The 98726-nt window shown below is 68.4% G+C and carries 86 protein-coding genes, 1 tRNA gene and 3 pseudogenes (1 of these 90 running past the window's edge); 58 read left to right on the top strand and 32 right to left on the bottom strand.

Annotation, left to right across the window (positions count from 1 at the left end; all coding sequences use genetic code 11):
- Positions 1-63 precede the first annotated feature (63 nt).
- The 3 pseudogenes from V8246_RS10510 to V8246_RS10500 form a co-directional block, all read left to right on the top strand.
- Positions 64-165, top strand: a pseudogene (locus tag V8246_RS10510) (endonuclease III); the annotation flags it as partial.
- A 68-nt stretch (positions 166-233) separates the two neighbouring features.
- Positions 234-335: pseudogene (locus V8246_RS10505) on the top strand (endonuclease III); the annotation flags it as partial.
- A gap of 68 nt (positions 336-403) precedes the next feature.
- Positions 404-508: pseudogene (locus V8246_RS10500) on the top strand (endonuclease III); the annotation flags it as partial.
- Positions 509-684: 176 nt separating this feature from the next.
- Here V8246_RS10500 and V8246_RS10495 read toward each other — a convergent pair.
- Positions 685-1983: a porin gene (locus V8246_RS10495; protein WP_336189044.1), complete on the bottom strand. Its 1299-nt coding sequence runs from the start codon at positions 1981-1983 to the stop codon at positions 685-687.
- Between the two features lie 397 nt (positions 1984-2380).
- Here V8246_RS10495 and pstS (V8246_RS10490) point away from each other — a divergent pair, with 397 nt between their 5' ends.
- The 10 genes from pstS (V8246_RS10490) (at position 2381) to rnt (ending at position 11324) form a co-directional block, all read left to right on the top strand.
- Positions 2381-3394 carry a phosphate ABC transporter substrate-binding protein PstS gene (pstS, locus tag V8246_RS10490; protein ID WP_336189043.1) on the top strand — a complete coding sequence of 338 codons (1014 nt, stop codon included), beginning with the start codon at positions 2381-2383 and terminating at the stop codon, positions 3392-3394.
- Positions 3395-3604: 210 nt separating this feature from the next.
- Complete coding sequence (gene pstS, locus V8246_RS10485; RefSeq protein WP_336189042.1) at positions 3605-4699, top strand: phosphate ABC transporter substrate-binding protein PstS; 1095 nt, start codon at positions 3605-3607, stop codon at positions 4697-4699.
- Positions 4700-4811: 112 nt separating this feature from the next.
- Positions 4812-5783 (top strand): phosphate ABC transporter permease subunit PstC, encoded by a 972-nt coding sequence (pstC, locus tag V8246_RS10480; RefSeq protein WP_336189041.1) that lies wholly within the window; start codon positions 4812-4814, stop codon positions 5781-5783.
- Positions 5783-6634 carry a phosphate ABC transporter permease PstA gene (gene pstA / locus V8246_RS10475; protein ID WP_336189040.1) on the top strand — a complete coding sequence of 284 codons (852 nt, stop codon included), beginning with the start codon at positions 5783-5785 and terminating at the stop codon, positions 6632-6634. Before pstC ends, pstA begins: the two co-directional genes overlap by 1 nt.
- A gap of 61 nt (positions 6635-6695) precedes the next feature.
- Positions 6696-7445 carry a phosphate ABC transporter ATP-binding protein PstB gene (gene pstB, locus V8246_RS10470; RefSeq protein ID WP_336189094.1) on the top strand — a complete coding sequence of 250 codons (750 nt, stop codon included), beginning with the start codon at positions 6696-6698 and terminating at the stop codon, positions 7443-7445.
- A 124-nt stretch (positions 7446-7569) separates the two neighbouring features.
- A complete protein-coding gene (gene phoU, locus V8246_RS10465; RefSeq protein WP_336189038.1) occupies positions 7570-8280 on the top strand; it encodes a phosphate signaling complex protein PhoU in 711 nt (236 codons plus the stop codon).
- A gap of 145 nt (positions 8281-8425) precedes the next feature.
- The gene (locus V8246_RS10460; RefSeq protein ID WP_336189037.1) at positions 8426-8839 is read left to right on the top strand and encodes a hypothetical protein; all 414 of its coding nucleotides are present in this window, start codon (positions 8426-8428) and stop codon (positions 8837-8839) included.
- A 51-nt stretch (positions 8840-8890) separates the two neighbouring features.
- The gene (locus V8246_RS10455; protein ID WP_336189036.1) at positions 8891-9742 is read left to right on the top strand and encodes a DUF692 domain-containing protein; all 852 of its coding nucleotides are present in this window, start codon (positions 8891-8893) and stop codon (positions 9740-9742) included.
- Positions 9735-10484, top strand: a complete 750-nt coding sequence (locus V8246_RS10450) for a putative DNA-binding domain-containing protein (RefSeq protein ID WP_336189035.1) — start codon at positions 9735-9737, stop codon at positions 10482-10484. Before V8246_RS10455 ends, V8246_RS10450 begins: the two co-directional genes overlap by 8 nt.
- Before the next feature lie 210 nt (positions 10485-10694).
- Entirely contained in the window at positions 10695-11324 is a 630-nt protein-coding gene (gene rnt, locus V8246_RS10445; protein ID WP_336189034.1) for a ribonuclease T, read from the top strand.
- Between the two features lie 161 nt (positions 11325-11485).
- Here the strand turns inward: rnt and rhtA are convergent, their stop codons facing one another.
- Entirely contained in the window at positions 11486-12376 is an 891-nt protein-coding gene (rhtA, locus tag V8246_RS10440) for a threonine/homoserine exporter RhtA (protein ID WP_336189033.1), read from the bottom strand.
- Between the two features lie 119 nt (positions 12377-12495).
- Between rhtA and V8246_RS10435 the strand changes: the two genes are divergently transcribed.
- The gene (locus tag V8246_RS10435; RefSeq protein WP_245124598.1) at positions 12496-13032 is read left to right on the top strand and encodes an XRE family transcriptional regulator; all 537 of its coding nucleotides are present in this window, start codon (positions 12496-12498) and stop codon (positions 13030-13032) included.
- A gap of 12 nt (positions 13033-13044) precedes the next feature.
- Here V8246_RS10435 and V8246_RS10430 read toward each other — a convergent pair whose 3' ends face one another.
- The 4 genes from V8246_RS10430 to rnr all read right to left on the bottom strand — a co-directional run bounded on the left by V8246_RS10430 (position 13045) and on the right by rnr (position 18169).
- Entirely contained in the window at positions 13045-14235 is a 1191-nt protein-coding gene (locus tag V8246_RS10430; protein WP_336189032.1) for a P1 family peptidase, read from the bottom strand.
- A gap of 10 nt (positions 14236-14245) precedes the next feature.
- Entirely contained in the window at positions 14246-14989 is a 744-nt protein-coding gene (rlmB, locus tag V8246_RS10425; protein ID WP_185896673.1) for a 23S rRNA (guanosine(2251)-2'-O)-methyltransferase RlmB, read from the bottom strand.
- 51 nt (positions 14990-15040) lie between these two features.
- The gene (locus V8246_RS10420) at positions 15041-15514 is read right to left on the bottom strand and encodes a GFA family protein (RefSeq protein ID WP_336189031.1); all 474 of its coding nucleotides are present in this window, start codon (positions 15512-15514) and stop codon (positions 15041-15043) included.
- A 189-nt stretch (positions 15515-15703) separates the two neighbouring features.
- Positions 15704-18169: a ribonuclease R gene (gene rnr / locus V8246_RS10415; RefSeq protein ID WP_336189030.1), complete on the bottom strand. Its 2466-nt coding sequence runs from the start codon at positions 18167-18169 to the stop codon at positions 15704-15706.
- Positions 18170-18262: 93 nt separating this feature from the next.
- Here rnr and V8246_RS10410 point away from each other — a divergent pair.
- The 4 genes from V8246_RS10410 to V8246_RS10395 all read left to right on the top strand — a co-directional run bounded on the left by V8246_RS10410 (position 18263) and on the right by V8246_RS10395 (position 23351).
- Positions 18263-18347: transfer RNA gene (locus tag V8246_RS10410), tRNA-Leu, on the top strand.
- Positions 18348-18477: 130 nt separating this feature from the next.
- Positions 18478-20298 carry an SLC13 family permease gene (locus V8246_RS10405; RefSeq protein WP_336189029.1) on the top strand — a complete coding sequence of 607 codons (1821 nt, stop codon included), beginning with the start codon at positions 18478-18480 and terminating at the stop codon, positions 20296-20298.
- A gap of 56 nt (positions 20299-20354) precedes the next feature.
- Positions 20355-22598, top strand: a complete 2244-nt coding sequence (gene parC, locus V8246_RS10400; RefSeq protein WP_336189028.1) for a DNA topoisomerase IV subunit A — start codon at positions 20355-20357, stop codon at positions 22596-22598.
- Positions 22599-22688: 90 nt separating this feature from the next.
- Entirely contained in the window at positions 22689-23351 is a 663-nt protein-coding gene (locus tag V8246_RS10395; protein WP_336189026.1) for a thiopurine S-methyltransferase, read from the top strand.
- Positions 23352-23486: 135 nt separating this feature from the next.
- On the opposite strand, the gene bfr is transcribed toward V8246_RS10395, so the two are convergent.
- On the bottom strand, positions 23487-23972 hold the full coding sequence (gene bfr / locus V8246_RS10390) for a bacterioferritin (protein WP_336189025.1): 486 nt from the start codon (positions 23970-23972) through the stop codon (positions 23487-23489).
- A 156-nt stretch (positions 23973-24128) separates the two neighbouring features.
- On the opposite strand from bfr, the gene V8246_RS10385 reads away from it, so the two are divergent.
- A complete protein-coding gene (locus V8246_RS10385; RefSeq protein WP_336189024.1) occupies positions 24129-26528 on the top strand; it encodes a penicillin acylase family protein in 2400 nt (799 codons plus the stop codon).
- 125 nt (positions 26529-26653) lie between these two features.
- Here the strand turns inward: V8246_RS10385 and V8246_RS10380 are convergent, their stop codons facing one another.
- The 7 genes from V8246_RS10380 to map all read right to left on the bottom strand — a co-directional run bounded on the left by V8246_RS10380 (position 26654) and on the right by map (position 34829).
- Positions 26654-26875: a nuclear transport factor 2 family protein gene (locus V8246_RS10380; RefSeq protein ID WP_336189023.1), complete on the bottom strand. Its 222-nt coding sequence runs from the start codon at positions 26873-26875 to the stop codon at positions 26654-26656.
- A gap of 10 nt (positions 26876-26885) precedes the next feature.
- The gene (gene asnB, locus V8246_RS10375) at positions 26886-28583 is read right to left on the bottom strand and encodes an asparagine synthase B (protein ID WP_336189022.1); all 1698 of its coding nucleotides are present in this window, start codon (positions 28581-28583) and stop codon (positions 26886-26888) included.
- 325 nt (positions 28584-28908) lie between these two features.
- Positions 28909-30054 (bottom strand): succinyl-diaminopimelate desuccinylase, encoded by a 1146-nt coding sequence (dapE, locus tag V8246_RS10370; protein WP_336189021.1) that lies wholly within the window; start codon positions 30052-30054, stop codon positions 28909-28911.
- A complete protein-coding gene (locus tag V8246_RS10365) occupies positions 30051-30413 on the bottom strand; it encodes an arsenate reductase (protein WP_336189020.1) in 363 nt (120 codons plus the stop codon). The genes dapE and V8246_RS10365 overlap by 4 nt, the downstream gene beginning before the upstream one ends.
- 126 nt (positions 30414-30539) lie before the next feature.
- On the bottom strand, positions 30540-31448 hold the full coding sequence (gene dapD / locus V8246_RS10360) for a 2,3,4,5-tetrahydropyridine-2,6-dicarboxylate N-succinyltransferase (RefSeq protein WP_336189019.1): 909 nt from the start codon (positions 31446-31448) through the stop codon (positions 30540-30542).
- Positions 31414-34056 carry a [protein-PII] uridylyltransferase gene (gene glnD, locus V8246_RS10355; protein ID WP_336189018.1) on the bottom strand — a complete coding sequence of 881 codons (2643 nt, stop codon included), beginning with the start codon at positions 34054-34056 and terminating at the stop codon, positions 31414-31416. The genes dapD and glnD overlap by 35 nt, the downstream gene beginning before the upstream one ends.
- Positions 34053-34829 carry a type I methionyl aminopeptidase gene (map, locus tag V8246_RS10350; protein WP_142123819.1) on the bottom strand — a complete coding sequence of 259 codons (777 nt, stop codon included), beginning with the start codon at positions 34827-34829 and terminating at the stop codon, positions 34053-34055. Before map ends, glnD begins: the two co-directional genes overlap by 4 nt.
- Before the next feature lie 322 nt (positions 34830-35151).
- On the opposite strand from map, the gene rpsB reads away from it, so the two are divergent.
- The 3 genes from rpsB to V8246_RS10335 all read left to right on the top strand — a co-directional run bounded on the left by rpsB (position 35152) and on the right by V8246_RS10335 (position 38733).
- On the top strand, positions 35152-35955 hold the full coding sequence (rpsB, locus tag V8246_RS10345; protein WP_336189015.1) for a 30S ribosomal protein S2: 804 nt from the start codon (positions 35152-35154) through the stop codon (positions 35953-35955).
- Between the two features lie 196 nt (positions 35956-36151).
- A complete protein-coding gene (gene tsf / locus V8246_RS10340; protein ID WP_185896686.1) occupies positions 36152-37030 on the top strand; it encodes a translation elongation factor Ts in 879 nt (292 codons plus the stop codon).
- A 209-nt stretch (positions 37031-37239) separates the two neighbouring features.
- The gene (locus tag V8246_RS10335) at positions 37240-38733 is read left to right on the top strand and encodes a GGDEF domain-containing protein (RefSeq protein WP_336189014.1); all 1494 of its coding nucleotides are present in this window, start codon (positions 37240-37242) and stop codon (positions 38731-38733) included.
- Positions 38734-38743: 10 nt separating this feature from the next.
- Here the strand turns inward: V8246_RS10335 and V8246_RS10330 are convergent, their stop codons facing one another.
- Positions 38744-39439 carry an AIM24 family protein gene (locus tag V8246_RS10330; protein WP_185896688.1) on the bottom strand — a complete coding sequence of 232 codons (696 nt, stop codon included), beginning with the start codon at positions 39437-39439 and terminating at the stop codon, positions 38744-38746.
- 64 nt (positions 39440-39503) lie between these two features.
- Between V8246_RS10330 and V8246_RS10325 the strand changes: the two genes are divergently transcribed.
- The 23 genes from V8246_RS10325 (at position 39504) to V8246_RS10215 (ending at position 63231) form a co-directional block, all read left to right on the top strand.
- Positions 39504-39881 carry a cupin domain-containing protein gene (locus V8246_RS10325; RefSeq protein WP_336189013.1) on the top strand — a complete coding sequence of 126 codons (378 nt, stop codon included), beginning with the start codon at positions 39504-39506 and terminating at the stop codon, positions 39879-39881.
- 35 nt (positions 39882-39916) lie between these two features.
- Positions 39917-40642 carry a UMP kinase gene (gene pyrH / locus V8246_RS10320; RefSeq protein ID WP_185896690.1) on the top strand — a complete coding sequence of 242 codons (726 nt, stop codon included), beginning with the start codon at positions 39917-39919 and terminating at the stop codon, positions 40640-40642.
- 20 nt (positions 40643-40662) lie between these two features.
- Positions 40663-41649, top strand: a complete 987-nt coding sequence (locus V8246_RS10315) for a cation diffusion facilitator family transporter (protein ID WP_336189012.1) — start codon at positions 40663-40665, stop codon at positions 41647-41649.
- 77 nt (positions 41650-41726) lie between these two features.
- The gene (gene frr / locus V8246_RS10310) at positions 41727-42284 is read left to right on the top strand and encodes a ribosome recycling factor (protein WP_185896692.1); all 558 of its coding nucleotides are present in this window, start codon (positions 41727-41729) and stop codon (positions 42282-42284) included.
- A gap of 8 nt (positions 42285-42292) precedes the next feature.
- A complete protein-coding gene (gene uppS, locus V8246_RS10305; protein WP_185896693.1) occupies positions 42293-43051 on the top strand; it encodes a polyprenyl diphosphate synthase in 759 nt (252 codons plus the stop codon).
- Positions 43048-43899: a phosphatidate cytidylyltransferase gene (locus V8246_RS10300; RefSeq protein WP_284449365.1), complete on the top strand. Its 852-nt coding sequence runs from the start codon at positions 43048-43050 to the stop codon at positions 43897-43899. Before uppS ends, V8246_RS10300 begins: the two co-directional genes overlap by 4 nt.
- A 2-nt stretch (positions 43900-43901) precedes the next feature.
- Positions 43902-45089 carry a 1-deoxy-D-xylulose-5-phosphate reductoisomerase gene (locus V8246_RS10295; protein ID WP_336189010.1) on the top strand — a complete coding sequence of 396 codons (1188 nt, stop codon included), beginning with the start codon at positions 43902-43904 and terminating at the stop codon, positions 45087-45089.
- A 13-nt stretch (positions 45090-45102) separates the two neighbouring features.
- Positions 45103-46479: an RIP metalloprotease RseP gene (rseP, locus tag V8246_RS10290; protein WP_336189009.1), complete on the top strand. Its 1377-nt coding sequence runs from the start codon at positions 45103-45105 to the stop codon at positions 46477-46479.
- A gap of 122 nt (positions 46480-46601) precedes the next feature.
- Positions 46602-49082, top strand: coding sequence for an outer membrane protein assembly factor BamA (gene bamA / locus V8246_RS10285; protein WP_336189008.1), 2481 nt, complete (start codon positions 46602-46604; stop codon positions 49080-49082).
- 117 nt (positions 49083-49199) lie between these two features.
- Positions 49200-50222 carry a UDP-3-O-(3-hydroxymyristoyl)glucosamine N-acyltransferase gene (lpxD, locus tag V8246_RS10280; protein WP_336189007.1) on the top strand — a complete coding sequence of 341 codons (1023 nt, stop codon included), beginning with the start codon at positions 49200-49202 and terminating at the stop codon, positions 50220-50222.
- Positions 50219-50674, top strand: a complete 456-nt coding sequence (fabZ, locus tag V8246_RS10275) for a 3-hydroxyacyl-ACP dehydratase FabZ (protein ID WP_336189006.1) — start codon at positions 50219-50221, stop codon at positions 50672-50674. The genes lpxD and fabZ overlap by 4 nt, the downstream gene beginning before the upstream one ends.
- Before the next feature lies 1 nt (position 50675).
- Positions 50676-51464 (top strand): acyl-ACP--UDP-N-acetylglucosamine O-acyltransferase, encoded by a 789-nt coding sequence (lpxA, locus tag V8246_RS10270; protein WP_336189005.1) that lies wholly within the window; start codon positions 50676-50678, stop codon positions 51462-51464.
- Positions 51461-52732: a lipid-A-disaccharide synthase gene (lpxB, locus tag V8246_RS10265; RefSeq protein ID WP_336189004.1), complete on the top strand. Its 1272-nt coding sequence runs from the start codon at positions 51461-51463 to the stop codon at positions 52730-52732. Before lpxA ends, lpxB begins: the two co-directional genes overlap by 4 nt.
- A gap of 144 nt (positions 52733-52876) precedes the next feature.
- Positions 52877-53482, top strand: coding sequence for a ribonuclease HII (rnhB, locus tag V8246_RS10260; protein WP_336189003.1), 606 nt, complete (start codon positions 52877-52879; stop codon positions 53480-53482).
- A 150-nt stretch (positions 53483-53632) separates the two neighbouring features.
- Positions 53633-54043 (top strand): hypothetical protein, encoded by a 411-nt coding sequence (locus V8246_RS10255; RefSeq protein WP_336189002.1) that lies wholly within the window; start codon positions 53633-53635, stop codon positions 54041-54043.
- A gap of 180 nt (positions 54044-54223) precedes the next feature.
- Complete coding sequence (gene dnaE / locus V8246_RS10250; RefSeq protein WP_336189001.1) at positions 54224-57781, top strand: DNA polymerase III subunit alpha; 3558 nt, start codon at positions 54224-54226, stop codon at positions 57779-57781.
- Positions 57782-57878: 97 nt separating this feature from the next.
- On the top strand, positions 57879-58838 hold the full coding sequence (locus tag V8246_RS10245) for an acetyl-CoA carboxylase carboxyltransferase subunit alpha (protein ID WP_336189000.1): 960 nt from the start codon (positions 57879-57881) through the stop codon (positions 58836-58838).
- A gap of 38 nt (positions 58839-58876) precedes the next feature.
- Positions 58877-59557 carry a transglycosylase domain-containing protein gene (locus tag V8246_RS10240; protein WP_336188999.1) on the top strand — a complete coding sequence of 227 codons (681 nt, stop codon included), beginning with the start codon at positions 58877-58879 and terminating at the stop codon, positions 59555-59557.
- A complete protein-coding gene (locus V8246_RS10235) occupies positions 59554-60300 on the top strand; it encodes a tetratricopeptide repeat protein (protein WP_336188998.1) in 747 nt (248 codons plus the stop codon). The genes V8246_RS10240 and V8246_RS10235 overlap by 4 nt, the downstream gene beginning before the upstream one ends.
- A gap of 109 nt (positions 60301-60409) precedes the next feature.
- Positions 60410-60598 carry a hypothetical protein gene (locus V8246_RS10230; protein ID WP_336188997.1) on the top strand — a complete coding sequence of 63 codons (189 nt, stop codon included), beginning with the start codon at positions 60410-60412 and terminating at the stop codon, positions 60596-60598.
- Positions 60599-60749: 151 nt separating this feature from the next.
- Complete coding sequence (tilS, locus tag V8246_RS10225; protein ID WP_336188996.1) at positions 60750-62054, top strand: tRNA lysidine(34) synthetase TilS; 1305 nt, start codon at positions 60750-60752, stop codon at positions 62052-62054.
- A gap of 48 nt (positions 62055-62102) precedes the next feature.
- Entirely contained in the window at positions 62103-62363 is a 261-nt protein-coding gene (locus V8246_RS10220; RefSeq protein WP_336188995.1) for an exodeoxyribonuclease VII small subunit, read from the top strand.
- Positions 62353-63231 carry a farnesyl diphosphate synthase gene (locus V8246_RS10215; protein WP_336188994.1) on the top strand — a complete coding sequence of 293 codons (879 nt, stop codon included), beginning with the start codon at positions 62353-62355 and terminating at the stop codon, positions 63229-63231. Before V8246_RS10220 ends, V8246_RS10215 begins: the two co-directional genes overlap by 11 nt.
- Positions 63232-63289: 58 nt before the next feature.
- Here V8246_RS10215 and V8246_RS10210 read toward each other — a convergent pair whose 3' ends face one another.
- Positions 63290-63667 carry a DUF4870 domain-containing protein gene (locus tag V8246_RS10210; RefSeq protein ID WP_336188993.1) on the bottom strand — a complete coding sequence of 126 codons (378 nt, stop codon included), beginning with the start codon at positions 63665-63667 and terminating at the stop codon, positions 63290-63292.
- Between the two features lie 117 nt (positions 63668-63784).
- The gene (gene pmbA, locus V8246_RS10205) at positions 63785-65143 is read right to left on the bottom strand and encodes a metalloprotease PmbA (RefSeq protein ID WP_336188992.1); all 1359 of its coding nucleotides are present in this window, start codon (positions 65141-65143) and stop codon (positions 63785-63787) included.
- Positions 65144-65241: 98 nt separating this feature from the next.
- Here pmbA and yjgA point away from each other — a divergent pair, with 98 nt between their 5' ends.
- Positions 65242-65793: a ribosome biogenesis factor YjgA gene (gene yjgA, locus V8246_RS10200; protein WP_336188991.1), complete on the top strand. Its 552-nt coding sequence runs from the start codon at positions 65242-65244 to the stop codon at positions 65791-65793.
- Between the two features lie 162 nt (positions 65794-65955).
- Here the strand turns inward: yjgA and tldD are convergent, their stop codons facing one another.
- From tldD to V8246_RS10180, 4 genes are all read right to left on the bottom strand, one after another.
- A complete protein-coding gene (tldD, locus tag V8246_RS10195) occupies positions 65956-67398 on the bottom strand; it encodes a metalloprotease TldD (RefSeq protein ID WP_336188990.1) in 1443 nt (480 codons plus the stop codon).
- A 59-nt stretch (positions 67399-67457) separates the two neighbouring features.
- Positions 67458-71288, bottom strand: coding sequence for a YhdP family protein (locus V8246_RS10190; protein ID WP_336188989.1), 3831 nt, complete (start codon positions 71286-71288; stop codon positions 67458-67460).
- A gap of 111 nt (positions 71289-71399) precedes the next feature.
- Positions 71400-72887 (bottom strand): ribonuclease G, encoded by a 1488-nt coding sequence (gene rng / locus V8246_RS10185; RefSeq protein ID WP_336188988.1) that lies wholly within the window; start codon positions 72885-72887, stop codon positions 71400-71402.
- Positions 72888-72898: 11 nt separating this feature from the next.
- Complete coding sequence (locus V8246_RS10180; protein WP_336188987.1) at positions 72899-73495, bottom strand: Maf family nucleotide pyrophosphatase; 597 nt, start codon at positions 73493-73495, stop codon at positions 72899-72901.
- 161 nt (positions 73496-73656) lie between these two features.
- Here V8246_RS10180 and V8246_RS10175 point away from each other — a divergent pair, with 161 nt between their 5' ends.
- Both V8246_RS10175 and V8246_RS10170 read left to right on the top strand, forming a co-directional pair.
- Positions 73657-74400, top strand: a complete 744-nt coding sequence (locus V8246_RS10175) for an SIMPL domain-containing protein (protein ID WP_162110256.1) — start codon at positions 73657-73659, stop codon at positions 74398-74400.
- A gap of 208 nt (positions 74401-74608) precedes the next feature.
- Positions 74609-75274, top strand: a complete 666-nt coding sequence (locus tag V8246_RS10170; protein WP_336188986.1) for a TonB family protein — start codon at positions 74609-74611, stop codon at positions 75272-75274.
- 147 nt (positions 75275-75421) lie between these two features.
- On the opposite strand, the gene rlmH is transcribed toward V8246_RS10170, so the two are convergent.
- The 6 genes from rlmH to leuS all read right to left on the bottom strand — a co-directional run bounded on the left by rlmH (position 75422) and on the right by leuS (position 81397).
- A complete protein-coding gene (gene rlmH, locus V8246_RS10165; RefSeq protein ID WP_245124689.1) occupies positions 75422-75892 on the bottom strand; it encodes a 23S rRNA (pseudouridine(1915)-N(3))-methyltransferase RlmH in 471 nt (156 codons plus the stop codon).
- 70 nt (positions 75893-75962) lie between these two features.
- Positions 75963-76379, bottom strand: coding sequence for a ribosome silencing factor (gene rsfS, locus V8246_RS10160; RefSeq protein WP_162110253.1), 417 nt, complete (start codon positions 76377-76379; stop codon positions 75963-75965).
- A 31-nt stretch (positions 76380-76410) separates the two neighbouring features.
- A complete protein-coding gene (gene nadD, locus V8246_RS10155; RefSeq protein ID WP_336188985.1) occupies positions 76411-77088 on the bottom strand; it encodes a nicotinate-nucleotide adenylyltransferase in 678 nt (225 codons plus the stop codon).
- 11 nt (positions 77089-77099) lie between these two features.
- Positions 77100-78134: a DNA polymerase III subunit delta gene (gene holA / locus V8246_RS10150; protein WP_336188984.1), complete on the bottom strand. Its 1035-nt coding sequence runs from the start codon at positions 78132-78134 to the stop codon at positions 77100-77102.
- A complete protein-coding gene (gene lptE, locus V8246_RS10145; RefSeq protein ID WP_336188983.1) occupies positions 78134-78679 on the bottom strand; it encodes an LPS assembly lipoprotein LptE in 546 nt (181 codons plus the stop codon). Before lptE ends, holA begins: the two co-directional genes overlap by 1 nt.
- An 84-nt stretch (positions 78680-78763) precedes the next feature.
- The gene (gene leuS / locus V8246_RS10140; protein WP_336188982.1) at positions 78764-81397 is read right to left on the bottom strand and encodes a leucine--tRNA ligase; all 2634 of its coding nucleotides are present in this window, start codon (positions 81395-81397) and stop codon (positions 78764-78766) included.
- A gap of 106 nt (positions 81398-81503) precedes the next feature.
- Here leuS and V8246_RS10135 point away from each other — a divergent pair, with 106 nt between their 5' ends.
- Positions 81504-82814 carry an amidohydrolase family protein gene (locus tag V8246_RS10135; RefSeq protein ID WP_336188981.1) on the top strand — a complete coding sequence of 437 codons (1311 nt, stop codon included), beginning with the start codon at positions 81504-81506 and terminating at the stop codon, positions 82812-82814.
- 24 nt (positions 82815-82838) lie between these two features.
- On the opposite strand, the gene V8246_RS10130 is transcribed toward V8246_RS10135, so the two are convergent.
- Positions 82839-83435 carry a DUF998 domain-containing protein gene (locus tag V8246_RS10130; protein ID WP_336188980.1) on the bottom strand — a complete coding sequence of 199 codons (597 nt, stop codon included), beginning with the start codon at positions 83433-83435 and terminating at the stop codon, positions 82839-82841.
- Positions 83436-83514: 79 nt separating this feature from the next.
- The gene (locus V8246_RS10125) at positions 83515-84105 is read right to left on the bottom strand and encodes a hypothetical protein (RefSeq protein ID WP_336188979.1); all 591 of its coding nucleotides are present in this window, start codon (positions 84103-84105) and stop codon (positions 83515-83517) included.
- A gap of 206 nt (positions 84106-84311) precedes the next feature.
- Here V8246_RS10125 and trxA point away from each other — a divergent pair, with 206 nt between their 5' ends.
- From trxA to V8246_RS10090, 7 genes are all read left to right on the top strand, one after another.
- Positions 84312-85166: a thioredoxin gene (gene trxA, locus V8246_RS10120; protein WP_336188978.1), complete on the top strand. Its 855-nt coding sequence runs from the start codon at positions 84312-84314 to the stop codon at positions 85164-85166.
- 44 nt (positions 85167-85210) lie between these two features.
- On the top strand, positions 85211-85675 hold the full coding sequence (locus tag V8246_RS10115) for a DUF4442 domain-containing protein (RefSeq protein WP_336188977.1): 465 nt from the start codon (positions 85211-85213) through the stop codon (positions 85673-85675).
- A gap of 72 nt (positions 85676-85747) precedes the next feature.
- Positions 85748-86419 carry a DUF502 domain-containing protein gene (locus V8246_RS10110; RefSeq protein WP_336188976.1) on the top strand — a complete coding sequence of 224 codons (672 nt, stop codon included), beginning with the start codon at positions 85748-85750 and terminating at the stop codon, positions 86417-86419.
- Between the two features lie 3 nt (positions 86420-86422).
- Positions 86423-87199, top strand: coding sequence for a queuosine precursor transporter (locus V8246_RS10105; RefSeq protein ID WP_187573145.1), 777 nt, complete (start codon positions 86423-86425; stop codon positions 87197-87199).
- 63 nt (positions 87200-87262) lie between these two features.
- Positions 87263-88285, top strand: coding sequence for a serine hydrolase domain-containing protein (locus V8246_RS10100; RefSeq protein ID WP_336189093.1), 1023 nt, complete (start codon positions 87263-87265; stop codon positions 88283-88285).
- 133 nt (positions 88286-88418) lie between these two features.
- The gene (locus V8246_RS10095) at positions 88419-90062 is read left to right on the top strand and encodes a FecR domain-containing protein (protein ID WP_336188975.1); all 1644 of its coding nucleotides are present in this window, start codon (positions 88419-88421) and stop codon (positions 90060-90062) included.
- A complete protein-coding gene (locus tag V8246_RS10090; protein ID WP_336188974.1) occupies positions 90059-91768 on the top strand; it encodes a CHASE2 domain-containing protein in 1710 nt (569 codons plus the stop codon). Before V8246_RS10095 ends, V8246_RS10090 begins: the two co-directional genes overlap by 4 nt.
- 18 nt (positions 91769-91786) lie before the next feature.
- On the opposite strand, the gene V8246_RS10085 is transcribed toward V8246_RS10090, so the two are convergent.
- Positions 91787-93160 (bottom strand): MBL fold metallo-hydrolase, encoded by a 1374-nt coding sequence (locus tag V8246_RS10085; RefSeq protein ID WP_336188973.1) that lies wholly within the window; start codon positions 93158-93160, stop codon positions 91787-91789.
- A 252-nt stretch (positions 93161-93412) separates the two neighbouring features.
- Between V8246_RS10085 and V8246_RS10080 the strand changes: the two genes are divergently transcribed.
- A complete protein-coding gene (locus tag V8246_RS10080; protein WP_336189092.1) occupies positions 93413-95491 on the top strand; it encodes a M13-type metalloendopeptidase in 2079 nt (692 codons plus the stop codon).
- A gap of 205 nt (positions 95492-95696) precedes the next feature.
- Positions 95697-97718: a M13 family metallopeptidase gene (locus V8246_RS10075; protein WP_336188972.1), complete on the top strand. Its 2022-nt coding sequence runs from the start codon at positions 95697-95699 to the stop codon at positions 97716-97718.
- Between the two features lie 62 nt (positions 97719-97780).
- On the opposite strand, the gene V8246_RS10070 is transcribed toward V8246_RS10075, so the two are convergent.
- Positions 97781-98425: a rhomboid family intramembrane serine protease gene (locus tag V8246_RS10070; protein ID WP_336188971.1), complete on the bottom strand. Its 645-nt coding sequence runs from the start codon at positions 98423-98425 to the stop codon at positions 97781-97783.
- Positions 98426-98468: 43 nt separating this feature from the next.
- Positions 98469-98726, bottom strand: the 3' portion of a protein-coding gene (locus V8246_RS10065; protein WP_336188970.1) for an MGMT family protein. Its footprint extends 81 nt past the window's final position; the window shows 258 of its 339 coding nt (coding positions 82-339); the start codon falls outside the window, past its right edge; it ends in the stop codon at positions 98469-98471.

The following is a 98726-nucleotide window of genomic DNA, read 5'->3' as shown; positions in this document are numbered from 1 at the left end:
CAGCATCGCCTGCCGCCGGCGCGGCCTCGTTGCGAAGGGCGCCCCCAGGTTGTTGCGGGCCGGCTGATCCTTCACGGCCGCTACGTATGCAAGGCGCGCAAGCCCGATTGCCCGCAATGCGTGATCCGCGACCTCTGCCGGTTCAAGGACAAGACCGTCGCCTGACGCGGCAGCATCGCCTGCCGCCGGCGCGGCCTCGTTGCGAAGGGCGCCCCCAGGTTGTTGCGGGCCGGCTGATCCTTCACGGCCGCTACGTATGCAAGGCGCGCAAGCCCGATTGCGCGCAATGCGTGATCCGCGACCTCTGCCGGTTCAAGGACAAAACCGTCGCCTGACGCGGCAGCATCGCCTGCCGCCGGCGCGGCCTCGTTGCGAAGGGCGCCCCCAGGTTGTTGCGAGCCGGCTGATCCTTCACGGCCGCTACGTATGCAAGGCACGCAAGCCGGACTGCCCGCAGTGCGTGATCCGCGACCTCTGCCATTTCAGGGACAAGACGCCATCTGGGTGAGCGACGGCAGGCACGTCTGGCGCAGGCCACGAGGTCAGCGTTGCGTGGGAGCGACGTGAGTCGCGATCGACTCTCCGGTAAAGCCCCATCGCGACTTGCGTCGCTCCCACAGTGACCTTTCAGAAAAAAAGCCCCGGGACATGCCCGGGGCTTTTTCGTTGCTGGTCCCGCGACGCTTACCAGCTGAACTGCGTGCGCAGCGCGTACTGGGCGGTCTCGTCGCCGGTGACCTCGTTGTCGCCCTGCGTGTAGTTCAGCATGAAGCGCAGGTTGGGGTTGACGTAGTAGTTGACGCCGAAGATCCAGCTGGTGACTTCGCGGTTCAGCGTCTCGTTCTCGGCGTAGTCGTAGCGGCCGGTCAGTTCCCACAGGCCCTTGTCGGCGACCTTGGGCGAACCGAACACGCCGGTGGCGCCCTTGTACGGCTTGTGGCCGCCGTTGAGCATGAAGCTGCCCTGCACGTAGTAGCTGGTCACGTCCTGGTCGCGGCCGAGCGGCTGGCCGAAGGTGGCGTCGGCGTATTCGGCCTGGAAGAAGGCCGGACCGAACGAACCGGCGGCCTCGACCGCGTACACGGTGACTTCGTTGCGGCTGGCCCCCGTCGTGGTGGCGATGCTCTGCGACGGACCGCGGCGACCGGCGTAGTTGAAGGAGGCCGACAGGTTGTCCGAGCCCTGGTTCGCGTTCTCGTAGCTGTACCACGCGCCCAGGTGCAGGGTGTTGTTGTCGTTGTTGATCGGCGCGAAGGTCACGCGACCGGAGGCGCCCATACCCTCATTGCGCGAGCTGGCCGCGCCGCGAAGGTTGAACACGGCCGCACCGGCGGTGTAGTTCTCGCCCGCACGCAGATAGCCCACGCCCTGCTGGAACTGGCGGCCACTGAACAGGCCGGTAGCGGAGGCGAACGGGCGCTCCATCATCAACAGTTCGTTGGAGCTGGTCAGCTCTTCCATCGCGCGGTAGGGCTTGAAGTGACCGATGGTGAACTTGCCGCCCAGCGCGCTCTTGGCGATGTAGGCGTCGCGCAGACCGTCCAGGTTGGTACCCGCGCCGAAATCCTGCTCCAGCTTGTACTCCCAGCCGTAGGCCTTGCCGCCCAGGGTCAGGCGCGCGCGGCGGAATTCGGTGGTGCCGGTGGTGCTGGCGATGTCGCGATCGAAGGCGTAGGTGTCGAAGTGGATGCGACCGCCGATGCTGGCTTCGAACTTGCCGTCGGCCGAGGTGACCTTGACGCCGCCCTTGGTGTCGATCTTCGGCGAGCCCGTGGTGATCTTGTCCAGCTGCGCGGCGGTATCGATGTTGACGTCGGACTGCGCATCGCTGCGCTCTTCCAGCTCGGCCACCTTGGCCGTCAGCGCCTCCAGCTGCGCCTTCAGTTCGGCGATGGTCTGGTCGCGGTTGTCGGCGGCGGATGCCGAAAAACTGGTGCTGCCCATGGCGACGGCAAGTGCGGCAGCCAGAAGGGAATAACGCATGGTGACTCTCCGGAGGGAAGGTGGAGTAAGAGCGCGGGCTTCGCGGAAGCTTCGTTTCCCTTCGGAAATCATTAAGCGCCCGTCAAAGATGCGCTAAAGCATGGGAGTGAAATCTTGCAGTCACATGTGAGTTTCATGACCGCCATATGACAGTCGACCGCTCCGCGTGCCGTACGCCTATATATAGGTCTGACCGCGTGGCCGGAGCGTGCGCGACGGCCATCGCCCACCCTGCCCGTCCTCCCGCTTGCATGCGCCATGGCCCCTCGCCGGGCGGACCACCCGCCGTCACGGGACTGTCGTGATTACGACACCGGGCTGTCACACAAACGTCGTGGAATGGCCACCCAACGGGCACGCCCGTGCCTTCCACCCTGCCTTCTCCCAGGAGATTTCCGTGCTCAACTCGATCAAATCCCGCGTCGCGCTGCTCGCGCTCGCCTCGGCCTTCTCGGCGCAGGCGTTCGCCGCCGACGTGACCGGCGCTGGCGCGTCGTTCGTGTATCCGGTGATGACCAAGTGGTCCGCCGACTATGCCAAGGCCACCAACAACCGCGTGAACTACCAGTCGATCGGCTCGGGCGGCGGCATCGCGCAGATCAAGGCCGGCACGGTGGATTTCGGCTCCTCCGATGCCCCGCTGAAGCCGGAAGAACTGGCCAAGTACGGCCTGGCCCAGTTCCCGTCGGTGATCGGCGGCGTGGTGCCGGTGCTGAACGTCGCCGGCCTGAAGCCGGGCCAGCTGAAGCTGGACGGCCCGACCCTGGCCAACATCTTCCTGGGCACCATCAAGACCTGGAACGACCCTGCCATCGCCGCGCTCAACCCCGGCCTGACCCTGCCGGCACAGCGCATCACCGTGGTCCGTCGTTCGGACGGTTCGGGCACCACCTTCAACTTCGTCAATTACCTGTCCAAGGTGAGCCCGGAGTGGAAGTCCAAGGTCGGTGAAGGCACCAGCGTGCAGTGGCCGACCGGCGTGGGCGGCAAGGGCAACGAGGGCGTCGCCGCGTACGTGAAGCAGATCAAGGGCGGCATCGGCTATGTCGAACTGTCCTACGCGCTGCAGAACAAGATGGCCTACGCCAGCCTGAAGAACGCGTCGGGCAACTTCGTGCAGCCCAGCGATGAGACCTTCGCCGCCGCGGCCGCCAGTGCCGAATGGGGCAAGTCAAAGGACTTCTATCTGGTGATGACCAACGCCCCGGGCGCCAACTCCTGGCCGATCACCGCCACCAACTTCATCCTGATGTACAAGGCGCCGAAGAAGGGCAACAAGGACGCGCGCGACTTCTTCCGCTGGGTCTACGCCAATGGCGATGCCCAGGCCAAGTCGCTGGACTACGTGCCGCTGCCGCCTGCCCTGGTGCAGCAGATCGAGACGTACTGGAAGGCCAACCTGAAGTACTGATCGCACCTGCCGGCACGGTCTCTCCCCGTGCCGGCACCAGCGTCGCGACCCTCCCGCGCGGCGCCCCCCCCTGGCGGGCCTTCGGGCCCGCTTTCCTTTCCGGACACACGCGCTACGCGTCGCATGACGGCGCGAGATCACAATGTCATCACGCTGTAACAAAAACATCATTTCATAGCGTGGATCACAAACGACCCGTCTGGAGAGCCCATGCACGTCCGCAACGCCCGATTGGCCACCCTGGCCCTGGCCACTGCCTTCTTCGCTGCCGCCTGCGGCGGCAAGACCGACACCCCGGCCGCGACCGCGGGCGCCGAGGGCGCTGCCGCTTCCGCTGATGCCGCGCAGAAGATCTCGGCCGAGATTACCGGTGCCGGCGCCTCCTTCATCTATCCGCTGATGGCGCGCTGGTCCACGGACTACAACAAGGCCACGGGCGCCAAGATCAACTACCAGTCGATCGGTTCGGGCGGCGGCATCGCGCAGATCAAGGCCGCGACCGTCGATTTCGGCTCGTCCGACAAGCCTCTGTCGCCGGAAGAGCTGGCGCAGGCCGGCCTGGGCCAGTTCCCCTCGGTCATCGGCGGTGTGGTGCCGGTGATCAACGTGGAAGGCCTGCAGCCGGGTCAGCTCAAGCTCAACGGCACCGTGCTGGCCGACATCTTCCTGCACAAGATCACTACCTGGAACGACCCGGCCATCGCCGCGCTGAATCCGGGCGTCACGCTCCCGGCCGGCAAGATCAACACCGTGCACCGCTCCGACGGCTCGGGCACCACCTTCAACTTCGTCAACTACCTGTCCAAGATCAGCCCGGAGTGGAAGGACAAGGTGGGCGAAGGCACCAGCGTCAACTGGCCGGGCGGCGTGGGCGGCAAGGGCAACGAGGGCGTGGCGGCGTACGTGCGCCAGCTGAAAGGTTCCATCGGCTACGTCGAACTGGCCTACGCCGAACAAAACAACATGTCGTACGCGTCGCTGCAGAATGCCGCGGGCAACTTCGTGCAGCCCACCGCGGAAAGCTTCGCCGCCGCCGCGGCCAGCGCCGACTGGGCCAACGCCAAGGACTTCAACCTGGTCATCACGAATGCACCCGGCGAGCAGGCGTGGCCGATCACCGCGACCAACTTCATCCTGGTGTACAAGCAGCCCAAGGACGCGGCGAAGGCCAGGCACACGCTGGACTTCTTCAAGTGGGCGTACGAACAGGGCCAGGCGCAGGCCAACGAACTGGACTACGTGCCGCTGCCGCCGGAACTGGTGGGCCAGATCGAGCAGTACTGGCAGACCGAGATCAAGCTCTGAGCCAACGCACCGAGCCACCTAGTCGGGTGGCCCGGTGTCATCACGCGGTAACCCCCCGCCCGTGCAGTAGTCGCCTCCGCTCCCTCCGTCCTTCCCCCACCCCTCGGGTTGCATGAACGCCACCGCCCTCCCCGCTTCCCTGACGGACGTGCGCACTGCGAAAGACGCACGCGCCGACACGATGTTCCGGTTGACGCTCACCGGCGCCGGTCTGTTCGTCCTGATCTCGCTGATCGCCGCGGCGCTTTCCATGCTGTGGGGCGGCCGTGAAGCCCTGCAGACCTTCGGCCTGGGCTTCTTCACCAGCGCCGAATGGAATGTGGGCACGCGCGAATTCGGCGCACTGGTGCCGATCTTCGGCACCCTGGTCAGCGCCGGCCTCGCCATGCTGATCGCCGTGCCGGTGAGCTTCGGCATCGCCGTGTTCCTGACCGAAGTCGCCCCCGCCTGGATGCGCGGCCCCGTCGGCATGGCCATCGAACTACTGGCCGGCATCCCCTCGATCATCTACGGCATGTGGGGCCTGTTCGTGCTGGCGCCGCAACTGAGCGAACACGTCTACCCGTGGATCAACGACAACCTCGGCCAGCTGCCGCTGGTCGGCGCCGTGCTGTCCGGACCGCCGCTCGGCATCGGCATGCTGACCGCCGGCCTGGTGCTGGCGATCATGGTGATCCCCTTCATCTCCTCGGTGATGCGCGAGGTGTTCCTGACCGTGCCTGGGCGTTTGAAGGAATCGGCCTATGCGTTGGGCTCGACGAAGTGGGAAGTGGTGTGGGACGTGGTGCTGCCCTACACGCGCTCGGCCGTGATCGGCGGCGTGTTCCTCGGCCTGGGCCGTGCGCTGGGCGAAACGATGGCGGTGACCTTCGTCATCGGTAACGCCTACACGATCAGCGCGGCGCTGCTGGAACCGGGCACGTCCATCGCGTCCACCATCGCCAATGAATTCGCCGAAGCCACCGATCCGCTGCACAAGGGCTCGCTGCTGCTGCTCGGCTTCACCCTGTTCGTGCTGACCTTCATCGTGCTGGCGATCGCCCGCCTGATGCTGCGCCAGCTGGCCAAGCGGGAGGGCAACTGATGTCCGCTTCGCTCTATACCTGGCGCAAGGTCAAGAACGGCGTCGCCCTGTCGCTGTCCATCGTCGCCGCCCTGTTCGGCCTGATGTGGCTGGTCTGGATCCTGTGGACCACGATCACCAAGGGCATGGGCAGCCTCAACCTTGACCTGTTCACCCAGATGACGCCGCCGCCCAACGAACCGGGTGGCCTGGCCAACGCCCTGTTCGGCAGCGTGGTGATGAGCCTGCTGGCCATCCTGCTGGGCACGCCCATCGGCGTCGCCGCCGGCACGTACCTGGCCGAGTACGCCAACAGGCACTGGCTGGGCGAAACCGTCCGCTTCGTCAACGACATCCTGCTGTCGGCCCCCTCCATCGTGCTGGGCCTTTTCATCTACACCGTGATGGTCGCGCAGATGGGCCACTACTCGGCGTGGGCCGGCGCGGTGGCATTGGCGTTCATCGCCCTGCCGGTGATCGTGCGCACGACCGACGAGATGCTGCGACTGGTGCCGCAGCAGATGCGCGAAGCCGCGCTGTCGCTGGGCGTACCGCAGTGGAAGGTCACCACCCAGGTGCTGATGCGTTCGGCGTTGCCGGGCATCGTCACCGGCGTGCTGCTGGCACTGGCGCGCATCAGCGGTGAAACCGCGCCGCTGCTGTTCACCGCCTTCAACAACCAGTTCTGGAGCACGGACCTCAACCAGTCGATGGCCAACCTGCCGATGGTCATCTTCCAGTACGCGATGAGCCCCTACGACTCCTGGAACTCGCTGGCCTGGGCCGGCGCCTTCCTGGTCACCGGCATGGTGCTGATCCTCAGCCTCATTGCGCGAACCATCCTTCTTCGAAACAAGGTGACCCATGAATGACGCCGCCCGCATCGCCGTGGTGACGCCGCAACGCCACGACGAACACCCCGCCCCGGCCGGCATGAAGCTCGCCGCCAAGGGCCTGGACTTCTACTACGGCGACTTCCACGCGCTGAAGAACATCAATCTGGATATCCCGGAAAAGCGGGTCACCGCGCTGATCGGTCCCTCCGGCTGCGGCAAGTCCACCCTGCTGCGCGTCTTCAACCGCATCTATTCGCTGTACCCCAAGCTGCGCGCGACCGGCGAGGTACTGCTGGACGGCGACAACATCCTCGACGCCAAGTACCCGATGAACCGCCTGCGCAGCAAGGTGGGTATGGTGTTCCAGAAGCCGGTGCCGTTCCCCATGACGATCTACGAGAACGTCGCCTACGGCATCCGCCACCACGAACGCCTGGGCAAGGCCGACATGGACGTACGCGTCGAACAGGCGCTGCGCCAAGCCGCCCTGTGGGACGAGGCCAAGGACAAGCTGAAGCAGAGCGCGCTGGGCCTGTCCGGCGGCCAGCAGCAGCGCCTGTGCATCGCACGCGCCGTCGCGCTGCGTCCGGACGTGATCCTGCTGGACGAACCGACCTCGGCACTGGACCCCATCTCGACCAGCAAGATCGAGCAGCTGATCGAGGAACTGAAGCACCAGTACACCATCGCCATCGTCACCCACAACATGCAGCAGGCGGCGCGCGTCTCGGACTACACCGCCTTCATGTACCTGGGCGAGCTGGTGGAGCACGACGTCACCTCGACGATCTTCTCCAACCCCGGCAAGCAGCAGACGGAAGACTACATTACGGGCAGGTTCGGCTGATGCTGGAACCCGTGAATCGTGATTGGGGACTGGTGATTCGCGAAAGCGAGCACCCCAGCATGAAACGGCACCGGTTCATCCCATCACGAATCACCAATCCCTAATCACTAATCACGGCCTCCCCATGAACACCCAACCGAACGACCATATCGTGAAGAGTTACGACGAAGAACAGCGCCGCATCGTGGCCGAGATCGTGCGCATGGGCGAGACCGCCGTGGCCCAGCTGGAAGCCGCGCTGGACGTGGTCGAACGCCGGGACGACAAGGCCGCCCAGCGCATCATCGCCAACGACGAGGCCATCGACGCCATCGAGCACCAGGTCAGCCACGACGTGATGCACCTGGCCCTGCGCGGCCCAATGGCGCGCGACCTGCGCGAGATCCTCGCCGGCCTGCGCATCCCGGCCGACATCGAACGCATCGGCGACTACGCCGCCAACGTGGCCAAGCGCTCCATCGCGCTGAACGTTTCGCCGCCGATGCCGCAGATCACCGGCCTGCGCGCGCTGGGCAAGCTGGCGGCCCGGCAGGTCCGCGACGTGCTGGTGGCCTACCAGAACGGCGACGCCGAGCAGGCCGTGCAGGTGCGCGCGCGCGACGCCGAACTGGACGCGCACTACACCGCGCTGTTCCGCGAACTGCTGACCTACATGATGGAAGACCCGCGCAACATCACGCCGTGCACCCATCTGCTGTTCATGGCCAAGAACCTGGAACGGATCGGCGACCATGCCACTAACATCGCCGAGAACGTGTGGTTCCTGGTGCATGGCGACCAGCCGCTGCCGCCCCGCGACAAGCGTGACGAGACCAGCACCACCGGCGCGGTCTGACCGTACCGCAGCGCAGCACCGGAACGCCCCGCCCCGCGGGGCGTTTCCGTTTCCACCCGGCGCGCATACGAACCGCTAACAAGGCGCGGCTACAATCCCGGCACGCCGGTGCGGATCCCCCGCACCTTCCCGGGAGAGAGACCAGATGTCCAAGACCACCACCAAACCCGCCGCCGTGGCCGTCGCGCTGGCCGGCGGCATCCTGCTGGCCGGCTCGAGTTTCGCGATGGAACCCCTGGCGCAGGGCTACCTGCTGGCCGCACCCGAGGCCGCGAAGGCCGGCGAAGGCAAATGTGGGGAAGGCAAGTGCGGCGAGGGCAAATGCGGCATGGCCAAGGCCGATACCGACAAGGACGGCAAGGTCTCGCAGGCCGAGTTCGCTGCCGCCCATCCGGACAAGGCCGCCGACTTCGCCGGCATCGACACCAACAAGGATGGCTTCATCGACGCCGCCGAGCACAAGGCCCATGCCGGCGCCAAGGGGGCCGAGGGCAAATGCGGTGAAGGCAAGTGCGGCGAGGGCAAGTGCGGCGGCGACAAGAAGACCGGCGACAAGTGAGTCCGTGAGCGCGGACCCCGGCATCGTGGCCGGGATCCGGCTCCGCACCGCATGACGACACGCCTTCCCTCCGCGTCCGCAGGCCTGGGCCTGCGGCGCGCCCTGCTCGACGACCTGCGGGGAGCACCCGCGGGCACGTTCGACTTCCTCGAATGCGCGCCGGACAACTGGATCGGGGTCGGTGGCCGTCTTGGGGAAGCCCTGCACGACCTTTCATCGCAATATCCGCTGACCTGCCACGGACTGTCGCTGTCGCTCGGCGGCATGGCCCCGCTGGACGACACCTTCCTCGCCCGCACGCGCCGCTTCCTCGACCAGCACGACGTCGTCCTGTACAGCGAGCACCTGAGCTACTGCGCGGACGACGGACATCTGTACGACCTGATGCCGATCCCGTTCACCGAGGAGGCCGTGCACCATGTCGCCGCGCGCATCCGCCAGGCGCAGGATGCGCTGGGCCGGCGCATCGCGGTGGAGAACGTCTCCTACTACGCGGCCCCCTATCAGGCGATGGCGGAAGCCAACTTCATCGATGCGGTGCTGGAAGAGGCCGATTGCGGCCTGCTGCTGGACGTCAACAACCTCTTCGTCAATGCCATCAACCATGGTTACGACGCACGGGATTTCCTGGTCCGCATGCCGTCGGCGCGGATCGTCTCGTATCACGTCGCCGGTCATTACGACGAAGCCGACGACCTGAAGGTGGACACGCACGGTGCGCCGGTGAAGGACGACGTGTGGTCGCTGCTGGCGCTGGCCTACGAACGGCACGGCGTGCACCCCACCCTGCTGGAGCGCGATTTCAACTTCCCGCCGCTGGCCGAACTCGCCACGGAAGTACAGCGCATCCGCGACCTGCAATCCGCACACACCGGCACGGCGGCGCGCATGGCCCATGGCTGACACCCTGCAAGAACAGCAGTTCGCGCTCTCCCGCCACCTGCGCGACCCCTCTCATCCACCGCCGCCCGGCATCGAGGAACGTCGGCTCGCGATCTATCGCGACCTGTTCTTCAACAACATCGAGAGCCTGCTGGCGGGCAATTTCCCGGTGATCCGGCAAACGCTGGGCGACGACGCCTGGCGCCGCCTCGTGCGCAGCTTCTATGCCCGGCATCGTAGCCAGACACCGTTGTTTCCCGAAATCGCGCGCGAGTTCATCCGCTACCTGGAAACCCGCACCGGCGACGGCGACCCGCCGTGGCTGCGCGAACTGGCGCATTACGAATGGGTGGAACTGGCGCTGCAGATCGCCGACGACGCCACGCCGCCGCACGATCCCCACGGCGACCTGCTCGCGGACGTGCCCGTCGTGTCGCCCTTTGCCTGGGCACTGGCCTACCAGTGGCCCGTGCACCGCATCGGTCCGGACTTCCAGCCCGACCTACCGCCGCCGGAGCCGACCCTGCTGCTGGTACGCCGCGACGCCAGCCACCAGGTGCGCTTCGCCGCGATCTCGCCGCTGGTCTATCGCCTGATCGAACTGCTCGGCGAAGGCGGCCGCAGCGGTGGCGACATACTGCGGCACCTGGCGACGGAAGCGGGCGTGGATGACGTGCCGGCCTTCGTCGACCAGGGAGCCGCGATGCTCGTGCGCATGCGGCAGGAAGGCACGTTACTAGGCACCGTCCCGCCTGCACGGTAGGAGCGACGTGAGTCGCGACCGCACGGCTTGGGCGACCACGAATTGTGGCACGCCGAGGGCGGGGGCATCGCTTCTTCCCTTCCTGCAGCGCATCCATTGTCACTGGAGCGGCAGGCTGACGGTCGCGACTTACGTCGCTCCTACAACGGAACGGGTTCTCGGCGGGTTTTCAGCCGGGGAAGCGCCCTCGCCCTCTGCTACCCTTTCCACATGGAAAACACCGCCGAACCCGTCCGCACCACCCCCATGGCCCGCCGCTTCCGCGGCTACCTGCCCGTCGTGGTGGACGTGGAGACCGGCGGCTTCGACTGGAACCGCCACGCCCTGCTCGAACTGGCCGCCGTGCCGCTGGATCTGGACGAGAACGGCCTGCTGGTGATGGGCTCCACCTCCAGCGTGCACCTGCACCCGGCGCCCGGCACCGAGATCGACCCCAAGTCGCTCGAGGTCACCGGGATCGACCTGGATCATCCGTTCCGCTTCGCCAAGCACGAGAAGGAGGCGCTGGACCATGTGTTCGCGCCGGTGCGCGCGGCGGTGAAGAAGCACGGCTGCCAGCGCGCGATCCTGGTGGGCCACAACGCGCACTTCGACCTGAACTTCCTCAATGCGGCGGTGGCGCGGGTCGGCCACAAGCGCAACCCGTTCCATCCCTTCAGCGTGTTCGACACGGTGACGCTGGCCGGCGTGGCCTATGGCCAGACCGTACTGGCGCGGGCCGTCGTCGCCGCCGGCTTCGACTGGAACGCCGAAGACGCGCACTCCGCCGTCTACGATGCCGAGCAGACGGCGCGCCTGTTCTGCACCATCGCCAACGCCTGGCCCAAGCCGCTGGGCTGAAGCGCCCCGCCCGGCGACCCTGCCACTGACCGCGCTCCAGGCCGACATCGTCGCCCGGCGGATCGGCGTCATCGTCATTGCGTCCACCGCTTCCGGCAGGCCGGGCGTGGTGTCCTGCTGCCATCTCCGTACGACCTGGCGCGCTATCGCGCCCTGCCCGCCTAGCCTTCGCCGCTGCCCGCCGAGTCCACCGGCGGCCGTGCGGTCATCGCCGCGCCCGCCGATGCGACGATGATCGCGCCGATCGCCAGCCACTGCAGCACGCTGAGTTGTTCGTGCAGGAACAGCAGGCCGCACAGTGCACCGATGGCGGGTTCCAGGCTCATCAGCATGCCGAAGGTCCGCGTCGGCAGTTTCGTCAGCGCCACCATCTCCAGGCTGTAGGGCAGCGCGGTGGACAACAGCGCCACGCCGAACGCGATGGGCAGCAGCGCGGGCGAGAGCAGCGCGGTGCCCGCATGCGCCACGCCGAACGGCACCGCGACCAGTGCGGCGATGGAGGTGCCCAAGGCGACGGTCTGCGGTCCGTGGTCGTTGCCGGCCTTCTGCCCGAACACGATGTACAGCGCCCAGCACGTACCCGCGCCGAGCGCATAGGCCGCACCGACGGGATCCAATGCCTGCGTACCCTGCTCAGGTACCAGCAGCACCAGCCCCAGCACGGCCAGTGCGACCCAGACCACGTCGCGCAGGTGGCGCGAGCCGAACAGCGCCACCGCCAACGGACCGGTGAACTCCAGCGCGATGGCGATGCCCAGCGGCACCGTTTCCAGCGACTTGTAGAACATCAGGTTCATCAGGCCCAGCGAGATGCCGTACGCCAGCAACGCGGGCCACTGGTGCCGCTGGACACGCATGCGCCAAGGGCGGAACACCGCGACCAGCAGCAGCGTCGCCAGGGCCAGGCGCAGCGCGGTTGCGCCCGTCGCACCGACGGCGGGAAACAGATGCTTGGCCAGCGCTGCGCCCGACTGGATGGAGACCATGGCGACGAGCAGCAGGGCGATCGGCTGCCAGCGCGAGGCGGCGGGAGAAGACGAGACGAAGTTCATGGGGAAAACGGCCTGCCAGGGCACGCGGAGCGCCCTGTGCTTGTGGGGGGATACGATTGCGCACTATATTGCGCAATCGAAGCTTAACTTATGCGCAATATATTGCGCAACCCCTCTCCATGAGCGTACTTGAACACGTGGCCGAGAACGTCCGCCGCCTGCGGACCGCCGCCGGCCTCAGCCAGCAAGCCCTGGCCGAGACGGCGGACGTCAGCCGGCGGATGCTGGTCGGCATCGAATCCGGCGACGCCAATGTCAGCCTGAACACCCTGGACCGCATCGCTGAAGCCCTGCAGGTCAGCTTCGCCGACCTGGTGAAGGCGCCTGCCCGGGATCTGCGCAGGATCGAAGCCCTCGCCTGGAGCGGCAGTACGCCCGGCTCGCAGGCCGTGCTGTTGGCCACCGCGCCCGCGGCGCACGATGTCGAACTCTGGGCCTGGACGCTGATGCCCGGCGATCGCTACACCTCGGGCGCCGATCCTGCCGGCTGGCACGAGATGTTCTACGTCATGGACGGTCAGCTGACGGTGGAACTGCCCAGTGGCGAGCAGGTGATCGACGCGGGCGATTTCTTCGTCTTCCCCAGCGACTGCCGCTACGCCTACCGCAACGACGGCCAGACGCCCCTGCGCTTCATCCGCAACGTCGTGCACTGAGCGACGTGCGCACTACTTCGCCGGGGCGATACCGTGCCGGCGCAGGATATCGCGCACGCGGTCCAGCGGAATCGCTTCGACCGTCTCGCCGTTGCCGCTGACCGTGGTCGCCATGAAGACCGCGTTGTAGATCGCTTCCTCGACGGCTTCCACGCTGGCCTGGAACACCGCGCTCATCTGCTCGTTGGCCAGTTCCGAGGTGTCCAGCTTCGGGGCGTCGAAAGCACGGCGGACCGAGTCCGCGGTGGAGAACGCGAGCACATAGTCGCCACTGCCGTTGGACGCCGAGCTGCCGGTGCGTCCGAGTCCCATCATGCCGCGCGAGGCGAGCCGCCGCAGATTGCGGTCGCCCAGCGGCGCGTCGGTGGCGATGACGATGATGATGGAGCCGTCGCCGCGGTCATCGGCACGGCCGCGCGCACCGTCCGCCTTCACCGCCACGGCGTTCTGGAAGGCGTAGCGGTCGAGTTCGCGTCCGACCGGCGCACCGGAGACCTGCAGCACGCCTCCGAAATTGGCCTGCACGAGCACACCCACCGTCCATCCACCCAGCGACGCGGGCAGCCTGCGCGAGGAGGTGCCGATACCGCCTTTCCAGCCGAACGCCACGGTGCCGGTGCCCGCCCCCACGCTGCCTTCCTGCACAGGGCCGCCACTGGCCGTCTCCAGCGCGCGCCGCACCGCCTGGGCGGTGACGGGGCGCGCACGGATGTCGTTGAGGCCGCCATCGTTGGTCTCGCCGACCACCACGTTGAGCGACCGTACCTGCTGCATGTCCGGACGCTCCAGCATCCAGGCCGCCATCGCATCGGCCGCCTTCCACACGCACAAGGTGCAGGTCAGCACGATGGGCGTTTCCAGTTCGCCCAGTTCGTTCACCTGGGTGCTGCCGATGAACTTGCCGAAGCCGTTGCCGACATGCACGGCGGCAGGCACGCGCGAACGGTAGGGATTGCCGGAATGCGGCAGGATGGCGGTGACGCCGGTGCGCACGGTGTCGCCTTCCACCAAGGTCACCTGGCCGACGCGCACGCCCGCCACGTCGGTGATCGCGTTGTGCGTGCCAGGGGCGAAGATGCCCGGCGCCACGCCGAGGTCGCGTGCACGCGCGCGGGGCGCGTCCTGCGCGAAGGTGCCGGCGGAAACGACGGCCAGCAGCAACGCCGCCAGCCGGATCGGAGAACGGTGCGGCGCTGCAGGCATGCGGATTCCCTTATTGGCGTTGACGGACGGCTTCGAACAGGGTGACGCCGGCGGCGACCGACACGTTGAGGCTTTCGATCTCGCCGGGCATGGGAATCTTCACCAGGCCATCGCAGTGCTCGCGCGTCAGCCGGCGCAGGCCGTCGGCTTCGCCGCCCAGCACCAGCGCGACGTTGCCGCGCAGGTCGAGCGAATACAGCGACGCCTCCGCTTCACCCGCCAGGCCGTAGATCCAGACGCCGAGCTGCTGCAGGTCGCGCAGGCAGCGCGACAGGTTGGTGACCTGCACCACCGGGATGCGGTCGGCCGCACCGGCCGAGGTCTTGCGTACGGTGGCGTTGACGCCCACCGACTTGTCCTTGGGGATGACCACCGCGGTGACGCCGGCGCCGGCGGCGCTGCGCAGGCACGCGCCCAGGTTGTGCGGGTCCTGCACGCCGTCCAGCACCAGCAGCAGCGCCTTGCCTTCGGCGGCTTCCACCAGGCCCTGCAGCTCGCCCTCGTCCCAGGTCTTGGCGGCGGCATAGCGGGCGGCGACGCCCTGGTGGCGCAACGAGCCGGCCACGCCGTCCAGCGCTTGCCCGGTGACGCGGCGCACATCGATGCCCTTGCGGCGCGCGTTCTCTTCGATCTCGGTCAGGCGCGCGTTCTTGCTGCCACCCTCGACCAGCACCTCGCGCACGTTGTCGGCATCGTTCTCGATGGCCGAGGCCACCGCGTTGACGCCGACGATCCACTGGTTCTGCTTGCTCATGCGCTGTACGGCCGCGTTGGGAAGGCCGGCATTATCGCATCGACCACCCGGTCAGCGCGGCGGCCAGGCCGGCGTGTCGTGGTCCGGATGCTGGAAGGAGACCACGCCGGCGAGGAAGGCCGCCGCGGCCTCGTCCTCCTCGGTACGCCGCTGCGGCAGCGCCGGCAGGTCGTCCACATAGGGCAGCTTGCCTTCCACGCCGTACTGCACCCACGGGGCCAACCCGACCGGATCGTCGAATGCGCCCGCCGCCACCGCCACGCCGTCCGGTGCCTCGTAGGTCAACGGCGTGCCGCAGTCGGCGCAGAAGCCGCGGCGGACCACGTTGGACGACTGGAACCGCTTCGGCTCGCCGCGCGTCCATTCCAGTACCGCGCCGCGCGTGGACACCAATGGCGCGTAGTACGCACCGAAGGCTTTCTGGCACATGCGGCAATGGCAGATGGAAGCGTCGTTCAGGTCGCCGGTGATGCGGAAGCGGATGGCGCCACATTGGCAGCCGCCGGTGTGGATCTGGTTGGACATGGGGACATCATCCTGGAAGATGCTACGCCGTGCTGTGGGGCCGTGATCGAGCTGCGTCCCTCTGCAACCCCGTTCGTCATCCCGGCGCACGCCGGGATCCATCTTGATCCTGCTCTTGCCTTTGGATCTCGGGATAAGAAGCAAGATCAAAATGGGTCCCAGCTTGCGCTGGGACGACGACGTACTTGCTCAATACTTCCGCTTCTTCCGCTTGGCCGGCTGGCCACGTGGCGGGGGCGGCGGCAGGCCCTGGTCCTGCTTGTCCTCGACCAGGCGGAAGTCGATCTTGCGCTCTTCCAGGCTGGCCTTCAGCACGATGATGCGCACCCGGTCGCCCAGCCGGAACGACATGCCGCGACGCTCGCCGGACAGCGTCTTGCGGAGCGGATCGAAGTGGTAATAGTCGTGCGGCAGCTGGGTCACGTGGACCAGCCCGTTGACCTTGGACTGGTCCAGCTCCACGAACAGGCCGAAGCTGGTGACGCCGCTGATGACGCCGTCGAACTGTCCGCCGACATGCTGCTCCATCCAGGCCGCGCGGTAGCGTTCGTCGACCTCGCGTTCGGCTTCGTCGGCACGGCGCGCACGTTCCGAACACTGCAGCGACAGCGCCGCCATCTCGTGTTCGGAATACTGGAATTTCTCCGGCTTTCCCCTGGTCAGCGCATATTTGATGGCGCGGTGCACGAGCAGGTCGGGATATCGCCGGATCGGCGAAGTGAAGTGCGCATAGGCTTCCAGCGCCAGACCGAAGTGACCGGCATTGTCCGGCGAGTAGACCGCCAGGCTCTGGCTGCGCAGCACCACCGATTCCAGCAGGGCCACGTCGGGACGCTCACGGATCTTCTTCAGCAACTGGGTGAAATCCCGTGGCTGCACCTTGCCCCAGGGCGGCAGGCTCAACTTGAATTCCTTGAGGAACTCGAGCAGGTCGGCGTACTTGGATTCCGGCGGCCGGTCGTGCACGCGGTACGGCGCGGGAATGCGCGCGCCCAACAGGAACCGGGCGGCTTCGACGTTGGCCGCGATCATGCATTCCTCGATCAGCTTGTGAGCATCGTTCCGCTGCAGCATGCCGGCCTGGGTGACTTCCCCGCGATTGTCCAGTTCGAAGCGGACTTCGGACGTCTCGAATTCGATCGCGCCGCGCTTCTCTCGCGCCTTGGCCAGCAGGCCATACAGTTCGTGCAGGCGCTCGACGTGCGGCAGCAACGCGCCGATGGACTGGCGGGCCTCGGCGTCGCCCTCGCCCACCGCCTTCCACACCTGGTCGTAGGTCAGGCGTGCGTGCGAACGCATCACCGCCTCGTAGAACTTCGACTGGGTGACTTCGCCCTCGCTGTTGACCTGCATGTCGCAGACGAAGCACATGCGGTCCACTTTCGGATTCAGCGAGCAGATGCCGTTGGACAGGGTCTCCGGCAGCATGGGCACCACGAAACCCGGGAAGTACACCGACGTCGCACGCTTCTGCGCTTCATCGTCCAGCGGCGTGCCGGGACGCACGTAGTGCGAGACATCGGCGATGGCCACGACCAGGCGGTAGCCGCTGCGGTTCTTCATGCGCAGGCCCTGGCGATTGCTCTCGCAATACACCGCATCGTCGAAGTCCTTCGCGTCGGCGCCGTCGATGGTCACCAACGGCATGTCGCGCAGGTCGACGCGGTCGCCGATCATCGTCGGCTCGACCACCAGCGGCACCGCGGTGGCCTCGTCCAGCACCTCCTGCGGGAACTCGTGCGGCAGGTTGTGGCCGTGGATCGCAGCCTCCACCACCAGCGACGGTGTCAGGCTGTCGCCCAGCACCGCGATGACCCTGCCGATGGGCGGACGACGCGCATCCGGCGCCTGGGTCAGCTCGACCACCACCAGCTGGCCGTCGCGCGCGCCGCCGGTGGCGTCCTGCGGGATCTGCACGTTGCGCTGGATGCGCTTGTCGTCCGGCGCCACGTAGGCGATGCCGACCTCGAAGCCGAAACGGCCGATCAGCCGGGTGACCCCGCGTTCCAGCACGCGCGCGATGCTGCCTTCGCGGCGGCCGCGCCGGTCGATGCCGGTGACGTTGGCCAACGCACGGTCGCCATGCATGACCTTGCGCATTTCATAGGGCGGCAGGAACAGGTCGTCGCCGCCGCCGGTGTCGGGCCGCAGGAAGCCGAAACCGTCCGGATTGGCGATCACCGTGCCGGCGATCAGCGCGGTGTGCTGCACCGGCGCGAAACCGCCGCGCCGGTTCTGCACCAGTTGTCCGTCGCGGACCATCGCGCCCAGGCGCTTGGACAGGGCCTCGAAGCGGTCGGGTGCCTGCAGGCCCAGCGGGCCGGCGATCTCCTCGGCCGTCTGCGGTCCCTCGGCGGCCTCGAGGAAACCAAGGATGGCCTCGCGGCTGGCGATGGGCTGGTCATAGCGTTGCGCCTCGCGTTGCGCGTGCGGGTCGACGAAACGCCCCGACGTGCGCGTGGGCGCGGCGCGGCGCGTGGCCGGCGCCGAGGACCTCGCCCCACCGCCGGTCGGCGGGAGGTCGGGCATCCAGGGGGGGAGGCTCTTCCCGGTCTTGGCGGGTTTGCCCGATCGCTGCCCGGCACTCTTCGTGCGCGGGGTGCTTCCCTTGCCGGCGCCGCTCTTGCCGCCGTTACGTGTGGTTTTCTTGGTCATGCGTCGATGGTACACCCCGGCTGAACAACGCCATGCGAAAACACCCGTTGACATTCCTCCGCCCGGTCCGCAAAATGCGCGCCTCGCTTACCTGCCCAGGTGGCGGAATTGGTAGACGCACTAGTTTCAGGTACTAGCGGGTAAAACCGTGGAGGTTCGAGTCCTCTCCTGGGCACCACGCATCACGAAGACCCTCGCGCAAGCGGGGGTTTTTCGTTTCCGGCGTCCGGACGCCTCACACACGCATGCCGGCAACCGAAGTAGGCTGATGGCCGGCCGTCAGGCGGCACCTTTCCCCCGGGGCACGCATGGAGTTCCAACAGATCCTTTTCCTGGTCATCCTGGCGGTCACGCTGGGACTGTTCATCAGCGAGAAGCTGCGCATCGACCTGGTGGCGCTGCTGGCCCTGCTGGCGCTCACCCTGACCGGGATCCTGGGACCGAAGGACGCGCTGGCCGGCTTCGCCAGCGAACCGGCGATCATCGTCGCCGCGGTGTTCGTGCTGTCGGCCGGCCTGTCGGCCACCGGCATCACCGACCGCATCGGCGCCGGCATCGGCCGGGCCGCAGGCGGCAGCGAGTGGCGCACCATCGCCGTGGTCATGCCGGCCACGGCGGCGCTGGCGGCGTTCTCGCACCACGTGATGGTCACGGCGATGATGCTGCCCATCCTGATGCGCATCGCGCGCGAGCAGAAGCTGGCCGCATCGCGCCTGCTGATGCCCATGTCGCTGGCCGCATCGCTGGGCACCACGCTGACGCTGTTCAGCGCACCGGCATTCCTGTTGTCCAACGACCTGATCAAGCGTGCCGACCTGCCCGCGCTGGACATCTTCGCCATCACCCCCATCGGCATCGCGCTGGTGCTGCTGGGCACGGTGTACATGCTGCTGGCGCGCTGGCTGGTGCCCAAGCGCGACGGGGAAACGCCGCAGGGGGATTACCTGAAGCTGGACCGCTACTACACCGAGCTGCTGGTGGAAGCGGAGTCGCCCTGGGTCGGCAAGACCCGCGGCGACTTCTCGGACGCGTTCAAGGATCGCCTGCAGGTGGTCGACTGGCTGCGCCACGGCATGCGTCGCCGCCACCAGCACCCCGAAAGCCCGTTGGCCGCCGGCGATGTGCTGCTGGTGCGCGCCTCGCCAGACGAGATCGCCTCCATCCGCGACGAGCCCGGCCTGGCCCTGCACGCCGTGGCCAAGTACGGCGATACCCCCGGCGAGCGCCCCAAGTCCGAAGCGCTGGGCGACGAACAGCTGGTGCAGGCGGTCGTGGCGCCCCATTCGGAGTTCGTCGGCCGCAGCGTGGCCGACATCGACTTCCTGCGCAATCTCGGCGTGGTGGTGGTGGGCCTGTGGCGCCGCGAGGGCTGGCTGCACGGCGAACTGTCCGAAACCGTGCTGCAGGAAGGCGACCTGCTGGTCCTGTGGGGCCAGCAAGAGAACCTGGAACCGCTGGCGACCCACCACGGTTTCCTGATGCTGATGCCGTTCAGCGGCCGGGAGAAGTCGCGCCGGCGCGCACCGGTGGCGCTGCTGATCATGGCGGCCGCCGTGGCCGCCGCGGCCACCGAGACGCTGGCGCCGCACATCGCGTTCCTGGCGGGGGCGGTGGCGATGGTGCTGACGCGCTGCGTGGACATCGAACGCGCCTACCAGGAAATCGACGTGCGCATCTTCGTGATGATCGGCGGGGTGATCCCGCTGGGCATCGCCATGGAAAAGACCGGCACCGCCGCACTGGTGGCCGACCTGCTGCTGCACCACGCCGCGCACTGGTCACCGCTGGTGCTGCTGCTGGTGATGTTCGGTACGGCCGCGCTGCTGACCCAGATCCTGTCCGATGCCGCCACCACGGTGCTGCTGGCGCCGATCGCGCTGGCGCTGGCCACGGGACTGGGCTTGAACCCGGTGCCGTTCGTGGTCTGCACGGCGATGGGGGCGGTGGCGTCGTTCCTCACCCCTATCGGCCACCACGGGAACCTGCTGATCCTCAATCCCGGCCGCTACACCTTCGGCGATTTCCTCCGCGTGGGCGCCCCCCTCACCCTGGCCATCGCCTTCACCACCGCCTGGCTGGCACGCTGGCTGTGGCTGGGCGGACCGCTGCTGCCGGGTATCGGCGGCTGAGACGGGGCGGCGGGTAGAATGGCCGGGTTTTCCGACCCGCAGACCGTACGCCCGCAATGACCGAAACGATCCGCCCCACCTTCCACGGCTTCGAGCAGATCCCGCTGCGCGAGTACGCCGAGCGCGCCTACCTCGACTACTCGATGTACGTGGTGCTGGACCGCGCCCTGCCCTTCATCGGCGACGGGTTGAAGCCGGTACAGCGGCGCATCGTCTATTCGATGAGCGAGCTGGGCCTGAACGCCGGTGCGAAACCGAAGAAGTCCGCGCGCACCGTCGGCGACGTGATCGGCAAGTACCACCCGCACGGCGACAGCGCCTGCTACGAGGCGCTGGTGCTGATGGCGCAGCCGTTCTCGTACCGCTATCCGCTGATCGAAGGCCAGGGCAACTTCGGCTCGCCGGACGACCCGAAGTCGTTCGCGGCCATGCGTTATACCGAATCCAAGCTCACCCCCATCGCCGAAGTGCTGCTGGGCGAACTGGGCCAGGGCACGGTGGATTGGACGCCGAACTTCGACGGCACGCTGGAAGAGCCGACCTGGCTGCCCGCGCGCCTGCCGCACCTGCTGCTCAACGGCACCACCGGCATCGCCGTCGGCATGGCCACCGACGTGCCGCCGCACAACCTCAACGAGATCGTCAGCGCCTGCATCCGCCTGATCGACGATCCTGACGCGACCGTGGCCGACCTGTGCGAGCACGTGCGCGGCCCGGATTACCCCACCAAGGCGGAGATCATCACCGCGGCGTCCGACCTGCGCACGATGTACGAGAACGGCACCGGCAGCGTCCGCGCACGCGCCGTGTGGCGCAAGGACAACGCCAACATCGTCATCGAGGCCTTGCCCTACCAGGTCTCGCCGTCCAAGGTGATCGAGCAGATCGCCGCGCAGATGCGCGCCAAGAAGCTGCCGTGGCTGGAGGACATCCGCGACGAATCCGACCACGCCAATCCGGTGCGCGTCGTCCTGATCCCGCGTTCCAGCCGCGTGGACGCGGAGCAGCTGATGGGCCACCTGTTCGCGACCACCGACCTGGAGAAGAGCTACCGCGTCAACCTCAACATCATCGGGCTGGACGGGCGTCCGCAGGTCAAGAACCTGAAGATGCTGCTGACCGAATGGCTGGCGTTCCGCAGCGACACGGTGACGCGCCGCCTCAAGCACCGGCTGGACAAGGTCGATCGCCGCCTGCACCTGCTGGAAGGTTTGCTGGTCGCGTTCCTCAACCTGGATGAGGTCATCCGCATCATCCGTACCGAGGACGAGCCGAAGGCGGCGCTGATCGCGCGCTTCGCGCTGAGCGAGGAACAGGCCGACTACATCCTCGACACCAAGCTCAAGCAGCTCGCCCGCCTGGAGGAAATGAAGATCCGCGGCGAGCAGGACGAACTGCAGGCCGAGCGCGAGAAGATCGCCGGTATCCTGGAGTCGAAGGCCAAGCTGAAGAAGCTGATCAAGGACGAGCTGACCGCCGACGCGAAGAAGTTCGGCGATGCGCGTCTGTCGCCGCTGGTGCAGCGCGATGCCGCCCAGGCCCTGGACGAAACCGAACTGGTCGCCAGCGAGCCGATGACGGTGGTGCTGTCGGAGAAGGGCTGGATCCGCGCCGCCAAGGGCCACGACGTCGACGCGGCCACGCTGTCGTACCGCGACGGCGACGGCCTGCTGGCGGCGGTGCGCTCGCGCAGCACGCAGCAGGTGGCCTTCCTCGATTCGGAAGGCCGCAGCTACTCCACCGCCGTGCACACGCTGCCCTCGGCGCGTGGCAATGGCGAACCGCTGACCGGCCGCTTCTCGCCGGCGGCGGGCGCGTCGTTCCAGGCCCTGGCCAGCGGCGACAACGACAGCCGCTTCGTGCTGGCGTCCTCGCACGGCTACGGCTTCGTGACCCGCTTCGAGAACCTTACCGGGCGCCAGAAGGCGGGCAAGGCGATGCTCAACCTGACCCCGGGCGCGGGCGTCCTGCAGCCGGCCCAGGTATCGAACGTGGACACCGACCGCATCGTCGCGGTGACCAGCGCCGGCCACCTGCTCGCATTTCCCGTGAGCGAACTGCCGGAACTGGACAAGGGCAAGGGCAACAAGCTGATCGACATCCCGAAGGCCAAGCTGGGTACCGAGCGCGTGGTCGCGATCGCGGCGGTGACGCCGGGCAGCACGTTGCTGGTGAAAAGCGGCCAGCGCACGATGAGCCTGTCGTTCAAGGATCTGGACGAATATGTCGGCGCACGTGCGACACGGGGCGGATTGTTGCCGCGGGGGTGGCAGAAGGTCGACGGACTGGACGTCCAGTGATTCACCGCATGGGCGCGCTGCGGCGCGCCTGCGTCGAGCGAGCTCGACGTTACACCGGGTTGCCACCTTGTTCAGTGGAGTAAGCGCGGGATGGATGCGAACTTCTGGTTGCAGCGCTGGCAGGAAGGCCAGATCGGCTTCCATCGCAGCGACGTGATGCCGCTGCTGGAAAAGCACTGGCCCTCGCTGCAGCTGCCGGTGGGTAGCCGCGTGCTGGTGCCGCTGTGCGGGAAATCGCTCGACATGCACTGGCTAGCGGCGCGGGGCCATCGTGTGTTGGGCGTGGAGCTGTCGCCGCTGGCGGTGACGCAGTTCTTCGAGGAAGCCGGGCTGGAACCAGTGCGGACCACCAGCCGCTATGGCGAGCACTTCAGCGCGGGTCCGGTGGAAATCATCCTGGGCGATGCATTCGGGCTGGATCCGGCGCTGCTCGCGGAGGTGGCCGGGGTGTACGACCGCGCGGCGCTGATCGCACTGCCGCCGGACCTGCGCCTGCGCTATCGCGACACGGTCTATGCATCGCTTCCCGCCGGATGCCAGGGACTGCTCATCACGCTGGAGTATCCGCAGGCCGAGAAGGCGGGTCCGCCATTCTCGGTGGAACAGCCCGAGGTCGGATCGCTGTTCGCTGCGCCGTGGCGGCAGACGCTGCTGGAACGGCGCGACATCCTGGACCAGGAGCCGCGCTTCCGCGAAGAAGGCCTGAGCGCGCTGGCGACGGCCGTGTACCACCTGACGAACGGACGCCTGTAGGAGCGGGCCATGCCCGCGATGCTCTTGCGTACCGGCGTCGACAGCATCGCGCCTAGGGGGCGCTCCTGCCGCCAGCGCGGCATCTTGCGCAACGGTCAGGAAATACGAGGCTAATGCCGAGCGCCAGACCCGCGGTTACGTGGCGGCCGGTTCGCCGTCGAGCTTGGAGGTCAGGTACAGCGCGATGCCCAGGCGCTTGATCAGGCCCAATTGCTGTTCCAGCCAGTGCGCGTGGTCTTCTTCCGTATCCTTGAGCTGCGCCAGCAGGATTTCGCGGCTGACGTAGTCGCCGTGCTGTTCGCACAGCGCCATGCCCTTGGCCAGGTGCGCGCGCACCGCGTACTCGACCTCCAGGTCGCGCTGCAGCATCTCCTCGACGGTCCTGCCGGCCGTGAAGGCGTCCGGACGCATGTCCGGGTCGCCCTCCAGGAACAGGATGCGGCGCAGCAGCGCGTCGGCGTGCTGGGTTTCTTCCTGCATTTCGTGGTCGATGCGGTGGAACAGCGCCTTCAGGCCCATGTCCTCGTAGCGTCTCGAGTGGATGAAGTACTGGTCGCGCGCGGCCAGTTCGCCGCGCAACAGGAACTTGAGGTATTCAACGACGTCCGGGTGGCCTTTCATGGGGGTACGGCTCCTGTAGCAAGGCGCACAGGATGCCCGATCCCGCCGGCCGGCGGCCGAATCGGAATCAGTCGCGTTCGTCGTCGCACCGCGGCGTGGACCGTCATCGCTTCCGTGGAATAATCGCCGCGCCCGCCCCTAGCCTCAGGACCCGCCATGCTGAAGTGGACCCGGCGCATCGCGCTGCTGCTGTTGGCCCTGGTCGTACTGGCGGTTCTGGTCGCATGGTGGATGCTGCGGGGAAGCCTGGCGCAGTTGGAGGGCGCATCGGACCTGGCGGGACTGTCGGCGCCCGTCAGCGTGCAGCGCGACGCTCTGGGCGTGGTCACCATCGATGCGGCCAGCGAATCCGATGCCGTCCGCGCGCTCGGCTACGTGCATGCGCAGGAACGCTATTTCGAAATGGACCTGATGCGCCGCAGTTCGGCGGGCGAGCTGGCCGAGCTGTTCGGCCCCATCGCCATCGGCCTGGACAAGGAGCGGCGCGTGCACCGGATCCGCGCGCGCGTGTCGGCCAACCTCGAGGCATTCGCGGGCAACCGCATGCTCCCGCTGCAGGCCTATGCCGACGGCGTCAACGCTGGTCTCGGCGACCTGCGCGCCAGACCCTGGCCCTATCTGCTGCTGCGACAGGAGCCGCGTCGCTGGGACGTGCTGGATTCGGCGCTGACGGGCTACGCGATGTATTTCGACCTGCAGGATGCGCAGAACGTGCGCGAGCTGGGCCTGTGGCAGATCCGCCGGCATGTCCCGCAAGGCCTGTACGACCTGCTTGCGCACGATGGCACCGAATGGGATGCGCCCCTGTTCGGGGAACCGCGCGGCAATGCCGCGCTGCCGGACGCCCGCCGGGTGGACCTGCGCACGCTGCCGATGCCGAAGACGGATTCCCACCGGCGCCTGGCCGACAAGGGCACGCCCGGCAGCAACAACTGGGCGGTCGCCGGCGCACTGACGGCCGATGGCCGTGCCATCGTCGCCGACGACATGCACCTGGGACTGCGCGCGCCGGGCATCTGGTTCCGCGTGCGCCTGCGCTATCCCGACCCGCATGCGCCGGGCGGCAAGGTCGACGTCTCCGGCTTCAGCCTGCCCGGCCTGCCTGCGATCGTCGTGGGCAGCAACGGACGCGTCGCCTGGGGCTTCACCAACAGCTACGCGGACACCGCCGACTGGTATCCGGTAGTCCCGTGCGAAGGCCACGTCAGCGCGGGCTGCGAGCCCGTCACGCGCCATGCCGAGACGATCAAGGTCGCCGGTGGCGAAGACGTGCCGTTCGAGGTATTCGATACCCGGCACGGCCCGATCGTCCATGCTGCGAAGGGGGACCGTCCCGCACTGGCGCTGCGCTGGGTGGCGCAATTGCCGGGCGCACTGAACTTCGGCCTGTCGGACCTGGCACGGGCCGGCGACCTGTCCGCCGCCCTCGCCGTGGCCCAACGCACCGCTACGCCTGCACAGAACCTGGTCGTGGCCGACCGCAATGGCCGCATCGCGTGGCGCATCCTGGGCCCGTTGCCGTCGCGCGCGGGCGCGTGCGCGCACGCGCTCGACCGGGCAGTCGGCATGCCGCACGACGACGACACGGCAGCATCCTGCACGCCCTGGGACCTGTCCTATCAGCTCTCGCCCGTGCTGACGTCGCCGGAGAACCACCGCCTGTGGACCGCCAACGCACGCGTGATCGAAGGCGATGCGCTGGCGCGCGTCGGCGACGGCGGCTATGCGCTGGGTGCGCGCGCGAAGCAGATCCGCGATGGACTGATGGCGAAGGACCGCTTCACCGAGAGAGACCTGCTGGCGATCCAGCTCGACGACCGCGCATTGTTCCTGGAACGCTGGTGGACGCTGCTGCAGGATGAAGCGGAGAAGCGGCCGGCGGATTCCGCCATCAAGGCCCTCGCCGAGGCCGGCAAAACCTGGGACGGCACCGCGAGCGTCGATTCGGTGAGCTACCGCCTGGTGCGCGCCTGGCGCCTCGCCGTGCACGCGCGCATCGCCGACGGCCTGACGGCGCCCGCACAGGCGGCACTCGGCGACGACTTCGTCATGCCCGATCTGCCGCAGCTGGAAGGCGTGGTTTGGCCGCTACTCGAACAGCGTCCGGCCCACCTGCTCTCGCGCCGCTACAAGAACTGGGACGCGCTGTTGGAAGATGCCGCGAAGGAAGTGCGCGACGACCTGGCCGACCAGGGGCCACTGGCCGAGCGCCGCTGGGGGGAGCGCAACACGGCCAGGATCTGCCACCCGCTTGCCGACGCCCTGCCCGCCTTCCTGAAGCCCCGGCTCTGCATGCCGGGCGAAGCGCTCGCCGGCGACGGCGCCATGCCCCGCGTACAGGGACCGGCTTTCGGTGCGTCCGAGCGCATGGTGGTGTCGCCCGGACGCGAGGCCGACGGCATCATCCACATGCCGGGCGGCCAGAGCGGCCACCCGATGTCGCCGTTCTGGGGGGCGGGCCATGACGACTGGGTGCACGGCCGACCGACGCCCTTCCTGCCCGGCGAAGCGACCCACACACTGACGCTGCGACCCGCCAACACTCGACCCAGATAACGATCCGTCATCGCCAGCCCCTGCTGGCGGAAGAAGCTGAGCGGGTCGAAATAGCCCCGCTGGAACACGATGCGGCCATCGCGCACCTGGAAGAAGCCGCAGCCCCGCAGTCCAGGCGGATCGCGCTACTCCGGGACGGCCCATCCACCATCCTCGAGGATCGGTTCCGCCTCGCACACCATCGTTGCGCGCGCGAATCCGGTGCGGAACAGGGTCGCGGTCGACTCGAGGCCGTGCAGCGGATCGGTCAACACCGGGTGATGGGCGGTATCGTCCTCGTAAAGCGCCGACAGGCCGTCGACGTCCGCGGCTTTGAAACGACGTGCCCATTTGCGCACGACGTCCAAAGGGACATCGTCAGCCTGCCTGCAATGCGGACGCATGCACGCCTGCGACAGCGCGGCCCGACGGATCGGCCATCGTCGCGAAGCTGGCGTCCCAGGCGATGGCGGCCGGCGACGAACACGCGATCGACTTGCCGCCCGGCACCGTCTCGGCGCAGGCCTGGCCCGGGTAGTGCTGTTCGAACAGCGTGCGGTAGAAGTAGGCTTCCTTGGTCTGCGGCGGATTGACCGGGAAGCGCTTGTCGGCCGCCGCCAGTTCGCGGTCGCTGACCTGCGCCTCGGCATGCGCCTTCAGACCGTCGATCCAGCCATAGCCCACGCCATCGCTGAACTGCTCCTTCTGCCGCCACAGGATCGACGCCGGCAGGTAGCCGTCGAAGGCCTCGCGAAGCACGCCCTTCTCCATGCGCCGTGCGCCATCGTTTGTCTTGTCGATCATCTTATGCGCGGCGTCCATCCTCATCGCGACGTCGAGGAATTCGACGTCCAGGAAAGGCACGCGCGGCTCCACGCCCCACGCCATCATCGATTTGTTGGCCCGCAGGCAGTCGTAGTTGTGCAGCGCGTCCAGCTTGCGCACCAGTTCCTCGTGGAATTCACGCGCGTTCGGCGCCTTGTGGAAGTACAGGTAGCCGCCGAAGATCTCGTCGCTGCCCTCGCCGGACAGCACCATCTTCACGCCCATGGCCTTGATCCGCCGCGCCAGCAGATACATCGGCGTGGACGCGCGGATGGTGGTGACGTCGTAGGTCTCGATATGACGGATCACCTCGGGAATCGCATCCAGGCCCTCCTGGAAGGTGTAGGTGAAGCCATGGTGCACGGTGCCCAGCGCCTTCGCCGCGACTTCGGCGGCGGCCAGGTCGGGCGAGCCCTCCAGGCCGATGGCGAAGGAGTGCAGCCGCGGCCACCAGGCTTCCGTCGCGTCGTTGTCCTCGATGCGATGGCGCGCGTAGCGTGCGGCGACCGCCGCGACCAGCGACGAATCCAGTCCACCGGACAGCAGCACGCCGTAGGGCACGTCGGTCATCAACTGCCGGTGCACGGCGCGCTCGAAGGCCTCTCGCAGTTCGTCCTTCGATACCTGCACGCCTTCGACGGCCGCGTAGTCGCGCCAGGGCTTCCGGTAGTACTTCACCAGTTCCCGCGTCGTCGTGTCGTAGTAATGACCCGGCGGGAACTGCGCCACGTCGGCGCAGATCGGCGCCAGCGCCTTCATCTCGGAGGCCACGCACAGACGACCCTCGCGGTCGTGCCCCCAGTACAGGGGGCAGACGCCGATCGGATCGCGTGCGATCAGCGCGCGGCCGGCGGCCTTGTCCCACAGCGCAAAGGCGAAGATGCCGTTGAGGCGGTTGAGGAACGACTCCGGCGTATCTTCGCGATACAGCGCGTTGATGACTTCGCAGTCCGAACCGGTCTGGAAGGCATAGTCCTGCACCAGTTCCGCCTTCAGTTCGCGATGGTTGTAGATTTCGCCATTGACGGCCAGGACCAGTTCGCCGTCGGCCGAGCGCAGGGGTTGCGAACCGCCGGCCGGGTCGACGATGGCCAGCCGCTCGTGCACGAGGATGGCGCCCTCATCGTGGTACACGCCGCTCCAGTCGGGCCCGCGGTGGCGCTGCTTCTGGGACAGCTCCAGCGCCTGCCGTCGCAGGGCCGCAATGTCGTCGCCGGGCTGCAGCCCGAAGATGCCGAAGATGGAACACATGGGGGAAAGCTCCTGAGTGGGGTCGGTGACGGGAGCCGGAAACGAAGAAACCCGCATCTCGCGATGCGGGTTTCTGGTATCCGGCAGGTCTTTCTTTGCCTAGTCGCAGAGCCGCATCGCCCGCGTCCCGTTGTTCGGGCGCAGGTTGTTGCGGTTGGTATTGATGGCGGTGCGGCAAGGCATGGGGCGACCGTAACCGGTCCGACCAGCCCTTGACAAGCCCCGCAAAAAGTTGCGGCTGCAACCACCGGCATCCCTGTAGGAGCGCCCTCGGGCGCGACGCTTTAAGGAACTTGCGGGAAAGGCATCGCGCCCGAGGGCGCTCCTACAAATCTGCGCGAACCGGCAGCATCAGCCGCTCAAGCAGCCTCTGGTACAGGCCGGGCAGCGCTTCGAGGTCGGCGACGCGGACGTGCTCATCGACCTTGTGGATGCTGGCATTGACGGGCCCGACTTCGATGCATTCCGCGCCCAGCGGCGCGATGAAGCGGGCATCCGAGGTGCCGCCGGCCGTGCTCTCTTCCGGCGGCGCGCCGGCGAACTCGCCCAGCACCGCGCGCGCCGTGGCCCGCAGGTGGCCCTCCGGCGTGTAGAAGGGCTCGCCGCCACGCAGCCACTGGATGCTGTAGTCGACCCCATGGCGGCGGAGAATGCCCTCGATCTCCTGTTCCAGCCTCTCGGCCGTCCAGCTGGGATTGAAGCGCAGGTTGAACACCACCTGCAGTTCGCCCGGGATGACGTTGCTGGCGCCGGTGCCGGCATGGATGTTGGAAATCTGCAGGCTGGTCGGCGGGAAGGTCTCGTAGCCTTCGTCCCACTGGCGCGCGGCCAGTTCGTCCAGCGCGGGCAACGCCTTGTGGATGGGATTGAGCGCCTTGTGCGGATAGGCGACATGGCCCTGCACGCCGTGCACGTTCAAGGTACCGGTCAGGGTGCCACGACGACCGACGCGCAACAGGTCGCCCAGTGCTTCCTTGGACGACGGCTCGCCCGTGATGCACCAGTCGATCCGCTGGCCGCGTTCGCGGAACAGTGCCGCAACCTGCTTCACGCCGTCGTGGGCGGGGCCCTCCTCGTCCGAGGTCACCAGCAGCGCGACCGTGCCCGGGTGGTCCGGGTGCGCGTCGACGAAGCGCTCCAGCGCGATCGTGCACGCGGCCACACTGCACTTCATATCGGCGGTACCGCGTCCGTAGAGCACGCCATCGCGGACGGTGGGCACGAACGGATCGCTGGTCCATGCGTCCAACGGCCCCGGCGGCACGACGTCGGTATGGCCCAGCAGTACCAGTACCGGCGACCCGCTGCCATGCGTGGCCCAGAGGTTGTCGGTATCGCCGAAGCGCAGGTGTTCGCAGTGGAAGCCCCATTGCGACAGCCGGGTCGCCAGGACCTGCTGGCAGCCGGCATCGTCCGGCGTCACCGAATGACGGCGGATCAGTTCGCAGGACAGTTCGACGACATCGCTCACGCGCCGGCTCCGAAGCTCTTCTTGAAGCCATTGTCGCTGAAGCCCTGTGAAAAGCCGCCTTCAGCGGTGACGACGACGGGGCGGCGGATCAGCTGCGGATACTCCTTCAGCAGCAACTTCCACTCCGCATCCGACCCCGGCGACTTGCGATTCTCCGGCATTTGCCGCCAGGTCGTCGACGACTTGTTGATCAGCGTGTCCCACCCGCCCGCCTTTTCCGCCCAGTCCTTCAGGGTCTCGGGCGACTGCCGGTTGTCGCGATAGTCGACAAAGGTGTACGCGACGCCGAAGCGGTCCAGCCACTTCGTCGCCTTCTTGCAGGTGTCGCAGTTCTTCAAGCCATACAGCGTGGTCGTCATGATGCTCCTTGAGGGCGTTTGTAGGAGCGCGCCATGCGCGCGATGCTTTCCAAAGGAACCGGACGTCATGTGGAAGCATCGCGCGCGTGGCGCGCTCCTACAGGACGCTAGGGCTAGACCTGCCGCTCAGTCCGCCAGCCCGCGCAGCAGTTCGTTGACGCTGGTCTTGCTGCGCGTCTTCTCATCCACCTGCTTGACGATCACCGCGCAGTACAGCGAATGCGAACCGTCGGCGGCCGGCAGCGAGCCGGAGACCACCACGCTGCCCGGCGGTACGTAACCGTAGGTGATTTCCTTGGTCATGCGGTTGTAGATGCGCGTGGACTGGCCGATGAACACGCCCATGCCGATCACGCTGTGGTGGCCGACCACCACGCCTTCGACCACCTCCGACCGCGCACCGATGAAGCAGTGGTCCTCGATGATCGTCGGGCTGGCCTGCAGCGGTTCCAGCACGCCGCCGATGCCGGCGCCGCCGGACAGGTGGCAGTGCTTGCCGACCTGCGCGCACGAGCCCACCGTCGCCCAGGTATCGACCATCGTGCCCTCGCCGACGTAGGCGCCGATGTTGACGAAGCTGGGCATCAGTACCACGTCCTTGCCGAAGTACGTGCCACGACGCGCGATGGCGCCCGGCACGACACGCACGCCCAGCTTGCGGAAGTCGTTCTCGTCGAACGCACCGAAGCGCGCCTCCACCTTGTCCCAGAAGGGCGCCGGATAGGCTTCGACCAGCTCCATCTCGTTGACGCGGAAGTACAACAGCACGGCCTTCTTCAGCCACTCGTTGACCTTCCAGCCACCCTTGCCGTCGGGCTCGGCCACGCGCAGTTTTCCGCTCTCGAGGCCCTCGATGGCCAGTTCGACGGCGGTACGGGTGGAACCCTCGATCTCGACCGACGTCAGTTCGGCGCGGCGCTCGAAGGCGCTCTCGATGGTGGACTTGAGTTCTTCGGTCTTGGTGGCTTTGCGGGTCATCGAAGGTCCTGCGGGAATGTGCTCAGGTGGGGGTGTCCAGGCCGGCGCGCAGCGCATCACGCAGCGCGGCCTGGGTGTCGGTGTCGGTCAGGGGCTGGTCGTGCTCGTCGGTGATCTGGAACACGTCCTCGGCGCGCTCGCCGAACGTGGCGATGCGCGCATCGTGCACGCGCAGTCCCTGCCGGCGCAGCACCTGCGCCACGTCGGACAGCAGCCCGGGACGATCCGGCGCGACGAGGCCCAGGATCGTGCGACGGCCATCCGGCGTGATGCCGAACTCGATGCGTGGCGCGAAGCGGAAATGCTTGAGCTGGCGCGGGACCGCGCGCCGCGAAGTACGCACTCCCTCCAGCGGACGCGCGAGGGCCTGGCCCAGCCCATGTTCGATGTCGGCAGGATCGCGCGTCGCATAGGCATCCGCGGGCAGCACCTCGAACGTATCGAAGACCGCGCCCTGCGGGCCGACCAGCACGCGCGCCTGGTGGATGGCGAAGCCCATGCGGTCCAGGGTGGCGAGGATGGCGGCGAACAGGCCGTCGCGGTCCGGCGAATGCACGAAGACTTCCATCGCATCGGCGTCGTCCGCGATCCGCCGCGCACGCACGCGCGTCTCGCCTGCCGTGGCGCCACGAATGGCCTGCGCCTGCCAGGCCAGCTGTTCCGGACGGAAGCGCAGGAAGCTCTCTTCCGGCATCGCCGCGAACAATGCATCGGCCTGCGCGGCCGTCATGCCCTGTACTTCCAGCAGCGCGCGCACGCTGCCGCGCGCCTCCACCAGGCGCTCGTCCACGGCGACGGGATTTTCCAGTCCTTCACGCAGCACGCGGCGTGCGGCGAAGTAGAGGTCGGCCAGCAGCCGGTCCTTCCAGGCGTTCCAGAGCTTCGGGCTGGTGCCGGCGATGTCGGCGCAGGTCAACAGGTACAGGTAATCCAGCCGTTCGCGGTCGCCTACCAGCGTGGCGAAACGGTGGATGACCTCGGGATCGGCAATGTCCTGCTTCTGCGCGGTCACCGACATGCGCAGGTGCTGCTCCACCAGCCAGGCCACCAGATCGGCGTCGGATTCGCTAAGCGCATGCGCGGCACAGAACTCGCGCGCGTCGACCGCGCCGAGTTCGGAATGGTCCCCGCCACGCCCCTTGGCGATATCGTGGAACAGGCCGGCCAGCAGCAGCAGTTCCGGCTTGCGCAGGCGCGGCCAGACTTCGTGCGCGATCGAGAAGCGCTCGTCCGCGCGGCCGGCCGCGAAGGCGGCGATGTTCCGCAGCACCATCAGGGTGTGCTGGTCGACCGTGTAGACGTGAAAGAGGTCGAACTGCATCCGCCCCGATACCCGCGCGAACGCCGGGATCCACTGCCCCAGCACGCCGAGGCGCGCCATGCGGGTGAGGGTCTCCACCGCGCGCGGCCCGCGCAGCAGCGCCATGAAGGCATCGCGCTGCGTCCGCGTGGCGGCGGGATAGGTCGACAGCTTGGGCAGCGCCTCGGCCAGCGCGCGCGCCGTGCGCGAATGCAGGCCGCGTACCTGCGGATGGGCCGCCCAGGCGGCGAACAGGGCGAACACCTGGCCGGCATCGTTCCCCGGCCAGGCGGGATCGCGCGCGGCCAGGTAACCGCGGCGCAGGGCGAACCGGTCATCCAGCGGCTCGGGCAGCGCCTCGCCATCGAACTGTTCCTCGAAACGCTGCAGCAGGCGGTCGCTGATCCGGCGCACGATGGCGGCACTGCGATAGAACCCCTGCATCATCTTCTCGACGCCCAGGCTTTCGGCGTCGTCGGCGAAGCCCAGCCGCTGGGCCAGCGTCTTCTGGTAATCGAAGCGCAGGCGTTCTTCCGCGCGCCCCGCGACACGGTGCAGGCCGTAGCGCAGGCGGCCCAGCGCGCGGCGCTCGCGTGCCAGCGCGACCGCTTCGTCCTGGCCCAGGTGGCCCATGCCCACCAGCGGTTCGAGGTCGCGCACGCCGAAGGTGCGCAGCGCCATCCAGCCCAGCGTGTGCAGGTCGCGCAGGCCGCCGGGGCCATCCTTGATGTTGGGCTCCAGGTTGTCGGAGGTGTCGCCGAAGCGGGCATGGCGGATGCGCAGTTCCTCGCGCTTGGCGACGAAGAAGTCGCGCGGCGGCCACACGCGCGCAGCGCCGATGGCGTCGATCAGCAGGGCTTCGTCCACCGGCTCGCCGACGATCAGGCGCTCTTCGATCAGCGCGGTCAGCACCGTCTGGTCGGCCGCGGCCGCGGCCGTGCACTCGGCCGCCGAGCGCACGCTGTGGCTGATCGGCAACCCGGCATCCCACAACATGGCGAAGAAACGCGCCACCGCGTCGTGGTGGCGCTGCTGGGCGTCGGCCGAGGCCAGCACCAGCACGTCCACGTCGGACTGCGGGAACAGTTCGCCGCGCCCGTAGCCCCCCACGGCGAACAGCGCCATCGGCGCCTCCGCCGGAATGCACCGCAGCCAGGCGTCCTTCAGCAGGTGGTCGACCGCCCGTGCGCGCAGCGCGAGGATGCGGTCCATGCCGTCGTCCTGGTCGAAGCGCTTGTCCAGCCGGGCATCGGTATGGGCCAGCGAGGTGCGCGCCGCCGCCGCCCAGGCCGGGTCATCGGCCACGTCCGGGCCGATGTCCGGAAGCCGCGTCGCATGTCCGTTCGCGGCTGGGGGGCTGCTCACAGGTCGTTGTCGTCGCCCGGCACGCGGGTCAGGATCTCGACGCCGTCCTCGGTCACCGCCACGGTGTGCTCCCACTGCGCCGACAGCTTGCGGTCCTTGGTGACCACGGTCCAGCCGTCGGGCAGCACGCGGGTGTGGCGCGCGCCCTCGTTGATCATCGGCTCGATGGTGAAGGTCATGCCGGGCTTCAGCACCACGCCTTCGCCGGGGCGGCCGTAATGCAGCACCTGCGGTTCGTCGTGGTAGACCTTGCCGATGCCGTGGCCGCAGTACTCGCGCACCACGCTGAAGCGCTCGCTTTCGGCGTACTGCTGGATCGCGTGGCCGACATCGCCCAGGGTCGCCCCCGGCTTCACCGCGCGGATGCCGCGGAACATGGCCTCACGGGTGACGTCCACCAGCCGCTTCGCCATCACCGACGGTGTGCCGACGATGTACATGCGGCTGGTGTCGCCGTGCCAGCCGTCTTTGATGACGGTGACGTCGATGTTGAGGATGTCGCCGTCCTTGAGCACCTTCCCTTCGCTGGGGATGCCATGGCAGATGACGTTGTTGACCGAGGTGCAGACCGTCGCCGGAAAGCCCTTGTAGCCCACGTTGGCCGGAATGGCTTTCTGCACGTTGACGATGTGATCGTGGCAGATGCGGTCCAGTTCGGCGGTAGTGACGCCCGGCTTCACGTGCGGGGCGACCACCTGCAGCACTTCGGCGGCAAGGCGGCCGGCGATGCGCATCTGGGCGAGGTCTTCGGGGGTTTTCAGCTGGATGGCCATATTGGCCGATTATCCCCCATTTGGCCGCCGGGCTGAATGTCCAGGCCACCGCGCACCGGTTCAGGCAGGCCTTGATTTGCCGCGACCCGCCCTGCCCGGCTATACTCCCGCGGCTTCGCGCCCGGGTCTGCCCGGCCGGACCGCCCACGTCGGGCGACACCGACGAATCCACACCTGCTGCCCCAACCCGTGCCGGGGTGCCCTTCGCTGAAGGGTTCGGACACGGAAGCCGCAGGGAGGCCCAACCCCGGAACCCCGCCCTCACCGGCGCCGTCCTCCCTATGAACCGGACGGTGGGTTCCCCTTCGATGGAGTTACTGCAATGCCCCAAGTCACCATGCGCCAGATGCTGGAAGCCGGCGTCCATTTCGGCCACCAGACCCGCTACTGGAACCCCAAGATGGCGCCGTACATCTTCGGTGCCCGCGGCAAGATCCACATCATCAACCTCGAGAAGACCGTTCCGCTGTTCAACGACGCGATGAACTTCATCTCGGGCGTGGCCCAGAAGCGCGGCACCATCCTGTTCCTGGGCACCAAGCGCAGCGCGCGCGAGGCCGTGAAGGAAGAGGCCGAGCGTTGCGGCATGCCGTACATGACCCAGCGCTGGCTGGGCGGCACGCTGACCAACTTCGCCACCGTGAAGAAGTCGGTCGCCCGCCTGAAGGAACTGGAAGCCGCCGAAACCGACGGCACGTTCGAGAAGCTGGTCAAGCACGAAGTGCTGGGCCTGCGCCGCGAGCGCGAGAAGCTGCTGGCCTCGCTGGGCGGCATCAAGGAAATGAACCGCCTGCCGGACGCCCTGTTCGTCATCGACATCGGCCATGAAGACATCGCCATCAAGGAAGCCAAGAAGCTCGGCATCCCGGTGGTCGCGGTGGTCGACTCCAACTACGACCCGGCCCTGGTCGACTACGCCATCCCCGGCAACGATGACGCTATCCGCGCCGTGCAGCTGTACGCCCGTGCCGCCGCCGACGCCGTGCTGGAAGGCAAGGCCGCTGCGCCGAACGCCGCCGTTGTGCGCGAGGAAGAGTTCGCCGAAGGCGGCGACGACAAGGGCGCCCGTCGCGCGCCGGCCAAGAAGGCCTCCGGCAAGAAGTCCGACGAAGCCGCCGCCGAGTAATCCGGCTGCAACGCCGCCGCGCCATGCTGCGCGGCGGCCCATGTTCTTCCTTCTCCCCCGGGAGAAGGTGCCCGAAGGGCGGATGAGGGTACGGGCAGCACGTTGACGCTCAGGGCGTCGCGATCCCACCGGACCCCCTCCCCAACCCCTCTCCCGACGGGAGAGGGGCTTTGCCAATCCAAACAGAGGTAATCCCGTGGAAATCACCGCTTCCCTGGTCAAGGAACTGCGCGAGCGCACCGGCGCCGGCATGATGGAGTGCAAGAAGGCGCTCACCGAGAACAACGCCGACATCGACGCCGCCGCCGAGTGGCTGCGCAAGTCGGGCCTGGCCAAGGCCGACAAGAAGGCCGACCGCGTCACCGCCGAAGGCCGCATCGCCGTGGCCCAGGACGGCGGCAAGGCCGTGCTGGTCGAGATCAATTCCGAGACCGACTTCGTCGCCAAGGACGCCAACTTCATCGCCTTCACCGACGCCGTGGCCCAGGCCGCGCTGACCGCCGGCGCTACCGATGTCGAGGCGCTGAAGTCGGCCAAGCTGCCCTCCGGCGAGACCGTCGAGGAAGCCCGTGCCGCCGCCATCGCCAAGCTGGGCGAGAACATGCAGATCCGTCGCCTGGTCGCCATCGACAGCGCCGACAACGTCGCGGCCTACGTGCACGGCGGCAAGATCGGCGTGCTGGTCGAGGTCAAGGGTGGCGACGCCGACCTGGCCCGTGGCCTGGCCATGCACATCGCTGCGATGAACCCCCCGCACAACAAGGCCGCCGACGTGCCGGCCGAGTTCGTGGCGAAGGAGAAGGAGATCGAGCTGGCCAAGATGTCGGACAAGGACAAGGCCAAGCCGGCCGACATCCTGGAGAAGATCATCTCGGGCAAGATCAACAAGATCATCAACGAGGTCACGCTGTACGGCCAGCCGTACGTGCTGGACAGCGACAAGTCGGTCGAGCAGGTGGTCAAGGCCGCCGGCGCCGACGTGGTCGGCTTCCAGCGCCTGGTGGTCGGCGAAGGCATCGAGAAGGTGGTGGAAGACTACGCCGCCGAAGTGATGAAGCAGGCCGGCCTGGCGTAAGCCGCAAGCCGATCCGCTGCGAACCGGAAAAGCCGCGGGAAACCGCGGCTTTTCCGTTTCCGGGCACTCCTCCGGCCGCATCGTGCGGCCGCTCGTCGCAGCCACCTAAAGTTTGCGCGTGAGGCGCCGACACTGGTTACAAAGGTGACACTTCGTCACGCTTTGCTGGCATGCTGCCGGTCACTCTCTCACGCCCAGCGCGCGCCCGGATGCGTCCCGAACTCGAAACCCAGTTGCTGAACTGCCGCAACCTGCCCAGTCCGCCCGGGGTGGCGCTGCGCATCATCGAGCTGGCGCAGGATCCGGACGTGGTAATGGCCACGGCCGCCGACACCATCGGCCTGGACGCGGCGCTCAGCGCGCGCATGCTGCGCATCGCCAACTCACCGCTGTACGCCAGCCGACGCCGCGTGGAGAACCTGTCACAGGCGCTCACCGTACTGGGCCTCAACGCCACGCTGACCCTCGCCCTGGGCTTCTCCCTGGCGCACTGCGGCCCGGGCAGCCATCCGGTGGCCCGCGAGCGCGTCTGGCGCCGCAGCGTGATCGCCGCGCTGGCGTCGCGGCTGCTCGGCCAGCATGCCGGCCTGCGCAAGGCGGAAGAACTGATGCTGGCCGGCCTGCTGCAGGACATCGGCATGCTGGCCCTGCTGGAAGTGCTGGGCGAGGACTACGCGCGGCTGGTCGAACGCGCCGCCGACAACGCCGAGCTGCTGGCGGCCGAGCGCGAATGGCTGGGATGCGACCACGCCACGGTCGGCGGCTGGCTGGCACGGCAGTGGAACCTGCCGGCGCTGTTGCGCGAGGCGATCCTGGAAAGCGAAGCGCCCGCGTCCGATACCCCCTTCAACGCCTGCGTGGCGGTCTCCGGCCACGTCGCCGACATCTGGCTGGCCGGTGCCGACGCATCGCGCAGCGAACACGCCCACCGCGATGCCGCGATGCAGGCGGCGACGCGCCTGGGACTGGACTATGCGTCCTACCTGGCGCTGACCGAGGAAATGGTGTCCTCCCTGCCCGAAGTCTGCGCGATGTTCGACGTACCGCCCGCGCCGCCCGCCCGCATCCAGGCCCTGCTGGACCAGGCGCGCGAACTGCTGGTGGTGCGCAACCTGCGCGAGATCCAGGAAGCCGCACGTGCGCGCAAGGAAGCCGACGAACACGAGGACCGCGCGCGCCGCCTCGCCGAAGAGGTCCGCCGCGACCCCCTGACCGGCGTGTACAACCGCAGCCAGCTGGAAGAGGTGCTGGAGAAGGAATTCGATGCCGCCACCCGCCACGGCTGGCCGTTGTCGATCGCCTTCATCGACCTGGACGACTTCAAGCAGGTCAACGACCGCTGGGGCCATCTGGTCGGCGACGAGGTGCTGCGCAACTTCGCCAAGGCCCTGCTGCGTCACGTGCGCAGCAGCGACATCGTCGCCCGCTACGGCGGCGAGGAATTCCTGGTGGTGCTGCCGGGCATCGGCGAGGACGCCGCCGCGCAGGTCGTGCGCCGCATCCTGTCGGAAGTCTCGGGCGTGGCGATGGCCGACGTGGGCGGACAGCCCCTGCACATCACCTTCTCCGCCGGCCTGGCCACGCAGGGCGCGCTGGAGCAGTTCCGCCACGTCGACGACCTGCTGCGCGCGGCGGACGAGGCGCTGTACGGTGCCAAGCGCGAAGGCCGCAACCGCGTCTCGGTCGGCGCCATGGGCGCCTGACGCACGCCGGCTACGGCCGCGGCTGCAACGCCACCTCTTCGTACGGCTGCACCACCACCCAGCCCTCGCCGGCGAAGCGCAATTGGATGCTCTCGCCCGATCCGCGCCCCATCAGCGTGCCCAGCGAGATGTCGGTGATGATCTCGGGGGCCAGGCCACCGGACCACGCCACGGTCGCATTGGGATCGGTGAACACCGGGCCGGTCTGCGCGTTCACCGGCAGCGTCAGCGGCTCATAGTGCGAGGTGATGGCGACGATGCCGTGCCCGCTCAGCCGCACGTTGAACAGGCCGCCCGACAGCATGCCGGCCACCTTGCGCATCATGGTGATGCGGCTCTCGATGCCCGATTCCACGGCCAGCACGTCGTTGCCGTTGACGAAGATGGATTCGCCGGCCAGGCGCAGCAGCGTGATCTTCTTGCCGGCATCGGCCAGGTACACGCGGCCCTGCCCCTCGACCTTCATCAGCTGCATGCCCTCGCCGCTGACGGCCTTCTTCAGCAGGTTGCCCAGGCCCTGCTCCAGCACGCCCTGGCGGGTGAACTTCACCGCCCCCTTGCGCGCCACCATCGCCCCCGCCTTGGCCCAGACCAGCCCATTCAGGCGCACCTCCAGCAGGTGCGGGCTTTCCAGTTCGAACGCATCCGCGCCGGCGTCCTTCTCACGGGTCGAGGCAAGGAATTCCTGCAGGGTGCGCACGCTCATGGCCGATCCTTGATGGCTACCGAAAGGGAGCGCCATGATAGCGACCCCGACCCGAGACCCCGCCATGCCCCGCATCGTTGCCGTACCGCACATGCCGGATGACGCCACACGCGCACCGGTCGCCGCCGAGCGGCTGGTCCATGGCCAGCCGCTCCAGGCCGTCGCCAATGCGTATTCCTCGCCGGACGAACGGTTCCACTGCGGGGTGTGGGAAGGCGGCGTGGGTGCCTGGCGCGTGCAGTACACCGAGCACGAGTTCTGCCACCTGCTCAGCGGACGCGTGCGCCTGCATGACGACGCGGGTGGGGACGTCGTGGTGCTGGAGGCCGGTCAGAGCTTCGTGGTGCCCGCCGGCTTCAGCGGCATCTGGGAGGTACTGGAACCGGCGCGCAAGCTGTACGCGATCTACGAACCCGGCGACTGGAATGCCGCGCTCGGCTAGAATTGGCGTGTTTGCCCCCACGCCGAGACCTCCCCATGCCCGCTCCCCTCGCCTATCGCCGCATCCTGCTCAAACTCTCCGGTGAGGCGCTGATGGGGGCGGAGGATTACGGCATCGATCCCACCGTGATCACCCGCATCGCCCGCGAAATCATCGAGGCGCGCGAGGCGGGTGCGGAAGTGGGCCTGGTGATCGGAGGCGGCAACATCTTCCGCGGCGCCGGCCTGGCGGCGGGCGGCATGGACCGCGTGACCGGCGACCAGATGGGCATGCTGGCCACCGTGATCAATGCCCTGGCCATGCAGGACGCCCTGGAGAAGCTGGGCGCCAAGTGCCGGGTGATGAGCGCCATCAAGATCAACGACGTGTGCGAGGACTACATCCGCCGCCGCGCCATCCGCCACCTGGAGAAGGGCCGCATCGCGATCTTCGCCGCCGGCACCGGCAATCCCTTCTTCACCACCGACTCGGGCGCCGCGTTGCGCGCGATCGAGATCGGCGCGGACCTGCTGCTGAAGGCCACCAAGGTGGACGGGGTGTATGACAAGGATCCCAGCAAGCACGCCGATGCCAAGCGCTACGACCAGCTGACCTACGACGAGGTCATCGCCCGCGACCTGCAGGTGATGGACACCGCCGCCTTCGCCCTGTGCCGCGACAGCGACGTGCCGCTGCGCATCTACGACCTGTCCGTGCCCGGCAACCTGATGCGGATCCTGCGCGGCGAGCACGTGGGCACGCTGGTGAAAGGCCGCGGCTGAGCGGCCCGCATGACGGGCATGTGCTGTCGCTCGCTGTAATAGTGTCCGGCCACCGCCTGCCGGCACCCTACGCCACCATGGGACATGGACACGATCACGGCCACGCGGCGCATGCGCATCCGCATGCATCGGCAACCCGTGCGTTCGCCTCGGTCACCCTGATCAATCTGGCCTATACCGCGCTCGAAGCGGGTTATGGCTTCCACACCAATTCGCTGGCCCTGCTGTCGGATGCCTTGCACAACCTGGGCGACGTGCTGGGGCTGGCGCTGGCGTGGAGCGCCGCGGCGATCGCCCGTCGTCCCCCGCGCGGCCGGCATACCTACGGCTGGCGCCGCGCCACCCTGCTGTCTCCGCTCGCCAATGCGGTACTGCTGATGGTGTTCTCGGGCGCCCTGGGCTGGGAAGCCTTCCGCCGGTTCAGTGCGCCCCCGGACATCCCCGCCACGCCCGTCATCGTGGTGGCCGCACTGGGCATCGTGGTCAACCTGGGCGCCGCCTGGCTGGTGCGGGACGGGCATGCGCACGACCTCAACAAGCGCGGGGCCTTCCTGCACCTGATGGCCGACGCCGCGGTGTCGCTGGCCGCTGTCCTGGCGGGGGTGGGAATGGCCACGCTGGGCTGGGCCTGGCTCGATCCGGCCACCGCCCTGCTGATCGCGGTGGTGGTGGCGGTCGGGTCGTGGCGCCTGCTGCGCGACAGCTTCGATGCCGCCATGGACGCCGTGCCGGGCAGCGTGGACGCGGACGAGGTGGGCGCATTCCTGCGGGCCCAGCCGGGCGTGGCGGCGGTGCATCATCTGCACATCTGGTCGCTGGGCGCCAACGAGATCGCCCTGACCGCGCACCTGGTGCGGCCGCGCGAGGACGACCACGACGCCTTCATCGACGCCACCGTGCATGCCCTGGACCACCGTTTCGGCATCAATCACGCCACCCTGCAAATCGAGCGCGGCGCCTGCTGTGGCCACGACCTGCACGATGCGGCGCCGCATCATTCCCGTTGAGCGGTGCGGCGGCGGTCGGCAACGGCCCCGAATCGCCCTATAATCGGCCGTTTACAGGCTTTGCAACGGAAAGGGCGATGCTCAACGACATCAAGAAAGACGCGCAGGCGCGCATGGCCAAGAGCATCGATGCGCTCCGCCACACGCTGGTCAAGGTCCGCACGGGCCGCGCCTCCACGGCCCTGGTCGAGCACCTGAAGGTCAACTACTACGGTTCGGACGTGCCGCTCAGCCAGGTCGCCACCGTCACCATCTCCGACTCGCGCTCGCTGACCATCACCCCGTGGGAGAAGCAGATCGTGGGCGCGGTCGAGAAGGCCATCCTGGCGTCGGACCTGGGCCTGACCCCGAACACCGCCGGCACCACCATCCGGCTCAACCTGCCCGCGCTGACCGAGGAGCGCCGCAAGGAGCTCTCCAAGGTCGTGCACGGCGAGGGCGAGGACACCAAGGTGGCGATCCGAAACATCCGTCGCGACGCCAACCAGCAGATCAAGGACCTGCTGAAGGACAAGCAGATCACCGAGGACGACGAGCGTCGCGCCGAGGAGGAGATCCAGAAGCTGACCGACAAGTCCATCAAGGACGTCGACGACGTGGTCAAGGCCAAGGAACAGGAACTGATGGCGGTCTGAGGACTGCCATGTCCCCTGCCGCCTCACCACCCGTGCCCCGCCATCTGGCCGTCATCATGGACGGCAACGGGCGGTGGGCGGAGCGCCGGCGTCGCCCGCGCGTGATCGGCCACCGCGCCGGCGCGCGCGCGGTCAATGTCTGCATCGACTTCTGCCTGGAGCGCGGCATTGGCGCGCTGACCCTGTTCGCCTTCTCCAGCGAGAACTGGGGACGGCCGGAGGAGGAAGTCGGCGCGCTGATGAAGCTGTTCCTCAATGCGCTGGACCGCGAGGTGGAGGAACTTCACCGGCGGCAGGTGCGGGTGCGATTCATCGGCGACCGTGCGCGCTTCTCGGCGGATATCCGCGCACGCATGGACGCGGCCGAAGCCCTGACCGCCGGCAATACCCGGCTGCACCTGGTCATCGCCGCCAGCTACGGCGGACGCCAGGACATCGCGTTCGCGGCCAGGGCGCTGGCGACCGAAGTGGCGGCCGGGCGCCTGCGGCCGGAGGACATCGACGAGGCGGCGCTGGGCGCGCACGTCGCGCTGGCCGACCTGCCCCCGCCCGACCTGTTCATCCGCACCGGCGGCGACCACCGCATCAGCAACTTCCTGCTGTGGCAGCTGGCGTACACGGAACTCTGGTTCACCGACGTGCTGTGGCCCGATCTGGACGCCACGCTCCTGCAGCGCGCGCTGGACGACTTCGCCCGGCGCGAGCGCCGCTTCGGCCTGACCAGTGCCCAGGTGGCCGGCGGCGCCATCGAGGATTCACCCGCATGAGCGCCACCCGCACCCGTGTCATCGCCGCGCTGGTCATGGCGCCCTTCGCCATCGGCGCCATCCTGCTGCTGCCCACCTCGTGGCTGGTGATGCTGGCGGCGCTGGTGTTCCTGGTGGGCCTGTGGGAATGGTTCAAGCTGGCCGAGATCGACGACACCCTGCAGCGCACGGTGCTGCTGACCGCCAACCTGCTGCTGATGGTGCTGCTGGTGTGGGCGTCGCGCGGGTCCACCGACCTGGTGCCGCTGCGGCTGATGGCGCTGGTGGGCGCGGGCTGGTGGCTGCTGGCGCTGCTATGGCTGCGCTTCTTCCATTTCGCCTCCGACCACGAGACCTGGGCGCGCGTGTTCAAGCTGGCCGCGGGCACGCTGGCCGTCGTACCGGCGTGGTGCGCGCTGGGGTTGATCCATTCCTCGCAGCCGAACGGCCACATCTGGCTGTTCGTGGCGCTGGCCATCGTGTGGGCCGCCGACAGCGGCGCCTACTTCGCCGGCCGCCACTTCGGTGGCCGCTGGTTCGCCGGGCGCAAACTGGCCCCGCGCATCAGCCCCAACAAGACGCTGGAAGGCCTGTTGGGTGGACTGGCGGCCGGCATGCTGGTGGCTGCGGCCGGTGCGCTGCTGGCCGGTGCGGGCATGGCCCAATTGCCGGGCGTACTGCTGGTGGCGATTTTCACCGTGCTGTTCTCGGTGGTGGGCGACCTGTTCGAGAGCCTGCTCAAGCGACACGTGGGCGCCAAGGACTCCGGCGACGTCATACCGGGGCACGGCGGCGTGCTGGACCGCATCGACGGCGTGCTGGCGGCCCTGCCCATCTTCGTGTTGGGCAAGGAAGTCTTCGGATTCTGAGCATGGCCACGCACGCACTTCGCAACGTGGCCGTCCTGGGCGCGACCGGCTCGATCGGCGCATCCGCGCTGGACGTCATCGCGCGCCATCCCGGCCGTTATCGCGTCCGTGTGCTGGCCGCCGGCCACAACGTCGATGCCCTTGTCGCCCTGTGCGTGGCGCATCGACCCGATCACGCCGTGATCGCCGACAAGGATGCGTACCTGCGACTGCGCGATGGCCTGGCCGACGCTGGCCTGCCCACGCAGGCCCATGCAGGCATGCCGGCCCTGGATGCGCTGGTCTCCGGTCCGGACTGCGACACCGTCGTGGCCGCCATCGTCGGCGCGGCGGGCCTGTCGTCCACCCTGGCAGCGGCGCGCGCCGGCAAACGCCTGTTGCTGGCCAACAAGGAGTCGCTGGTGCTGGCCGGCGAACTGGTGACCCGCGCAGCGGGCGCATCGGGCGCCGAGATCATCCCGATCGACAGCGAACACAACGCCATCTTCCAGTGCCTGCGTTCACGACAGGCTCAGGCCGATGTCAGCCGCATCGTGCTGACCGCCTCGGGCGGTCCGTTCCGCGGGCGCCGCCGCGACGAACTGGCGCAGGTGACGCGCGAGCAGGCCGTGGCCCATCCCAAATGGTCGATGGGACCCAAGATCTCGGTCGATTCGGCCACCCTCATGAACAAGGGGCTGGAACTGATCGAAGCCCACCACCTGTTCGGCGTAGGACGCGAGCGGCTGGACGTGCTGGTGCATCCGCAAAGCCTGGTGCATTCGCTGGTCGAATTCGTCGACGGCTCCACGCTGGCTCAACTCGGCCTGCCGGACATGCGGACCTCGCTGGCGGTCGGCCTGGGCTGGCCCGAGCGCATCGCCTCGGGCGTCGGCGGCCTGGACCTGCTGCGGCACCCGCGGCTGGAATTCGAAGCCCCCGATACCGATGCCTTTCCCTGCCTGCGTCTGGCCTGGGAGGCGATGGCGGCGGGCGGTACCGCACCGGCCGTGCTGAATGCTGCGAACGAAGTCGCGGTTTCAGCCTTTCTTCAGGGCCGCATCGGTTTCCTATCCATCCCTGCGCTGGTCGAGGATGCCCTCGCCGCGCTGCCCGCAACGCCGGCCGATTCGCTGGACGCGCTGCTGGCGGCGGACGCGCAGGCCCGCCGATTGACCGACCGCAACCTCGCAGGCCACCTCTCCCGATGAGCGCCGATATCCGATGAGCGACCTGCTGGGCTCCATCTGGTGGATGATCGTGGCGCTGGGCGTGCTGGTCACCTTCCACGAATTCGGCCATTACTGGGTGGCGCGCCGCTGCGGCGTGAAGGTGCTGCGCTTCTCGGTGGGCTTCGGCAAGCCGCTGTGGTCGCGGCGCGACCGCCATGGCACCGAGTTCGCCCTTGCCGCGATCCCGCTGGGCGGCTACGTGAAGATGCTGGACGAAGCCGAGGGCGAGGTCCCGGCCTCGCAGCGCGACCAGGCCTTCAACCGCAAGTCGGTCTGGCAGCGCATCGCCGTGGTGGCCGCCGGCCCGCTGGCCAACATCGTGCTGTGCGTAGCGCTGCTGTGGGCGATGTTCGTGATCGGCAAGCAGGACTACTCGGCCACCGTGGGCAGCGTGTCGGGCATCGCGGCCGACGCGGGCTTCCAGCGCGGCGACCGCATCCTGAGGGCCGGCGACCGGACGATCGATACCTGGACCGATGCCTCCATCGTGCTCACCAAGGCCGCGATCGACGGCGACGACTTGCCGGTGGAGGTCGAGACGGCCAACGGTGGCACCACGACCCGCACCCTGCCGCTGTCGCGGCTACCGGTGGGCTTCGACCAGGAGAATGCCGTCGCCCTGAGCGGGCTGGTCTGGCGCCACTGGGTGACCCCTGCCATCGTCGGCAAGGTCGCACCGGGCTCGGCGGCGGACGGCGTGCTGCAGGCCGGCGACATCGTCACGGCCGTGGACGGCCAGCCGGTGCACGGCTTCGGCGACATCGCCGCCCAGGTCGACGCGCTGGGTAAGCGGGGCGGTATGGCGATGGTCGAGGTCGATCGCGCCGGCGAGCGCCTGGCGTTCGAACTGGCGCCGCGCCTGACCCCGCTCCCCGACGGTGCCAAGGGCCAGTACTGGGCACTTGGCCTGGCCGCACCGGAAAAGACCCGCCTGCCCGAGTACGACGCCACCCTGCAGTACGGCCCGCTGGCGGCCGTGCCCGCGGCGCTGCGCGAGACCGGCAAGCTGACCTCCGATTCGCTGGGCATGATCCGTCGCATGCTGACCGGCGACGCCTCGCTGAAGAACGTATCAGGCCCCATCACCATCGCCCAGGTGGCCAATGTGTCGGCCAAACGCGGGCTGGACTGGTTCCTGTGGTTCCTGGCCGCCATGTCGCTGAGCCTGGCCATCATCAACCTGCTGCCGATCCCCGTCTTGGACGGCGGCCACCTGCTGTATTACCTTATCGAATTGGTCAAGGGCAGCCCCTTGAGCGAGCGCCACATGGTGGCCGGACAATACGTGGGCCTGGCCGCGCTGGCGGGCCTGATGGGACTGGCGTTCTACAACGACATCCTGCGTCTGATGACGCGTCTGGTGACCTGATGCCCCTGGACCCCCTAGGGCCGGCACGCTCCAAGGCGGCCTGCCCCTCCCTGGCGACACCCCGGACCGCGGCCCTGCGGTCCACCCCTGCGTTGCAGGAGCCACCCCAACCGGATGTGATGATGACGCGACTGCCCTCCCGCCGCCTGCTTGCCCTCGCCCTGGCTTCGGCCATCGCCATGCCGGCACTGGCCCAGACGACGGAACCCGCTGCCGCACCCGTGGCCTCCGCGCCGCTGGCCACTGCGCCGTTCACCGCCACCGACATCCGCATCGATGGCCTGCAGCGCATCTCCACCGGCACCGTGCTGACCTACCTGCCGATCGAGCGCGGCGACGTGGTCACGCCGGCGAAGGCGGCCGAAGCGATCCGCGAGCTGTACAAGCGCGGCTTCTTCGAGGACGTCAGGCTGGACCGCCAGGGCGACATCCTGGTGGTCACCGTCACCGAGCGCCCGGCGATCAACAAGCTGACCCTGACCGGCAACAAGGACATCAAGACCGAGGACCTGCTGTCGGGCCTGAAGGACATCGGCCTGGCCGAAGGCGAGACCTTCGACCGCCTGAGCCTGGACCGGGTGATGCAGGAACTGGTGCGCCAGTACAACAACCGCGGCAAGTACAACGTCGAGATCACCCCCACGGTCAGTGCGCTGGACCGCAACCGCGTGGACGTGACCATCGCGGTGAAGGAAGGCAAGGCGGCCAAGATCAGGCACGTCAACGTGGTGGGCGCCGAGAAGTTCGAAACCGAGGACCTGCTGGAGAACTGGGAGTCCAAGGAGACCAGCTGGCTGTCCTGGTACCGTCGCGACGACCAGTACTCCAAGGAAAAGCTGTCCGGCGACATGGAGCGCCTGAATTCCTGGTACCTGGACCGCGGCTACGTGGACTTCAGCATCGACTCCACCCAGGTGTCGATCAGTCCCGACAAGCGCGACATGTTCATCACCGCCGGCATCACCGAAGGCGAGCAGTACAAGATCTCCGACGTGAAGGTCACCGGCGACACGGTGCTGCCGAAGGAGGAGATCGAGAAGCTGGTGATCGTCAAGCCCGAGCAGACGTTCTCGCGCATCCTGCTGGAAATGACGTCCGACGCCATCACCGCCACGCTGGGCAACATCGGCCATGCGTTCGCGCAGGTGAACCCCATCCCGACCATCGACCGCGAGAACCGCACCGTCGCCATCAACCTGCAGGTGGTGCCGGGTCCGCGCGTCAACGTGCGCCGGATCGTCTTCAAGGGCAACACGCGCACGTCCGACGAAGTGATGCGCCGCGAGATGCGCCAGTTCGAGGGAAGCTGGTTCTCGCAGGTCGCGGTGGACCGCTCGCGCGTGCGCCTGCGGCGCCTGGGCTATTTCGAGACCGTCGACGTCGAGACCACGCCGGTCCCGGGCACGACGGACCAGGTGGACGTGGTGTTCAACGTCAAGGAAACCACTTCGGGCAGCTTCGTGTTCGGCCTGGGTTATTCGCAGCTGTCCGGCCTGACCACCTCCATCCAGCTGTCGCAGAACAACTTCCTGGGCGGCGGCAACCGCGTGGCCGTCGAGGCGCAGCGCAGCGACTACCTGCAGCGCTATTCGTTCTCGTACACCAACCCGTTCTTCACCGACGAAGGCATGTCGCTGGGCTACAACCTGTGGTGGCGCGAGTTCGACTACTCGGACTTCAACACCGCGCAGTACTCCACGACCAGCGCCGCGGCGCAGGGCATCCTGGGCCTGCCGATCACCGAAAACGACACCGTGTCGCTGCTGTTCGGCGTGGACAGCAACGAGATCCTGACCTTCGGCGGCTCCACGCCGCAGTCGATCATCGACTACATCGACGCGGTGGGTCAGCGCACCTTCCACGCCTGGCGGACGGAGCTGGGTTGGGCGCGCGACACGCGCAACGACTATTTCATGCCTACCGGCGGCACCTACCAGCGCGTCTCGGCGGAGATCGCTCTGCCCGGCTCCACCGTCGAGTACTACAAGCTCAATTACGAGTTCTCCAAGTACTGGTCGCTCAGCCCCTCGTTCGTGCTCAATACCCGCGCCGAGATCGGTTACGGCGACAGCTACGGCTCGGACATCTACCGCTACATCTGCCGCGTGAACGGCTCGGATCCGCAGATCCCCGGGCAGGCGACGACGACGGCACCGGCGGCGGACGGTACCTGCGCAGACGGCGGCACCCTCGACAGGACCCTGGTCGCCAGCGGCCTGCCGTTCTTCGAGAACTTCTATGCCGGCGGCACCCGCTCGGTGCGCGGCTTCCGCGACAACACGCTGGGCCCGCGTTCGGAAGTCATCAGCGGCTACCGCGGGCAGCCGCTGGGCGGTTCGCTGAAGACCACCGGCTCGGTCGAACTGATCTTCCCGAAGCTGTTCGACTCCAATGCCGCACGCGTGTCCGCGTTCTTCGATTTCGGCAACGTGTTCGACGGCGTGGACAACTTCGACGCCGGCCAGCTGCGCGCCTCCACGGGCGTCGCGCTGTTGTGGCGTGCGCCGGTGGGACCGATCTCGATCAGCTACGCCTTCCCGCTGAAGAAGGAGGACGGCGACGAGCTGGAGCGCCTGCAGTTCACCTTCGGCGGCGCGTTCTGACGGCCGCGATGCACGATCCGGCGTGAAGGGAAGGGGGGCTGCGGCCCCCCTTCCGCTGTCCACCATACGCCCCCGTGGAAGCGGTTCTGGGGCAGCAGGGGCTAAACTACACGGCCTATGACCCCTCCCTCCTTCACTTCCGGCGAGCTGGCCGACCGTTTCGGTCTGGAACTGCGCGGCGATGCCGGCCTGGACATCGAAGGCGTGGCCACACTGGCCCGCGCCGAGCCGGGACAGCTCGCCTTCCTCGCCAACAGCCGCTATCGCGGCCAACTGGGCGACAGCCGGGCCAGCCTGGTGGTGGTGCGCGCCGAGGATGCGGACGCCGCGCCCGGCGCCGTCCTCATCGCGAAGGACCCCTACGCCGCGTTCGCCAAGATGGCGGCGCTGTTCGAACGCAGGCAGGCCCGTGAGCCCGGCATCCATCCGAATGCCGTGGTCGACCCCACCGCACGCATCGCACCGGGCGCCCATGTGGGTCCCTTCGTCACGGTGGGCGCCCGCAGCGTCGTCGGCGAAGGCAGCGTGCTCGGGCCCGGCTGCATCATCGGGGAGGACTGCGTAGTCGGCGACGGTTGCGAGCTGACCGCCCGCGTCACCCTGGTCACGCGCGTACGCCTGGGCCAGCGCGTCCTGGTCCACCCCGGCGCGGTGATCGGCGCCGACGGTTTTGGTCTGGCCATGGACAGCGGCCGCTGGATCAAGGTGCCGCAGCTCGGCGGCGTGGTGATCGGCGACGACTGCGAGATCGGCGCCAACACCACCATCGACCGTGGCGCGCTGGACGACACGGTGCTGGAAGAAGATGTGCGCCTGGACAACCAGATCCAGATCGGCCACAACGTCCGCATCGGCGCGCATACCGCGATGGCCGGCTGCAGCGCCGCCGCCGGCAGTGCGCGCATCGGCCGCTACTGCCTGATCGGCGGCGCCGCAGGCGTGCTGGGCCACCTGGAGATCTGCGACCGCGTCGTGGTCACCGCCATGTCGCTGGTAACCAGTTCGATCACCGAACCCGGCGAATACTCCAGCGGCACGCCGCTGACCGACAACCGTACCTGGCGCAAGAACGCCGCCCGCTTCAAGCAACTGGACGCCCTGGCACGACGCGTGCTGGCGGCCGACAAGGAAACCCGATGACCCTGGACCTGCAACTGCCCGTGGACGCGGCCACCATCCGCAAGCTGCTGCCGCACCGTTACCCGTTCCTGCTGGTGGACCGCGTGGTGGAGTTCGAGAAAGACAAGCGCGTACTGGCCTACAAGAACATCACCCAGAACGAGCCCTTCTTCACCGGCCACTTTCCGGACCGTCCGATCATGCCCGGCGTGCTGATCATCGAGGCGCTGGCCCAGGCCGGCGGTTTGCTGACGCAGCTGTCCCACCAGGGCGACACCGCGGGACGCATGTTCTACATGGTGAAGGTGGAGAACGCGCGCTTCACGAAGATGGTGGTGCCGGGCGACCGACTCGACCTGGACGTCACCCTGAAGCGGCTGATCCGCAACATGGCCTTCTACACCGGCGTGGCCTCGGTCAACGGCGAACAGGTCGCCTGCGCCGACGTGCTGTGCGCCGAGGACACCCGCTGAGATGAGCGCCCCCACCGCCATCCATCCCAGCGCGGTCGTCGACCCCGGCGCAACGCTGGGCGAGGGCGTGCGCATCGGGCCGTTCGCCTATGTAGGGCCTGAGGTCGAGATCGGCGACGGCACCATCGTCGGTCCGCATTGCACCATCACCGGGCCCACCCGCATCGGCCGCGACAACCATTTCGTCGGCCACGCCGCGATCGGCGGCGATCCGCAGGACAAGAAGTACAAGGGCGAACGCGTCGAGCTGGTCATCGGCGACCGCAACCAGGTGCGCGAGTTCGTCACCGTGAACCGCGGCACCGGCGCCGGCGGAGGCATCACCCGCGTCGGCAGCGACAACATGCTGCTCGCCTATACGCACGTGGCGCACGACTGCATCGTCGGCAACCACTGCGTGTTCTCCAACAATTCGACGCTGGCCGGCCACGTCACCATCGAGGACTGGGTGATCATGAGCGGCTTCGCCGGCGTGCATCAGTTCTGCCGCGTCGGCGCGCACGCCTTCATCGGCATGGGCGTACTGCTGAGCGGTGACGTGCCGCCCTTCACGATGGTGGCGGGCGACGCCGCCGGTCGGCCGCGCGGCATCAACAGCGAAGGCCTGAAACGACGCGGCTTCGACGCGGACCGCATCGCCGCCATCAAGCGCGCCTACCGCACGCTGTACGTCGCCGGGCTGCCGCTGGCGGAAGCCAAACAGCAGCTGGCCGAACAGGCCGAGGCGAGCGCCGACGTGAAGGCGCTGCTGCACTTCATCGAAAGCGGCGAACGGCCGTTGCAGCGGTGAGTCCCGGGAATCGGGAATCGGGAATCGGGAATGGGCAGGACAGCTCTACGTCCGCGTCCCTCGCGTCCTCCCCCACCCCTTCCACCTTCGCGATTCCCGCCACGCGTGGCGTACGCATCGCGCTTTGCGCCGGCGAAGCGTCCGGCGATGGCCTGGGAGCGGGGTTGATCGCTGCGCTGCGTGCGCGCTTTCCGAACGCCGAATTTGCCGGCATCGGGGGCGATGCGATGCGCGCGGCCGGCTGCGACACCTGGTTCGACGCGAACGAACTCGCCGTGATGGGCCTGGCCGAGGTGTTGCGCCACCTGCCGCGCCTGCTGCGCCTGCGCAAGGCCTTCCGCCAGCGCGTGCTGGACTGGAAGCCAGACGTCTACATCGGCATCGACGCACCCGACTTCAACCTCGGGGTCGAGCGCTGGCTGAAGGAACGCGGCGTGCGCACGGTGCACTACGTCAGTCCGTCAGTCTGGGCCTGGCGCGAGAAGCGTGCCGAGAAAATCGGCCACAGCGCCGACCGCGTGCTGTGCCTGTTCCCGATGGAACCGCCGATCTACGCACGGCATGCGGTCGATGCACGCTTCGTCGGCCATCCGATGGCGGACGAGATTCCGATGGAGCCCGATCGCGCGTCCGCACGCGCCGCGCTCGGCCTGTCGCCCGACGCGCCTACCCTGGCCGTACTGCCCGGCAGCCGCCTGGGCGAGATCGGTCGGCTCGCACCGGCCTTTTTCGAAGCGGCACGCAGGGTGGCCGCGCAGGTCCCCGGACTGCAGATCGTCATCCCGGCCGCGAACGCCGCCTGCCGCGAGGCGCTGAAGGCGCAGATCGCCACGCACGGGGTCGATTCCACCTGGCACCTGCTCGACGGCCGGGCGCGCGACGCGATGATCGCCAGCGATGCGGTCCTGCTCGCGTCGGGCACCGCCACATTGGAAGCGATGCTGTGCAAGCGGCCGATGGTCGTCGGCTATCGCATCGCGCCGCTGACCTACCGCATCGTCAAGGGGCTTGGCCTGCTGAAGGTGGAACGCTATGCGCTGCCCAACGTGCTGGCCGGCGAGGACATCGCGCCCGAACTGATGCAGGACGACTGCACGCCCGAACAGTTGTCCTCTGCCGTGCTGCGCTGGTTCCGCGAACCGGAGGCCGTCGCGGCCCTGCAGCCGACCTACCGGCGCCTGCATGGACAACTGCGGCAGGATGCGTCGGCGAGTGCCGCCGCTGCGGTGGCGGAGCTGGTTCTCCCATCTTCTGCAGGAGCGACGTAAGTCGCGACCGCATGCCATGACCGCCACAACGTCATCGCCTACCGGAAAATGCCACTTGCCATTCCTTCTTGCCAAGAGAAGGATACTGGAAGATGTCGTTGTTCCGGTCGCGACTTACGTCGCTCCTACAGGGAGCTCTTCTTGATGGCCGGCTCCTCGCTGTTCCCGGATCCCATCGTCCGTCTTGTTGCCGGTGTCGATGAAGCAGGTCGCGGCCCCTTGGCCGGTCCCGTGGCCGTCGCGGCCGTGATCCTGGACGAATCGCGTCCCATCGCAGGACTCAACGACTCCAAGCAGCTCAGTGAAGCCAAGCGCGAAGCGCTGTTTCCGCTGATCCAGGAACAGGCGCTGGCGTGGCACGTGACCTTCGTCGAACCCGACGAGATCGACCGTCTCAACATCCTGCAGGCGACGATGGAAGGCATGCGTCGCGCGGTCATGGCGTTGCAGCCGTTCCCCGAACTGGTCCGCATCGACGGCAACCGCGCGCCGAAAGGGCTGAACTGCATGGCCGAAACCCTGATCGGCGGCGATGCGATCGAGCCGGCCATCATGGCGGCCTCGATCCTGGCGAAAGTGTCGCGGGACCGCATGATGGTGCAGCTGCACGCGGCATTCCCGCAGTACGGCTTCGACCAGCACAAGGGCTATCCCACGTCCGCGCACCTGTCCGCGCTGGCGCAGCATGGTCCGTGCGTGCACCACCGGCGCAGCTTCGCTCCCGTGCGCGAAGCGCTCGACCGGCGCTGACCCGGCACGCCGCTTCAGGCGTGACCTCCGGCACGGTGTCCATCGTCACGATGGCTTCCAGCAGGCGCGCGCACTCCCGCCTGCGCGCACCATGGTCCTGCATCCTGCGCACCACCCCGCGCGGGAGCCCTCTCCCCCACGAGGTGCACCATGACCCTGCTGAACCCCGTCACTCCCTCTCCGGCGTCCCCGCCCCGTCCCGTGGACGACGCGCGCGTGCAGTTGTTGCGCAGTCTGCTGGCGGATCGCGACTGGTCGTCCGACGGCGCCGTGCGTACGCGCCTGCAGCAGGCGCTGGCGCTGCTGCGCAGCCAGCACGCCGCCTCGCTGGATGAAGCCACCTGGCTGCTGGTGGCCGACGAGACCGCGCGCTACCTGGACTTCCGTCGCCTGCGCAATCTCGAGGCCCAGCTGCGCGGATGCGCGCACGAGGCCCTGCGCTACACCCGTGCCGACTGGGAAGCCGCACGCAACGCCGAAGCGGCGCTGGAAACGCATCTGAGGCATGTGCGCTTCGGCAGCTACGCCCCCGAACCGGCACCGATGTTCCGCATCCACTGACGCGTGCGCGGCCTGCGCGGCCGCGCCCAACCCACCCCGACCCCTCGGGCTTTCCCCAATGCCGCCCCACCCGGGCGGCTCTTTTTTGCTCCTCCCCGCCCGTTCCGCGGACCGGGAATGTCAAGCCTTGCCCCACCCCACCCCCGCCGGTACGCTGCCCCGACAGCACTCCGAGCCGGCATGTCTTCCCGTTTCGTCCACCTCCACCTGCACACCGAGTTTTCGCTTGCGGATTCGATCATCCGCGTGCCCGAAAAGCCGGACCATGCCGATCCGAAGAAGGCCAAGCAGGCCAACCTGCTGAGCCGGGCGGTGGAACTGGGCATGCCCGCACTGGCGGTCACCGACCGCAACAACCTGTTCGCGCTGGTGAAGTTCTACAAGGCCGCCGAGGGTGTGGGCATCAAGCCCATCGCCGGCGCCGACGTGATGGTGGCCGAGGGCGGCGAAGCGCCATGGCCGGTGACCCTGCTGTGCCGCGACCGCGAAGGCTACCTGTCGCTTTCGCGGCTGCTCTCGCGCGCGTGGATGGAAGGCCACCGCACCGACGGCGTCGCCATCGAACCGGAATGGCTGCGCGCAGACCACCAGGGCCTGTTCGCCATCATCGGCCGGCAGAGCCTGGCCGGTCGTCTGGCGCTGACCGGCCGCCACGACCTGGCCGAACAGCACCTGGCCGACTGGCAGCGCACGTTCGGCGAGGACCTGCACCTGGAACTGACGCGCACGCAGCGCGAGGGCGAGGAGGCGTTCAATGCCTTCGCCTTGCACGCCGCAGGCACGCGCGGCATGCCGGTGATCGCCAGCAACGACGTGCGCTTCCTGTCTCCGGACGATTTCGATGCGCATGAAGCGCGTGTGTGCATCGCCTCCGGCCGCGTGCTGGACGACCCCAAGCGCCCGCGCGAGTACAGCGCCGAGCAGTACATGAAGTCGGCCGAGCAGATGGCCGAACTTTTCGCCGACGTGCCGGACGCCATCGACAACACGCGGGCGCTGGCGCAGCGCTGCAACATCGAGATGCGGCTGGGCACGTACTTCCTGCCCGCGTATCCCGTGCCCGACGACGAGACGCTGGACAGCTGGATCCGCCGCCAGTCGCACGATGGCCTGAAGGCGCGCCTGGAGAAGAATCCGCTGGCGCCCGGCCATACGCGCGAGGACTACGAGAAGCGGCTGGACTTCGAGCTGGACACCATCTGCAAGATGGGCTTCCCCGGCTACTTCCTGATCGTGGCCGACTTCATCCAATGGGGAAAAAACCACGGCATCCCGATCGGCCCGGGCCGCGGTTCCGGCGCCGGCTCGCTGGTGGCGTGGGCGCTGCAGATCACCGACCTGGACCCGCTGCCGTACGGCCTGCTGTTCGAGCGCTTCCTCAACCCGGAACGCGTGTCGATGCCCGACTTCGACATCGACTTCTGCATGGACCGGCGCGACGAGGTGATCGACTATGTCGCGCGCAAGTACGGCCGCGACCGCGTCAGCCAGATCATCACCTACGGCACGATGGCGGCCAAGGCGGTGGTGCGCGATGCCGGTCGCGTGCTCGGCTTCCCGTACGGCCTGGTCGACGGCGTGGCCAAGCTCATCCCCAACATCCTGGGCGTTTCGCTGAAGGATGCGATGGGCGAAGGCAGCAGCGAGGCCGCGTCGCAGGAACTGATCGACCGCTATCGCGACGAAGACGACGTCCGCGACCTGATCGACCTGGCGCGGCAGCTGGAAGACCTCACCCGCAACGCCGGCAAGCACGCCGGCGGCGTCGTGATCGCACCCTCGCCGCTGTCGGACTTCTGCCCGCTGTTCGCCGAACACGACGAAGGCGGCCGTGGCAAGAATCCGGTCACCCAGTTCGACAAGGACGACGTGGAAGCGGTCGGCCTGGTGAAGTTCGACTTCCTGGGCCTGCGCACGCTGACGATCATCGACTGGGCGGTCAAGGCGATCAACGAGCGCCACGCGCGCGCCGGCATCCCGCCGCTCGACATCACCGCGATCCCGCTGGACGACGCCAGCGTCTACCGCGACGTGTTCGCCAACGGCAACACGGGCTCGGTGTTCCAGTTCGAATCCTCGGGCATGCGCCGCGCACTGAAGGAAGCCAAACCCGACCGGTTCGAGGACCTGATCGCGCTGAACGCGCTGTATCGCCCCGGCCCGATGGACATGATCCCGTCGTTCGTCGAGCGCAAGCACGGCCGCGAAGAATTCGAATACCCCGACCCGCGCACGCGGACCATGCTGGAAGAGACCTACGGCATCATGGTCTACCAGGAGCAGGTCATGCAGATGGCGCAGATCGTCGGCGGCTACTCGCTGGGCGGCGCCGACCTGCTGCGCCGCGCGATGGGCAAGAAGGTGCCGGCCGAAATGGCCAAGCACCGCGAGATCTTCCGCGAGGGCGCGGCCAAGGGCGGCGTGGATCAGCGCAAGGCCGACGAGATCTTCGACCTGATGGAGAAGTTCGCCGGCTACGGCTTCAACAAGTCGCACGCCGCCGCGTACTCGCTGGTCGCCTACCAGACCGCGTGGCTGAAGAAGCACTACCCATCCGAGTTCATGGCCGCCACGCTGTCCTCGGACATGGACAAGACCGAGAAGGTGGTCGGCTTCCTCGACGAAGCGCGCGGGCTGGGCCTCGACGTGCGGCCGCCGGACGTGAACCATTCGGACTTCATGTTCGTGGCCACCGATGCCGGCACCATCCGCTACGGCCTGGGCGCGGTGAAGGGCGTGGGCCAGGGCGTGTGCGAGAGCATCGTCGAGGCACGGCGGGAAGGAGGCGAGTTCCGCGACCTGTTCGATTTCTGCAAGCGCGTCGATTCGTCCAAGCTCAACAAGCGCGCGCTGGAAGCCCTGATCAACGCGGGCGCATTGGACGCACTGGGCCGCAACCGCGCCTCGCTGGCGCTGCAGTTGCCCGAAGTGCTGAAGGCCATCGACCAGATCAGCAAGAACCGCAGCGCCGGCATCGTCGACATGTTCGGCTCCAGCAGCGGGGGCGACGACATCCACGTCGACCTGCCGGTGACGGACGAATGGCCGCTGATACAGAAGCTGCACGGCGAACGCGAGACGCTGGGCCACTACCTCAGCGGCCACCCGATGGATCCCTACCGCGACGACCTGCGTTCGCTGGTCGGCAGCGACCTGAGCGAGCTGGACCGCCTCTGGTCCAGCTCTTCCGGAGGGGACAAGAAGGGCTGGCGGCCGGAGGTCAGCGCGATCGTCGCCGGCCAGGTGGTGGGCATCCGGCGCAAGGGCGACAGCCAGGTGTTCGTGCAGCTGGAGGACGGACGCGGGCGTATCGAGTGCAGCGCGTTCTCCGACGCGCTGTCCGAGTTCGGTGCGCTGCTGACGCGCGACCGCGTGCTGGTCATCAAGGGCGGCCTGCGCGAGGACGAATTCAGTGGCGGCTACAGCCTGCGCATCCGCCAGGTGTGGGATTACGCGCAGCTGTGCCAGCAACATGCGCAACGCCTGCAACTGCGCCTGGACCTGCGCGTGCCGGGCCTGTGGGAGCGCGTGGACGCCCTGCTGTCGCGGCATCGTCCCGGCGGCACGCCGCTGCGCCTGGACCTGCTGATGGGCGCCGGCGACGGCGTGATCGCCGGCATGCTGGACCTCAACGGCCAGAAGGCGGTGCGCGTGGATGCCGAACTGCTGGACGCCCTGCGCGCCATGCCCGGCGTGCGTACCGCCAAGCCGGCCTTCTACCGGCCGTGGGCGAACTGACGGCGCCACGTGCGCGGCGTCACGGCCCTACCCCCCCGTACGTGACCGCCGGGGTGCTTCGGCTACACTTTCCCCCTTTCCGGCCCACGGCCCGCAGATGAATCCGAACTACCTCGACTTCGAACAACCCATCGCCGACCTGGAAGCCAAGATCCAGGACCTGCGCGCCGCCAGCACCGGGCCGGCGGTGAATGTGGATGCCGAGGTGCATGCCCTGCAGGACAAGCTGCGCATCCGCACGGCGCAGATCTTCCGCGACCTGACCCCCTGGCAGGTTTCGCAGCTGGCCCGCCACCCGGCGCGCCCGTACACGCTGGACTACATCAAGGTCTTCTGCGACGAGTTCCAGGAACTGGCGGGCGACCGTGCCTTCGCCGACGACAGCGCCATCGTCGGCGGCCTGGGCCGCATCGACGGCCGCAGCGTGATGATCATCGGCCACCAGAAGGGCCGCGACACCAAGAGCAAGATCGCGCGCAACTTCGGCATGCCGCGTCCGGAGGGTTACCGCAAGGCGCTGCGCCTGATGAAGATGGCCGAACGCTTCAAGCTGCCGCTGCTGACCTTCATCGACACCCCCGGCGCGTATCCCGGCGTGGGCGCGGAAGAGCGCGGCCAGTCCGAAGCCATCGCCCGCAACCTGATGGAAATGGCGGAACTGAAGATCCCGATCATCTGCACGGTGATCGGCGAAGGCGGCAGCGGCGGCGCGCTGGCCATCGGCGTCGGCGACCGCACGCTGATGCTGGAGTACGGCACGTACTCGGTGATCTCGCCGGAAGGCTGCGCGTCGATCCTGTGGAAGGACGCCGCCAAGGCCAAGGACGCCGCCGAACAACTGGGCCTGACCGCCAAGCGCCTGCATGGCCTGGGCCTGGTCGACAAGGTCGTGCGCGAGCCCATCGGCGGCGCCCACCGCAACCCGCGCCAGATGGCGGTGCGCCTGAAGGCTGTGCTGCTCAATGAACTCGATGCGCTGGAGCGGCTACCCGTCGAGGATCTGCTGGCCAAGCGCTACGCGCGCCTGCGCGGTTACGGCGCGTACGAAGCGGCCTGAAGCCATCGCCGGGGATGGCCAGGGTCAGAGCCCTCCTCGTGACGCTGCTGGTTGTCGCCGGGTTCGTCGTGGCCCTGTGCTTCGGCCTCTACGCGGTCGGTGCATCGGACTTTCCCGATCATCGTGCGCCCAACCGCTACCGCGCCACGCCCGACCTGCGCGCGCTCTATCTGGATGCCGAGGCGTGCGGCATTGAGGATGTGCCGCGCCTCAATCCCGTAAGCGCGTGGGGTTACCGGCTGTGGCAGCTCTCGGGCTGGCAGGGTGCCCCCGTCGACTCCCAGTTGGGACTGCTCAGTCGCGCGGGGCGGACCCTGGCCATGCGACAGGCGCATCCGACACGCGGGCTGCGCGGGCATCTCCTCGACTCGGCCGCTGCCATCCGCGCCAGTCGCGACTGGCCCCTGGAACGCATGGTCGACACGATACTGGCAGAGTCAACGTTCGGTCGCGGCGCCAGGGGCATCGAACAAGCCGCGCTCGCGTGGTACGGCCGGCCTTTGGACGACCTGGTCCCCGAAGAGCGCCTGTTGCTGATCACGCTGATGAAAGGGCCGTCCTACTACCATCCCGTCTGCCGGCCGGAGCGATTCGCCCAACGCTATCCATGGGCGGCGAAGCGCGCGGGTTTCGTCGATGCGGGGAGCGCCCTGCGCGTGGCGCTGGCTAGAATGCGGCCTTCCGCCTGTCCGGAATCGGGAGCCGCACCCGCACCATGAGTCCACTCCTGCTGCTGTCCTTCGCCCTGCAGATCGCCTGCTGCGTGCACGTGGTGCGCACGGGACGTCCGCTGTACTGGGTCTTCATCCTGCTGCTGTTCTCCTTCCTTGCGGTGATCATCTACTTCATCGCCGAGATCCTGCCCGAGCTGCGCCACCATCCGTCCGCACGGCGCACGGTACGCAGCATGCGCGATCGCATCGACCCCGACCGTGATCGGCGCGACGCCGCCAGGCTGCTGAAGGCCGCCGATACGCCTGCGAACCGGCGGCGGCTGGCCGAGGAGAGCCTGCGCAGCGGCGACTATGCGCACGCATCGGAGCTCTACGGGCAGGCGCTCAAGGGCCTTTACGCCAGCGATCCGGACCTGATGCTGGGACTGGCGAAGGCACAGTTCGGCCTGGGCGAGTCGGCCAAGGCCCGCGCCACGCTGGACGCGCTGATTGCCGCCAATCCCTCCTTCCGTTCCGTCGACGGCCACCTGTTGTATGCGCGCGCAGTGGAAGACACCGCCGACGCCGCGGCCGCCATCCATGAGTACGAGGCCGTCGTGCAGGGTTATCCTGGCGAAGAGGCCCGCGCGCGCTTCGGCCTGCTGCTGAAGCGTCTGGGCGAGCATGCACGGGCGCGCAGCCTGTTCCAGGAGATCCTCGACCGCTCCGATGCGGCACCCCACTATTACCGCCGCGAACAGCAGGACTGGATCGCCCTCGCCCGGCGCGAGCTCGCCTCGCTGGACTGACCGCGTCCGCGACGACGGACGGTTGACCACGATCAAGGCCGGCGCGCGCGCGGTGCGCGATGATGTATCCAGGCCGGCGCATTGCCGGCCACGCACGCGGGAGAGTGGGATGGACCTGCTGTCGTTACCCTGGTGGATGCTGCCGACGGTCCTGTTCGTACTACCGGTGATCGTGGCGCTGGGGGTGAACCGCTGGCGCTTCCATCGCGCGGGCGTAAGCCAGCATCTGGTGCTGGGTCTGTTCGTCGGCGCGTGCTGGACCGGCGCCCTGATCGTCATCCTGCAACAGGTCAGGTAGACGCCGCGCGCGGCACGGCCCGCGCGATGCGGCCGACCCATCGTTCCGTTCGCCGGAGTCGGCTTGCGAAGCACGGGAGCCCGGGGCGCAGGCGCGGCCGCGATGGTGGACCCAGGCTGCGTGCCGACCGCTTCATCGCTAGCATGCGCGGATGCGCCCTCCGTCCCCGTCCCCGTCCCTGCCCCTGCTGCCCGCCGCCACGGAAGGACGCGTGTGGGTGGCGTTGAGCGGCGGACGGGATTCGTCCGTCCTGCTGCATCGTCTGGCGCAGGATCCGGATCTGCGGCGCCGCGGACTGGGCGCCGTCCACGTGCACCATAGGCTACAACCCGAAGCCGACGCCTGGGTGACGCACTGTGCCGCGGCCTGCGCGGCGCTGGAGGTGGCCCTGCAGGTGCGGCATGTGCGGGTCGATGCCACCCGGGGCGAGGGCCCTGAAGCGGCGGCGCGGCATGCGCGGCGCGAGGCGTTCGCCGCCGTCATGGCGCCCGGCGACATTCTGGCCACGGCCCACCATCTGGAAGACCAGGCGGAGACCTTCCTGTTGCGCGCCCTGCGTGCCTCGGGCCCCGACGGGCTGGCGGCGATGCGGCCCTGGCGCCGCTTCGGCCCGGGATGGCAATGGCGACCACTGCTGCACACGCCGCGCGACGCATTGCAGGCCTACGCCTCTGCACATGGACTGCGCTGGATCGAAGACCCCAGCAACGCCCGCACCGATGCCGACCGCAATTTCCTCCGCCACGACATCCTGCCCCGCCTGCGACAGCGCTGGCCGCAGGCGGATGCCGCGTTCGCGCGCAGCGCGACACTCAGCGCAGAGGCCGCGGACCTGCTGGCGCGCCAGGATGCACGCCTGCTCGCGGAAGCGGCCACCGCCGACCCCGCCGCGCTGACCATCGCCCCGCTGCGCGAGGTCGCACGCGCCCAGCGCGCACGCGTGCTGCGCCGATGGATCGAGGGCCTGTCGCTGCCGCCGCTGCCGGCGGAAGGGGTGGCGCGCATCGAAGCCCACCTGATGGACGCACGGGCCGATGCGCAGGCGGAGTTCGCCTGGCAGGGTGCGGTGGTGCGTCGATGGCGCGGGCTCCTGCATGCCGAGCGCATGCACAGCGTCCTACCCGCGGACTGGCATGCCGACTGGGACGGGACGGGCCCGCTCGCACTGCCGGATGGCGGCACCCTGTCGCTGGAGGGCGGCGATCACCGGTTCGGCACGCCCTTGCAGGTGGGTGCGCGCCGCGGCGGCGAGCGCATCGCCTTGCCGGGCCGGTCCCACCGTCACGCCCTGAAAGACGTGCTGCTGGCGCTCGGCATCCCGCCCTGGGAGCGCCGCCAGCTTCCGCTGCTCTGGCGTGGCGACGCGCTGTGGGCGGCGGGCGACCTGGTGCTGTCGGCCGACGCCGACACCTGGTTGCGGACGCACGGTGCGCGACTGGTATGGCGGCGCGGCTGAGTCTGTCCTGCGTTTGACCTGACCGCGCCCGATCCCCACACTTGCCGCATGCCCAAGAAGACCCCCGCAGACGCCTCGCCCGTCGCCCATTTCGAGCAGTCGCTGGACGAACTCGAGCAACTGGTCGAGAAGATGGAACACGGCGACCTGAGCCTGGAAGCCTCGCTGGCCGCCTACGAACGCGGCGTGGGCCTGTATCGCCAGTGCCAGGCCGCGCTCGAGCAGGCGGAACTGCGCGTGCGCCTGCTCAGCGATCCGGAACAGCCGGAGAACGGCGACGCCTTCGCGCCCGCGCCCGATGGCCGCTGATCCGCGTTTCGCCGCCTGGTCGGCAGCGCTGGAAGGCCATCTGGATCGCGCCCTGCCACCGGCCGACACCGCCCCGCGACGCCTGCATGCCGCCATGCGCCACGCCGTACTCGGTGGCGGCAAGCGCATGCGCGCCCTGCTGGTCTATGCCGGCGGCACGCTGCTGCAGGCGGACGAAGCCACACTGCATGCGCCGGCCATCGCGGTCGAGCTGATCCATGCCTATTCGCTGGTGCACGACGACCTGCCGGCGATGGACGACGACGATCTGCGCCGCGGCAAGCCCACGGTGCACATCGCCTTCGACGAAGCCACCGCCATCCTCGCCGGCGATGCACTGCAGACGCGCGCGTTCGAAGTGCTGGCATCGGCTGACGTCGCCGCGACGCTGCGGGTGGACTGGCTGGGCACGCTGGCGCAGGCCTCCGGCGCGGCCGGCATGTGCGGTGGCCAGGCGCTGGACATCGATGCCACCGGGGCGCGGCAGACGCTGGACGACCTGCAGCGGATGCATGCCCTCAAGACCGGCGCCCTGATCCGCGCCGCCGTGCGCATGGGCGCGCTGGCCGGCGCAGCCGACGCCGCCACGCTCGCGCGGCTGGACGATTTCGCCACGGCGCTGGGGCTGGCGTTCCAGGTGCGCGACGACATCCTCGACATCGAGGCCAGTTCCGAACAGCTGGGCAAGACCGCCGGCAAGGACGTGGCGCAGGCCAAATCCACCTATCCGGCCCTGCTGGGCATGGACGGCGCGAAAGCGAAGCTCGCCGAACTGGACGCGCGCATGCGCGAGGCACTGGCTCCGTACGACGGTGATGCCGATGCGCTGCGCGCGCTCGGCGAGCTGGCGATCCATCGCGCGCACTGAGCGAGGGCATGAAAAAAGCCCGGCGATGCCGGGCTTTTTTCTTCCCCGCGACGATCGCTTACTTGATCAGGCGCAGGGCGAACGGATAGCGGTAGGACTCGCCGTTGTTGGCCTTGATGCCGGCGATGATGCACAGCACCAGGTTGGCGATGCCGACCAGCGGCATCAGCAGCAGGCCGATCAGCACGAAAGCCAGGATCCACGAGATGACGATGGCGATGAACACCGTGATCTGGAAGTTCAGCGCTTCCTTGGACTGGTCCACGACGAAGCCCTTGGATGCGTCGTCCTTGCTGACCAGCCAGATGATCAGCGCGCCGATCGGGCCGGTGACGATGCCCAGCAGGTGCGCCAGCAGCGACATGGTGCGCTGGTCCTGGGGCGCATCGCCTGAGGTCGGCGGCGGCGGTGCGGTGACGTTGTCGAATTCGCTCATCTAGGTGATTCCCCTAAGTGGTGGGTGGGCGGTCGAGTGCCGCGAACCCCCGCAGCACTCCGCATGCCAAGCATAACGGGTAACCGCGTCGGCGGCGGCCACGGCCCCGCCTACCGCCTATTCGCCCGCCACGGTCATGCGGCCTACGAGGACCGAGCCCACGCCGACATGGGAGCGCCTGTCCACATCGCGCCCCACCGCCTCGATGCCTGCGAAGATCGTCTTGAGGTTGCCCGCGATGGTGATGCCGTCCACGGGGTAGGCGATCACGCCCTGCTCCACCCAGAACCCGGCCGCACCGCGCGAGTAGTCGCCGGTCACGCCGTTCACGCCCTGCCCCATCAGCTCGGTGACCAGCAGCCCGCTGCGCATGCCGGCCAGCAGGTCGTCGAAACCGCCCGCGTTCGCCTTCACCTGCAGGTTGTGCACGCCGCCGGCGTTGCCGGTGGTCTGCAGACCGAGCCTGCGCGCCGAGTAACTGCCCAACACATAGCGCTCCAGCACGCCATCGCGGATGAGGTGGGAGCGCCTCGTCGCCACGCCCTCCGCATCGAACGCGGCCGAACGCAGGCCATGCGGCAGCAGCGGCAGTTCCTCGATGGCGAACCAGTCGGGGAAGATGCGCTGGCCCACATGATCCAGCAGGAAGCTGGCTTTCCGGTACAGCGCGCCGCCGGAGACCGCGCCCAGCAGGTGACCGACCAGCGAACGCGCCACCTCCGCCGAGAACAGCACCGGATACTCGCCGGTCGCCAGCGAACGCGGCTGCAGGCGGGCCACCGTCCGCTCGGCGGCTTTGCGGCCGATGGCCGCCGGATCTTCGAGTTCCTGATACGACAGGGCGGTGCTGTACCAGCCGTCGCGCTGCATGGCATCGCCCTGCCCGGCGATCAACGCGCAGCCGATCGTATGCTGGGTGTCGCGCTCGCGGCCGATGAAGCCGTGCGAATTGGCGTACACCGACAGGCTTTCGCCGCTGCCGATGGAAGCGCCGTCGGAGTTCTCGATGCGCGCGTCGGCGTCGCGGCCCGCCGCTTCGCAGGCCAGCGCCAGATCGACGGCGCGGTCCATGTCCAGCGCCCAGGGATGCCAGACATCCAGCTCCGGGAACTCGCGCGCCATCAGCGCGGCATCGGCCAGCCCGGCGGCCTCGTCGTCCTCGGTGAAGCGTGCGATGGCGCAGGCCTGTTCCACCGTGGCCTCCAGGCTCTCCTCGCGCAGGTCGGCGGTACTGGCGCTGCCCTTGCGCTTGCCGAAATAGACGGTCACGCCGATGCCGCGGTCGCGGGTGGACTCCACCGTTTCCACCTCGCCCAGGCGCACGCTGACGTTGAGGCCGGTTTCCTCGCTGCAGCTCACCTCGGCCTGGGTGGCACCGTGGGACCGCGCGCGGTCCAGCAGGCGCCGTGACAGCGCCTCCAGGCGTTCGAGCCGGGCGAGGCTGTCGTCGGGGGAAGTCAGGGCGGTGGCGTTCAATGCTTTATCCTTGTGTCCAGTGATCCGCGCACGGGCGGCGGATCGGCATTCGATCAGGCTTCCACGGCGTGACGTGGAAGCGACAGAGAGGCTTCACCATGCGCGGACGCGACCCCGAAACCGGCGAATTCTATAGCCCAAGCCGTACCCAGCAGCGGATCGAGGCGCTGGAGATCCGCAGCCTGGCCGAGAAGCTGGTGGCGCTTCCCGCCGCGCAGCTGGCGCGCCTGCCGATTCCCGACGAGCTGATGCCGCACATCGTGGAAACGCAGCGCATCACCTCGCACATCGCGCACAAGCGCCAGTTGCAGTTCCTCGCCAAGCAGATGCGACGCGAGGAAGATGAAGTGCTGGAAGCGATCCGCGACGCGATGGACGAGGGCGGCGAAGCCGCGCGCCGCGAAACCGCCCTGCTGCACCAGGCCGAGCAGTGGCGCGACCGTCTGCTGGCCGATGGCGACGACGCGCTGGCCGCGCTGCTGGAGGAATTCCCCACGGCCGACCGGCAGAAGCTTCGCCAACTGGTCCGCAACGCCACCGACGAACGCGCGAAGAACAAACCGCCGCGTGCGTTCCGCGACCTGTTCCGCGAGGTGCGTGAGCTGCTGTCCTCGACGGACACGCAAGACGACGAAGCCGCCGCCGAGTAGCCCCTCTCCCGTCGGCGACCGAAGGAAGTCCCTGCGGGGGAGAGGGGTTGGGGTGCGGGGCGACGAAAGTCGAGACGCATCAAACATCGTGACTCCGCTCGCCCCTCATCCGGCGCTTCACGCCCCCCTCTCTCGAAGGGAGAAGGCACAGACAGGCAGGTATCACGCCTTCGTCCCGCCCACCGTCAGCCCTTCGATCAGCAACGACGGCTGACCCACGCCCACCGGCACGCTCTGGCCGTCCTTGCCGCAGATGCCGACGCCCTGGTCCAGCGCCAGATCGTGGCCGACCATCTTCACCTTCTGCATCGTCTCCGGCCCGTTGCCGATCAGGGTGGCGCCCTTCACCGGCGCGGTGATGCGGCCGTCTTCGATCAGGTAGGCCTCAGTGGCGGAGAACACGTACTTGCCGCTGGTGATGTCGACCTGGCCGCCGCCGAAATTGACCGCGTACAGGCCCTTTTTCACCGAGCGGATCATGTCTTCCGGATCGTCCTGTCCGGCCCGCATGTAGGTGTTGGTCATGCGCGGCATCGGCAGGTGCGCAAACGATTCTCGACGGCCGTTGCCGGTAGGCGCCACGCCCATCAGGCGTGCGTTGTGGGTGTCCTGCATGTAACCCACCAGCACGCCATCCTCGATCAGCGTGGTGCAGTTTGTCGGTGTACCTTCGTCGTCGATGTTGAGCGAACCGCGGCGACCCGGCAGCGTACCGTCGTCGACGATGGTGACGCCCTTCGATGCGACCTGCTGCCCGATGCGGCCGGCGTACACGCTGGTGCCCTTGCGGTTGAAGTCGCCCTCCAGGCCGTGGCCGACGGCTTCGTGCAGCAGTACGCCGGGCCAGCCGCTGCCCAGTACCACCGGCATCACGCCGGCCGGCGCATCGATCGCCTCCAGATTCACCAGCGCCTGGCGCAGCGCTTCGCGCGCGAGGTCTTCGGGCTTGCCGTCGGCGAACAGTTCCGCATAGCCGTAGCGGCCGCCCATGCCGGCATAGCCGGATTCGCGACGACCGTTCTGTTCCACGATGACCTGCACGTTCAGGCGCACCAGCGGACGCACGTCGGACGCCAGCACGCCATCGCTGCGCGCCACCAGCACCGTGTCGATGCCGCCGGACAGGCTGACGGTGACCTGCTGCACGCGCGGATCGGCGGCGCGCAGGAAGCGATCCACCGCGCGCAATGCCTCGACCTTGGCATCGTTGGCCATCGCATCGATGGGGTCGTCGCCGGCGTACAGTGCGCGGCCGCCGCTGCGCACCAGCGCGCGCGGCGCGTGCGCCGCACCGTCGCGGGCGATGGCGCGCGCCGATTTCGAGGCATCGAGCAGCGCCTGTGCGTTGATGTCGTCGGAATAGGCGAAGCCGGTCTTTTCGCCGGAGATCGCGCGCACGCCCACGCCCTGCTCGATGGAATGCGCGCCGTCCTTGACGATGCCGTCCTCGACCGTCCAGCTTTCGCGGCGCGCATGCTGGAAATACAGGTCGCCGAAGTCGATGCCCGGCCCCAGCAGTGTGCCGAAGGCGCGGTCGAGTCCCGCCGGGTCCAGGCCGGCGGGCAGGAGGAGACGGGTTTCGGCGAGCGGGATCGGCAGGGTCATGTCTTCACCATGGGGGCGGAAGGCGGCCGCGACAAGCGCGGTCGCCGACGCGCGGGATGTCAGGGGGCGCCGACGCTATCGGCGCGGTCGTGCTGGCGGACGCGCGACTGTTCGCGCCCCACCACCTCGACCTTGGGCGATTTCCACGGGCCGGTGACCCGGTAGGTCTTGGCACCCATTTCGGCCAGCGGCTTCTTCAGCACGGCGTTCGCCACGGCACCCACCGCGGCACCGATGGGGCCACCCGCCACCGCGCCGACGGCGGTCAGCACGTTGGCGGATTTTGGCTTCACGTCGACCATCTGGTCGAACTGCTCGCTGCGCAGGTCGGTGTCGCCGCGGATCAGGATCTCGGCCGCGGGCCCGTCGATCACCAGGTTCTCGCTGCGCGCCAGCCCGCCCGTGATGCGCAGATCGCCATCGATGCGGTTGAACGCGAATCCCTTCGAGAAGAAATCACTGAAGTCGAGCATCAACCGACGCCGCACTTCTGCCACGCTCAGCAGGCCCAACACGCGGCCCGCGCCGGGCTCGACTTCCAGCAGGTGGCCATCGCGCGCGGCCAGCTTGACGCTGCCTTCCAGCGACGCGAGGCGGAAGGCGGCGGGGCTGCCCGGCCAGGCGGCCTGGGCGGTGATCTGGCCGTGGCCGCCGCCGACGCGGTCGCCCAGTCCCAGATCGTCCATCAGCACGCCGAAGTTCTCGCTCTTCACCTCGGCGGCGAAACGGGTGCGGGCCGCTGCCCCCATGCCGGTCCACTGCCCGCTCACGTCAATATGCTGGCCCGGCGAACGCAACTGCAGCTGGTCGACATGCATGCCGTCGGCCTGCTGGCGCGTGCGCAGCTTGGCCGCGCCCAGTCGCGCGTCGCCGAAACGCAGATCTTCGATGTCCAGCGACAGCGGCGGGATGTCCGCCGGGTTGAGATCGTCGGTAGCGCCGCGTGCGGACGCGACGGCAGCGCCATTGTTGAGCGCGGGCGCCTTGCGCCAGTGCACGCGCGCCAGCTTGCCGGCGATCGCCGCGCCCTTCGCGTCGGGGACCAGCAGCGCGCCGGACAGCGCTTCGCCATCCAGCGACACCGCCAGCGCCTGCTGCGCGGGTGCCAGCTGCAGGCGCGTATCGGGGAAGACCGAGCCGATCATCAGCAGACGCTCGGCGGTGACGTCGATGTGGCGCAACGGCAGCGATCCCCCTTCACCGCCGCCCTTGGCCAGCGCCACCCACTCCATCGCATCCAGCGTGCCGGCGCGGCCGGTCGCGATCAGTCCTGACGCCGGCGCGGCGTCCTGCACTTCATGGCTGCCCAGCACGACGCGCACGCCGGTCTGTCCGTTGCTGGCGCGTGCGCGCAAGGCGAGCAGGTCTCCGAACGCCACGTCGATCTGTCCGCTGCCCATCGGCAGCGGCGCACGAACGGTGGTTTTCAGGGGCGAGCCAGGCGCCTTGCGCAGCGGCGCCGGCAGGCTCATCGCGGTGCCCACCAGATCGGAGGTGAGGTTGAGCTGCGTCGGCGGTTCAGGCTTGCCCGTCGACGTGCGCGGAATGTTCACGCCCACCGTCCACGACGAACGTCCGTCCATGTAAGGCTTCAGCCACGCCATCTCGGGCGCGCGATCCAGCAGGCGATCGGCATCGACGACGGCGGACAGGTCCGCCTCGAACGCCTGGTTGCGGTCGCGCGTGCCGCTGCCGGCGCGCAATCCGAGCACGCCCGCCTGTCCGTCATGCACCACCTGCAACGGCCCCGACGCGAAGCCGCCATCGTCGTACTTCGCCTTGCCCCGCACGTTCTCGAACACCAGATCCCAGCGTTTCTCCGCCAACTGCGTACCCTTCAGGTCCACGGTGCCGGCGAGCTTGCGGCGTGACTGTGCGTCGGCGTGCAGCGGCTGCAGCAGATCGAAAGTCGCCGCCACCGGCCCCTTCGCCTGCAGGTGGTCCAGCGTATCAGCGTAGGTCTTGTGCAGCGGACTCTGCCGCAACATCGCCAGCAGCTTGCCGGCATCGGTATCCGTGCGCGCAGTGATCTTCAGGTCGCCCTCGCCGAAATCGGCGATGCCGGCTTCGAACGCCGGCACCGCGACATCCGCCAGCATGCCGCCCGCCTTCAGCAGAAAGCCGTTACCGATGAAGGCGATGTCGCCATGCACCTGCTCCACCTGCGGCCAGTCGTGCTGGAACTTGAACTGCCCGCCCTCGATCCGCGCCACCGCTTCGAAGCGGCCGTTCTGGCGCGTGAACGGCCAGTCGTCGAGATCGCCGGTGACGATGGCGCGTCCGTCGCGCACGGTGCCGCCGACCAGCGCGCCGTTCAACCAGTCGACGGCGGCCTTGGACATCTTGTGGTGGATCCAGAAACCCTTCGCCGCCGGCACCGGGGCGTCGTCGAGATCGGCCGCCAGGTCGATCCACGGCCGCGTACCGTCGCCCTGGAACCACAGGCCGCCGCGCACGTCGGCGCCGTAGTCCTTGCCCCGCACTCTCAGAGCCGAGGTGCCCACGCGCCAGCCCTGGCCTTCGCGCCAGCCCAGGACATCGCCCTGCAGCCTGACGTCGTGTACCACGGCGAAACCGCTGGGCCAGTCGAAGCGCATGCGCGAAGTCGGATCGAGCTTCAGGCGGAAACCCGACGCATCGCCGTCGAAGTCGCCCGCCAGTCCGCTGAGTCCGGGTGCATCCCCGACCGGTGCGAACGAGATGTCACGCAGCGTGCCTTCGCCCTGCATCGCGCCGTCACGGCGCCCCGTCAGTGCGAGCCGTGCCAGCCGCGCGCCCGGCTTGGCCTGCACCAGCCAGCGGCGCAGGCCGGGTTCGACCCTGTCGCTCAATCCCAGCACCGCGAACAGCGGGGCCGCGTCCACTTCATCCGCCAGCACCGCATAGCGCGCACCGCCGGCCAGCACCAGGCCGTCCAGCGTCTGTACCGCGGGTGCGCTGCCGACGCGCAGGCGCGGAGCATCCAGGCGCCAGCCGCCGTTCACCAGCCGCCAGCGCATGCGACCTTCCAGTTGATCGAACGCCACACGGGTCGGCGCGGTGGATGCGGGGAGCGGCGCGCCACGCAGGCCGACCTGGCGCAACTGCGCGTCCGCCGTCACCAGCACGACGCGATGTCGGCGCAGCTCCGTCCATGCGCGCACGCGGCCATTGCCGCGTTCGGCCACCACACCGGCGTAGCGCAGCAGCGGCGACCACGCCCCGATGTCCTCGGCCGCCACGTCCAGATAGGCACGGCCGTCTCCGGCCTTGCGGTCGAAATCGATGGCGACGTTGAGCGGCGCCGCGTCCTTGCGGATCCAGGCGCGCGTGCCCGCGCGCACGCGGTCGCCCTGCACGCGCAGGCGCAGGTCGATGTCGGGCACCTGGATATCCCACCCCAGCGACGGCGCGACGATGGCCAGGCGCCCGTCGATCACCTGCAGCTCGCCCAGGCCTTCCAGACTGGACAGTGGGTCGTCGTCCGCCTGCTGCTGGCCGGGCAGGCCTTGCACGGACCATGCGCCGTCATCGCCGCGCTGCAGCGTCAGGGCCAGCCCGCGCAGGCGCAGTTCGGTGAAGGAACGCCCCGGCAACAGGCCGCCATACATCGATACCAGCACCTCGGCCTGGCCGATGCGCACGCCGCTTTCGCCGGCTCCCAGCCGCAGGCCATCCAGCTGCAGCAGCGGACCACGCCGCGTCCACTGGGTCTTCACGGCATCGAAGGCCACCGGGCGGCCTGCGCGTTCGCTGAGCCAGGCCGCGATGCGGTCCGGATGGCGTTCGGCCAGCGGCAACACCTGGCTGGCGATCCCGAGCACCACGGCCATGCACACCAGCACGACCGCGGCGCCGTAGACGGCACCCTGACGGGCCAGGCGCAGGCGGCGGCGCAGCGGTGTGGGCATCAGTGGGCCGGGACTCGGGAATGGGGAATAGGGAATGGAAGCGTCAACGCCATGGCGGCCCTCGGGCGATCACTCGCTCGATTCCCGACTCGCCATTCCCTATTCCCTGCTTCACAGCAGCACGACATCGAACTGCTCCTGCAGGTACTGGTCGTCGGCCTGGAAACGGATCGACTTGCCCAGGAACTCTTCCAGCTCCGCGACCGCCGTCGATTCCTCGTCGGTGATGCGCGCGACCACCTTCGGCGAGGCGATCACCAGCAGGCGCGCCGCCTCGAACTGGCGCACGGCGCGGGTGATTTCGCGGAAGATCTCGTAGGTGACGGTCTCGGTGGTCTTGATGCTGCCGCGCCCGCCGCATTCCGGGCACGGTTCGGACAGCTGGCGGGCCAGGCTCTCCACCGTGCGCTTGCGCGTCATCTCCACCAGGCCCAGCGGCGAGAACTCGTACACCGTGGTCTTGGCATGATCCTTCGCCAGCGACTTCTCCAGCGTGCGCAGCACCTGGCGGCGATGCTCCGGATCGTCCATGTCGATGAAGTCGATGATGATGATGCCGCCCAGGTTGCGCAGCCGCAGCTGGCGCGCGACCGCCTGCGCGGCTTCCAGATTGGTGCGGTAAACGGTCTCTTCCAGGTTGCGCTGGCCGAGGAACGAACCGGTGTTCACGTCGACCGTGGTCATCGCCTCGGTCTGGTCGATCACCAGGTAACCGCCCGACTTCAGGGGCACCTGCTTGTCCAGCGCGCGGCCGATCTCGTCCTCCACGCCGTACAGATCGAAGATGGGACGCTCGCCCGAATACAGTTCGATGCGCTCGGCCAGCACCGGCATGTACTTGGCGACGAAGGCCTGCAGCCGCTCGTGGGTTTCCTTGGAATCGACCTTCACCTTGTCCACGTCCTTGCGGATGAGGTCGCGCACCGCGCGCAGCGGCAGGCTGAGGTCTTCATACAGAATGCTGCACGAGGGCGATTCGCGCCCGCGGCGTTCGACCACGTTCCAGACGCGCGACAGGTAGGCGATGTCCTCGGCCAGCGCCTCGACCGGCTGGCCCTCGGCGTTGGTGCGGATGATGTAGCCGTGGCCCCCGTGCAGGCCGGCCAGTTCGGTGACGGCCTGCTTCAGGCGATGACGCTCGGCTTCGTCCTCGATCCGTGCGGACACGCCGATCACCTTGGACTGCGGCAGCAGCACCAGGTAGCGCGAGGGGATGCTGATCTGCGTGGTCAGTCGCGCGCCCTTGCTGCCGATCGGGTCCTTCACCACCTGCACGACGATGTCCTGCCCGTCGCGCAACAGGTCCATGATCGGCGCCGGCGGCGGCGTGGGCAGGGCGGCCTCTTCGCCATCGACCACGGCGTCCGGCGAAGAACGCACGATGTCGTTGGCGTGCAGGAAGGCGGCGCGCTCCAGGCCGACTTCGACGAACGCCGCCTGCATGCCCGGCATCACCCGCTGCACCTTGCCCTTGTAGATGTTGCCCACCACGCCGCGGCGCCAGCCGCGTTCGATGTGCAGTTCCTGCAGCATGCCGTTCTCGATCACCGCCACGCGGGTCTCGCGCGGGGTGACGTTGACCAGGATCTCTTCCGACATGGGGTCCTTCCTCAGGCTGACGCGGTGGCGGCGGTTGCCGTTGGATGGATGCCGAAGCCGCGCAGCAGCTTCGCCGTCTCGTGCAGGGGCAGACCCATCACGGCCGAGTAGCTGCCGGCCAAGCGGGTGACGAACTGCTCGGCGCGTCCCTGGATTCCATACGCCCCGGCCTTGCCCATCGCCTCTCCGCTGACGACGTAGGCCGCGATGTCGGCCTCGTCCAGGTCGGCGAAGGTCACGTCCGTGACCACCAGCGCCTGCGCCTCGCGCCCGGCACTCACCACCGAGACGGCGGACACCGCCTGATGGGTGCGGCCGGACAAGCGGCGCAGCATGGCGGCAGCCTCCGCTTCGTCGGCCGGCTTGCCGAACACCTCGTCCTCCAGGATGACTTCAGTGTCGGCGCCCAGCACGACCGCGCCGGGGGTGGCCATGACCTTCAGCAACCCGGCACCGGCCTTTTCCCGGGCGACGCGGCGCACGTAGTCGATGGCCGGTTCGCCTGGCTGGCGCTGTTCGGGGATGTCCAGGTCGATCCGGCCGAACGACAGCCCCAGGCGGGTCAGCAGTTCGGCACGTCGGGGGGATTGGGAGGCCAGATAGAGCATCACGGAAGAATAACCCGCGGCGCCTGACTGAATGACCGCTGATGCCGGCCGCATCCAGGTAACCCTGCCGCAGATCACGGCCCGTTCATGTCATCGTGAACACCCTTGCGCGTCGACGACGACCGGGTGTCCCGCCATCCGAACCACGAAAAGGAGATCCCATGCGCCTGCCCCTGATCCGCCCCCTGCTGCTCGCCCTGACCCTGTCCCTGGGAACCACCGCCGCCATGACCAGCCACGCCCAGACCTCCCCTGCCTACGCCATCCCCTCCGACGGGACCCTGCTCAACGTGTCGGCGCAGGCCGAGGCCTCGCGCGTGCCCGACATCGCCACGATCTCCGCCGGCGTGGTCACCCAGGCCGTGGACGGCAACACCGCCATGCGCCAGAACAGCGAGCAGATGGCGAAGGTGGTCGCGGCCATCAAGGCTGCCGGCATCGCCGACAAGGACGTGCAGACCAGCGGGATCAGCCTCAATCCGCAGTACCGCTACGCCGAGAACGAAGCCCCCAAGATCACCGGCTACCAGGCCAACAACACGGTCAGTGTGAAGGTCCGCGACATCGCCAAGCTGGGCAAGGTGCTGGACGCGCTGGCCGGCGTGGGCGCCAACCAGATCAACGGGCCGAGCTTCGAGATCGACAACCCGGAACCGGTCTACGACGAGGCCCGCCTGGCCGCGCTGAAGAAGGCCCAGGGCCGTGCCGAGACCTATGCGAAGTCGCTGGGCCTGAAGGTGCGCCGGATCGTCAGCATCTCCGAGGGCAACGGCGGCTTCCGTCCGGTCCCGATGATGGCGATGGCCAAGATGGAAGCCCGCGACGCCAGCGGTGCGCCGCCGGTCTCGCCGGGCGAAACCACGGTCTCGGTCAACCTGGATGTGGTGTTCGAACTGGGCAAGTGAGCCCTGTCACGCGACAACCCAGACGGCGCCCTCCGGGGCGCCGTTTTCGTTGGCGGCCGGCCATCCCGGACTACGCCCAAGGTCGAAGCCCTCCCCTCTTGCAGCCAACGTGCGGGGGAGTACAGTCTGGACGTGCGGCGCCAGGACGTTGCAACCCCACTCCTCGCGGCCGAGCGTTGTTCCGTTCACAGCCCTCAGGAGGTGGATCATGGTTCGCGCACTACCCCACGGTTCCGACACCCGCATCGACAGCGGCCGCATCGCGGCCATCGCCGCCGCCCTCGCGGTCCACGCCGTCGCCCTGCTGATGTTGCTCATGCCCATGGCGGCGGCGCCCTTGAAGCCGCTGGTCGTGGACGCCCCGAAGAAGCCGATCTTCCAGATTTATGAAAAGAAGGTCCTTCCCGACCCTGTCCCGGTGGTCGAGGAGCGAAAGATCGTTCCGGAAAAGAAGCCTGACGTGATCCAGAAGCGGGTCGATGTCGTGACGCCGGTGGCGGATACCCCCGTGATCGTCGAAGGGGGCAGCGAGCCCGTCATCGAGCAGTCCATGGTCGACACCGGCGACATCACCGGCCCCGTCATGGGCGGTCCACTGCCCTCGGCTACGCTGGAGTACGTCCGCGCCACTTCACCGCGCTATCCGATCAACGAGCTGCGCAACGGCGTGCAGGGCACGGTGCTGCTGCGCGTACTGGTGGACGTGGATGGCACACCCGTCAGCGTGACCGTCGAGAGCAGCAGCGGCAACCGCAACCTGGACAAGGCCGCGCTCCAGCACGTGCTGAAGACCTGGCGTTTCAAGCCCGCCATGCAGGATGGACAGGCGGTGCAGGCCTACGGCCTGGTGCCGATCGCCTTCAGCCTGCAGTAGCGTTCACGACATGAGGAGACCAGAGGCCCGCGTCCGGCGGGCTTCTGGTTTGTCCACCTGTAGGAGCGGGCCATGCCCGCGATGCTCTTCCATCCCGTAGCGAAAAAACATCGCGGGCATGGCCCGCTCCTACATGAAAGCCAGCGCTCAGGCGCGGTGGTACGGGTGGTTCGCCAGCATCGCCGCCGCGCGGTACACCTGCTCGGCCACCACCAGCCGCACCAGCATGTGCGGCAGCGTCAGCGGGCTAAGCGACCATTTCTCGTGCGCCGCGGCGACCACGTCGGGCGCATGACCTTCCGGCCCGCCGATCAGCAGGGCGATGTCGCGCCCGAGCGTACGCCAGTGCTCCAACCGCTGTGCGAGCTGTTCCGACGAATAAGGCTTGCCGGTGACCTCCAGCGCCACGACGTGGGCGTTCTTCGGCAGCGCGGCGAGCACGCGCCTGCCTTCGTCGTCGATCGCGCGCTGCGGATCGCGGCCCTTGCCGCGCAGGCCCGGCTCGATCTCGACCAGTTCGAACGGCAGCCAGTGCGACAACCGCTTCTGGTACTCGGCGAATCCCTGGGCGACCCACGATGGCGCACGCTCGCCGGTGGCGATGAGACGGCATTTCATGAGGCCATGATAGCCGCCCCACACACGACGAAGGCGCCCGAGGGCGCCTTCGCACGGAAACGACATGGCGTCAGAGACGCGATTCGTCCGCCGTTTCCACGTCTTCCGGCGGCTGGTCGCCCACCGTCCACAGGCGCTCGAGCGCGTAGAACTCGCGCACGCGCGGCAGCATGACATGGACGATGACGTCGCCCAGGTCCACCAGCACCCATTCGGCCTCGCGCTCGCCCTCCACGCCCAGCGGCATGACGTCCAGCTTCTTGGCGAACTTCACCACTTCATCGGCGATCGACTTCACGTGGCGCGTCGAGGTGCCCGAAGCGATGACCAGGTAGTCGGCGACGCTGGACTTGCCGCGCACGTCGATTTCGACGACGTCCTTGGCTTTCAGTTCCTGCACGGCCGCATGGACGTTGGCGAGCAGGTCCGGCAGGGCCGGCGGCGGGCTGGGGAGGCGGGTCTTGATGACGTGGGCTTGGCTGGACAAAGGCTTGGTGGCTCTGGAGATACGGAACCGATTATAGCGGACCGTGCGTCGCGGCCCGGTCAAGGTAGAGCCTTTCGTCGGCGATCGCCGTGGCCACGCGCGCCGGCACCAGGTGGCGCCAGGGCTCTCCGGTAGAGATCCGGCGCCGGATGTCGGTGGCCGATTCGGGCTGCAACGGGTGATCCAGCCGGTACACCAGGCCGGCGGGGGCCCTGCCCAGCGCATCGGCGCTGGAGGTCCAGCGCGATGCCAGCGCATCGGCCAGATCGGGCGGCAGGCCAGCATCCAGCGGGTTGCCGGGCCGGTTCGCCACCACGAAATGCGCCAGGCCGAACAGCGCCCGCCATTCGTGCCATCCCGGCAGGCCCAGCAGGCTGTCGGCCCCGATCAGCAGGGCCAGGGGGGCCGCGTCACCCAGTTCCATACGCAGTTCGCGCAGCGTGTCCACCGTGTACGACCGCGACCCCGGCAGCCGTGCGGCCCGGCGCAGTTCGCGCCGGTCCACGCACAGGCCCTCCTCTCCCTGTACCGCGAGATCGAGCAGGTGCGCGCGCTGCGCTGCGCTCGCACCGGGTGGCGCGCGGTGCGGGGGGTCTGCGGCCGGCATCAGGCGCACGGTCACGCGCAGCGCGTCGCGCGCCGCGCGCGCAATGGCCAGGTGTCCGTTGTGGATGGGGTCGAACGTGCCGCCGTAGAAGAGCCGCAGCATCGCGCGTGCCGTCAGGCCACCAGCAGACGCACGGCCTTGGCGTCGGCGATGGCCAGCAGCAGCCGCTCCAGCGCCACCCAGGCATCGCCCTCGCCGCGTCCCTTGGCGGTGCGGTCGATCTTCGACGCCTCGGCGACGAAGCGGTCCCAACGCGCCGGCGAGGCGTGCCGTTGCAGTGCGCGCTTGAACGGCGCCTGCTTGGCCTCCCAGATGCCCTGCGACTTCATCTCCGCGGCCAGATTGCCGCCACCGGCCTGCACGCGCGCCAGCGCGGCCGTGCGCAGCAGTTCCTTCACCACCATCGGCATCAGGCCCGCGACCATGTCCCCCTCGGCCCGCAGGCCGGCGAGGATGCGCGATACCTGTGCGCCCTGCCCCGCCAGCACGGCATCGGTCAGGCGGAACACGTCGTAGCGCGCCGCATTGGCGACCAGCGACTCCATGCGCTCGGCATCGAGCACTTCGCCGTTGCTGAGCAGCGCCAGCTTGTCGATCTCCTGCGCCGCGGCGAGCAGGTTGCCTTCCACGCGGTCGGCCAGCAGCTGCACGGCGTCGCGGTCGGCCCGCAGGCCCTTGCTGCGCAGGCGGCTTTCGATCCAGCCCGGCAGTTCGTGCGGCTTGATGGCCCACGCTACCGCGACCACGCCGACGCGTGCGATGGCATCACTCCACTTGCCCTGGTAGGCCTTGCCCCATTCGCCTGCGGTGATCAGCAGCACCACGTCGGGCGGCGGGTTCGCGCAGAAGGCGCTGATGACCTCGGCGCCTTCCTTGCCCGGCTTGCCACCGGGCAGGCGCACTTCCACCAGGCGGCGGGCACTGAACAGGCTGGGCGCGTTGAAGCTGGCCTCCAGCTGGCCCCAGTCGAAATCGCGCCCGTCCGCATCGAAGACTTCGCGCTCACCGATGCCCTGCGCCCGCGCCTGTGCACGCACGGCATCGGCCGCCTCCAGCACGCGCAGCGTTTCGGGACCGGCGATCAGGTAGACCGGATGCAGCGGCTCGGTGGTACCGCGTGCCGCCAGCTGTTCCGGCTTCAGCTCCATCAGGGCGCCGCGTTCACCGGGCTGGAACGCACGACGCCATCGACGCGACGGAGGATGGACGCCGCCATTTCGCGACGCAGCTCTTCCGCCAGCACCTCGCGCTCGGTCGTCGTACCCGTCGCATCCTGCGGCGGCGACACGTAGTCGCGCGACAGTTCGACCACCTGCTGCGGTACCAGGTCGGTACCGTCGGCCTTGGTGAACGCGAACACCACGGCGTAGCGCAGACTGAATTCCTGGGCGCGGCCGAACTGGTCCACCGCAATGGGTAGATCGCCCCACCGCTCGGACATGATGCGCAGCGTGGCGACCTGCGCGTCCTCTGCGGCGGCGGCGTCTTCCCCCGGCGGCGCGGCAAGCGTGGCGCCGGCAGCCTGCAGACCACGCGACAGGCTGGTGACCAGCGCGCTGTACGACGTGGAAGCGCCGACCACCCGGACCGGACCCAGATCGGACGGCAATGCGATCCTGTTGCGCAGGTGGAAGCCGCAGCCGGCCAGGAAGACCAGGGCGAGGACGAGGACGGGCAGGCGGAATCGGATCATGGGCGAAGTCTGGACGAGCCCGTCATGGGCGGCAATAGCCTAGCCGGACCGCAGGTGAACGCCGGGGCAAGGCGCCCCGGCCCCTCATCCGGCGACGATGTTGACGATCTTGCCGGGCACCACGATCACCTTCCTGATCGCCAGTCCCTCCAGGAACTTGGCGGTGTTGGGCTCGGCTTTCGCCAGCGCCTCGACCTGGTCACGCGGCGCATCGGCGGCCACCTCGATCGTGCCCCGCAGCTTGCCGTTGACCTGCACCGCCAGCGTCACCGAATCGCGCACCAGCGCGGCCGCATCGACCTGCGGGAACGCCACGTCCTCGATCAGCGTCTCGGCGTGGCCCAGTACCTGCCACAGCGCATGGCTGGCGTGAGGGGTGATGGGGTTCAGCAGCAGCACCGCCGACTCCAGCGCTTCCTGACGCACCGCGCGCCCCTGAGGGCTGGCATCGTCGAACTTGCCCAGCGCGTTCGACAGCTCCATCACCGCGGCGATGGCGGTATTGAAGCTGTGGCGCTTGCCGTAATCGTGGCCGACCTTGTCGATGGTCTCGTGGGTCTTGCGGCGCACCGCCTTCTGCTCGGCCGTCAGGGACGCCACGTCCAGCGCCGGCGCGGGGCCATCGGCGGCGTGCTTCTGCACCTGCGTCCACAAGCGGCGCAGGAAGCGCGCCATGCCCTCCACGCCGGCCTCGTTCCATTCCAGCGACTGCTCGGGCGGCGCGGCGAACATCGAGAACAGGCGCACGGTATCGGCACCGAACTTGTCGACCATCGACTGCGGGTCCACGCCGTTGTTCTTCGACTTGGACATCTTCTCGACCGCACCGATCCTCACCGGCTGGCCGTCGGCCTTCAGCGTGGCGCCGACAACGCGCGCCTTGTCGTCGCGCTGTATGTCCACGTCGGCCGGATTGATCCAGTCCTTCGAGCCGTCAGCGTTGTCGCGGTAGAACGTCTCGGCGATCACCATGCCCTGCGTCAGCAGGTTGGTGGCCGGTTCATCGCTGTCCACCAGGCGCGCGTCGCGCAGCAGCTTGTGATAGAAGCGGAAATACATCAGGTGCAGGATCGCGTGCTCGATGCCGCCGATGTACTGGTCCACCGGCAACCAGTAGTTGCCGCGCTTGTCCACCATGTCCTTGGCGCCAGGCGAGGTGTAGCGCGCGTAGTACCAGCTGGACTCCATGAAGGTGTCGAAGGTGTCGGTCTCGCGTTCGGCGGCGCCGCCGCATTGCGGGCACTTCGTCTTGCGCCATTCCGGGTCGGCCTTGATCGGCGACTTCACGCCGTCCAGGGTGACGTTCTCCGGCAGTACCACCGGCAGATCCGAATCAGGCACCGGCACGGCGCCGCAGCTGTCACAGTAGATCACCGGGATCGGACAGCCCCAGTAGCGCTGGCGGCTGACGCCCCAGTCGCGCAGGCGGTAGTTCACCCGGCGCTGGCCCTGGCCCTTGCGCTCGAACCGCTCGGCCAGCGCTTCGAAGGCGCCGCGGTAATCCAGTCCGTCGAACTCGCCGGAATTGACCAGCTCCAGGTCGTCGCGGGTCTTGTCGCCGTACCAGTCGCGCCAGGTGGTCGGATCGTAGGTCTTCTCGTCGTCGTTCCGCGGCGACTTCAGCGCGATGACCTGCTGGATCGGCAGCGCGTACTTGGTGGCGAACTCGAAATCGCGCTGGTCGTGCCCCGGCACCGCCATCACCGCGCCGGTGCCGTAGCCCATCAGCACGAAGTTGGCCACCCACACCGGCACCTTGTCGCCGGTGATCGGATGCACGGCGCGCAGGCCGGTATCCATGCCGCGCTTTTCCTGCGTTTCCAGTTCCGCTTCCGACACGCCGCCATGCTTGAGTTCCTCGAGGAACGCGGCCAACGCCGGATTCGCCGCCGCGGCCTTCAGCGCCAGCGGGTGTTCGCCGGCGATCGACACGAAGGTCACGCCCATCAGCGTGTCGGGGCGCGTCGTGAACACCGTCAGCGGTTCGTGGCCCTCGACGTTGAACTGGATTTCAAGGCCTTCGGAACGGCCGATCCAGTTGCGCTGCATGGTCTTGACCGCGTCCGGCCAGCCAGGCAGGTTGTCCAGGCCGTCCAGCAGTTCCTGCGCGTAGTCGGTGATGCGCAGGAACCACTGCGGGATCTCGCGCTTCTCCACCAGCGCACCGCTGCGCCAGCCGCGGCCGTCGATCACCTGCTCGTTGGCCAGCACGGTCTGGTCCACCGGATCCCAGTTCACCACCGAGTTCTTGCGGTAGGCCAGGCCCTTGCGCAGCAGGCGGGTGAACATGCGCTGCTCGTGCACGTAGTACTCGGGACGGCAGGTGGCGAACTCGCGCGACCAGTCGATCGCATAGCCCAGCGACTTCAGCTGGCTGCGCATGTGGTCGATGTTGGCGTAGGTCCACTTGGCCGGCGCGGTCCTGTTCTTGATCGCCGCGTTCTCGGCCGGCAGGCCGAACGCGTCCCAGCCCATCGGCTGCAGCACGTTGTGACCGGTCATGCGCTTGTAGCGGCTGATCACGTCGCCGATGGTGTAGTTGCGCACGTGGCCCATGTGCAGCGCACCGGACGGATACGGCAGCATCGACAGGCAGTAGTACTTCGGCTTGTCCGACCGCTCGTCGACCTCGAAGGCGCGCCGGGCCTCCCAGAAGGCCTGGGCCTGGGACTCAACGGTTTTCGGATCGTAGGAAGCGGGTTCGGCGGCAGTGGACATGGTGGTGTGCGGCAACGGCGACGGCAAAGCGGCCAAGGGTACCGCAGCGCACCATGGCCCGCCATGCCAGCGGTTAGCATGGACGGGTCGAAACCGGGGATTCCAGATGAACAGAACCGCCCTTGCCCTCGCTCTGGCCGCCTGCGGCCTGCCCGCCGCCGCGGATGCCCTGGCCACCGGCCTGGCAGCGCCCGGCACCCTGGCCCTGCACTGCGAACGCGTGTTCGACGCCCGCAGCGGTCGGGTCCTGGGCGAGCACACCCTGCTGGTCCGCGACGGCCGGATCGCAGAGGTCATCCCTGGCCGCGCCAAGCTGGCCGACGCCGAATCCATCGTCCTGGCCGACCACACCTGCACGCCGGGATGGACCGACCTGCACGTGCACCTGGACGGCGAATCCAGCCCGCAGAGCTATTCGGAGGGCTTCCGCCTGGATCCGGTGGACTTCGCCTACCGCTCGGTGGGCTATGCAGAGAAGACGCTGATGGCCGGCTTCACCAGCGTGCGCGACCTCGGGGGAGACGTGACCCTGCACCTGCGCGACGCCGTCAACCAAGGCGCCGTGAAGGGGCCGCGCATCTTCGCCGCGGGCACCTCCATCGCCACCACCGGCGGGCACGCCGATCCCACCAACGGCTTCAATACCCACCTGTCGCACCTGATGGGCCCGCCCGGGCCGACCGAGGGCGTCATCAATTCCATCGACGACGCCCGCCAGGCCGTGCGCCAGCGCTACAAGGACGGCAGCGACGTCATCAAGATCACCGCCACTGGTGGGGTGCTGAGCTACGCCAAGTCCGGCGACGCGCCGCAGTTCACCGTGGACGAAGTGAAGGCCATCGTCGACACCGCGCGCGACTACGGGTTCCGCGTAGCGGCGCATGCGCACGGCAAGGAGGGCATGAAGCGCGCCATCCTCGGCGGCGTGACCAGCATCGAGCACGGCACCTACATGGACGACGAGGTGATGCGGCTGATGAAGCAGCACGGCACCTGGTACGTACCCACGATCTCGGCGGGCCGCTTCGTGGCCGAGAAGGCGAAGATCGACGGCTACTTCCCGGCCGTGGTCCGGCCCAAGGCCGAGCGCATCGGCGCACTGATCCAGGACACCGCCGGCAAGGCCTACCGCAACGGCGTGAAGATCGCCTTCGGCACCGACATGGGCGTGGGCCCGCATGGCGACAACGCGCGCGAGTTCGTCTACATGGTGGAAGCCGGCATGCCGGCCGCCTATGCGCTGCAGGCGGCGACCGTACGTGCCGCGGAGGTGCTGGGCGTGGACGACCAGGGCGTGATCGAAGCCGGCAAGCGCGCCGACATCGTCGCCATGCCGGGGAATCCGCTGGAGGACATCAACGCCGTGCTGAAGGTGGACTTCGTGATGAAGGACGGCAAGGTTTACCGGCAGCCGTGAAACCTCACCTCGCCTGGCGGCCGCCTAGCGGCGCCAGGCCGCCACGCACAGCCACCACAGCCAGGCTGCATAGCCCACCCGCTGCGCGATGCCCGCGGGCATCAGCGCGACCGCGATCAATGCACTGAACAGCACCACCGTACCCGCCAAGATGCTGGCCATCGCCATAGGCCGCCACCGGCCTTGTCCGCGCATGCCAAAGGCGAACAGCGCCGCGCCCGGGACGAACGCCACCCACCACAGCAGCCACGCCGTCGCATGCAGGCTGCTGGCCTGGTTGTGCAGATCGTCCGGATCCAGCGGCAGCAGGCCCAAGGCGATGAAGCCCGCCGCGGACAGCAGCAGCAACTGCGTGCCGACGCGCGCGGGCCAGCCCGCATCGGCCGGCAGGCGGTGCCGCAGGTCCAGCGCGGTCAACGCCGCCAACACCCCCGTCAGCACGAAGCCCAACAGGTTGAACCCCAAGGCATGTGGCACGCCTTTCGCGCCGAGCACCGCGACCGGATGCCAGACCTGCGAGTAGCCCGACAACGCCACACCGAATCCGGCAACAGCGGCGACGAAGACGATGGCGGCGAGCGCACCGGTCACGGGCAGGAGTCGGGGCAGGAGAGCGGTCATGCAGGTTCGCAGAGGTTGAAATGACACGGGCAGGCCGTCATGGCCTGCCCGATCGGTGACGCATCTTAGCGCTGGCGCGTCATTCCTTCTCCCAGCCCGTCCGGCCGCCCTGCGCCGTGGCGTGATTGTCCTTCAGGTAGTCCAGCGCGAGCGAGGCGCTGCGCACCAGCATGCTGTTGTCCGCCGCACCAAAGGTCCATGCACCGGCCATGCCCTTCGCATGCTGATAGAACTCGGGTTCGGCGATGACCTGCCCCGTGGCCTGGTCGGTGAGCTTCATCTTCACCAGGATGCGCGAACTGCCGGCGAAGGCACCCGCCCAGAAGCGCGCACCGCCGCTGATGAAGCGGATCTTCTCGATGCGCGGCTCGACGACGAGGGTACGCACGGGCGAATGCGCGGCCGGCGCTGCATTGCGTTCGGCGACCCACGCGCCAACCCGTTCGTCGAGGTTGCGCTGGAACGACGCCAAGGCCTCCTGGTTGGCCTTGTGCCCGGCGTAGGCGTCGGACAACGTGGGGGGCCTGAGTTCATAGCGATCGAACGCGGCCAGCGCCTCTGCCGGGGGAGGATTCACCTCGGCCGACGCCCGGATCTCATCCTTCGCCAGCGCCTGGCCGACCACAGCCCCCGCCAGCACCATGCCCAGCACGAAACGACGCACACCCATCACAGCCTCCGGTCCGATTGATGATGCGGCCAGCCTAGCAACGCCGTTGCCGACAGCGCCCGTGCCGAAAGGCCGGCCCGGGTCCGTCCACGCCCGACGCACGGCCTGCACCGCAGGGCACGAAGGTTAATTTTCCGCTAGCTCACCTTGTATCCTGTCGGCCACGCCACCATGTCGGCACGACCCCTGAGCCACGAACCTGCCCGATGAGCGAACTGCCCCACGTATTCGACGCCACCACCGACACCTTCGAAGCCGAGGTCCTGCGCAAGTCGCTGGACGTGCCGGTGCTGGTGGATTTCTGGGCCACCTGGTGCGGGCCGTGCAAGACCCTGGGACCGATCCTGGAAAAGCTGGCGGGCGAGTACAACGGCGCGTTCGTGCTGGCCAAGGTCGACGTGGACAAGGAGCAGCAGATCGCCGCGGCGTTCCAGATCCGCTCCGTGCCCACCGTCTTCCTGGTGAAGGGGGGACAGCTGGTCGACGGCTTCCCTGGCGCGTTGCCCGAAGGCCAGCTGCGCGAGTTCCTGGCATCGCACGGCATCCAGCCGGCCGAAGCGGCCGACGCCCCGGTCGAGGCCGCGCCGCTGGACCCGCAGGCCCAGGTGTCCGCCCTGCGCGAAGCCATCGCCGCCGAGCCCGACAAGGACGAACTGAAACTGGACCTGGTGCTCGCGCTTCTGAAGACCGGTGAGGCGGCCGAGGCCGAGCGCCTGCTCGACGCCCTGCCCGCCAATCTGGCCACCGACGACCGCGCCGTGAAGGCGCGCGCGCGCCTGGGATTCGCGGCCGCACTGAAGGACGCGCCGTCGCCGGACGCCCTGCGCGCCGCCCTGCAGGCCGATCCGGACGACCTGCGCGCGCGCCACCTGCTGGGCGTGCATGCGCTGGTGGCCGGCGATTCGGAACAGGCGCTTGAGCAATTCCTTGACATGCTCAAGCGCGACCGCGCGTACGAGGACGGACTGGCCCGCAAGAGCCTGATCGATGCGTTCCGGGTGATCGAGGACGAGGCGCTCGTCGGCCAGTACCGCAGGAAGATGTCCTCCCTCCTGTTCTGACGCCGAACCTCGCCGTATCCGTTCCCTCCCCACGCGCCGTTTTCATGAAGCCCACTACCCTGCGGCACATCTTCAATGCCTGGCCGCCGTTCCTGCTCAGCGGCATCCACGTGACCGAAATGGCCCGGGACTGGAGTTTCGCCCGCGTCGAGCTGCGCATGCGTCCGTGGAACCGCAACTACGTCGGCACCCACTTCGGCGGCAGCCTGTTCGCCATGACGGACCCGTTCTGGATGATCCTGGCCAAGGAGCGCCTGGGCCGCGACTACTACGTCTGGGACAAGGCGGCCGAGATCGAGTTCGTGAACGCGGGCAAAGGCACGCTGCACGCCGAGTTCCGCCTGGACGCGCACGTGCTGGACGAGATCCGTGCCGAAACCGCCAACGGCCAGAAGTACCTGCGCTGGATGCCGGCGGATGTCTTCAACGCGCAGAACGAGGTCGTCGCCCGCGTGCGCAAGCAGATCTACGTGCGGCTGAAGCCCGAGGCGCGGACCGCGACTGGCTGAACCCCGGCGAGCGCCACGGCACGCCCGCAATGACGCTACAGCTGGACCCGCGCGCCGGCCTACAATAGCGCCATGCCCCCCGACCATCCGCCGCACCGCGCCTCGGTGCAGAAGCTCTTCATCACCGGCCTGCTGACGCTGCTGCCGATCTGGCTGACCTGGGTGGTCATCAAGTTCGTCTTCGTCCTGCTGTCGGACATCAGCAAGCCATGGGTGGACCCGCTGTCGCACCGTATCGCGGCGACCTTCCCGCAATCGCTGGGCTGGTTCAGTGGCCTGTGGGTGCAGAACACCATCGCCATGGTCGCCACGCTGTTCGTCATCCTCGCCGTCGGCGCGCTGACGCGCCGCGTGGTGGGCCAACGCCTGCTGCGCTGGTTCGAGGCCCTGATCGCCCGCGTGCCGCTGGCCAACGTCATCTACACCAGCGCACGCAAGCTGCTGGACATGTTGGAGACCAAGCCCGGCAGCACCCAGCGCGTGGTGCTGATCGACTTTCCGCACCGGGACATGAAATCGGTGGGCCTGGTGACGCGCGTGATCCGCGAGGAAGGCAGCGGACGCGAACTGGCCGCCGTCTACGTACCCACCACGCCCAACCCGACATCGGGTTACCTGGAGATCGTGCCGGTCGAACTGCTCACGCCCACCGACTGGACGGTGGATCAGGCGATGAGCTTCATCATCTCCGGCGGCGCGGTGGCGCCGGACGCGATGCCGTTCACCCGCGCGGGGGACCGCTGAGCCATGCACGCGGCGCGCACGCTGGATGATCGCGCAGTCCGCCTCTTCATCGTGCTGGCCGCGGTGTTCTGCGCCAATGCGGTGCTGGCCGAGTTTATCGGCGTCAAGATCTTCGCGTTGGAAGACACGCTGGGGGTCGCGCCGCTGGAATGGAACCTGTTCGGCCAGACCGGCTCGCTCAGCTTCACTGCGGGCACGCTGCTGTGGCCGTTCGTGTTCATCCTGACCGACACCATCAACGAATTCTTCGGCAAGCGTGGCGTGCGCTTCATCTCGTGGCTGGCCGTGGCATTGATCGTGTACGGCTTCCTGTTCGCCTTCGCGGCCATCGCACTGGCGCCGGCCGGCTGGTGGGTGGAAGCGGCGCAGGCGCAGGGCGTGCCCGACTACCAGAAGGCGTTCGCTGCGATCTTCGGCCAGGGCATGTGGACCATCGCAGGCTCGGTGCTGGCGTTCCTGGTGGGGCAACTGATCGATGTGTCGGTGTTCCATCGCATCCGCGCGGCCACCGGCGAGCGCTGGGTGTGGCTGCGGGCCACCGGTTCGACCGCGATCTCGCAACTGGTGGACAGCTTCGTGGTGATCTACGTCGCCTTCGTGCTCGGGCCGCAGAAGTGGCCCACTTCGCTGTTCCTGGCGGTCAGCACGGTCAACTACGCCTACAAGATGCTGGCGGCCATCGCGCTGATTCCGCTGCTGTACTTGATGCGCCACGGTATCCGCCACTATCTGGGGCGCGAACGCGAACGGCAACTGCGCGCGGAAGCCGCCCTGGACTGACACCAGGACCGGGCACGGCGCGCGAAACGGGGGAATGCGATGAAAGCGACCTGGCTACTGGGGATGGCGATGATGTCCACCGGCGCATACGCCGCCACGCGTGAGGAAACGATCGATGCCTGGATGCGCGACTACGCCGGCCAGGTCCCGGGGGCCTCGGTGCTGGTACTCGAAGGCGGTGAGGCGGTATTCCAGCGCAGCTATGGCCTGGCCGACCTGGAGGCGGGCGTGGCCAGCTCGCCGACGACCAATTACCGGTTGGCGTCGGTCACCAAGCAGTTCACGGCCGCCAGCGTGCTGCTGCTGGTCGAGGACGGGGTGCTGACGCTCGACGATCCGGTGCGTCGCTGGCTGCCTTCGCTGCCGGTGGCGGCCGAAGGCATCACCCTGCGGCACCTGCTCAGCCACACCTCCGGCCTGGTCGACTACGAGGACCTGCTGCCGCCGGATCAGGCGGGCCAGGTACACGACGCCGATGTCCTTCGCCTGCTCGAGCGCGAAGACCGCCTCTACTTTCCGGCCGGCAGCGACTACCGCTACAGCAACAGCGGCTATGCGCTGCTGGCGCTGGTGGTGGAGCGCGCGTCAGGCCGGCGATTCTCGGCCTTCCTGCAAACACGGATCTTCTCACCGCTGGGCATGACGGCGACGCTCGCACGCGAGGACGAGGGACCTCCGGTGCCGGACAGGGCGTTCGGCTACAGCCTCATCGGCGGGCGATGGGAACGCACCGACCAGAGCCCGACCAGCGCGGTGCTGGGCGATGGCGGCATCTACTCTTCGAGCAACGACCTGGCGAAGTGGGATGCCGCCTGGTACGACGACCGTCTGCTCTCCGCGCCGTCACGCGCGCTGGCGGTTCAGGCGTCGACGGCCACGCCCGAACCCGATGTGGCGCACTACGGCTTCGGCTGGCGCCTGCAGGGGCGGATGCAGTGGCATTCGGGCGAGAGCATCGGCTTCCGCAACGTGCTGCTGCGCTTTCCGGCGCAACGCCTGACCGTGATCGTGTTGAGCAACCGCGATGCGCCCGAACCGTACCGGCTGGCGCGGCGGATCGCCGCTCTCTGGAACGGCATACCCTGATGACCCGCCTCACGGCCTCTTAACCCAGGCTAATGTGATGCGAGAATCGAGAAACGCCAGCCGGTTCTGCGGCTGGCCCCCCTTCTATAATTGTGACCGGCTTGACATTTGCGCTGGAGCAAAGGGGATGCAGATGCCGTCGATCAAAGGAAGGGCGTGGTGGCGATGGAGCCTGGTCTGGCTGCTGGCGGCGTCATCAGCAGTGCAGGCACAGGACTGGGCCTACCGGGTCCGCCCCGGCGACACCCTGTGGGACGTGGCGGGCGCCCACCTGAAACCCTCGATTCCGTGGCAGCGCCTGCAGGAACACAACCGCATCGCCAATCCTTACCAACTGGCGCCGGGTTCCACGTTGCAGATCCCCCTCGCCTGGCTGGATCGCCAGCCGGCCCGCGCCAAGGTGGTGGCCATTCGTGGCAACGCCACGTCCCGCTCCGCCGCCGGGCGGGATGCGCCGGTGACCGCGGGCATGTCGCTGGGCAGCGGCGCCGTGCTGAGGACCTCGCCGGACGCCTCGCTCAGCCTGGAGTTCGCCGATGGCTCGCGCCTGCTCCTGCTCGGCGACAGCGAGCTGTTGCTGGACCGTTTGACCCGCTTCGGCCGGTCCGGCATGGCCGACACCCGCCTGCGGCTGCAGCGCGGCCGCATCGGCAACGAAGTGCGTCGCTTGCGCGGACCCGCGGCCAACTTCGTCGTCGACACGCCCAGCGCGTCCTCGGCAGTGCGCGGTACGCAGTTCCGCGTGGAAGCACGCCAGGGAAGCACGCATACGGAGGTCCTGGAGGGCCGGGTGGCCGTGAACGCGCAGAACCAGCGCGGCACGCTGCTCCGGCATGGCTTCGGTGCGGTCGTTGTCCCCGGCCAGGCCGCCATCGCGCCCGTCGCGTTGCTGCCGGCACCGGACCTGTCGCGCATCGCGCCGCTCACGCAGAGCGTCCGCCCGGAGCTCGCATGGCCCGAGGTCGCGGGCGCGCACCGCTATCGGGTGCAGGTCAGCGACCACCAGCGCTTCGACAGCGTGCGCGTCGACATGGAAGTCGAGGCCCCGCGTGCGCGGTTACCGGCGCTGGATGCGGGCGCTTACGTCATCCGCGTGCGCGCGATCGACAAGGATGGCCTGGAGGGTCGCGATGCGGTGACCGCGCTGCGGGTCGACGACCAGCCCGCGCCGCCGTATTCCATCGCGCCGGCCGCTGGCGGTGTGGTGCGCACGCCGGAGGTGGTGTTGCGCTGGACCCAGGCACCGGCTGCCGTGGCCTACGACTACGAAGTCGCGGGCGCTGCCGGCTTCGCGCAGCCGGTGGCACACGGGCGCGTGGACGATACCGCTTCGGTCCGCCTGCCCGAGCCGTTGCCCCCTGGCGACTATGCCTGGCGCATCCGCAGCGTCGATGCCAGCGACAAGACCGGACCCTTCGGTGACAGCCTGGCTTTCACCGTACGTCCGCTGGCCGAGGTGACGACGATTGACACCGCGGCCGCCACCGACACCCACGGGGTGACGTTCCGCTGGCAGGCGGGCCAGCCCGGACAGCGCTACCGGTTCCAGATGTCGCGCACGCCGGACTTCCGCAAGCTCGAGGTCGACATGCGGGTCGACCAGGCTGAAGTCACGCTTCCAAGGCTGCGTAGCGGCATCTGGTACCTGCGCGCGCAGACGATCGACGTGGACGGCTTCGAAGGACCGTTCCCGGCCCCGCAGCAGATCGAGGTACCCTGCCGCTGGTGCCGCATTGGCGCCGGAGCGGGGGCATTGCTCATACTCTTGGCCCTGTGAACACGCCTGCGCCCTCGCCCAAATGGAAGCCCCGCCTGCTGACGGCAGTGGGCGCGGCTGCGCTGGCGATCCTGGTGACGCTGTCGGGCGTGACCGCCCCGTTCGATGCCTGGGTCTACGACCGGCTGGTGCTTGGCGCGGCGCCGGAAGCCGACCCGCGCATCGTGGTGGTGGACATCGACCAGAAGAGCCTGGCCGAGCTGGGCCGCTGGCCCTGGTCCCGGCGCACGCATGCGCAGCTGGTCGACCGGCTGAGGGTGGCCGGGGCCAAGGGCATCGCGTTCAACATCCTGCTGTCGGAGCCAGCGCTCTTCGATCCGGAAGGCGACGCCCTGCTCGCTCGCGCGATCGGACAGAGTGGCCGCGTCGTGCTGCCGGTACTGGCCGAATCGGTCCAGCTCAACGGCCCCAGCGTGGAACTGATGCCGATCCCCGAGTTCGCCGCGTCGGCCGCCTCGTTGGGCCATGCCGAGATGGTGCTGGACGACGACGGTGTCGCCCGCAGCGTCTACCTGCGCGCCGGGCTGGGCTCGCCGCACTGGCCTGCGCTGGCGCTGGCGCTGCTGCAACTGGACCAGCCCCCCGGCACGGCCACCGAACTGCCCGGCCGGCGGCGGGCGAAGACCGGACTGCCCGCGGCCTCGCCGTTCGATTGGGTGCGCGACCATGAAGTCCTGGTCCCGTTCACCTCGCCCCCCAATGCGTTCCGCCACGTGTCCTACACCGATGTGCTGAACCAGCGCATCCCGTCGTCGTTGCTGCGCGGCAACTGGGTGGTCGTGGGCGTCAACGCCACGGGCATGGGGCCGCTTGCGCGCGCGCCGGGGCAACCGCCCACCGCGAGCATGAGCGGCGCCGAGTACCAGGCCAACCTCTTGAACATGCTGCTGAAGGACGCCGCGATCACGCCGATGGCGGAAGGATGGCAGGCCATGCTGGCGGCACTGGTGGCCGGCCTCCCACTGCTGCTGTCGCTACTGCCGGCGTTGCGCCGCATCTGGCTGCCCACCGTGGCGACCATGGCCGGCACGCTGCTGCTTTCGGTCGCGCTGCTGCGTTTCGGGCATGTCTGGTTCTCGCCGGTCCCCGCGTTGCTGGTCCTCGCCCTGGGCGCCTCGCTGTGGATCTACCGCCTGTTGCGGAAGACCCACAAGCAGGCGCAATCGGATGCGCTTACCGGGCTTGCCAACCGCGCGCGCTTCGACCAGTCCCTGGACCAGGAGTTGCGCGCTGCGCGCCGCAGTGGACAGCCGCTGTCGCTGCTGGTGATGGACATCGACCACTTCAAGCAGTTGAACGACAGCCAGGGCCATGCCGCGGGCGATGCCGCGCTGAAGGCACTCGGCCGCATCCTGCGCAGCCGCGCGCGGCGACCCCGGGACCTCGTCGCGCGGCTGGGGGGCGACGAATTCGCCGTGCTGCTGCCGGAAACCTCCGCCCAGGCCGCCGCGACCATCGCCACCACCATCCATGTGGATCTGGCCAACCTGGGCCGCAGGACGCAGGGTACGAACACCGGCAACGCACCGCCCTTCACCGCCAGCATCGGCATCCACACGCACATGACGGGCGACGATGCGGGCCCCGAGGACGTGTTCGACCGCGCAGACGCCGCGCTGTACCGGGCCAAGCAGACCGGCCGCAACCGCAGCGTCAGCCATGCCGGCGAACCGGCACCCGTCGGGACCTCCGCGACCCGCGTATGAAGCGCCTGCGCCGCGGGGTCAGACGTCCAGCACCATCCCCGGCCGCGCCAACTCGGCGGCCACGCCGTAGCGTTCGCCGATCTCGCCCGCAAGCGCTTCGCGCGCCTTGTCTTCGCCGTGCACCAGGACCAGCGGCGGCGCAGGCTGGAAATGGCCGTACCACGCCAGCAGTCCCCGCTGGTCGGTATGCGCCGACAGCCCGCCCACCGTGTGCCGCTGCGCATTGACGCGATAGTCGCGACCGTGGATGCGGACCCACTGCGCGCCATCCACCAGCCGCCGTCCCAGCGTGCCCTCGGCCTGGTAGCCGACGAACACGATGTGCGCATTGCGCCGCCCCAGGTTGTAGCGCAGGTGGTGCTGGATGCGCCCGCCATTAGCCATGCCCGAACCGGCGATGATGATGGCGCCGTTCTCGATCTGGTTGATGGCCATCGACTGCTGGGTCGTCTCGGCCACGTGCAGGTTGGGCAGACGGAACGGATTGGGCGACTGCGCCCAGACACGCCGCGCGTCCTCGTCGAACAGGCCATGGTGCCGTCCATAGACGGCCACCACCTTGGCCGCCATCGGGCTGTCCAGGAAGACCCGCCAGCGCGCCAGCTTCCACGTCTCCCAGTGGCGGGCGAACCAGTACAGCAGCTCCTGGGTGCGCCCCACCGCGAACGCGGGGATCAGCACGTTGCCCCGGTCGCGCCAGGCGTGCTCGAAGATCTCGCCCAGCTCGCGGATGGTATCCGGGCGATCACGATGGTTGCGGTCGCCGTAGGTCGACTCCATCAGCAGCAGGTCGGCCTGCTTCACCACGGCGGGATCGCGCAGGATGGGCGTGCCCTTCGGTCCCAGGTCGCCGGAGAACACCAGCTTGCGGCCGTCCGCCCACAGTTCCACGATGGCCGAACCGAGGATATGCCCGGCATCGCGCAGCGCGATGTCCACGCCGGGCAGGATCGTCGTGCGCTGGTCGTAGGCCAGCGGCTGCACCTGCCGCAGCGTCGCATGCACGTCCTCGGCGGAAAACAGCGGCTGCGCTTTCGGCTCGCCCCGCCGGCGGTAACGGTTGGCGCGCTCGGCCTCGGATTCGGACAGCGAAGCCGTATCCAGCAGCATGATGGGCAGCAGCTCGGCGCTGGCCCCCTGGGTGTAGATGGGCCCGCGATACCCGCGTTTGACCAGCAGGGGCACCCGGCCCACGTGGTCGATGTGGGCGTGGCTCAGCACCACGGCGTCCAGCGTGGCGGGTTCGAAGGGGAAAGGGTGTTCGTTGCGCGCTTCGGACTCGCGGCTGCCCTGGATCAGGCCGCAGTCCAGCAGGATGCGCCTGCCGGCGGCCTCGACCAAGTGCATGGACCCGGTGACCTCGCCGGCCGCGCCGTGGAAATGGACCTGCATGGCAACTCCCTTCTTCCCGTTGCCGCCAGTATGGCGCCGCCGGCCGCGGCTGAGGGAAACGGTCCGTACGCGGCGACGGCCCTGCCCCCGGGTGCCGGGTTCCACGCGCCGGCCCACCATGACCTTCGACACACCTGACCCACCCCCGACAGGCGTAGAGTCGCCGCACGCCCCCGCCCGGGGGTTCCTTTTTTCGACTGCCCCCGTCCGGGGCCGGAGTAGACCGTGATTGCCCGCAAACCCCAGATCCTGATGCTCTCGCTCGCGGTGGCCGCCGCGCTGGCCGCCTGCGCCAAGAAGGAAGACGCCGCCCCGGCCGCCGACATGACCGCGAAGGCGCCGGATGCGCTGCAGCTGAAGCTCGACGAGAGCAGCTTGCCGGGCGTGAACCGCTTCCAGATCGGCGACCTGGACACCACCAAGAACGCCTGCACCGACTTCGCCGGTTACGCCAACGGCAAGTGGCTGGCCGCCAACGCCATCCCCAGCGACCGCACCAGCTGGGGCGCTTTCGAGATGCTGGACGAGCGTTCCACGGCCGTGCAGAAGCAGTTGGCCGAGCAGGCCGCCGCGCACCCGGGCGCGACCGGCGTGGAGAAGATCGTCGGCGACCTGTGGGCCACCGGCATGGACGAGGCCAAGGCCAACGCACAGGGCATCGAGCCGATCGCGCCGATGCTGAAGGCGATCGACGGCCTGCAGGACAAGGACGCCATCGTCGCGTATCTCAACCAGACAGCCGCCAAGGGCCAGGCCTTCCTGTTCGGCTTCGGCGCCGAAGCCGACTTCAACAAGCCCGATACCAACATGGCGTACGCCTTCCAGGGCGGCCTGGGCCTGCCGGACAAGAACTTCTACTTCGACGCCGACAAGAAGAACATCCGCGACGAGTACGTGAAGCACATCGCCAAGGTGCTGGAGCTGTCCGGCGTGGCCGCAGCCGACGCGCAGAAGCAGGCCAGCGACATCATGGCGTTCGAGACGCGCCTGGCGAAGGTGTCGAAGTCGAACGAAGAAATGTCGCGCGACGTATCGCTGTACTACAACCCGGTCACGCTGGCCGACGCAGACAAGCTGACGCCCAACTTCTCCTGGACGAAGTTCTTCGAATCGCAGGGCGTGGCGCCGCAGGAGAAGTTCTCGCTGGCCGTGCCCGCCTTCCACCAGGAAGTCAGCAAGATGCTGGGCGACACTGACCCCGCCGCATGGCGCGCCTACCTGCGCTTCCACACCATCGACGGTGCGTCGCCCTACCTGAGCGATGCCTTCGCCAACGAGAACTTCAATTTCTACGCCAAGACGTTGCGCGGCCAGAAGGAGATCGAGCCGCGCTGGAAGCGCGTGCTGTCCACCATCGAGAACCAGAGCGGCGAAGCACTGGGCCAGATGTACGTGAAGGTCGCCTTCTCGCCGGAAGCCAAGGCCAAGATGGAAACCCTGGTGGCGAACCTGGGCACGGCGCTCAAGGCGCGCATCCAGAACCTGACTTGGATGAGCGACGAAACCAAGGCCAAGGCGATGGAGAAGCAGGCCGCCTTCACCACCAAGATCGGCTACCCGGACAAGTGGCGCGACTGGACCGGCCTGTCCACCAGCCGCGACAGCTACATCGGCAACGTGCTGGCGGCGATGGAGTTCAACTACAAGTGGAACCTGGGCAAGATCGGCAAGCCCGTGGACAGGACCGAATGGGGCATGCCGCCGCAGATGGTCAACGCGTACTACAACCCGCTGCAGAACGAAATCGTGTTCCCGGCCGCCATCCTGCAGCCGCCGTTCTTCGACCCCAACGCCACGGATGAGATGAACTACGGCGGCATCGGCGCGGTGATCGGCCACGAGATGACCCACGGTTACGACGACCAGGGCAGCCGTTTCGGGCCCACCGGCAAATTCGAGAACTGGTGGAGCGATGCCGATTCCAAGGGCTTCAAGGCGCTGACCGGCAAGCTGGTGGCGCAGTTCGACGGCTACCGCACCGCCGACGGCCAGAAGATCAACGGCAACCACACCCTGGGCGAAAACATCGCCGACCTCGGCGGCCTGGCCACGGCCTACGACGCGATGAAGAAGGCCACCGAAGGCACGCCGGACCCGATGACCGACGGGCTGACGCGCGACCAGCGTTTCTTCCTCAACTGGGCCACGGTGTGGCGCCGCAACTTCACCCCGGAAGAGCTGAAGAACCGCATCGCCACCGACGAACACGCCCCGGCGCAGTTCCGCGCCATCGGTGCGCCGTCCAACCTGCCGACGTTCGCGGCCGCGTTCTCCTGCAAGCCGGGCGATGCGATGGTGCGCACGGGCGACCAGCAGGTCGTGATCTGGTAAGCACACACCCGTGTGTTACCCGGAAAGGCCCGGCATGTCCGGGCCTTTTCCTTTTCCGACCCGACGGATGCCGGCCCGGCGGCCCAGTCTGTGACACAGGGCGGATTGGCGACGCCAAATGTGGCGGCATTTGCGCCACGGCGCGACGGGGCCGGCGCGGCGCGCTTGCTAGAATCGCCCGACCCCTGAATCACGGAAGCTCCTGATGTCCCTCCCGCGCACCGCACTCGGCCGCCCCACCCTGATCGCTTTCGCCCTTGTCATCGCCCTGGGCGCCCCGGATGCCGAAGCCCAGCGCAAGAAGCGCGCGGCGCGCGCGCCCGCCGTCAGCGCCGAGTGCACCGACTTCTACACCGCGACCAATGCGGACTGGCTGAAGAAGAACAGCGTGCCTGCCGATGCCGGTTCGGTCAGCGTGCTGGGCGCCTTCCGCGAGCGCACGCTGGAACAGCAGCGCGCGCTGCTCGACAACGCGATGCGCACGCCGCAGGGCAACGTGCAGAAGCTGCTGGGCGACTTCTGGGCCAGCGGCCTGGACGAAACCGCCGTCGAGGCCGACGGTTCCAGGCCGATCGCGCCGCTGCTGGACCGCATCAACGCCATCAAGAAGCCCAAGGACGTCGCGCCGGCCATCGCCGCGCTGCACCAGGTGGGCATCCCGGTGGCCTTCAACTTCAGCCCCGACGTGGACCTGCAGGCGCTGGACCGCCACATCGGCTACTTCATGCAGGGTGGCCTGGGCCTGCCCGACCCGGCCTACTACACCCGCACCGATGCCGACACCCGCGAGCTGCTCGGCCGCTATCGCGGCTATGTCAAGCAGGTACTGGCGCTGACCGGCACCCCGGCCAACCGGCTGGATGCCGAATCGGCGCTGGTGATCGACCTGGAGACCAAGCTGGCGCAGGTCTCCAAACCCGTCGTCGAACTGCGCAGCCCGTTCGCGAACTACGCACCGGTGCCGACCAAGGACCTGGGCAAGCAGTACCGCAACCTGCAGCTGGACGCCTTCCTGAAGGCGCAGGGCGTCAGCGACGACACCGTATCCCTGGCCGACCCGGCGCTGTTCAAGCGCCTGGACGGCCTGGTGGGCAGCCTCAAGCCCGACCAGTGGAAGGCCTATCTGCGCTGGCGCGTGGGCGATGCCATGGCGCCGTACCTGGCCAAGCCGTTCCGCGAGGCCGAGTTTGAGTTCCGCGGTCGCGTGCTGCGTGGCGAAGCCGCGCCGGCGCCGCGCTGGCGCCAGGTGCTGGACGCCATCAACCTGGCCGCAGGTCCGATGCTGGGCAAGGAATACGCCGCGCGCTACGTGCCCGCCGACCACAAGCGGCGCGCCGAGCAGATCGCCGGCCAGGTGCGCGACGCCCTGGACCGCGGCATCGAGCGCAGCCCCTGGCTCAGCGATGCCGCCAAAAGCGAAGCCAAGGCCAAGCTGGACAAGCTGAAGATCGAAGTCGGCACGCCCCGCCGCGACCTCGACTACAGCGTGCAGCCGATGGGTCGCGGCAGCTTCGGCGGCAACATGCTGATCGCCTCCACCTGGCGCCATCGCGAGGAGATGAAGCGCATCGGCAAGGGCAACGCCGACCGTCGCTGGGACGTGCTGCCGCAGCAGCCCGCGCTGGCCTACGACCTGGCGCAGAATCGCCTGATCGTCACGGCGGCGGTGCTGCAGGAAGAGATCTTCGATGCGAAGCAGCCGGCCGCCGTGCAGTACGGCGCGTTCGGTGCCCTGGTGGGCCATGAACTGAGCCGCGGCTTCGACGTGAAGGGCCGCATGGTCGACGCCCAGGGCCAGCTGCGCGACTGGTGGACGCCCGCCGATGTGGCCGCGTGGAATGCGCTGGGCGACAAGGTGGTTGCTCAGTACAACGGCTACGCCTTCCCGGTGCTGAAGAACGTCAAGGTCAACGGCGCGCTGACGCGGGACGAGAACCTGGCCGACCTGGCCGGCGTGGAACTGGCATGGGACGCCTTCGCCAGCGCCGAACCGCAGGCCAACGCCGCCGCGAAGCAGTCGTTCTACAAGGCCTGGGCCACGCTGTGGGCGCAGAACCTGTCGGACACCGAAGCCGCGCAGCGTGCGGCCGTCGACGTGCACGCGCCGGGCCAGTGGCGCGCCAACGGCCCGCTGACGCAGCAACCGTCCTTCGCGCAGGCCTTCGCGTGCAAGGCCGGCCAGCCGATGCAGGCGAACGAAGCCGGACAGATCCGCATCTGGCGCTAAGACCATCGCGAAGGACGGCATGAAAACGGCGCGGATATCCGCGCCGTTCTTCTAACGCCGCATCACTTGACGATGCGCATGCGCGGCGGACCTTTCCCGCTGCGCCCGAACGGCGGCTGCCCACGCCAGTAACGGATCATCAGCCAGCCGAACACCATGCCGCCCAGGTGCGCGAAATGCGCCACGCCCGGCTGCAGGCCGGTGAAGCCCAGCACCAGCGCGATCACGGCATAGAAGATGACCAGCGTGCGTGCCCGGATTTCCATGGGCAGCGGAAACACGATCATGCGCTGGTTGGGGAACAGCATCCCGTAGCCCAGCAGCAGGCCGAACACGCCACCCGAGGCGCCGACCGTCGGGTACGGAGGCGCGCCCCCGGCCATCATCCACCCGCCCACCGCCAACTGCAGCAGCCCCGCACCGGCCACGCAGACCAGGAAGAACGTCAGGAAGCGCCTTCCACCCCAGGTCTGCTCCAGTGGCGACCCGAACATGTAGAGCGCCAGCATGTTGAACGCAAGATGGCCGATGCCGCCGGTATCGTGCAGGAAGCCGTAGGTCAGCAGCTGCCATGGCATGAACCCGTACCCGAGCGGCCACAGCGCGAGCCAGTCCATCAGGACGTTGCCCGCCACCAGCTGCAACAGGTAGACGGCGACGTTGGCGATCAGCAGCGCGCGGGTGACGGGGAGAAGTCGGGGGAACATGGCAGGCCTCGGAACGTCCGCCTCACATCATACGGGACGCGCCTCAACGTTCGCCTGGCCCCCACAGCGCCTCGTCCAGCGTATCGGTCCTGCGCGGGCGCTTCACCCGCCCGTTCTCCACCGTCACGCCTTCCGCACGAAGGCGCTGGCTCTGCTCGCGATACGCCCGCGAGCCTTCCGGGAACGCAATGCGTCCATCCGACCGCAGCACGCGGTGCCAGGGCAGCCCGGGATCTTCGTTCTGGCTGAGGATGCGTGCCGCCAGCCGGGCGCGGCCGGGCAGTCCGGCGCGGTACGCCAC

It is taken from the genome of Pseudoxanthomonas sp. F11, from assembly GCF_037046485.1.
Classification (GTDB): Bacteria; Pseudomonadota; Gammaproteobacteria; order Xanthomonadales; family Xanthomonadaceae; genus Pseudoxanthomonas_A.
Note: the sequence above shows the minus strand (reverse complement) of the source record. Positions and strands in the feature narration are given on the sequence as shown.

Bases quoted from the DNA above. Each gene is read 5' to 3' on its own strand.
- dapD (WP_336189019.1), bottom strand. From the start codon at position 31,448: ATGCGCTGCGCGCCGGCCTGGACACCCCCACCTGAGCACATTCCCGCA.
- rnhB (WP_336189003.1), top strand. From the start codon at position 52,877: ATGGCCGGCTCCTCGCTGTTCCCGGATCCCATCGTCCGTCTTGTTGCC.
- frr (WP_185896692.1), top strand. From the start codon at position 41,727: ATGCTCAACGACATCAAGAAAGACGCGCAGGCGCGCATGGCCAAGAGC.
- map (WP_142123819.1), bottom strand. From the start codon at position 34,829: ATGGCCATCCAGCTGAAAACCCCCGAAGACCTCGCCCAGATGCGCATC.
- V8246_RS10300 (WP_284449365.1), top strand. From the start codon at position 43,048: ATGAGCGCCACCCGCACCCGTGTCATCGCCGCGCTGGTCATGGCGCCC.
- V8246_RS10100 (WP_336189093.1), top strand. From the start codon at position 87,263: ATGGCGATGATGTCCACCGGCGCATACGCCGCCACGCGTGAGGAAACG.
- V8246_RS10450 (WP_336189035.1), top strand. From the start codon at position 9,735: ATGGCTGACACCCTGCAAGAACAGCAGTTCGCGCTCTCCCGCCACCTG.
- V8246_RS10365 (WP_336189020.1), bottom strand. From the start codon at position 30,413: ATGACGACCACGCTGTATGGCTTGAAGAACTGCGACACCTGCAAGAAG.
- V8246_RS10220 (WP_336188995.1), top strand. From the start codon at position 62,103: ATGCCCAAGAAGACCCCCGCAGACGCCTCGCCCGTCGCCCATTTCGAG.
- pstC (WP_336189041.1), top strand. From the start codon at position 4,812: ATGAACGCCACCGCCCTCCCCGCTTCCCTGACGGACGTGCGCACTGCG.
- rnt (WP_336189034.1), top strand. From the start codon at position 10,695: ATGGAAAACACCGCCGAACCCGTCCGCACCACCCCCATGGCCCGCCGC.
- trxA (WP_336188978.1), top strand. From the start codon at position 84,312: ATGAGCGAACTGCCCCACGTATTCGACGCCACCACCGACACCTTCGAA.
- V8246_RS10190 (WP_336188989.1), bottom strand. From the start codon at position 71,288: ATGCCCACACCGCTGCGCCGCCGCCTGCGCCTGGCCCGTCAGGGTGCC.
- pstB (WP_336189094.1), top strand. From the start codon at position 6,696: ATGAAGCTCGCCGCCAAGGGCCTGGACTTCTACTACGGCGACTTCCAC.
- bfr (WP_336189025.1), bottom strand. From the start codon at position 23,972: ATGAAAGGCCACCCGGACGTCGTTGAATACCTCAAGTTCCTGTTGCGC.
- bamA (WP_336189008.1), top strand. From the start codon at position 46,602: ATGACGCGACTGCCCTCCCGCCGCCTGCTTGCCCTCGCCCTGGCTTCG.
- leuS (WP_336188982.1), bottom strand. From the start codon at position 81,397: ATGTCCACTGCCGCCGAACCCGCTTCCTACGATCCGAAAACCGTTGAG.
- V8246_RS10430 (WP_336189032.1), bottom strand. From the start codon at position 14,235: ATGCCTGCAGCGCCGCACCGTTCTCCGATCCGGCTGGCGGCGTTGCTG.
- V8246_RS10230 (WP_336188997.1), top strand. From the start codon at position 60,410: ATGGACCTGCTGTCGTTACCCTGGTGGATGCTGCCGACGGTCCTGTTC.
- V8246_RS10395 (WP_336189026.1), top strand. From the start codon at position 22,689: ATGGATGCGAACTTCTGGTTGCAGCGCTGGCAGGAAGGCCAGATCGGC.
- rnr (WP_336189030.1), bottom strand. From the start codon at position 18,169: ATGACCAAGAAAACCACACGTAACGGCGGCAAGAGCGGCGCCGGCAAG.
- rlmB (WP_185896673.1), bottom strand. From the start codon at position 14,989: ATGAGCAAGCAGAACCAGTGGATCGTCGGCGTCAACGCGGTGGCCTCG.
- rpsB (WP_336189015.1), top strand. From the start codon at position 35,152: ATGCCCCAAGTCACCATGCGCCAGATGCTGGAAGCCGGCGTCCATTTC.
- V8246_RS10405 (WP_336189029.1), top strand. From the start codon at position 18,478: ATGGAGTTCCAACAGATCCTTTTCCTGGTCATCCTGGCGGTCACGCTG.
- phoU (WP_336189038.1), top strand. From the start codon at position 7,570: ATGAACACCCAACCGAACGACCATATCGTGAAGAGTTACGACGAAGAA.
- rhtA (WP_336189033.1), bottom strand. From the start codon at position 12,376: ATGAACTTCGTCTCGTCTTCTCCCGCCGCCTCGCGCTGGCAGCCGATC.
- holA (WP_336188984.1), bottom strand. From the start codon at position 78,134: ATGGAGCTGAAGCCGGAACAGCTGGCGGCACGCGGTACCACCGAGCCG.
- V8246_RS10255 (WP_336189002.1), top strand. From the start codon at position 53,633: ATGACCCTGCTGAACCCCGTCACTCCCTCTCCGGCGTCCCCGCCCCGT.
- V8246_RS10095 (WP_336188975.1), top strand. From the start codon at position 88,419: ATGCCGTCGATCAAAGGAAGGGCGTGGTGGCGATGGAGCCTGGTCTGG.
- V8246_RS10495 (WP_336189044.1), bottom strand. From the start codon at position 1,983: ATGCGTTATTCCCTTCTGGCTGCCGCACTTGCCGTCGCCATGGGCAGC.
- rng (WP_336188988.1), bottom strand. From the start codon at position 72,887: ATGTCGGAAGAGATCCTGGTCAACGTCACCCCGCGCGAGACCCGCGTG.
- pstS (WP_336189042.1), top strand. From the start codon at position 3,605: ATGCACGTCCGCAACGCCCGATTGGCCACCCTGGCCCTGGCCACTGCC.
- pyrH (WP_185896690.1), top strand. From the start codon at position 39,917: ATGCCCGCTCCCCTCGCCTATCGCCGCATCCTGCTCAAACTCTCCGGT.
- lpxD (WP_336189007.1), top strand. From the start codon at position 49,200: ATGACCCCTCCCTCCTTCACTTCCGGCGAGCTGGCCGACCGTTTCGGT.
- V8246_RS10170 (WP_336188986.1), top strand. From the start codon at position 74,609: ATGGTTCGCGCACTACCCCACGGTTCCGACACCCGCATCGACAGCGGC.
- V8246_RS10455 (WP_336189036.1), top strand. From the start codon at position 8,891: ATGACGACACGCCTTCCCTCCGCGTCCGCAGGCCTGGGCCTGCGGCGC.
- rlmH (WP_245124689.1), bottom strand. From the start codon at position 75,892: ATGAAATGCCGTCTCATCGCCACCGGCGAGCGTGCGCCATCGTGGGTC.
- yjgA (WP_336188991.1), top strand. From the start codon at position 65,242: ATGCGCGGACGCGACCCCGAAACCGGCGAATTCTATAGCCCAAGCCGT.
- V8246_RS10325 (WP_336189013.1), top strand. From the start codon at position 39,504: ATGCCCCGCATCGTTGCCGTACCGCACATGCCGGATGACGCCACACGC.
- V8246_RS10435 (WP_245124598.1), top strand. From the start codon at position 12,496: ATGAGCGTACTTGAACACGTGGCCGAGAACGTCCGCCGCCTGCGGACC.
- V8246_RS10210 (WP_336188993.1), bottom strand. From the start codon at position 63,667: ATGAGCGAATTCGACAACGTCACCGCACCGCCGCCGCCGACCTCAGGC.
- V8246_RS10295 (WP_336189010.1), top strand. From the start codon at position 43,902: ATGGCCACGCACGCACTTCGCAACGTGGCCGTCCTGGGCGCGACCGGC.
- V8246_RS10330 (WP_185896688.1), bottom strand. From the start codon at position 39,439: ATGAGCGTGCGCACCCTGCAGGAATTCCTTGCCTCGACCCGTGAGAAG.
- V8246_RS10180 (WP_336188987.1), bottom strand. From the start codon at position 73,495: ATGCTCTATCTGGCCTCCCAATCCCCCCGACGTGCCGAACTGCTGACC.
- tilS (WP_336188996.1), top strand. From the start codon at position 60,750: ATGCGCCCTCCGTCCCCGTCCCCGTCCCTGCCCCTGCTGCCCGCCGCC.
- V8246_RS10110 (WP_336188976.1), top strand. From the start codon at position 85,748: ATGCCCCCCGACCATCCGCCGCACCGCGCCTCGGTGCAGAAGCTCTTC.
- V8246_RS10135 (WP_336188981.1), top strand. From the start codon at position 81,504: ATGAACAGAACCGCCCTTGCCCTCGCTCTGGCCGCCTGCGGCCTGCCC.
- V8246_RS10215 (WP_336188994.1), top strand. From the start codon at position 62,353: ATGGCCGCTGATCCGCGTTTCGCCGCCTGGTCGGCAGCGCTGGAAGGC.
- V8246_RS10130 (WP_336188980.1), bottom strand. From the start codon at position 83,435: ATGACCGCTCTCCTGCCCCGACTCCTGCCCGTGACCGGTGCGCTCGCC.
- V8246_RS10105 (WP_187573145.1), top strand. From the start codon at position 86,423: ATGCACGCGGCGCGCACGCTGGATGATCGCGCAGTCCGCCTCTTCATC.
- pstA (WP_336189040.1), top strand. From the start codon at position 5,783: ATGTCCGCTTCGCTCTATACCTGGCGCAAGGTCAAGAACGGCGTCGCC.
- rseP (WP_336189009.1), top strand. From the start codon at position 45,103: ATGAGCGACCTGCTGGGCTCCATCTGGTGGATGATCGTGGCGCTGGGC.
- asnB (WP_336189022.1), bottom strand. From the start codon at position 28,583: ATGTGTTCCATCTTCGGCATCTTCGGGCTGCAGCCCGGCGACGACATT.
- lpxA (WP_336189005.1), top strand. From the start codon at position 50,676: ATGAGCGCCCCCACCGCCATCCATCCCAGCGCGGTCGTCGACCCCGGC.
- V8246_RS10385 (WP_336189024.1), top strand. From the start codon at position 24,129: ATGCTGAAGTGGACCCGGCGCATCGCGCTGCTGCTGTTGGCCCTGGTC.
- V8246_RS10460 (WP_336189037.1), top strand. From the start codon at position 8,426: ATGTCCAAGACCACCACCAAACCCGCCGCCGTGGCCGTCGCGCTGGCC.
- tldD (WP_336188990.1), bottom strand. From the start codon at position 67,398: ATGACCCTGCCGATCCCGCTCGCCGAAACCCGTCTCCTCCTGCCCGCC.
- dnaE (WP_336189001.1), top strand. From the start codon at position 54,224: ATGTCTTCCCGTTTCGTCCACCTCCACCTGCACACCGAGTTTTCGCTT.
- uppS (WP_185896693.1), top strand. From the start codon at position 42,293: ATGTCCCCTGCCGCCTCACCACCCGTGCCCCGCCATCTGGCCGTCATC.
- nadD (WP_336188985.1), bottom strand. From the start codon at position 77,088: ATGCTGCGGCTCTTCTACGGCGGCACGTTCGACCCCATCCACAACGGA.
- fabZ (WP_336189006.1), top strand. From the start codon at position 50,219: ATGACCCTGGACCTGCAACTGCCCGTGGACGCGGCCACCATCCGCAAG.
- V8246_RS10075 (WP_336188972.1), top strand. From the start codon at position 95,697: ATGTCCCTCCCGCGCACCGCACTCGGCCGCCCCACCCTGATCGCTTTC.
- V8246_RS10235 (WP_336188998.1), top strand. From the start codon at position 59,554: ATGAGTCCACTCCTGCTGCTGTCCTTCGCCCTGCAGATCGCCTGCTGC.
- V8246_RS10080 (WP_336189092.1), top strand. From the start codon at position 93,413: ATGCTCTCGCTCGCGGTGGCCGCCGCGCTGGCCGCCTGCGCCAAGAAG.
- V8246_RS10115 (WP_336188977.1), top strand. From the start codon at position 85,211: ATGAAGCCCACTACCCTGCGGCACATCTTCAATGCCTGGCCGCCGTTC.
- V8246_RS10335 (WP_336189014.1), top strand. From the start codon at position 37,240: ATGCGTCCCGAACTCGAAACCCAGTTGCTGAACTGCCGCAACCTGCCC.
- V8246_RS10420 (WP_336189031.1), bottom strand. From the start codon at position 15,514: ATGTCCAACCAGATCCACACCGGCGGCTGCCAATGTGGCGCCATCCGC.
- V8246_RS10125 (WP_336188979.1), bottom strand. From the start codon at position 84,105: ATGGGTGTGCGTCGTTTCGTGCTGGGCATGGTGCTGGCGGGGGCTGTG.
- V8246_RS10070 (WP_336188971.1), bottom strand. From the start codon at position 98,425: ATGTTCCCCCGACTTCTCCCCGTCACCCGCGCGCTGCTGATCGCCAAC.
- V8246_RS10245 (WP_336189000.1), top strand. From the start codon at position 57,879: ATGAATCCGAACTACCTCGACTTCGAACAACCCATCGCCGACCTGGAA.
- V8246_RS10085 (WP_336188973.1), bottom strand. From the start codon at position 93,160: ATGCAGGTCCATTTCCACGGCGCGGCCGGCGAGGTCACCGGGTCCATG.
- lptE (WP_336188983.1), bottom strand. From the start codon at position 78,679: ATGATCCGATTCCGCCTGCCCGTCCTCGTCCTCGCCCTGGTCTTCCTG.
- parC (WP_336189028.1), top strand. From the start codon at position 20,355: ATGACCGAAACGATCCGCCCCACCTTCCACGGCTTCGAGCAGATCCCG.
- V8246_RS10175 (WP_162110256.1), top strand. From the start codon at position 73,657: ATGCGCCTGCCCCTGATCCGCCCCCTGCTGCTCGCCCTGACCCTGTCC.